General features: G+C 73.7%; 105 protein-coding genes, 1 tRNA gene, 1 other RNA gene and 1 pseudogene (1 of these 108 running past the window's edge). 45 read left to right on the top strand and 63 right to left on the bottom strand.

The window, feature by feature from the left end; all coding sequences use genetic code 11:
- The first annotated feature begins 53 nt into the window (after positions 1-53).
- The gene (locus tag C4U44_RS01025; protein ID WP_103883627.1) at positions 54-857 is read left to right on the top strand and encodes an MBL fold metallo-hydrolase; all 804 of its coding nucleotides are present in this window, start codon (positions 54-56) and stop codon (positions 855-857) included.
- A gap of 402 nt (positions 858-1,259) precedes the next feature.
- Here C4U44_RS01025 and C4U44_RS01020 read toward each other — a convergent pair whose 3' ends face one another.
- Positions 1,260-3,248 carry a protein kinase domain-containing protein gene (locus C4U44_RS01020; protein ID WP_103883626.1) on the bottom strand — a complete coding sequence of 663 codons (1,989 nt, stop codon included), beginning with the start codon at positions 3,246-3,248 and terminating at the stop codon, positions 1,260-1,262.
- Positions 3,249-3,496: 248 nt separating this feature from the next.
- Between C4U44_RS01020 and C4U44_RS01015 the strand changes: the two genes are divergently transcribed.
- From C4U44_RS01015 to C4U44_RS01005, 3 genes are all read left to right on the top strand, one after another.
- Positions 3,497-4,429: a Ppx/GppA phosphatase family protein gene (locus tag C4U44_RS01015; RefSeq protein ID WP_235031715.1), complete on the top strand. Its 933-nt coding sequence runs from the start codon at positions 3,497-3,499 to the stop codon at positions 4,427-4,429.
- A 150-nt stretch (positions 4,430-4,579) separates the two neighbouring features.
- The gene (locus tag C4U44_RS01010; protein WP_200823100.1) at positions 4,580-5,089 is read left to right on the top strand and encodes a DinB family protein; all 510 of its coding nucleotides are present in this window, start codon (positions 4,580-4,582) and stop codon (positions 5,087-5,089) included.
- Positions 5,090-5,185: 96 nt separating this feature from the next.
- Positions 5,186-5,722 (top strand): DinB family protein, encoded by a 537-nt coding sequence (locus tag C4U44_RS01005; RefSeq protein ID WP_103883624.1) that lies wholly within the window; start codon positions 5,186-5,188, stop codon positions 5,720-5,722.
- Between the two features lie 28 nt (positions 5,723-5,750).
- Here C4U44_RS01005 and C4U44_RS01000 read toward each other — a convergent pair whose 3' ends face one another.
- The 10 genes from C4U44_RS01000 to C4U44_RS00955 form a co-directional block, all read right to left on the bottom strand.
- On the bottom strand, positions 5,751-6,305 hold the full coding sequence (locus C4U44_RS01000) for an AAA family ATPase (RefSeq protein WP_103883623.1): 555 nt from the start codon (positions 6,303-6,305) through the stop codon (positions 5,751-5,753).
- Positions 6,306-6,366: 61 nt separating this feature from the next.
- Entirely contained in the window at positions 6,367-6,666 is a 300-nt protein-coding gene (locus tag C4U44_RS00995) for a DUF6510 family protein (protein ID WP_103883622.1), read from the bottom strand.
- A 1-nt stretch (position 6,667) separates the two neighbouring features.
- Complete coding sequence (locus tag C4U44_RS00990) at positions 6,668-7,423, bottom strand: ferredoxin reductase (RefSeq protein WP_103883621.1); 756 nt, start codon at positions 7,421-7,423, stop codon at positions 6,668-6,670.
- Positions 7,393-7,992, bottom strand: coding sequence for a molybdopterin-dependent oxidoreductase (locus tag C4U44_RS00985; RefSeq protein ID WP_103883620.1), 600 nt, complete (start codon positions 7,990-7,992; stop codon positions 7,393-7,395). Before C4U44_RS00985 ends, C4U44_RS00990 begins: the two co-directional genes overlap by 31 nt.
- A gap of 189 nt (positions 7,993-8,181) precedes the next feature.
- The gene (locus C4U44_RS00980) at positions 8,182-8,895 is read right to left on the bottom strand and encodes a G1 family glutamic endopeptidase (RefSeq protein ID WP_103883619.1); all 714 of its coding nucleotides are present in this window, start codon (positions 8,893-8,895) and stop codon (positions 8,182-8,184) included.
- Positions 8,896-9,196: 301 nt separating this feature from the next.
- On the bottom strand, positions 9,197-9,940 hold the full coding sequence (locus C4U44_RS00975; RefSeq protein WP_103883618.1) for a maleylpyruvate isomerase family mycothiol-dependent enzyme: 744 nt from the start codon (positions 9,938-9,940) through the stop codon (positions 9,197-9,199).
- Positions 9,941-10,233: 293 nt separating this feature from the next.
- Positions 10,234-10,413 (bottom strand): hypothetical protein, encoded by a 180-nt coding sequence (locus C4U44_RS00970; RefSeq protein WP_103883617.1) that lies wholly within the window; start codon positions 10,411-10,413, stop codon positions 10,234-10,236.
- Between the two features lie 328 nt (positions 10,414-10,741).
- Positions 10,742-12,244, bottom strand: coding sequence for a DEAD/DEAH box helicase (locus tag C4U44_RS00965; protein ID WP_103883616.1), 1,503 nt, complete (start codon positions 12,242-12,244; stop codon positions 10,742-10,744).
- A gap of 308 nt (positions 12,245-12,552) precedes the next feature.
- On the bottom strand, positions 12,553-12,768 hold the full coding sequence (locus C4U44_RS00960) for a cold-shock protein (RefSeq protein WP_103883615.1): 216 nt from the start codon (positions 12,766-12,768) through the stop codon (positions 12,553-12,555).
- 570 nt (positions 12,769-13,338) lie between these two features.
- Positions 13,339-13,671, bottom strand: a complete 333-nt coding sequence (locus C4U44_RS00955; protein WP_103883614.1) for a MerR family transcriptional regulator — start codon at positions 13,669-13,671, stop codon at positions 13,339-13,341.
- Positions 13,672-14,344: 673 nt separating this feature from the next.
- Between C4U44_RS00955 and C4U44_RS00950 the strand changes: the two genes are divergently transcribed.
- A complete protein-coding gene (locus C4U44_RS00950) occupies positions 14,345-14,578 on the top strand; it encodes a hypothetical protein (RefSeq protein WP_103883613.1) in 234 nt (77 codons plus the stop codon).
- Positions 14,579-14,879: 301 nt separating this feature from the next.
- On the opposite strand, the gene rnpB is transcribed toward C4U44_RS00950, so the two are convergent.
- Positions 14,880-15,282, bottom strand: an RNA gene (gene rnpB / locus C4U44_RS00945) — RNase P RNA component class A.
- A gap of 110 nt (positions 15,283-15,392) precedes the next feature.
- On the opposite strand from rnpB, the gene yaaA reads away from it, so the two are divergent.
- Positions 15,393-16,184: a peroxide stress protein YaaA gene (gene yaaA / locus C4U44_RS00940; RefSeq protein ID WP_103883612.1), complete on the top strand. Its 792-nt coding sequence runs from the start codon at positions 15,393-15,395 to the stop codon at positions 16,182-16,184.
- 64 nt (positions 16,185-16,248) lie between these two features.
- Here yaaA and C4U44_RS00935 read toward each other — a convergent pair whose 3' ends face one another.
- Entirely contained in the window at positions 16,249-17,202 is a 954-nt protein-coding gene (locus tag C4U44_RS00935; RefSeq protein ID WP_103883611.1) for an AraC family transcriptional regulator, read from the bottom strand.
- A 109-nt stretch (positions 17,203-17,311) separates the two neighbouring features.
- On the opposite strand from C4U44_RS00935, the gene C4U44_RS00930 reads away from it, so the two are divergent.
- Both C4U44_RS00930 and eda read left to right on the top strand, forming a co-directional pair.
- Complete coding sequence (locus tag C4U44_RS00930; protein ID WP_103883610.1) at positions 17,312-18,388, top strand: acyl-CoA dehydrogenase family protein; 1,077 nt, start codon at positions 17,312-17,314, stop codon at positions 18,386-18,388.
- 122 nt (positions 18,389-18,510) lie between these two features.
- Complete coding sequence (gene eda / locus C4U44_RS00925; protein ID WP_103883609.1) at positions 18,511-19,128, top strand: bifunctional 4-hydroxy-2-oxoglutarate aldolase/2-dehydro-3-deoxy-phosphogluconate aldolase; 618 nt, start codon at positions 18,511-18,513, stop codon at positions 19,126-19,128.
- Between the two features lie 75 nt (positions 19,129-19,203).
- On the opposite strand, the gene C4U44_RS00920 is transcribed toward eda, so the two are convergent.
- Genes C4U44_RS00920 through C4U44_RS00915 form a run of 3 tightly spaced genes read right to left on the bottom strand, consistent with a single transcriptional unit; the run spans position 19,204 to position 21,631 of the window.
- Entirely contained in the window at positions 19,204-19,968 is a 765-nt protein-coding gene (locus C4U44_RS00920) for a histidine phosphatase family protein (protein WP_235031714.1), read from the bottom strand.
- Positions 19,969-19,976: 8 nt separating this feature from the next.
- Complete coding sequence (locus C4U44_RS41825; RefSeq protein ID WP_200823124.1) at positions 19,977-20,720, bottom strand: zinc ribbon domain-containing protein; 744 nt, start codon at positions 20,718-20,720, stop codon at positions 19,977-19,979.
- The gene (locus C4U44_RS00915; RefSeq protein ID WP_103883608.1) at positions 20,717-21,631 is read right to left on the bottom strand and encodes a Nif3-like dinuclear metal center hexameric protein; all 915 of its coding nucleotides are present in this window, start codon (positions 21,629-21,631) and stop codon (positions 20,717-20,719) included. The genes C4U44_RS41825 and C4U44_RS00915 overlap by 4 nt, the downstream gene beginning before the upstream one ends.
- 180 nt (positions 21,632-21,811) lie before the next feature.
- Here C4U44_RS00915 and C4U44_RS41820 point away from each other — a divergent pair, with 180 nt between their 5' ends.
- The 6 genes from C4U44_RS41820 to C4U44_RS00890 all read left to right on the top strand — a co-directional run bounded on the left by C4U44_RS41820 (position 21,812) and on the right by C4U44_RS00890 (position 27,295).
- The gene (locus tag C4U44_RS41820; RefSeq protein ID WP_200823098.1) at positions 21,812-23,260 is read left to right on the top strand and encodes a hypothetical protein; all 1,449 of its coding nucleotides are present in this window, start codon (positions 21,812-21,814) and stop codon (positions 23,258-23,260) included.
- A gap of 85 nt (positions 23,261-23,345) precedes the next feature.
- Complete coding sequence (locus C4U44_RS41815; RefSeq protein ID WP_200823097.1) at positions 23,346-23,486, top strand: hypothetical protein; 141 nt, start codon at positions 23,346-23,348, stop codon at positions 23,484-23,486.
- A gap of 79 nt (positions 23,487-23,565) precedes the next feature.
- Positions 23,566-23,958 (top strand): hypothetical protein, encoded by a 393-nt coding sequence (locus C4U44_RS00905; protein WP_103883607.1) that lies wholly within the window; start codon positions 23,566-23,568, stop codon positions 23,956-23,958.
- Between the two features lie 279 nt (positions 23,959-24,237).
- On the top strand, positions 24,238-25,134 hold the full coding sequence (locus tag C4U44_RS00900) for an ABC transporter ATP-binding protein (protein WP_235031777.1): 897 nt from the start codon (positions 24,238-24,240) through the stop codon (positions 25,132-25,134).
- Between the two features lie 110 nt (positions 25,135-25,244).
- Positions 25,245-25,976, top strand: a complete 732-nt coding sequence (locus tag C4U44_RS00895; RefSeq protein WP_103884138.1) for an ABC transporter permease — start codon at positions 25,245-25,247, stop codon at positions 25,974-25,976.
- The gene (locus C4U44_RS00890) at positions 25,973-27,295 is read left to right on the top strand and encodes a sensor histidine kinase (protein WP_235031713.1); all 1,323 of its coding nucleotides are present in this window, start codon (positions 25,973-25,975) and stop codon (positions 27,293-27,295) included. Before C4U44_RS00895 ends, C4U44_RS00890 begins: the two co-directional genes overlap by 4 nt.
- 201 nt (positions 27,296-27,496) lie before the next feature.
- Here C4U44_RS00890 and C4U44_RS41390 read toward each other — a convergent pair whose 3' ends face one another.
- Positions 27,497-27,673, bottom strand: coding sequence for a hypothetical protein (locus C4U44_RS41390; protein WP_160144958.1), 177 nt, complete (start codon positions 27,671-27,673; stop codon positions 27,497-27,499).
- Between the two features lie 128 nt (positions 27,674-27,801).
- Positions 27,802-29,112 (bottom strand): FAD-dependent monooxygenase, encoded by a 1,311-nt coding sequence (locus C4U44_RS00885; RefSeq protein WP_235031712.1) that lies wholly within the window; start codon positions 29,110-29,112, stop codon positions 27,802-27,804.
- A 131-nt stretch (positions 29,113-29,243) separates the two neighbouring features.
- On the opposite strand from C4U44_RS00885, the gene C4U44_RS00880 reads away from it, so the two are divergent.
- Positions 29,244-29,927, top strand: a complete 684-nt coding sequence (locus tag C4U44_RS00880) for a TetR/AcrR family transcriptional regulator (protein ID WP_103883605.1) — start codon at positions 29,244-29,246, stop codon at positions 29,925-29,927.
- 69 nt (positions 29,928-29,996) lie between these two features.
- On the opposite strand, the gene C4U44_RS00875 is transcribed toward C4U44_RS00880, so the two are convergent.
- The gene (locus C4U44_RS00875; RefSeq protein WP_103883604.1) at positions 29,997-30,284 is read right to left on the bottom strand and encodes a hypothetical protein; all 288 of its coding nucleotides are present in this window, start codon (positions 30,282-30,284) and stop codon (positions 29,997-29,999) included.
- A gap of 208 nt (positions 30,285-30,492) precedes the next feature.
- Between C4U44_RS00875 and C4U44_RS00870 the strand changes: the two genes are divergently transcribed.
- On the top strand, positions 30,493-31,314 hold the full coding sequence (locus C4U44_RS00870) for a maleylpyruvate isomerase family mycothiol-dependent enzyme (RefSeq protein ID WP_103883603.1): 822 nt from the start codon (positions 30,493-30,495) through the stop codon (positions 31,312-31,314).
- Between the two features lie 167 nt (positions 31,315-31,481).
- Positions 31,482-32,054, top strand: a complete 573-nt coding sequence (locus C4U44_RS00865) for a hypothetical protein (RefSeq protein WP_235031711.1) — start codon at positions 31,482-31,484, stop codon at positions 32,052-32,054.
- A 195-nt stretch (positions 32,055-32,249) separates the two neighbouring features.
- Here the strand turns inward: C4U44_RS00865 and C4U44_RS00860 are convergent, their stop codons facing one another.
- From C4U44_RS00860 to C4U44_RS00850, 3 genes are all read right to left on the bottom strand, one after another.
- Positions 32,250-33,113 (bottom strand): hypothetical protein, encoded by an 864-nt coding sequence (locus C4U44_RS00860; RefSeq protein ID WP_103883602.1) that lies wholly within the window; start codon positions 33,111-33,113, stop codon positions 32,250-32,252.
- A gap of 142 nt (positions 33,114-33,255) precedes the next feature.
- A complete protein-coding gene (locus C4U44_RS00855; RefSeq protein ID WP_103883601.1) occupies positions 33,256-34,218 on the bottom strand; it encodes an N-acetylmuramoyl-L-alanine amidase in 963 nt (320 codons plus the stop codon).
- Positions 34,202-34,909, bottom strand: coding sequence for a class I SAM-dependent methyltransferase (locus C4U44_RS00850; RefSeq protein ID WP_103883600.1), 708 nt, complete (start codon positions 34,907-34,909; stop codon positions 34,202-34,204). The genes C4U44_RS00855 and C4U44_RS00850 overlap by 17 nt, the downstream gene beginning before the upstream one ends.
- 219 nt (positions 34,910-35,128) lie before the next feature.
- Here C4U44_RS00850 and C4U44_RS00845 point away from each other — a divergent pair, with 219 nt between their 5' ends.
- Positions 35,129-36,343, top strand: coding sequence for a cytochrome P450 (locus tag C4U44_RS00845; RefSeq protein WP_103883599.1), 1,215 nt, complete (start codon positions 35,129-35,131; stop codon positions 36,341-36,343).
- Between the two features lie 103 nt (positions 36,344-36,446).
- Here C4U44_RS00845 and C4U44_RS00840 read toward each other — a convergent pair whose 3' ends face one another.
- The 5 genes from C4U44_RS00840 to C4U44_RS00820 all read right to left on the bottom strand — a co-directional run bounded on the left by C4U44_RS00840 (position 36,447) and on the right by C4U44_RS00820 (position 41,119).
- Complete coding sequence (locus tag C4U44_RS00840; protein ID WP_200823096.1) at positions 36,447-37,715, bottom strand: cytochrome P450; 1,269 nt, start codon at positions 37,713-37,715, stop codon at positions 36,447-36,449.
- Entirely contained in the window at positions 37,712-38,320 is a 609-nt protein-coding gene (locus C4U44_RS00835; RefSeq protein ID WP_103883598.1) for a GTP-binding protein, read from the bottom strand. The genes C4U44_RS00840 and C4U44_RS00835 overlap by 4 nt, the downstream gene beginning before the upstream one ends.
- Entirely contained in the window at positions 38,301-38,657 is a 357-nt protein-coding gene (locus C4U44_RS00830) for a DUF742 domain-containing protein (protein WP_103883597.1), read from the bottom strand. The genes C4U44_RS00835 and C4U44_RS00830 overlap by 20 nt, the downstream gene beginning before the upstream one ends.
- Complete coding sequence (locus tag C4U44_RS00825; protein ID WP_103883596.1) at positions 38,654-39,067, bottom strand: roadblock/LC7 domain-containing protein; 414 nt, start codon at positions 39,065-39,067, stop codon at positions 38,654-38,656. The genes C4U44_RS00830 and C4U44_RS00825 overlap by 4 nt, the downstream gene beginning before the upstream one ends.
- A gap of 93 nt (positions 39,068-39,160) precedes the next feature.
- On the bottom strand, positions 39,161-41,119 hold the full coding sequence (locus tag C4U44_RS00820; protein WP_235031709.1) for a sensor histidine kinase: 1,959 nt from the start codon (positions 41,117-41,119) through the stop codon (positions 39,161-39,163).
- A gap of 710 nt (positions 41,120-41,829) precedes the next feature.
- On the opposite strand from C4U44_RS00820, the gene C4U44_RS00815 reads away from it, so the two are divergent.
- The gene (locus C4U44_RS00815; protein WP_103883595.1) at positions 41,830-43,287 is read left to right on the top strand and encodes an MFS transporter; all 1,458 of its coding nucleotides are present in this window, start codon (positions 41,830-41,832) and stop codon (positions 43,285-43,287) included.
- A 329-nt stretch (positions 43,288-43,616) separates the two neighbouring features.
- On the opposite strand, the gene C4U44_RS00810 is transcribed toward C4U44_RS00815, so the two are convergent.
- From C4U44_RS00810 to C4U44_RS00790, 5 genes are read right to left on the bottom strand one after another with little or no spacing between them, the layout of a single operon-like run.
- Positions 43,617-44,255, bottom strand: a complete 639-nt coding sequence (locus C4U44_RS00810) for a response regulator transcription factor (RefSeq protein WP_103883594.1) — start codon at positions 44,253-44,255, stop codon at positions 43,617-43,619.
- 31 nt (positions 44,256-44,286) lie between these two features.
- Positions 44,287-44,775: an Ig-like domain-containing protein gene (locus C4U44_RS00805; protein WP_103883593.1), complete on the bottom strand. Its 489-nt coding sequence runs from the start codon at positions 44,773-44,775 to the stop codon at positions 44,287-44,289.
- A gap of 43 nt (positions 44,776-44,818) precedes the next feature.
- Positions 44,819-45,901 (bottom strand): prenyltransferase/squalene oxidase repeat-containing protein, encoded by a 1,083-nt coding sequence (locus C4U44_RS00800; RefSeq protein WP_103883592.1) that lies wholly within the window; start codon positions 45,899-45,901, stop codon positions 44,819-44,821.
- Positions 45,898-46,704 (bottom strand): class I SAM-dependent methyltransferase, encoded by an 807-nt coding sequence (locus C4U44_RS00795; protein ID WP_235031708.1) that lies wholly within the window; start codon positions 46,702-46,704, stop codon positions 45,898-45,900. Before C4U44_RS00795 ends, C4U44_RS00800 begins: the two co-directional genes overlap by 4 nt.
- Complete coding sequence (locus C4U44_RS00790) at positions 46,704-48,101, bottom strand: glycosyltransferase family 4 protein (RefSeq protein WP_235031707.1); 1,398 nt, start codon at positions 48,099-48,101, stop codon at positions 46,704-46,706. The genes C4U44_RS00795 and C4U44_RS00790 overlap by 1 nt, the downstream gene beginning before the upstream one ends.
- A gap of 209 nt (positions 48,102-48,310) precedes the next feature.
- On the opposite strand from C4U44_RS00790, the gene C4U44_RS00785 reads away from it, so the two are divergent.
- On the top strand, positions 48,311-48,970 hold the full coding sequence (locus C4U44_RS00785; RefSeq protein ID WP_103883590.1) for a TetR family transcriptional regulator: 660 nt from the start codon (positions 48,311-48,313) through the stop codon (positions 48,968-48,970).
- A 339-nt stretch (positions 48,971-49,309) separates the two neighbouring features.
- The gene (locus tag C4U44_RS00780) at positions 49,310-50,092 is read left to right on the top strand and encodes a helix-turn-helix transcriptional regulator (protein ID WP_103883589.1); all 783 of its coding nucleotides are present in this window, start codon (positions 49,310-49,312) and stop codon (positions 50,090-50,092) included.
- A 285-nt stretch (positions 50,093-50,377) separates the two neighbouring features.
- On the opposite strand, the pseudogene C4U44_RS00775 reads toward C4U44_RS00780, so the two are convergent.
- The 4 genes and pseudogenes from C4U44_RS00775 to lanKC form a co-directional block, all read right to left on the bottom strand.
- Positions 50,378-51,931, bottom strand: a pseudogene (locus C4U44_RS00775) (ATP-binding cassette domain-containing protein); the annotation flags it as partial.
- Positions 51,932-51,950: 19 nt separating this feature from the next.
- The gene (locus C4U44_RS00770) at positions 51,951-53,741 is read right to left on the bottom strand and encodes an ABC transporter ATP-binding protein (RefSeq protein ID WP_103883588.1); all 1,791 of its coding nucleotides are present in this window, start codon (positions 53,739-53,741) and stop codon (positions 51,951-51,953) included.
- Positions 53,742-54,050: 309 nt separating this feature from the next.
- The gene (locus C4U44_RS00765; protein WP_160144957.1) at positions 54,051-54,173 is read right to left on the bottom strand and encodes a SapB/AmfS family lanthipeptide; all 123 of its coding nucleotides are present in this window, start codon (positions 54,171-54,173) and stop codon (positions 54,051-54,053) included.
- A 92-nt stretch (positions 54,174-54,265) separates the two neighbouring features.
- Positions 54,266-57,208 (bottom strand): class III lanthionine synthetase LanKC, encoded by a 2,943-nt coding sequence (lanKC, locus tag C4U44_RS00760; RefSeq protein WP_103883586.1) that lies wholly within the window; start codon positions 57,206-57,208, stop codon positions 54,266-54,268.
- A 438-nt stretch (positions 57,209-57,646) separates the two neighbouring features.
- Between lanKC and C4U44_RS00755 the strand changes: the two genes are divergently transcribed.
- The 7 genes from C4U44_RS00755 to C4U44_RS00725 all read left to right on the top strand — a co-directional run bounded on the left by C4U44_RS00755 (position 57,647) and on the right by C4U44_RS00725 (position 64,545).
- A complete protein-coding gene (locus C4U44_RS00755) occupies positions 57,647-58,501 on the top strand; it encodes a helix-turn-helix domain-containing protein (protein ID WP_103883585.1) in 855 nt (284 codons plus the stop codon).
- Positions 58,502-58,523: 22 nt separating this feature from the next.
- Positions 58,524-58,724, top strand: a complete 201-nt coding sequence (locus C4U44_RS00750) for a DUF397 domain-containing protein (protein ID WP_103883584.1) — start codon at positions 58,524-58,526, stop codon at positions 58,722-58,724.
- A 113-nt stretch (positions 58,725-58,837) separates the two neighbouring features.
- Positions 58,838-60,109 carry a prenyltransferase/squalene oxidase repeat-containing protein gene (locus C4U44_RS00745; protein ID WP_103883583.1) on the top strand — a complete coding sequence of 424 codons (1,272 nt, stop codon included), beginning with the start codon at positions 58,838-58,840 and terminating at the stop codon, positions 60,107-60,109.
- Complete coding sequence (locus C4U44_RS00740) at positions 60,109-60,795, top strand: SCO2322 family protein (protein WP_200823095.1); 687 nt, start codon at positions 60,109-60,111, stop codon at positions 60,793-60,795. Before C4U44_RS00745 ends, C4U44_RS00740 begins: the two co-directional genes overlap by 1 nt.
- Positions 60,792-62,090, top strand: coding sequence for a CbiQ family ECF transporter T component (locus tag C4U44_RS00735; protein ID WP_107503969.1), 1,299 nt, complete (start codon positions 60,792-60,794; stop codon positions 62,088-62,090). Before C4U44_RS00740 ends, C4U44_RS00735 begins: the two co-directional genes overlap by 4 nt.
- Positions 62,087-63,715, top strand: a complete 1,629-nt coding sequence (locus C4U44_RS00730) for an ABC transporter ATP-binding protein (protein ID WP_103883581.1) — start codon at positions 62,087-62,089, stop codon at positions 63,713-63,715. Before C4U44_RS00735 ends, C4U44_RS00730 begins: the two co-directional genes overlap by 4 nt.
- Positions 63,716-63,735: 20 nt before the next feature.
- Entirely contained in the window at positions 63,736-64,545 is an 810-nt protein-coding gene (locus C4U44_RS00725; protein WP_103884131.1) for an ECF transporter S component, read from the top strand.
- 87 nt (positions 64,546-64,632) lie between these two features.
- Here the strand turns inward: C4U44_RS00725 and C4U44_RS00720 are convergent, their stop codons facing one another.
- The 3 genes from C4U44_RS00720 to C4U44_RS00710 all read right to left on the bottom strand — a co-directional run bounded on the left by C4U44_RS00720 (position 64,633) and on the right by C4U44_RS00710 (position 68,169).
- Positions 64,633-65,166, bottom strand: a complete 534-nt coding sequence (locus C4U44_RS00720; protein ID WP_103883580.1) for a hypothetical protein — start codon at positions 65,164-65,166, stop codon at positions 64,633-64,635.
- A gap of 55 nt (positions 65,167-65,221) precedes the next feature.
- On the bottom strand, positions 65,222-66,010 hold the full coding sequence (locus C4U44_RS00715) for a hypothetical protein (RefSeq protein ID WP_146088175.1): 789 nt from the start codon (positions 66,008-66,010) through the stop codon (positions 65,222-65,224).
- Between the two features lie 113 nt (positions 66,011-66,123).
- Positions 66,124-68,169, bottom strand: coding sequence for an MFS transporter (locus C4U44_RS00710; RefSeq protein WP_103883578.1), 2,046 nt, complete (start codon positions 68,167-68,169; stop codon positions 66,124-66,126).
- A 320-nt stretch (positions 68,170-68,489) separates the two neighbouring features.
- Here C4U44_RS00710 and C4U44_RS41385 point away from each other — a divergent pair, with 320 nt between their 5' ends.
- Positions 68,490-69,554, top strand: coding sequence for a peptidoglycan-binding domain-containing protein (locus tag C4U44_RS41385; RefSeq protein WP_103883577.1), 1,065 nt, complete (start codon positions 68,490-68,492; stop codon positions 69,552-69,554).
- A gap of 41 nt (positions 69,555-69,595) precedes the next feature.
- Here the strand turns inward: C4U44_RS41385 and C4U44_RS00700 are convergent, their stop codons facing one another.
- Positions 69,596-70,180: a hypothetical protein gene (locus C4U44_RS00700; RefSeq protein WP_103883576.1), complete on the bottom strand. Its 585-nt coding sequence runs from the start codon at positions 70,178-70,180 to the stop codon at positions 69,596-69,598.
- A 360-nt stretch (positions 70,181-70,540) separates the two neighbouring features.
- Here C4U44_RS00700 and C4U44_RS00695 point away from each other — a divergent pair, with 360 nt between their 5' ends.
- From C4U44_RS00695 to C4U44_RS00680, 4 genes are all read left to right on the top strand, one after another.
- Positions 70,541-71,212 (top strand): HAD-IA family hydrolase, encoded by a 672-nt coding sequence (locus C4U44_RS00695; protein WP_103883575.1) that lies wholly within the window; start codon positions 70,541-70,543, stop codon positions 71,210-71,212.
- A 128-nt stretch (positions 71,213-71,340) separates the two neighbouring features.
- Entirely contained in the window at positions 71,341-72,174 is an 834-nt protein-coding gene (locus C4U44_RS00690) for a nucleotidyltransferase domain-containing protein (RefSeq protein WP_103883574.1), read from the top strand.
- Positions 72,175-72,196: 22 nt separating this feature from the next.
- Entirely contained in the window at positions 72,197-72,676 is a 480-nt protein-coding gene (locus C4U44_RS00685) for a diadenosine tetraphosphate hydrolase (RefSeq protein WP_103883573.1), read from the top strand.
- A 186-nt stretch (positions 72,677-72,862) separates the two neighbouring features.
- A complete protein-coding gene (locus C4U44_RS00680; protein ID WP_103884130.1) occupies positions 72,863-76,054 on the top strand; it encodes a discoidin domain-containing protein in 3,192 nt (1,063 codons plus the stop codon).
- 168 nt (positions 76,055-76,222) lie between these two features.
- On the opposite strand, the gene C4U44_RS00675 is transcribed toward C4U44_RS00680, so the two are convergent.
- The 4 genes from C4U44_RS00675 to C4U44_RS00660 all read right to left on the bottom strand — a co-directional run bounded on the left by C4U44_RS00675 (position 76,223) and on the right by C4U44_RS00660 (position 82,981).
- Positions 76,223-76,999, bottom strand: a complete 777-nt coding sequence (locus tag C4U44_RS00675) for an alpha/beta fold hydrolase (RefSeq protein WP_103883572.1) — start codon at positions 76,997-76,999, stop codon at positions 76,223-76,225.
- A 392-nt stretch (positions 77,000-77,391) separates the two neighbouring features.
- A complete protein-coding gene (locus C4U44_RS00670) occupies positions 77,392-81,069 on the bottom strand; it encodes a hypothetical protein (protein ID WP_103883571.1) in 3,678 nt (1,225 codons plus the stop codon).
- A gap of 188 nt (positions 81,070-81,257) precedes the next feature.
- Complete coding sequence (locus C4U44_RS00665) at positions 81,258-81,851, bottom strand: TMEM165/GDT1 family protein (RefSeq protein WP_103883570.1); 594 nt, start codon at positions 81,849-81,851, stop codon at positions 81,258-81,260.
- Positions 81,852-82,087: 236 nt separating this feature from the next.
- Complete coding sequence (locus C4U44_RS00660; protein WP_407642757.1) at positions 82,088-82,981, bottom strand: ABC transporter permease; 894 nt, start codon at positions 82,979-82,981, stop codon at positions 82,088-82,090.
- 308 nt (positions 82,982-83,289) lie between these two features.
- On the opposite strand from C4U44_RS00660, the gene C4U44_RS00655 reads away from it, so the two are divergent.
- Positions 83,290-84,165: a DedA family protein gene (locus C4U44_RS00655; protein WP_103883569.1), complete on the top strand. Its 876-nt coding sequence runs from the start codon at positions 83,290-83,292 to the stop codon at positions 84,163-84,165.
- Positions 84,166-84,273: 108 nt separating this feature from the next.
- On the opposite strand, the gene C4U44_RS00650 is transcribed toward C4U44_RS00655, so the two are convergent.
- Positions 84,274-84,456 (bottom strand): hypothetical protein, encoded by a 183-nt coding sequence (locus C4U44_RS00650; RefSeq protein WP_103883568.1) that lies wholly within the window; start codon positions 84,454-84,456, stop codon positions 84,274-84,276.
- A gap of 258 nt (positions 84,457-84,714) precedes the next feature.
- Between C4U44_RS00650 and C4U44_RS00645 the strand changes: the two genes are divergently transcribed.
- Complete coding sequence (locus C4U44_RS00645; protein WP_103883567.1) at positions 84,715-86,133, top strand: family 2B encapsulin nanocompartment shell protein; 1,419 nt, start codon at positions 84,715-84,717, stop codon at positions 86,131-86,133.
- 88 nt (positions 86,134-86,221) lie between these two features.
- Here the strand turns inward: C4U44_RS00645 and C4U44_RS00640 are convergent, their stop codons facing one another.
- From C4U44_RS00640 to C4U44_RS00630, 3 genes are all read right to left on the bottom strand, one after another.
- Positions 86,222-86,980, bottom strand: a complete 759-nt coding sequence (locus C4U44_RS00640; RefSeq protein WP_103883566.1) for a bestrophin-like domain — start codon at positions 86,978-86,980, stop codon at positions 86,222-86,224.
- 21 nt (positions 86,981-87,001) lie between these two features.
- Positions 87,002-87,124 carry a hypothetical protein gene (locus C4U44_RS43170; RefSeq protein WP_265737299.1) on the bottom strand — a complete coding sequence of 41 codons (123 nt, stop codon included), beginning with the start codon at positions 87,122-87,124 and terminating at the stop codon, positions 87,002-87,004.
- A 1,275-nt stretch (positions 87,125-88,399) separates the two neighbouring features.
- A complete protein-coding gene (locus C4U44_RS00630; RefSeq protein ID WP_235031706.1) occupies positions 88,400-89,260 on the bottom strand; it encodes an SDR family NAD(P)-dependent oxidoreductase in 861 nt (286 codons plus the stop codon).
- A 203-nt stretch (positions 89,261-89,463) separates the two neighbouring features.
- On the opposite strand from C4U44_RS00630, the gene C4U44_RS00625 reads away from it, so the two are divergent.
- A complete protein-coding gene (locus C4U44_RS00625; RefSeq protein ID WP_103883564.1) occupies positions 89,464-90,369 on the top strand; it encodes a helix-turn-helix transcriptional regulator in 906 nt (301 codons plus the stop codon).
- 69 nt (positions 90,370-90,438) lie between these two features.
- On the opposite strand, the gene C4U44_RS00620 is transcribed toward C4U44_RS00625, so the two are convergent.
- The 3 genes from C4U44_RS00620 to C4U44_RS00610 all read right to left on the bottom strand — a co-directional run bounded on the left by C4U44_RS00620 (position 90,439) and on the right by C4U44_RS00610 (position 92,289).
- The gene (locus C4U44_RS00620) at positions 90,439-90,978 is read right to left on the bottom strand and encodes a flavoprotein (protein WP_103883563.1); all 540 of its coding nucleotides are present in this window, start codon (positions 90,976-90,978) and stop codon (positions 90,439-90,441) included.
- A 155-nt stretch (positions 90,979-91,133) separates the two neighbouring features.
- Entirely contained in the window at positions 91,134-91,568 is a 435-nt protein-coding gene (locus C4U44_RS00615) for a hypothetical protein (RefSeq protein ID WP_103883562.1), read from the bottom strand.
- 121 nt (positions 91,569-91,689) lie between these two features.
- Complete coding sequence (locus C4U44_RS00610) at positions 91,690-92,289, bottom strand: hypothetical protein (protein WP_103883561.1); 600 nt, start codon at positions 92,287-92,289, stop codon at positions 91,690-91,692.
- A 434-nt stretch (positions 92,290-92,723) separates the two neighbouring features.
- Here C4U44_RS00610 and C4U44_RS00605 point away from each other — a divergent pair, with 434 nt between their 5' ends.
- The 4 genes from C4U44_RS00605 (at position 92,724) to C4U44_RS00590 (ending at position 95,136) form a co-directional block, all read left to right on the top strand.
- Positions 92,724-93,371: an HAD family hydrolase gene (locus C4U44_RS00605; RefSeq protein WP_103883560.1), complete on the top strand. Its 648-nt coding sequence runs from the start codon at positions 92,724-92,726 to the stop codon at positions 93,369-93,371.
- Between the two features lie 18 nt (positions 93,372-93,389).
- Positions 93,390-94,556, top strand: a complete 1,167-nt coding sequence (locus tag C4U44_RS00600; protein ID WP_103883559.1) for a helix-turn-helix domain-containing protein — start codon at positions 93,390-93,392, stop codon at positions 94,554-94,556.
- 104 nt (positions 94,557-94,660) lie between these two features.
- Positions 94,661-94,858 carry a hypothetical protein gene (locus tag C4U44_RS00595; protein ID WP_146088174.1) on the top strand — a complete coding sequence of 66 codons (198 nt, stop codon included), beginning with the start codon at positions 94,661-94,663 and terminating at the stop codon, positions 94,856-94,858.
- A 53-nt stretch (positions 94,859-94,911) separates the two neighbouring features.
- The gene (locus C4U44_RS00590; protein WP_146088173.1) at positions 94,912-95,136 is read left to right on the top strand and encodes a hypothetical protein; all 225 of its coding nucleotides are present in this window, start codon (positions 94,912-94,914) and stop codon (positions 95,134-95,136) included.
- A gap of 729 nt (positions 95,137-95,865) precedes the next feature.
- Here C4U44_RS00590 and C4U44_RS00585 read toward each other — a convergent pair.
- Positions 95,866-95,937: transfer RNA gene (locus C4U44_RS00585), tRNA-Val, on the bottom strand.
- Positions 95,938-96,121: 184 nt separating this feature from the next.
- Between C4U44_RS00585 and C4U44_RS00580 the strand changes: the two genes are divergently transcribed.
- Positions 96,122-97,363, top strand: a complete 1,242-nt coding sequence (locus C4U44_RS00580) for a coiled-coil domain-containing protein (RefSeq protein WP_103883556.1) — start codon at positions 96,122-96,124, stop codon at positions 97,361-97,363.
- Between the two features lie 32 nt (positions 97,364-97,395).
- On the opposite strand, the gene C4U44_RS00575 is transcribed toward C4U44_RS00580, so the two are convergent.
- Positions 97,396-97,623 carry an FmdB family zinc ribbon protein gene (locus C4U44_RS00575; protein ID WP_103883555.1) on the bottom strand — a complete coding sequence of 76 codons (228 nt, stop codon included), beginning with the start codon at positions 97,621-97,623 and terminating at the stop codon, positions 97,396-97,398.
- Positions 97,624-97,720: 97 nt separating this feature from the next.
- Here C4U44_RS00575 and C4U44_RS00570 point away from each other — a divergent pair, with 97 nt between their 5' ends.
- Positions 97,721-98,341: a phosphonate degradation HD-domain oxygenase gene (locus tag C4U44_RS00570; protein WP_103883554.1), complete on the top strand. Its 621-nt coding sequence runs from the start codon at positions 97,721-97,723 to the stop codon at positions 98,339-98,341.
- Between the two features lie 21 nt (positions 98,342-98,362).
- Here C4U44_RS00570 and C4U44_RS00565 read toward each other — a convergent pair whose 3' ends face one another.
- Positions 98,363-99,022, bottom strand: a complete 660-nt coding sequence (locus tag C4U44_RS00565) for an O-methyltransferase (protein ID WP_103883553.1) — start codon at positions 99,020-99,022, stop codon at positions 98,363-98,365.
- A 51-nt stretch (positions 99,023-99,073) separates the two neighbouring features.
- On the opposite strand from C4U44_RS00565, the gene C4U44_RS00560 reads away from it, so the two are divergent.
- On the top strand, positions 99,074-99,706 hold the full coding sequence (locus C4U44_RS00560) for a nucleoside/nucleotide kinase family protein (RefSeq protein ID WP_103883552.1): 633 nt from the start codon (positions 99,074-99,076) through the stop codon (positions 99,704-99,706).
- 281 nt (positions 99,707-99,987) lie between these two features.
- Here the strand turns inward: C4U44_RS00560 and C4U44_RS00555 are convergent, their stop codons facing one another.
- The 3 genes from C4U44_RS00555 to C4U44_RS00545 are packed head-to-tail and all read right to left on the bottom strand — an operon-like array spanning position 99,988 to position 104,545.
- On the bottom strand, positions 99,988-100,806 hold the full coding sequence (locus tag C4U44_RS00555) for an HAD family hydrolase (RefSeq protein ID WP_103883551.1): 819 nt from the start codon (positions 100,804-100,806) through the stop codon (positions 99,988-99,990).
- An 11-nt stretch (positions 100,807-100,817) separates the two neighbouring features.
- Positions 100,818-103,331 (bottom strand): phosphoribosyltransferase, encoded by a 2,514-nt coding sequence (locus C4U44_RS00550; RefSeq protein ID WP_103883550.1) that lies wholly within the window; start codon positions 103,329-103,331, stop codon positions 100,818-100,820.
- Positions 103,332-103,372: 41 nt separating this feature from the next.
- Positions 103,373-104,545 carry an HpcH/HpaI aldolase/citrate lyase family protein gene (locus C4U44_RS00545; RefSeq protein WP_103883549.1) on the bottom strand — a complete coding sequence of 391 codons (1,173 nt, stop codon included), beginning with the start codon at positions 104,543-104,545 and terminating at the stop codon, positions 103,373-103,375.
- 219 nt (positions 104,546-104,764) lie between these two features.
- On the opposite strand from C4U44_RS00545, the gene C4U44_RS00540 reads away from it, so the two are divergent.
- Positions 104,765-105,709, top strand: a complete 945-nt coding sequence (locus C4U44_RS00540) for a TerD family protein (RefSeq protein WP_103883548.1) — start codon at positions 104,765-104,767, stop codon at positions 105,707-105,709.
- 67 nt (positions 105,710-105,776) lie between these two features.
- Here the strand turns inward: C4U44_RS00540 and C4U44_RS00535 are convergent, their stop codons facing one another.
- From C4U44_RS00535 to C4U44_RS00505, 6 genes are all read right to left on the bottom strand, one after another.
- Positions 105,777-106,508 carry a TerD family protein gene (locus C4U44_RS00535; RefSeq protein ID WP_103883547.1) on the bottom strand — a complete coding sequence of 244 codons (732 nt, stop codon included), beginning with the start codon at positions 106,506-106,508 and terminating at the stop codon, positions 105,777-105,779.
- Between the two features lie 114 nt (positions 106,509-106,622).
- On the bottom strand, positions 106,623-107,825 hold the full coding sequence (locus C4U44_RS00530) for a DUF475 domain-containing protein (RefSeq protein WP_103883546.1): 1,203 nt from the start codon (positions 107,823-107,825) through the stop codon (positions 106,623-106,625).
- A gap of 63 nt (positions 107,826-107,888) precedes the next feature.
- On the bottom strand, positions 107,889-108,464 hold the full coding sequence (locus C4U44_RS00525) for a TerD family protein (protein ID WP_103883545.1): 576 nt from the start codon (positions 108,462-108,464) through the stop codon (positions 107,889-107,891).
- Positions 108,465-108,510: 46 nt separating this feature from the next.
- On the bottom strand, positions 108,511-109,086 hold the full coding sequence (locus C4U44_RS00520; RefSeq protein WP_103883544.1) for a TerD family protein: 576 nt from the start codon (positions 109,084-109,086) through the stop codon (positions 108,511-108,513).
- A 100-nt stretch (positions 109,087-109,186) separates the two neighbouring features.
- On the bottom strand, positions 109,187-109,645 hold the full coding sequence (locus C4U44_RS00515; RefSeq protein WP_103884128.1) for a peroxiredoxin: 459 nt from the start codon (positions 109,643-109,645) through the stop codon (positions 109,187-109,189).
- A gap of 210 nt (positions 109,646-109,855) precedes the next feature.
- Entirely contained in the window at positions 109,856-110,296 is a 441-nt protein-coding gene (locus C4U44_RS00505; RefSeq protein ID WP_103883542.1) for a DUF3052 domain-containing protein, read from the bottom strand.
- Between the two features lie 449 nt (positions 110,297-110,745).
- On the opposite strand from C4U44_RS00505, the gene aceE reads away from it, so the two are divergent.
- Positions 110,746-111,957: the beginning of a pyruvate dehydrogenase (acetyl-transferring), homodimeric type gene (gene aceE, locus C4U44_RS00500; RefSeq protein WP_103883541.1), read on the top strand. Its footprint extends 1,536 nt past the window's final position; only the first 1,212 of its 2,748 coding nucleotides appear in the window; the start codon lies at positions 110,746-110,748; its stop codon lies off the right edge, out of view.

Here is a 111,957-nt window from a genome sequence, read left to right as displayed (position 1 = left end):
GGACGGAACTCGGCCGGCCCGGTGGCGGGCCCGCGCCGAGGGGCGGGAGTGCGATGACCGAGCAGGAACTGGCCCGCAGGGAACGGCACGCGATGGTGCTCGGCGGACCGACGACCGTACTCGACTACGGCGGGCTGCGGATCGTCTCGGACCCGACGTTCGACCCGCCGGGCCCGCACGACTACCTGACCAGGACCGCCGGGCCCGCGCTGCCGGCCGACCGGCTCGGCGCGGTGGACCTGGTCCTGGTCAGCCATGACGACCACCCCGACAACCTCGACACCGCCGGTCGCGCCTTCGCGCTCGCCGCGCCCGCGATCGTCACCTGCCCCGGCGCGGCGGGCCGGCTCGGGCCGACCGCGCTCGGCCTGGCGCCGTGGCAGTCGTCGAGCGTGCCGCGGCCCGACGGCAGCCCGGTGACGGTGACGGCGGTGCCGGCCGTACACGGCCCCGAGGACGGCGAGCGGACGCCGGACGGCTTCGTGAACTGCGAGGTGACGGGCTTCGTGCTGTCCGGCCAGGGCCTGCCCACGGTGTACGTCAGCGGCGACAACGCCTCGGTCGCCACCGTCGCGGAGATCGGCCGCCGGATCCCGGGGATCGACGTGGCCGTGCTGCACATGGGCGCGGCCCACGTGCCGAGCAAGTTCGGGGATCGCCCGCTGAGCCTGGACAGCGTCCGCGCGGCCGCCGCGGCCGCGGTGCTCGGCTCCGCCCTCGTCCTCGCCACCCACTACGACGGCTGGGACCACTTCGCGGAGGGCCGCGAGCCGATCGAGCAAGCCTTCGACGCGGCCGGCCTCGCCCCCCTCCTCCACGCCCCCGCCCACGGCACCTGGGTCGCCCTCACCCCCTGACACCTGCGCGCCTCCGAGCCTGCGCGCCTGCGCGCCTGCGCCGACCAGGTGAGAAGGTGCGGCCCGCCCCCTCAACACCGCCTCCACTTCCTTCCTCCCCGCCCCTCTGAGCGCGCTCATCACCTCGGGCTGAACGCTGTTGAGTGCGGCCCACACCTCCCCCAGGGACTCCCCCGCGGTCTCGACGAGGACGATGTCCTCATCCTCCGACGAGGCGACCCTGCCCAGCGCGTCGGCCACGAACGGAAACGGATACAGGCCCGGATGTGTCGCGGCGTCGTCCCGCTCGTCCGCCCGCTCGTCCCGGTCCCCCAGGATCTCCACGAGTATCCGCGCCCGCTCCTCGCGCTCCATCACGTCCCCCTGCCGTGTCGGCATTCCGCCGCCGGGAGTCGCTCGGTCCTAGCCGGCGTAGCTCCACAGCTGGGCCGAGCCCGCGGTGCACCCCGTCACCTTCGCGGAGCTGCCCGGGACCACCTCCACGCACTGGGAGTACGTCGTGCTCTCCAGAGTGCTGCCCGCGGACTTCGCGCTGCCGATCCGCCAGTACTGGCCGGAGTTCGAGCCGCACTTGTCCATGTTGATCCAGCCGCTCGACATGAAGGCGGTCATGCAGCTGCCGCTGCCCTTGTTGATCACCTTGAACGTGCCGTTCGGTCCGGGCGAGAAGGTCCACTCGGCGTAAGAGCCGTTCGTCGAGGAGCAGGAACTGCCCACCGCGTACGCGCTGGGGCTGCCGCTGCTGGTGTCGTGTTCGAGGCACTTGCCGTCGGACGCGTCCTTGATGCGGTACGTCCCCGAGGAACCGATCTTCGTGCCGCCGCTCCCCCCACCGGAACCGCCGGATCCCCCGGAGGACGAACCGCCCGAGGACGAGGACGACCCCCCGGACGTGCTCCCGCTCCCCCCGCCCGAACCGCTCGACCCGCCGGAGCCCCCCGAACCGCCCGAACCGCCCGAACCGCCGGAGGAGGAACCGCCGCTCCCGCTCCCGGACTTCTTCTCGTCCGAACCGGACTTGCCGCCCTTGCCGGAGGAGTGGCGCGCCGAGGCGGACGTCGAGGCCGAGTGACCCGAGGCCGCCGGCGTCACCGACCCGTCCGCGGACGGCGAGGCGGTCAGCGAGACCGAGGGAGTGTCCGACGCCTTCCCGTCGGTGTCCGAGTGCGTGTACGGCAGCAGGCCGACGAGGGTGATCCCGCCCGCCGCCACCACGATCGGCACGATGATCGGCAGCCTGAGAAAGCGCCGCGCACCCTCCCGGGGCTTGCGCCCGCTCTTCGCGGACGTGCCGCCCGCCGCCGCGGCTTCTGCGGGAGACGGCCCCACGGCCGTACCCCCCGCTCCAGCCACCGCTCCGACCGCCGCGCCCTCGCCCCCGCCCGCCGCGGCAGGCGGAGCAGCCTTCAACGCCATGGTCGCGGTGTCGGGTCGGAACCCCGCGGGCACCTCCGCGGCGAACGCGGCACGTCGCTCCAGCGGTTCGCCGACGGCCGCCGGCCAGACCATGGCAGCGGGCACGGGGGCTTCCGCGCAGCGTGCGAGCAGGTCGGCCGCACTGGGCCTGGTCGAAGGGGACTTGTCGAGGCAGTCCGCGATGATGGCGGCCAGTTCCGGGTCGATCCCGTCCAGCGCCGCGAAGTCGGGCTCGCTGTGCACGATGCGGTAGAGCACTTCGAGGCCGGCGCCCTTGCCGAAGGGGGACTCGCCGGTCGCCGCGAAGAAGAGCAGGCTGCCCAGCGCGAACACGTCGGCCGCGCCAGTCAACTCACCCTTGGAAGCAGCCTGTTCGGGCGACATGTACTCCGGGGTGCCCACCACCATGCCGGTCTTGGTGAGCCGGCTCTGGTCGGCGGCCCGCGCGATGCCGAAGTCGATGAGGGCGAGCCCGTCGCGCGTGATCATCACGTTGGAGGGCTTGACGTCCCGGTGCAGCATGTCCAGGGCGTGCAACGCCGCGAGCCGGACCGTCAGTTCGCGCAGCAGGTACCACAACGCCTCGCTGGGGAGCGGCCCTTCGTGCAGGTCCACCGCCTCGGCCAGGGTGAGCCCGGGGATGTACTCGGTGGCGAACCAGGGCGGGTTCTCGTTACGGCCGGTCTCCAGCAGCGGGACGCTCACACCTGCGGGGAGCCGGGCCAGGTTGTCGAGTTCGTGGTTGAAGTGCCGCAGGAAGGAGGGGTCCTGGGCAAGCGCCGGCAGGACCCGCTTGACCGCCGCGTAGCGTCCCTCCGCGACCCCGAGGTACACCCGGCCCATCCCGCCCACGCCGAGCAGTCCGACGAGCGGGTACGGTCCGATCTGCCGCGGGTCGTCCGCTGCGAGCGGCGTCGCCCCGCTCCCGGCGAGATCGACGTGACCGGTCCCGTCCTGCCCCCCGTGCGCAACCATACGGGCACGCTATCCGAGGCGTCCCGGGCCCATCCAACCCGAAGGTGCCCCCCGAACGGACTTGTTACGACACCCGCACACACTCCGACGGACCGGTGACCGTACGGACGCCGTGAGAACCGTCACCAACTGACGGAGTGGAGGGCGGGGTAGGTGTACAAAGGGGGGTTGGCCAATTCGGTCCGGGCTTTCGGGATGCGGGGGTGGGTGTGCGGCAGGCGGGCGTTCTTGATGTGGGGTGCCACAGCGTGCTGCTGGCATCGGCACGGCGGGCGGGGGACGCGGGGCTGGAGCCCATGGTCTCGCGCAAGGTGCGGCTGCGGCTGAACCACGCCCTCGCCGTGGACGGGCGGCTGCGCGAGGCGGGGATGAGGAGCGTGGAGCGGGCGGTGGCCGAAGCGGTCGCCTCGGATCCGCGGCTGCGCTCGGGGAAGGTGTTCGCCTTCGCGACCTCGGTCATCCGCGACGCGCCCAACCGGGACGAGGTCATCGAGCGGGTCGCGCGGGCCACGGGAGTCCACCTCCAGGTGCTGCCCGGCGAGGAGGAGGCCAGGCTCGCGTACGTGGCGGCCCGCCACTGGGAGGCGTACCGCCGGCCGCACCGCGTGCCGGGTGACTTGCTGGTGCTGGACATCGGGGGCGGCACCCTGGAGATCGCGGCCGGATCCGGCGACGACCCGCGCGCGGTGCTGTCGCTGCCGCTGGGCGCGCGGCGCGTCACGCGCGAGGTGCTGCCCGGAGGTGTGGCCTCCTCCCCCAAGGAGCTGGCCCGGGCCCGGAGGTACGTACGCCGCGTGCTGCGCGCGGTCCCCGACCTGCCCCAGGCCGTCCCGGGCGGCCGCGTCCTGGCGAGTTCGAAGACGTTCACCCAACTCGCCCATCTGACCGCCGCGTTGCAGCACACCCGGCGCGCCCCCGGGGTCACGCAGTTGCTGACCGCGACAGCGCTGCGGGACGCGCTCCCGGTCCTGGCCGACCTGGGCGTCGCCGACCGCGGCAAGCTGCCCGGGATCTCGGCGCACCGGGCCGAACAGAGCCTGGCCGGAGCGATCGTGGCCGTGGAGCTGATGGAGGCCTGCGGCGCGCGGGCCGCGACGATCTGCCCCTGGTCCACCCGCGAGGGCCTGCTGCTGGAAGCCCTCGGCGCGACCGCCCCGCGCCACCCCGCCCAAGCCGCCTGACGTCACGCCGGACAGCGCTGTCGTACCCCCGGTGTAGCGTCGCGGAGGACGAACGCGCGGATGCCTCGCGGAAGCAGAGAGCGGACGCGCCTGGTGGCAGACGCAGATGGGGGACACCGTGAAACGCCTCGTCGCACCGCGCGTCGCTCGGTGAACGCCGAACTCGACGCCCTGAAGGGCGCCTTGGACAGCCAGCGCAAGCATGTCCTCGGGATCCTCGACGGGCTCTCGGAGGAGGACCTGCGCCGGCCGGTGCTGCCCAGCGGCTGGAGCTGCCTGGCTTTGCTGCGCCACCTCACCCTTGATGTCGAACTCTTCTGGTTCGCCGGGGTGATCGCGGGCGCGCCCGATGTGGCGGGGCAGCTCACGGCGGGCTCGGAGGCGCACTGGTCCGTACCCGAGGGGATGAGCGCCCCGGCGGTCCTCGCCGGCTACCGGGCGGCCGTCGCACGCGCGGACGCCGTCCTCGCCACCGCCGCGCCTGAACAGGAGCCCGCCGTATGGCCCGTTGAGCTCTGGCCGACCTGGCGACTGCCCGACGTACGCCACATCCTGATCCACGTGCTCACCGAAGTCGCCTGCCACAGCGGTCACTTGGACGCGGCACGCGAACTGATCGACGGCACCACCTGGCTCGGCGGCAGCCCCTACGCCGGGTGACGCGGTGACCGTACGGGTTCTCCGGGGTTGTGCTCGGACAGCGGCGTGACTCGCATCGATACGACCAGGCTTGATGACCGGTCAGGAGACCTCAGCATGAGCGACATCGTGGTCCAGAGGATCGTCCGGCCCGAGCGCGCGGTATCAGGCCCGTGGCTCCAGGTGATCGCCTCGAACCTCGACTACCACCGCGCAACCTTCCTGTGGAAGTGCGAGGGCCTCTCGGACGCACAACTGCGGCTGCGGCCCCTGCGCTCGTCGGCGTTGACCCTGCTGGGGCTCATGCGCCACCTGCAGGGCGTCGAGCGGGCCTGGTTCCAGCGGACGTTGGCCGGCACGACGCCTCACTTCTTCCCCTACCGGACCTCCGTCACCGCCGACGGTGGCGAGTGGTACGACGAGTCGGACGCCACGCCGGCCGGGGACGTTTATCAGGACTACCTGAAGGCGTGCGACGAGTCACGGCAGGTGTTCGCGAAGGTGACCTCCGACCCCGCGCGCATCGTGCCGAACCCGGAATTCGGTGCCACCGACGTGCGGTTCGTCCTCGAGCACGTGATCGAGGAGTACGCCCGCCACGTCGGGCATGCGGACCTCCTCCGGGAGGCCATCGACGGCGCCACCGGCGAGTAGCCGACCGCCGCACAGGATCACGTACGGTTCAGGATCCATGAGCGGCGCCCGGCTCCGCCCAACCCGTGGCCGCCAGCACCTCGCGTGCGATGTCCACCACCGGCCGCCCGTCCGTCGCCACCCGCACGGCTTGCGCGGAGACCCGCTCGTCCAGGATCCGCGCCTTGCGGACGCTCCCTTCCCACTCCCGCTCCAACTCCGAGCCGAGTTCCCGGCCCACCAGGCGCTCGCGGGTGGTGGCGTCCGACGCGGTGAGCAGCACCCGTACGATCCGCACGCCGGGACCCATGGCACGCTCGAACATCCCCGTCGCCTCGGGCAGCACGCTCGCGGTGTTGGTACAGATCAGCCGGCGGTAGCCGCGCCGTGCGTAGTTCGCCCACACGGCCGTCAGGTTGCTCTCGGTGATCCCCGACCGGTCAGGGTCCCCGGTCGGCGCGGGATGGACCTGGCCCATGAAGTCACCCTCGATGACGGCATGCGAGACAGCCGCGGCACGGAGTCGAGCCGAAACCTCCCACCCGACCGACGTCTTGCCGACACCGGCCCGTCCCCCGATGAGCAGTACCTCCACGTGATCCATGGGATCAGGCTGGCAGTCCGTGAGCGTCTCACGCGATCCGATATCGCCCCGTCCCCCCGGTTCAGACCTCGGGGAGGGCGATCCGCAGGCTCAGGGTGCCGTGGAGGTCGAGCCATGCCTCGGTGGGGCTTCGGACCAGCCGCATCATGACCTGCCCGCAATCGGGGCAGCGTGCCACCAGGCCCGGAGCGTGGCCGTACAGGCGCAGCCGCGCGAGCGGGCCGTTCCTGCGGCACCCCGCGCACGTGCCCACGGCAGCCGTCACGTCCACGGCGAAGACCTCGGCGAGCGGCCCGGCCAGGGCGTTGCCGTCCTGGTAGTCGTCCGGTGCGGGCGACGCCGGAGAAGAAGGAGCGTTCATGTCAGCTTCCTGTCGGGCCGAAGCGTTCGGTGAGGATGCGTTCAGCCGGGTGCCCGAGTTCGACGAACAGGTCGGCGGCGTGCTCGACGAACGCGGTGGGGCCGCAGATGTAGACCGTCGGCTCGAGCTCCGGCGGCCAGCCCCACTCGGTGGCGTCCCTGGCCCCGAGCCGCCCGGGGGAACGGCGGAAGCCCTCGGGCGCGGTGCGGGTGTAGAGGTAGGTGACGTCCAAGCCCGGGTCGCCGCGCTCCAGTTCGGAACGGTAGAGCCGGTCGTCCGGTGTCCGCACGGAGTAGAGGAGACGGAAGGGGACGCGGCTTCCCGCCGCGCGCCGGGCGCGGATCATCGCCATCAGCGGGACGAGCCCGGAACCACCGGCCACCAGGACCACCGGCTCGGTCCGCTCGGTTCGCCAGACGAAGTAGCCGCCCACCGGCCCGCGCAGCTCGATCACGTCGCCGCCGGCGAGCTCCTCGACGAGGTACGGGGAGACCTCACCGTCGGTCACGCGCTGCACGGTCAGCTCGACGGTCTCACCGTCGGCGGCGGAGGCGATCGAGTAGCTGCGCTGGGTGCTGTAGCCGTCCTCCGCCGTCAGCCGCACGTCCACATGCTGCCCGGCCAGATGTCCCGGCCACCCCGGCACCTCGAAGGACAGGGTGGACGCACTCCCACTCTCCGCACGCCGTTCCACGAGCTTCGAAACCCGCCAGCGCAGCCGTTGGCCTAGTCGCCCTGGTACCGCTGCTCTCGCCATGGGTCTCCGTAGTTGTTGTAGCCGGCGGTCTCCCAGAACCCCGGCTCGTCGTCCAGCAGGAGGTCGATGCCCTCCACCCACTTCGCGGACTTCCACAGGTACAGGTGCGGTACGAGCAGCCGGGCCGGACCGCCGTGCTGCGGCGCGAGCTCCTCGCCCTCGTACTCGAAGGCGATCCACGCCTTGCCGTCGAGCAGGTCCTCCAGCGGCAGGTTCGTGGTGTAGCCGCCCCTGGAGCGCACGAGCGCGAACTCCGCCGCGGACTCCACGTCCGCCAGCAGCAGGTCGAGGGAGACGCCGCGCCAGCGGGTGCCGAACTTCGACCACTTGGTCACGCAGTGCAGATCGACGACCGGCTGCTCGGACGGAAGAGCGGTCATCTCCCGCCACGACCACGCGTGCGCGGCGCCGGCCTCGGTGGTGACGGTGAAGGTCCAGGAGTCCAGGTCGATCCGCGGAGTCGGGCCGGCGGACAGCACCGGGAAGTCGCGGGTCTCGTACTGGCCGGGCGGCAGCTTGTCACCGCCGGCACGCCGCCTGCCGTGAAATCCCCGGGAGATGACAGCCATGTGGGATCCCGCCTTCTGCGGTCGTGGCTCCGCGCGCCAGGACCGGGTGTCGAGCCGTCCCACCATTGTTCACCCGTGCCCGCCGGCCTACCGGCCGACTCTCGCCGGCGCACTCCTGGTTCACCGGTTTGGCAGAGTGGGGCGAGCGCGCGTGCGCTGGGGCGGGTGAGCGCCCCAGCGCCGGTGCGGCTACTCCCGCAGGTACGTCTCGCTGAAGCTGGTGCCGCTGGAGCCGAGCGCGCCGGTCCGGGCCTCGTAGGCGCCGTTCGACGGGTCGAGCGCGACCGGACCGAAGGATCCGAGGGAGCTTCCGTTGACGGTGGCCGAGGTGAAATTGAGGGTGCCGAAGTTCGGGTAGGCCCCGGTCGGCGACTCGATGATGACCTCGGCGCTGGCCCGTTGGGCGGAGAGCGACTTGTTCGTGGTGTAGGTCCAGCCGCGCGTGGAGTCGGTCAGCTTCAGGGTGTACGTGCTGCCGCCGGCGTTGGTCACCGAGGCGGCTATGTGGTCACCCGCCGAGACCGGGTACGAACTGCGGCTCAGGTAGACCGGGTTCGCCGGGTACATCTCGTACCAGGCCTGGTGCACGGCGCTGCCGCTGGAGCAGTCGGTCGCCACCCCGGTCTGCTCCACGGTGGACGAGCCGTACCCGTCGATGCCGACCCAGGGGGCGTAGAGGTCGTTGGTGGAGTTGCAGGTCGCGTTCGCTTCGGTCCAGGAGGCCGAGACCGAGGTGAAGCCGCTGCCCGTGGCGGCGTACCCGCCCCAGTTGTAGCCGTTGATGTTGTAATGCAGGGGGCGGAAGGACAGTCCTGGTGCGGCCGCCGCGGTGGCCGGTACTGCGGGAGCGGCAAGGGTGGCCACTGCCGCAATCGTGGCGACGCGTGTCAGGAATCTGCGCATGCTGGCTCCTTCGTGGGGGGTGCAGGATGCTCGAACCGCCGGCCCTTGACCGTGTGCGGGACGTGGGGCGGCAATACAGAGTCATCGACAGTCATGAACCTGTCAATACGGCCTTTGCGGGCCGCTGCAACCGCCGAGCAGGACGCCAACTCGGCTTCGTCTCCCGGATCATGGGATCGTCCAGCGCAAATCGGGAGGACGTCGGGCGGTTCGGCCGGACACGATGCCACCGTGGTCGATCCCGTTCGAAGCGCGGGCGCGGTACCTGACGTGGATGGTGAGTGCGGAGTGGGTGGGGGCGTCAGGAGATGGCGGAGGTCTCCCGCCACAGCGCGGCGAGGGCGGCGTCGCCGGTGAGGGTCGCGGCGTCGAGGGGCAGTCGGTTCCACAGCACCAGGTAGAGGTCCTGTGCCGGCCCGGTCAGCTCGCAGTCGGCCGGGCCGTCCGTGGATCGCTCGGTACGTGGCGCTGCGCCGGCCGAGAGCCGTACGGTCCATGCCGCGTCCGCGTCGGTCGGCCTCACGCGCAGGGCGCGCGGCTGTTCGGCGCGCACCCGGCTGCCCGAGCGGGCGTGGAATCCGGTCAGCAACTCGTCGATGCCGTCGGCGGCGAACGCCGGGTCCAGGCTCGTGAGCTTCCCGCCGCGCGCGGACTCGGCGTCCACCCGGTGCACCGCCGTCTCGTGCGCCTGCCGCCGGGCCCAGAACGCCAGCGGCGACGGCGCGGGCAGAAAGGTCCAGCAGTCCGTCTCGTGCCCGGCCGCCCGCAGCGTACGGACCAGGCCGCCGTGCCCGTCCCGGAACCAGGGCAGCAGCGCGGCGCCGGTCGGCCCCTCGGGCATCGGATCCTCCGGTACGGGCCCGGGCAGCCGCTCGGCCACGATGCGGGCCGCCCAGCGGTGAAAGGTGCCGGTGTGCCGGACCAGGTCGCCGGTCGACCAGCCGGGACAGGTCGGGACGGGGGCGTGCTCGCCCGCCTCCGCGGCGGCGTCCGCGAGGAGTTCGCCCTCCCGCTGCAGGTGGGCGATGGAGTCGATCGTGCGCATGCTGCGGATTCTGCCCTGTCAGCGCTCCGGCGTCACCCGCCGCACGCGCAGGAACACTGAAACGCCGAAGGACAGTTGGGACGGCTTGAACTCACTCTCCGGGGAGCACAGGAGAGGCGGCCGCACCCGCTGAACAGAGCGGACCCCCAGCTCAAAGGGAGGGAGCGGCAGACGAGTCGGGCGGTACGCCGGGGACACTCCATGGCCTCACCTGGCCGACGTCCGGCCTGCGAAGACCCGAACGCCGCCGACTTGCGATGCACATTCCGTGCACACGCGCGAAATCCGTGTGCTCAGGCATCTGCCGTCCGCCTCTTCCGCTCGATCGCGGGGACCAGCGCCGCACCTGGCATCCCGGCGGGTGCCGGGATGCCGTACAGCTCGTCGAAGGACGCGGGAGCGTTCTCGGCCACGGCCATGGCGCGGCACAGTCCGTTCGCGTTGATCGGTGTCCAGAACCGCGTCAGGGTCACCAGTTCCGCGTACCGCTCGGGGATGGGCGGGAGGCCATGCCGTTCGCGCCTTCGGGCAGCTGCCGACGGCAACGGGGCGCGCGCCATCGTTCGAGGTGTGAGCGGTACTCGCCGGCCACGAACGCACCCACGGCCAGCGGAGCCTTGCTCGCGTCGCTCTTGAGGGCGGCGCCCCGGCAGTGTGCGGCGGTGCCAGCGCGTACCCGCGTGCGTAGCTGCTTATTCACTCCGACGCTCTCCCAGAGGGCCGGGCTGTTTTTGAAGCCGCTACCGAGAAGGCGACATCTACGGCATCGAACCGGCGAAGGGGTCCGCCGCTTTCGAGGTTTCAGGCTGCCGCGTTGAGGGAGGGCATTCGGACGGTCCTGCGTCGGGCTGCCATGGCGGGGCCGCGCCGACCGCGGGAGGCCGGACCGCGCTTGCGGCGCTCGGCTGGGGGCGCGGTGATCGTGACGGGAACACCTGAGGGTGCCTGAGCACCGGTGATCCGGCTGAGTGCCTCCTCGCCGGAGCGGACCTGCGTGGTCTGGGCGACGACGCCGGCGGCTGTCAAGAGACGGGCCATGGCGCGGCGCTGGTTGGGGGTGACCAGGGTGACAACGCTGCCGGACTCGCCGGCCCGCGCGGTGCGGCCGCCACGGTGGAGGTAGTCCTTGTGGTCGGTGGGCGGGTCGACGTTGACGACGAGATCGAGGTCGTCGACGTGGATGCCGCGCGCGGCGACGTTCGTGGCCACGAGAACGGTGACGTGTCCAGTTTTGAACTGCGCCAGGGTGCGGGTGCGTTGCGGTTGCGACTTCCCGCCGTGCAGGGCGGCAGCTCTCACCCCGCTGTTCAGCAGGTTCTGCGTCAGCAGGTCGACGGCGTGCTTGGTGTCCAGGAACATGATCACCCGACCGTTGCGCGCCGCGATCTCGGTGGTCGTACGGTGCTTGTCGGTTCCGTGGACGTGCAGGACGTGGTGTTCCATCGTCGTGACCGCGCCTGCGGACGGGTCGACGGAGTGAACGACCGGGTCGGTGAGGTAGCGGCGGACCAGGAGGTCGACGTTGCGGTCGAGGGTCGCGGAGAAGAGCATCCGCTGGCCCTCGGGCCGGACCTGGTCCAGGAGTGCGGTGACCTGGGGCATGAAGCCCATGTCGGCCATCTGGTCGGCCTCGTCCAGTACGGTGATCGCGACCTGGTCGAGGCGGCAGTCACCCCGGTCGATGAGGTCCTTGAGGCGGCCCGGCGTCGCGACGACGACTTCCGTGCCACCGCGCAGCGCACTGCTCTGCCTGCCGATCGGCATTCCACCGACGACGGCGGCCAGGCGCAGCCTCACCGACCGGGCGTAGGGGGTGAGCGCGTCCGTCACCTGCTGTGCCAGTTCACGTGTCGGCACGAGGATCAGGGCCAGCGGCTGACGGGGCTCGGCGCGCTGCCCGGCGGTACGGGCCAGCAGGGCCAGACCGAAGGCGAGGGTCTTGCCGGAGCCGGTGCGCCCCCGGCCGAGGACGTCCCGGCCCGCGAGGGTGTTCGGCAGGGTCGCGCCCTGGATCGGGAACGGGACACTCACACCTTGTACGGCGAGCGCGGCCAACAGCGGCGCGGGCATGTCCAGCGCGGCGAACGTCTCGACAGCGGGCAGCGCCGGCGTAGTCGTCCTCGGCGGGGCGAATTCACCCGAGACCGCTGCGGGCCGCCGCCCGCCCGGACGGCTCGGCCTGGTGGAACGGCTCGGGACAGGCGAGCCGAAGCGTCGGCCCCGCCCGGATCCGGCACCGGGGCCGAAAGCGGGCTCGGCGGCGCGGCTGCGTGAGGTGCGGCTGTTCGTACGCGTGGAGTTCAAATGAAATCCTTCCTTGATACGGCACGGCACGCATCAAGGAATTATCGCAGCGAAAGAACGCGGCAATGAATCGCAGAAACGGGCCGAATTGAATGCAGGAGCGGATCCGGCGGCGCCGGATGAGGCACCGAGACGGAACGAGTCGTGTGATGGCCTGCTGAAGAAGGCGTCGCCGAAACGCGAAGCCCGGAGATTCATTTACACCCGAAGCGCGGTCGAGGGCGCGCGGCACACAGGAAAAATCTCAGGAATTTCCCGTAGCCAGGACGGCGAACGCCCCGAGAGACACGGCTCCGGCAACGAGTTAATTACGCCTCAGCGTCAGACGGGACGATATTCTCGGCCATCGCGCCCTTCGGGCTCGACGCGACGTCGAAGGTGACCTTCTGCCCTTCGAGCAGCTCACGGAGTCCCTCGGCGGCGATGTTCGAGAAGTGGGCGAACACATCGGCGCCGCCGTCATCCTGTTCGATGAAACCGAATCCCCTGGCTGCGTTGAACCACTTCACAGTGCCGGACGCCACGTCGTGTCTCCTCTGGGGGCAGTACGCCAGCGACCGCAATCCACGGCTACCGGGTCGCCGCGATGATGCCCCACCCGGAAGATGACCGGGAATAAAAAAAATGCTTCCCGCGGCCGAATGGAATCGACGGGGCGCTGGAGATCTGGGAAACCACAACTGCAACTGAGGTCGACACTAGCACACGGGGGATGGCCCGAACCCCGCCGATGGCGACACTCTGCCCTAACCGGTAAAACACTCTTCACGCGGCACGCAAAACCCTTACCCCGCCGTTATAGATATCCAGCCGTGCGGAGCGCCGCATTTCAAAAGGTGCAGCCAGAGCAGACCCCCGACGATGATCATCACGATGATCGACCCACCCCCGGTGCGCGCGAAGTCGGGCAGGTGGAAGACGGCCACCCGACTCAGTGCGATGCAGCCGACGCTGTGCAGCCCACGCGGTGCCCCGAGCCACCGAACGTCTACCGTCCGCGGGCGGGAGGTTGGGCATCTTTCATGATCATGAGCACAGATTGTGAGCCAACGGAAGGATATGGCGTTTCGCGTTTCGCTTCCCCGGACTGCGAGTCACGTGCCCTTCGTGTCCTGGGAAGCGGCCTGGCGGTATGCCTCGTTGAGGCGCTGGGCCTCTTCGAGTTGGTCTTCGAGGATGATGATCCGGCAGGCCGCCTCGACGGGGGTGCCCTGATCGACGAGTTCCCGTGCGCGGGCAGCGATGCGCAGTTGGTAGCGGGAGTAGCGCCGGTGGCCGCCCTCGGAGCGGAGCGGGGTGATCAGGCGGGCTTCTCCGATGGCGCGCAGGAAGCCGGGGGTGGTGCCGAGGAGTTCCGCGGCGCGGCCCATGGTGAAGGCGGGGTAGTCGTCGTCATCGAGACGGCCGAACGAGTCATCTGCTGTCATTGCACCTCTTTGTGGCACGCGTGGAGGGGTCCTGGCGCCGTGCGGCACCAGGACCCCGAAGGAACTACTACACCATCTGCCGGCCTTGCTACTGGACCGGCCTTCTGTTTCCGCCGACCCGACCGAGATGCCGTCGGGGCCGCGGGGATCGCGGTTGCTTGACCGGAGACCACCTCACTATCGATGTCCTGCGGTACCCGGGCTCACGATTTCCGCCCGGGCGATCCTGATGGCGTCCGGCTCCTCCGTTCTCCCTCTGGGATTGATCACTTACCAAGCGGGTACTGCGTACTGCCCACACCGAACTGCTACCGCGTGAACGGCGGCACTTCTCACGGCGGCCCCTGATCACTGCGGGCCACCCGGTCCGGTCGTCAGCCCCGTCGCCGTCAGGCAACCGCTCTGGCTTCGGAACTCCACCACCGCACCGTCCTGCAACCTAGGTGCTTCCGCCCGGCAGTTCGTCTCTGCCGGGCCTTCCTCGATCTCGGCTACGTGAGAAACCATAGCCACCTCACGGCCAAATGTCTACTCCGGCCGACACAGATTTCTGCATGTCGGCCGAGAAGGTAGTTGCCCTCGACCACTGAGTGGACGGCTTGGCGGCCTCACATCGGCCGCAGGCCGGCTGCGACCAGCAGCCCCGCACCGGCATCGAAGGCATGGCCGGCTCTTGGGCCTCCCCGCCGTGGTCGACTTCCGCGCACCGCTCGACGGCCAGCCCTGGAACCAGGTCCCCACCGAGCGGCGCGGCATCACCCCGGCCCGGAAGATCGAAGAGCCCGTCTACTTCACGGGCGACGTCGGGCCGGGCCGCATCGTGCACCGCGGCAACTGCCGCTCCATCCGCGGCCTCGCCAGCCCCGCCACCACCGGACACGTCCTTGCTGCTGTTCCGGCCTCCTGATGGACGTTCAGCCCCACGTGTCTCGGTCGCCCCGAGTCGACTCCGAGGCCGCTCTCGAATCGACACCCCGGCCCGAGAAATCAGTGGTGTTCACTGCCCCTCACCCACCGATGCGCCCCAGCCGGCGCTGCCAGTTGCCCCAGCGCCACCAGGGCATTGGGAGTCCAGAAGCGGCCTCGGGGCGGTTCGGCCCGTGCACATCCGCGCGGGAACTCCCGGGAAACCGCAGGAAATCCGGGGAGGACAGAGAGGCGGCCACGCCCGCTGAACAGGGCGGACCCCCAGGTCAGGGAGGGAGCGGCAGACGAGTCGGGCTGTACGCCGGGTTCTGTCGCCGGGCGGCCTCGCGGCCGGCCGGGAGACGGCCATCCATCTAGGGCTGCCGTTGCCGACAGCCTCGTGCGGTCTACCCGCGAACTCGGGCGGGCAGCCCTCGAACGTCCGCGCGGGGCCATATTCCTATGGCGCCCTCTTGACCTTGCTCCAGGTGGGGTTTACCTAGCTGCCCAGGTCACCCTGGGCACTGGTGGTCTCTTACACCACCGTTTCACCCTTACCGGGGACCGAGATCCCCGGCGGTCTGTTTTCTGTGGCACTGTCCCGCGGGTCACCCCGGGTGGCCGTTAGCCATCACCTTGCCCTGTGGAGCCCGGACGTTCCTCGGCGGATCACAGGTGATCCGACGCGACCGTCCGCCCGGCTCGTCTGCCGTGCCGCCCATCCTAGCCGTTCGGCGGGCCGGGCCGGGCCGTAGGCTGCTGCGGGCCGGCCGTACCGGGGCCGGCCCGCTGACCAGGAATGCCAGGGAGAAACCGTGCTCGTTCTGCTGCCGCCGTCCGAGGGGAAGGCCACCGCCGTACGGGGGCGGCCGCTCGCGCTCGACCGGCTGTCGCTGCCCGCCCTGACCGGCGCCCGGGCGGCCGTGCTCGACGAGCTGGTGCGGCTGTGCGAGGACTCCCGCGACGACGAGGACGGCGGCAAGGCGGCCGAGGTCCTCGGGCTCACCCCCGGGCTGCGCGGCGAGATCGCCAAGAACGCCGCCCTGCGCAGCGCCCCCACCCTCCCCGCGGCCGACCTCTACACCGGGGTGCTCTACGACGCGCTCGGCCTGGCCACCCTCGACACCGCCGCGCTGCGCCGGGCCCGCCGCTCCGTCCTGGTCTTCTCCGGACTGTGGGGCGCCCTGCGGCTGGCCGACCGCGTCCCCTCCTACCGCTGCTCGATGGGCGTACGGCTCCCGGGTGCGGGCGCCCTCGCCACCTACTGGCGGCCGCACCTCGACGCGGTGCTGCCCGACGCCGCCGGCAGCGGGCTCGTCCTCGACCTGCGCTCGTCCGCGTACGCCGCCGCCTGGAAGCCCCCGGCCGCCCTCGCACGGCGTACGGCGACGGTCCGCGTACTCCAGGTGACGGTCGTGGACGGGGTGGAAAAACGGTCCGTGGTCAGCCACTTCAACAAGGCCACCAAGGGCACGCTGCTCCGCTCCCTGCTGGCTGCCGGCGCCACCCCGAAGACGCCCACCGCGCTCGCCGGCGTACTGCGCGACCTCGGGTTCGAGGTCGAGCAGCCCGGAGGCGGCGGCCAGCTCGACGTCCTCCTCCGCTGACGCCGGTTCCCTGGTTCCCCGGTCCCCGGATCCGCCCGGGTGGACCGGGCCCCGGTCACCACCGCTACGGCGCGATCCTCCTCGACGGGACCGGCGCCTCGGCATCCGCGTCCGTGGCCACGACCCCCGCCGCAGCCGCGGGAGGACGGCGGAAACGGCCCGGGGAGACGCCGAACGCACGGCGGAACGCGGCGGCGAACGCGAACTCCGTTGCGTAGCCCACCTCCCCGGCGATCGCGGCCAGCGGCGCGGTCGTCTCCCGGAGCAACCGGCCCGCGTATGTCAGCCGTTGCTCGGTGAGATACGCCATCGGCGGCCGGCCGACCAGCGCGGTGAACCGCCGGGTGAACGCCGCCCGGGACAACCCCGCCACCTGGCTGAGCTGTTGGACGGTCCAGCGTCGCCCGAGATCGGCGTGGATCGCGTGCAGCGCCGCGGCGATCGAAGGGTCGGTGACGTTCAGCAGGCCGGGCGCGCGGTTCTGCTCCAGCCACTGGCGCAGCCCGTGCACGAGCACCAGGTCGAGGAGCGCGCGGCGGCTCGCCGAACTGCCCGGCTGCGTACCGGAGACGTCCGCGCGCAGCAGGTCGACCACCGTCCGCAGCTCCGGGTACCGGTCGTGATCGGGCGGCACGACGATCACGTCCGGCAGTCCCGCGACGAACAGGCGCTCCGGGCCGTGCTCGAGCCGGTAGGCACCGCAGAGGATCTCGACGTCGACCGGTTCGGACGGCTCCGGTTCGGGACCCATCACGCCCGGCGGAAGATCGTCCAGCGCGCACGGGGCGTGGCTCAGCCCGTGCGCGGCGCCGGTCGGGGTCAGGACCACCGTGCCGGTCGTCAGCTCGGTGGCCGGGCCGTCCGATGTGACCAGCCAGCAGCCGCCGCTCAGGACGATGTGGAAACCGCTGCCGGCGAAGGCCGTGTACCCCATGCCCCATGCGCCCGACCTCTTGACGAGGCGACCGTTGGCATGGCCGATCCGGACACGTTCGACCATCTCACTGACCATGTCCATACTGCCGGAGCGTACAGGGCGGCAGCTCGGACCCGTCGGGCACAGACGCGTATCCGCGCGCGCCACGCGCGCATGGTGCCGGGGTCGGGCGGGTGGTTGTGTCGGATGCATGAACACAGGAGTCACCAGTGACGAGCAGCTGCGGGTGCTGCTCGCCCACGCGGAGAAGACCGAGCAGCAGGACCGCCCGACGCCGGAGAGCCTGGAGGCGGCCCGGCAGGGCGGAGCCTTCGCGCTGCGGACACCGGCCCGCCATGGCGGCGCGGAGGCGAACGCCGAGACCCTCGCGCGGCGGCTGGCGGTACTGGGCCGCGCCTGCCCGGCCACGGCATGGATCGCGGGGACCTGCGCGACCGCGAAGACCCTCGCGGCACTCGCCTACGACGTCAAGGTGCTCGCCGACCTCTTCGCCGACCCCGACGCGCTGGCCTGCGGCTCGGGGGTGCCCGCGGCGCGCGGCGAGCGGCTACCGGACGGCAGCGTACGGGTGACGGGCCGCTGGCCGAACGTCTCGGGCTGCGAGGACGCGGCCTGGGCCGGGCTGGCGCTCATGTGCGACGGGGTCTACAGCACGGCCCTCATTCCGCTCGAGGACCTGTCCGTCGAGCGGACCTGGCACATGGCGGGCATGCGGGGCACCGGCAGTCACACCCTGGTCGCCACGGATCTGCTGGTACCGGCCGGTCGCGTGGTGTCCGCCGATCCCCCCGCTCCCGCGACGAGGCTGCTGTTCGCGCTCACCGTGCTCGGCCCGGTGGTGGGCGCGGCCCGGGGTGCGCTCGATGTGACCCGCACGATGTTCGCGTCGGACCGGAAGCCGTTCATGACCGCGTACTCCCGGATGGGAGAGTCCGCCGGGGCACGTCACTGGCTGGCGGAGGCGGCCCATCTGGTCGACCGCGCCGAGCGCACGATGCTCGCGGTGGCCCGGGCCGCCGACTCGCGCGAGGGTGCCGCGGCCGACACGGCGCGACTGGCCATGGACCTGGCCGACGCCGGCCGCGACTGCCGCGCCGCCCTGGAGCGCATGCTCGACCTGCACGGCGCGAGCGGCTTCGCCACCGCCAACCCGTTGCAGCGCTACTGGCGGGACGTCGCCGTGGGCAGCCGCCATCCCCACCTCAACCCGTACCTCGCCACCGAGAACCTCGGATCGGCCCTCGTGGACGCGCACCCCGAGCGGTGAACGCACACCCCGAGCGGTGAACGCGCGGCAGTCACGGGACCTCGACCCGGCCGCGGGAACATCGCGTTGCAGGGTGTGCAACGACCGTTGCGCACCCTGATGCCGCGGTCCAGGATGTCCGCATGGATTCCGTGCTCGACCTCGCCCCCGTCGTCCCCGTGGTCGTCATCGAGGACGCGCGGGACGCGGTACCGCTGGCCCGGGCGCTGGTGGCCGGGGGGCTGCGGGCGATCGAGGTGACGCTGCGCACCCCGGCCGCGCTGGAGGCGATCGCCGCGATCGCGCACGGGGTGCCGGACGCGGTGGTGGGCGCCGGCACTGTGCTCAACCCGGACCAGGTGGCGGCGGCGGAGGCGGCGGGCGCGCGGTTCCTGGTCAGCCCGGGATGGACCGAGCGGCTGCTGGACGCGATGCGCGGCTCGGGACTGCCGTTCCTGCCCGGGGTGTCCACGGTGTCGGAGGTGCTGCGGCTGCTGGAACGCGGGGTGACCGACCTGAAGTTCTTCCCGGCGGAGGCGGCCGGCGGCGCGCCGTACCTCAAGTCGCTGCACTCGCCGCTGCCGCAGGCCCGTTTCTGCCCGACCGGCGGCATCGACGCCGAGCGCGCGCAGGACTACCTCGCGCTGCCCAACGTCGCCTGCGTGGGCGGCACATGGATGATGCCGAAGGACGCGCTCCGGGCGAAGGCGTGGGACGAGATCACGGCACTGGCCCGGAAGGCCGCGGCGCTCACCGGGTGAGCCCGCCGGGCGAGCGTCCAAGGGACGAGCGTTCGCCGGATGAGCCGCGGCAAGTGAGGCGGCCCCCTTGGGAGTTCAGGCCGGGCCGAGACCGCGCAGGTGGGCCGTCGCGTTGACGTACCGCACGGACGTGTTGCCGTCGGCGTAGTACGCGATCGCGCACAGCGCCGCCGGGGCCAGGTACATGCGGTACAGCGCCTCGGAGGGCGCGCCGAGGGCCAGCCGGACCAGGGTCTTGATCGGCGTGACATGGCTGACCAGCAGCAGCGTACGACCCCGGTGGGCGGCGAGCAGCGCGTCGCGGGCGGCCTCGACCCGGGCGGCGACGTGCTCGAAACTCTCGCCGCCGGGCGGGGCGTGGGACGGATCGCCGAGCCACGCGGCCATCGCGTCGGGGTCGCGCTGCCGCGCCTCGGCGAAGGTCAGGCCGTCCCAGGCGCCGAAGTCCGTCTCGCGCAGGCCCTCTTCGACGGTGATGTCCAGGCCGAGCCGCGCGGCGACCGGGGCCGCGGTCTGCCGGCAGCGGGCGAGCGGGGAGCTGACCACGGTGTGCACGGCGCGGACGCCGTCCGCCTCGCACGCATGCGGCCCCGCCAACTCCCCCGCGGCCAGCTCCGCTTGCGCACGCCCCCGCTCCGACAGGTCCGGGTCGCTGCCCCCGCTCCCGGAGAACCGCTGCTGCCCGGTGAGTGCCGTCTCGCCGTGCCGCAGCAGCACGAACGTGGTCGGGGCGCCCAGATCAGGCGCGGCCGACCCGACTCCGGCGGGCTTCGACCCGGCGGACCCGGCCCCGGCGGACTCGGGCACGCCGGACTCGGGCACGTCGGACTCGGGTCCCACCACGTCCTCTACAGCCCGGAGTCAGCCGTGCGCACCAGGATCCGGCGGCAGTTCTCGCACCGCACCACCTCGTCGGAGGGCGCGGCCCGCACCTCGTTCAGCTCGGTGATGTTCAGCTCCAGCCGGCAGCCCTCACACCGCTTCTGGTAGAGGCGGGCCGCGCCGATGCCGCCCTGCTGGGCGCTCAGCTTGTCGTAGAGCTTGAGCAGGTCGTCCGGGACGGCGGCGGCGAGCACCTCGCGTTCCTTGGCGACGGTGAACCCCTCCGCGTCGATCCCCTCCAGCGCGGCGGTCTTGCGCTGGTCGGCCTCCGCGACCTTCGCCTCCAGGGACTCCACCCGGCCGGCGAGTTCGGTGCCGCGCTGCTGCGCGTTCTCGCGGCGCTCCATGACCTCCAGGACGACGTCCTCCAGGTCGGACTGGCGCTTGGCGAGCGAGGTGATCTCGTGCTGGAGGTTCTCCAGGTCCCGCGGCGAGGTGACCACGCCGGAGTCGAGGCGCTGCTGGTCGCGGGTGGCCCGCTGGCGGACCTGGTCGACGTCCTGCTCGGCCTTGGTCTGCTCGCGGGCGGTGTCGCTCTCCTCGGTGCGCGCGGCGACCAGCAGGTCGCGCAGCTGGGCGAGGTCGGCGTTCAGCCGCTCCAGCTCGGCGTGCTCGGGCAGGTTTCTGCGTTTGTGGTCCAGCTGCGCGATCCGCGCATCGAGGGCCTGGACTTCGAGAAGTCGGATCTGGTCGGCGGGCGCGGCGTTCAGCGGGGGGCTCCTGTGCTGCTGGAAGGGAAATTCGGGTTCGGCGCGAGGGACGGCGCCTGCTGCGCGGCCGGGTCGGACGGCGCGTGGATCGTCCACGGGTCGGTGACCGCCCGCGAGACGTGCGTGCGCAGGTTCCAGCCGTGCCGGTCGGAGATCTCGTCGAGCTGGCCGGCGGCCTGCTCGCACCACGGCCACTCGGTGGCCCAGTGCGCGGCGTCCACCAGTGCGGGCGGTCCGGCCTGCCGGGCCTCGGAGGCCGGATGGTGCCGCAGGTCGGCGGTGAGGAAGGCGTCGACGCCGGCCGCGCGGACCTCGGCGAAGAGGCTGTCGCCCGAGCCGCCGCAGACCGCGACCGTACGGATCGTGGCGTCCGGGTCGCCGGCCACCCGCACCCCGGCGGCGGTGCCCGGCAGGTCGCGCGCGGCCCGCGCGGCGAACTCGGCCAGGGTCAGCGGCGCGTCGAGCTCGCACAGCCGGCCCAGGCCCCGGCGGCCCTCGGGGTCGGTCGGGTCGGGCACGAGCGGGCCGGTGACGCGCAGGTCGACGGCGGCCGCGAGCGCGTCGGAGACACCGGGGTCGGCGCGGTCGGCGTTGGTGTGCGCCACGAGCAGGGCGACCCCGCCGCGGATCAGGTCGTGCACCACCCGGCCCTTGAAGCCGGCCGGGCCGACGGGGGCGACGGTGGTGGTGCCGCGCAGGTACAGCGGGTGATGGGTGACGAGCAGGTCCGCGCCCAGCCGCACCGCCTCGTCGACGACCTCCTGCACCGGGTCGACGGCGAACAGCACGCGGCCGACCTCGGCGGACGGATCGCCGCAGACCAGGCCGACGGCGTCCCACGACTCCGCCAGCTCCGGCGGCCAGAGGGCGTCGAGAGCGGCGAGGACGTCGGCGAGAGTGGGAGCGGGCACGTAACGAAGATTACCCGCCGCGCGGGGCGGCCGGGATGCGCGCGGGCGGGCCAGCACAACGGCCCCGGCGGCGGCGCCGATTCGCGCGAAGCGACACCCTTACGTGTGAACCGCCCCGTCTCACGTTGATCGTCATGAAGTACGAAAAGTACGGTCCTGAGCCGGAGGTGGACGACTCACATGACCGTCGACACAACTGGCACACCACAGGCCCCGCTCGGCACACTGCCGGCCCCCTTCCCGCCGCTCTCCCCGGCATCCTCGCCGCTCACCCGGGCATCCTCGCCGCTCACCCGGGCGTCCTCGCCGCTGACCCGGGCGTCCTCGGGCGCCGTTCCGGCACCGGCCGGCCCGCCCGCAGCCGCCGCCCCGGAGGACGCCCCCACCGTGCACGTGCGCCGACGTATCGGCTTCACGATCAGCGGGGACGGCTCGTACGCGGCCTGCCTCGCGGAGGCGACCGTGCCGAGCGACGAGGGCGAGGGGGGAGGCGGCTGGTTCGTCGAGCGCTGGTCGCTGGACGGGCCCGAGCCGTACGCGGTGGCGCTGCCGGGCGCGCAGCCGGAGGAGCCCGGTACGCAGGTGCTGCCGCTGCCGGACGGGCGCGTGCTGGTGCGCCGCGAGGTGGGCGGCGGGAACAGCCGCGCCGGCGAAGAACGGGAGGAGGACCACCTCCCGGAAGAAGCGGGCCCCTCCGCCGAGACCGCCGCGGACGGACCGGGCCGCGCAGCCGAGGCCGGGGCCGATCCCGCGCCCGGGCACCACGACCTCTCCCTGCTCTACCCGTCCGGCACCGGTACCGGCACCCAGCGGATCGGCGGGCTGACCGGCACCGAGGTGCGGCTGCTCCCGCCGGCCCCGTTCGGCGCCTTCGCCACCTGCTACGACGCGGGCGGCGGCGTGACCTCGCTGTGGCAGCTGTGCGACACCGGCGGCGGCAGCGGCGGCGGTCCCGCGCACGTCCTGACGGTGCCGGGGCGCTGCACCGGCGGCGTTTGGCTGGACCGCGGCGGCCGGCTGCTCGCGCTGGACCGCGCGCTGGACGGGCGGACGAAGGCGGTCGTGGTGGACCTGCACGTCGGCCAGGTCAGCCCGCTGCTCCAGCTCACCGAGGACAGCGACGACCGGCTGCTGCTGGCCGAACCCGACAGCGGGCTGATGATCGTCCGCAGCGACGCCACCGGCGAGCCCCGACTCGGCTGGGGCGTGCTCGGCAGCCGCCATCCCGTGCGCTTCCCCGACACCCTGCGGGTCGCCGGCGCGCTCCTCTCCCCGGTCGCGGCGCAGCCGGGGCAGATCCTCACCCCCGAGGCATGCGTGGTCGCCTTCCGGTCGGCGGTGCCGGGTGGTGCCGCGTCGCTCGCGCTGTGGCGGCCCGGCGAGCGCCGCCTGCACTGGCGCCGCGCCCCCGCGGACTGGCTCGGGCCGGCTGCCCGCTGGCTGCCCCGCTCCCCGCTCCACCTGCCCTCCCCCACCGCCCTGCACGCGTACGACGTGCCGCCGGTGGCCGCTCCGGGGCCGCTCGCCCTGCCCGCGCCGCGGGTCCTGCGGGCGCGGGCGCTGCCGCCGGCCCGGCGCACCCTCGCGGTGCTCCCGCTCCAGAAGGCCCCGCTGACCCCGGTCGCGTGACGCTCGGTAGACTCACCCGGGTCGCCTGGGGTGAGCACCCTGAGTGAGCAAGTAGGCAATGGGTACACGGGGAGAGCACGCAAGTATGTCGGATGCGACCAGGGCCCAGCACGGGCACGGGGACATGGACGAGGGCACGGCGGGACGCCATCGGGGCGAGGCTTCCGCGGAGGACACGGAGGCGGCCGCGCCGCACGGCAAGCACCGCCGCGAGGGGTCGGACTGACGCCGCCCGTGCGATCGTTGGGGCATCCGACGGACGCGCGGACGGATGCCGGGGGGACCGGGGGACCGTGGGGGAAACGATGGCGGAGCGCTGGGGCCTGATCGTCGAGGAGTCGAAGGGCGGGCGCTACGGCTTCGTGTACGCGCACGTGCTGGAGGTGTTCACCGGCAGCCGCGCCGACGCGCTCACCCGGCTGGAGGCGCACGCCACCACCTACCGGCCCCGGCGGGGACCCTACGGGCCCAGGACCCGGCTGTTCCGCTCGACCGACGGCTTCCTGATGGTCTCCGGTGACGCGCCGAGCGAGTACGCCAGCGACTGGCACACGCTGTGCCGCTTCACCGTCGCGGAGTTGCTGCGCGACAGCGAGGACACGCGCAAGACGGCCGAGGCGGAGTGGCAGGAGCGCGCGGAGGTGGAGCGCCAGGAGCGCGAGGCAAAACGCAGCGCGCGCAGGGCCCGCCGCATGTGAACGGGTGCCCGGCTGCGGGTGCGGTCCCGCGCCCGGCGCTGCCGGCGTGACCTGGGCACAGGACATTTGTCCCGGGTACCGCACGACATTCGCTCCTGCCGAACTCCCGCTCCCGGCCCCTAACTTCGTGGCATGGCGGATGCCCCTTCCCACATGTCCCACGTGATCCACGTTCCCGGTACGCCCCGCGCGGTTCGTACGCCGGGCGTGATCGCGACGCCCCAGGTGCCGGACCTGCCCGCGGCGCGACCGGCGCCTCCGGCCGTCCGGTTCTCCGCGGTGCACCGGCGGTTCGGCGCGGTGCACGCGATCGACGGCGTCGATCTGGAGATCTCCCGCGGCGCGACCGTCGCCCTGCTCGGGCGCAACGGCGCCGGCAAGTCCACGGCGATAGCGCTGCTGCTCGGCCTCGACCGGCCGGATGCCGGCGAGGTGCGGCTGTTCGGCGGGGCGCCGCAGGACGCGGTGCGCGGCGGCCTGGTGGGCGCGATGCTCCAGGGCGGCACCCCGATCCCGCGGGTGACCGTCCGCGAGTGGGTCGGCTTCGTCGCGGCCACGTACCCGCGGCCGATGTCCGTCGCCGAGGCTCTCGCGCTGGCCGGGATCGGCGAGCTGGCGGGGCGGCGGGTGGACCGGCTGTCCGGCGGGCAGGCGCAGCGGCTGCGGTTCGCGCTGGCCGTCGCGGGCAACCCGGCGCTGATCGTGCTGGACGAGCCGACCGCGGCGCTGGACGTGGAGGCGCGGCGCGGCTTCTGGCGGTCCATGCGCGGGTACGCCGCGCGCGGCAACACCGTGCTGTTCTCGACCCACTACCTGGAGGAGGCGGACGAGAACGCCGACCGCATCCTCGTCCTCGACCGGGGCCGCACCGTCGCGGACGGCAGCGGCGAGGAGATCCGGCGGGCGGTCGGCGGCACCCTGGTCTCCTTCGACCTGGACGGCCGGGGCAGCGCCGGCCTGCGCACCCTGCCCGGGGTGACCGCGCTCGAAGTACGCGACGACCGGGCGGTGTTGCGCAGCGGCGACCCCGACGCGACGGTGCTCGCGCTCGCGGCGGCGGGCCGGATAAGACGGCTGGCGGTCACCCCGGCCAGCCTGGAGGAGGCGTTCCTCAACCTGACCGCGCACCCGGACGCGGACGCGGACCAGAGCCCGTCGCCGGCGGTGACCCGATGACCGCCCGCGCGCTTCCCCCGGCCGCCCCGGCCCCTGCCGCGCCCGTATCCGCGGCCACCTCCGCCGTCGTCGGCCCGCCCTTCCCCCGCCCGGCCTCCTGGGTGCGGCCGCTGCTGTCGTACGTCCGGCTGGAGGTGCGCCGCACCCTGCGCGACGGCGGGTACGCGGTGATGGGCGTGGTGATGCCGGTGGCGATGTACCTGCTCTTCACCAACCTCGGGGTGGGCGGCGACGCCGACTTCCGCGGCGACTACGCGCAGTACTCGATGATCGGGATGGCCGCCTACGGAGCCCTGGGCGCGGCCCTCGCCGTCGGGTCGGGCGTCGCGGAGGACCGCGGGCGCGGCTGGCTGCGGCAGTTGCGGGTCACCCCGCTGCACCCGGTGCAGGTGGTCGCGGGGCGGGCACTGACCGCGGGGGTGACGGTGCTGCCGGCGATCACGGCGGTGCTGACCGCGGGCGGCCTGGTCAACGGGGTACGGCTGGAGCTCTGGCAGTGGCTCGCCGCGGGTCTGCTGCTGTGGCTGGGCACGCTCCCGTTCACCCTGCTGGGCCTCGGCAACGGCTACGCGCTGACCGGGCAGGCCACCGGCGTGGTGAGCGCGGCCTGCATGATGGGGCTCTCGGTGATCGGCGGCCTGTGGATTCCGGCCGCCGCCTTCCCGCACTGGCTGCGCGAGATCTCCCGCTGGACGCCGACCGCTCGCTTCGGTGACCTGGGATGGAGCGTACTGGAGCACCATGGCCCCGGTTTGGGTACGGTGTCCGTGCTCGCCGGCTGGCTGCTCGTCTTCGCCGGGTACGCGGTGCTCGCGTACCGGCGCGGGGCACGCACCGTATGACCACCGCCACGCCGACCGAGCGGGCGCCGGACGACCACGATCCGGCGCCGCACCGAACGGGGACGGGGATGACGGTGGACGCGAGCAACGCGTTCGGCGCGGCGGGCGACGCCGTGACGGACGAGGAGAAGGAGTGCCGGCGCCGGGCGACCTGGTGGTGGCGGCGCACGGAGCGCTTCGAGGACGAGATCGAACGGCTCAAGCCGCCGGACGGGAACGCGCTGATCCCCTGGCTGCTGATGGCGACCGGACCGGCCACCGACGTGGCCAAGGGCGAGGTCGGCACGCCCTGGCTGGCGGGCGCGGGGCTGGTGGTGTTCGGCGTGCTGTACGTGCTGACCGTGCGCTCCTCCTTCAGCACGCGCTGGGGCTCCGGACCGGTGCCGCCCCGACTGCTGGGCTGCCTGGGCGCGCTCACGCTGGCCATGGCCATCGGCTACGGCGGCAACTTCCTGCTGCTGTTCGTGCTGGTCTCGCTCTGCGTGGGCAGCGTGGCGAGCAGCCGCCGGGTGCTGGGCCTGCTGCTGATCCCGGTGAGCGCGGCCGCCGGGATCACTTCGGGGCTGCACCACGAGGGGTTCTGGTCGACCACGAGCCTGTCGTACGGGACGTTCCTGTCCGGGCTGGTCGTCTCGGTGATCATCACGCTCTTCCAGGCGGTGGCCCAGCTCAAGGCGACCCGGCAGCAACTGGCCCGGTCCGCGGTCGCGCAGGAGCGGATGCGCTTCTCCCGCGACCTGCACGACCTGCTCGGGCACACCCTGTCGGTGGTCGTGGTGAAGTCGGAGGCCGCACGGCGGCTCGCGCCGCGCGACCTGGACGCGGCGCTCGCGCAGGTCGCCGACATCGAGGCGGTCGGCCGGCAGGCCCTCACCGAGATCCGCGAGGCGGTCACCGGCTACCGCGAGGGCAGCCTGTCCACCGAACTGGACCGGGCCCGTTCGGCACTGACCGCCTCCGACATCGAGGTGGTGGTCCAGGAGTCGGGGCCGCCGCTGCCGCCGCAGACCGAGGCGCTGCTCGGCTGGGTGGTCCGCGAGGGCGTCACCAACGTGGTCCGGCACAGCCGCGCCACCCAGGCCACCATCGAACTGCGCACCGGCGGCGGCCACGCGCACCTCACCATCACCGACAACGGCATCGGCCCGCTCGCCGCCGACGCGCCCGACCCGCACCTGCCCACCCGCACCGGCACCGGTCTGCGCGGCCTGACCGAACGCCTCGCCGCGGCCGGCGGCTCCCTCGCCTCCGGGCCGGCCCAGGGCGGCGGGTTCCGCGTCGCCGCGGTCCTGCCGGTCGAGGAGGAGACCCCGGTATAGGCGAGGTTCGCGACTCGCCCCGGCCCGCAGCCAGGGCCCGCCGCTCCCGCACGCGACGGCTGCGACGTCGGTGCCACCGCTACCGGTCGGTGCGCGCCGGAGCGCCACCCGCGAACCGTTCATCCGTACCGCGGGCACGGGCCGCCGGCCGGGCGGACCCCCGGGTCCGACGCGGCCCGCAGCCGCCGGGAACGGAACCGGTCAGAGGTTCTTGACCTCGTCCAACGGGCGCCCGATGGCCTCCTGTACGTCCTCCTCCTGCTCGTTGTCGGCGAGCGCCGCGGCACTCTCCGCCTTCAGATCGTCGGCCGCGGCCTGCCGTGCCCGCTCAGCCGCTTCGTACCGCTGCGCCGCGAGAACCACCTTCGACGTCGTCATAGGTCGATGGTGCCCGACATCGGGGCGCTCCAGGCGTTACGCCGCGCGGCGCGCGCACGGCGGCCGCGCGCCGGGAGGCGGTCCCCGACCGTCGGCTCCAGCCTCCCGGCGAGGGGTGGCACCGCGGCTCAACTCGCCCCAGGGAGAGTGCCCAGGTCGTACGCGTAGAGCCAGCGCGTGGCCCGCGGGTACAACCGGGGGAAGACCCATGGCATCACCAGGTCGCGGGCGCGGGCGGCGAGCGGGCCGGCGGTCTTGGCGTCGCGGTTGGAGCTCGCGGCCTTGGCCATCTTGCCGGTCCGCTCGACCCGTATCCGGTCGAACGCGGCCAGGGCGGCGGGCACCTCGCCCCCGGCCGCGTGCAGCTCGCGGGCGAGCAGGACCGCGTCCTCGATCGCCATCGAGGCGCCCTGACCCGCGCCGACCGGATGCGCGGCGTCGCCGACCAGGACGGTCCGGCCGTCCTGCCGCCGCCGCACCGGGGCGAGGATGTGGAACAGCGTGGCGGACCGTGTCTCGCCCCCCGCACGCAGCACCTCCACGACGTGCGGCTCGGTACGGAACGCCTCGGCCAGCTCGTCGATGCCGACGGATTCCGGTGACTCCGGCGCCTGTACCGCGGCGACCTGGGCGGACCACCACCAGGTGCCGTCGGGAGCGGGCAGGTGGATGAAGGCGCCCCGCCGGGCGAAGGTCATGTGGAAGGCCACGGGCTCCGGGGCGGACGGCGCGTCCGGGCCCGGCCGCTCCGCCGGTATGACCGCCGCCCCTGCCCTCCCGACCGGATATCCCGCACCTGCCACGGCCGCACCCGGGTGCACCGCGCCCGCCGACCCCGGATGCAGCCCGCCCGCACCCGGGCCCGCACCGGCCGCGCCGCCCACCCTCGACCCGCCCGAGACGCTGAACAGGCCCGCGTAGACCGGGTCCGGGAACGCCGGGTCGAGGGCGCGACGCGTGGCCGACCATATGCCGTCCGCACCGACCACCAGATCCGCGTCAGCCGCCTCCGGGCAGCCCGGGCTGTCAAGGCGGCGGCCGGTGACGATCCGGGCGCCGGCGCGCAGCGCCGCCTCCCGCAGGACGCGGACCAGGTCGGCCCGCTGGACGGTGACGCTCAGCAGGTCGTCCTGGGACGTCCGCCCGCGCGGCACGTCGGCGATCAGCTTGCCGCGCCCGGTCAGCATCCGCTGCCGCGCCACCGGGAAACCGGCCCGCTGCACCTCCGCGAGGCAGTCCAGCACGTCGAGGCCGCGCAGGCCGTTCACCGCGAGGCTCAGGAACGAGCCGACCGGGCCCGCGGGGTCCTCGTACCCCTCGTACACCGTCACGTCCGCGCCGATCCTGCGCAGCGCGACCGCGCTCGCCGCGCCCGCGACCCCGCCGCCGACCACGACCGCCTTGAGCTGCCTGCTCATCTGCGCGTCCTGCGTGTCCATGCTCGACTCCCCCTCGTCCCTCTCCGTGTCTGCCGCCGGGATCCGAACCCGCACCCTCCTGTCGAGAGTATGTCCGAATTCCTATTCACCGAATCCTCGTTCACCGAAATCGGCTTCAGTATGATGAGCTGATGAGCGAACGGTCAAGCGGGCAGCAAAAAAGCCGCCGGGGGGACACCCCTGGCGGCCGGAGCGGCGTACGCGCGGCGAAGGCCGCCGAGACGAAGGCGGCGCTGAAGGAGGCGGCGCGCGGCGAGTTCGTCGCGCGCGGCTACCAGAACACGAAGATCACGGACATCACGGCCGCCGCGGGCCGGTCCACCGGCTCGTTCTACGACCACTTCGCCGACAAGGAGGAGTTGCTGCGCGCGCTGCTGGACGACGTCCACGAGCAGGGGCACGCGCACTTCGCCGGCGAGGAGCACCCGCGCGACCACGACCTCACCGACCGGGCCCAGCTCCACGAGCACCTCGCCGTGGCGTGGCGGGTCATGGCGGACAACCTGGGGGTCACCACGGCGCTCTACGAGGCGAACGTCACCGCGGGACCGGCCTCGGGCCGGGCGTGGCAGCGGCTCACCGAGGACACCGCGATGCTCCGCGCGCACCTGGAGTACCTGCGCGGGCAGGGCCGCCCGCTGCCGGGCGACCCCGAACTCGTGGCGGCGGCGATCGGCGCGCTGCTCGGGTCACTGGCCTACGCGCTGCTCCCGCAGTCCGCTCCCGCGTACGACGGTGACGAGGTGGTCGGCACGGTCACCTCGCTGCTGCTGGACGGACTGCGCGGGCCGGGACGGGAACCCGAGCCCGAGTAGCCGGAACCGCTGCCGGAAACCGGGGCCGCGCCGGGACGGCGCGGGAGGGAGCCCCGGTCGAGAGCGGCGTCAGGCGCGGTTGACGCGGCCGGCGACCGCGTGGGCGACGAGGAGGTAGACCGCCGCGGGCAGGCCGTAGTTGAGCACGGTGCGCCACTTGGCGTTGTCGACGGTGAACATGTCCTTCGACCAGGTCGCGAGCCAGTTCGCCGCGTGGTGGACCCAGTTGACCAGGTCGTTGGCGCGGTTCGCGTCGAGGACGAAGAAGAAGATCCACAGGATCAGGATGAGTGCAGCGATGTCTGCGGCGATGAGGATGATCACCGCGGCGGGGTTACCGCCATAGCGTCTGGCCATGGCTCTCGCATTGCCCCGTTAGGGTGAGTGAAACCCGCGACGGTTCCGGTGCGCGCACGGCCGGAACGGCCGGGTGCGACCCAACCCCCTGAAGCGACAAGGCGCGTGAACGGGGCCGGGTGGAGGCACGCGGGGGCGGGCGCGGCCCGGGCAAGCGGGCTCGGGTACGCCGGAACGGACAGCAGCGAACGAGAAGCGGGGAACACGTATGGCGACGGCCTGGCTGGCGCACGAGGAGTACTGCGCGGCGATCGAGAGCGAGACGGCGTTGCTGCGCGCGACCCTGCGCGGCGGCGATCTGGGCCGCAAGGTGCCCAGTTGCCCGGAGTGGACCCTCAACGACCTGGCCGTGCACGTCGGTCAGGCGCACCGCTGGGCCGCGGAGATGGTGCGGCGGCCCGACGACGCCGAACTGCCCGACGACGCCGCGCACGTGCCGGACTACGACCCGGCGCCCGGCGCGGAGGAGTTGGACGCGTGGCTGGCCTCGGGCGCGCGCCTGCTCGCGGAACGGCTCCGGGAAGCGGGGCCGGACGTGCCGATGTGGTCGTGGTGGAGCGCGAAGCGGTCCGGGTTCTGGGCCCGCAGGATGGCGCAGGAGACCCTGGTGCACCGTGCCGACGCGGCGCTCGGCGCCGGACGGCCCTTCGAGGCCGCGCCGGTCCTGGCCGCCAACGCCGTCGACGAGTGGCTGGACCTGGTCACCGACCCGGAGCAGGTCGCCGGCGACCCCGAACTGCACGAGCTGCTGGGCACCGGCCAGACGCTCCGGCTGCGGGCCGACGACACCGCGGCCGTGCCGGACCTGGACCCGGAGTGGGTGATCGTCCGCCACCCGGACCGGGTGGAATGGCGGCGCGGACCGGCCCAGGCAGAAGGCGCCGGCGACCACGGCGACGTGACCCTGCGCGGCTCCCTGACCGACGTGCTCCAGGTGCTGATGCGCCGGCTGCCGCCGGACAGCGACCAGGTGGAGGTCCTCGGTGACCGCGCGCTGCTCGACCACTGGCTGGCGCGGACCTCGTTCTGAGCGGCGCCGGCCGCACCACCTCCTGCCAGGGGTCGGGTCCCCCGGCGTGCTGCCCGGCGGCCGCCACCGTACGGGCCCGTCCGGCTGGCGGGCCGCGGGCAGCCGGGTGATCCTGCGGGAGCGGGCGCACCACCCCCGCGACCGCCCGCCGACCACCGGAGGTACCCGTGCCGACCGGCTTCCCGCCGCGCCTGCCGCTGCGCCGCGCGCTGACCGCGCTGCTGCTCGCCGCCGCCCTGCTGGTGCTGCCCGCCTGCGGCGACGACTCCGCCTCGCACAGCTCGCACGCCGCCGCCACCAGTACGCGCCCGAGCCCGAGTTCGAGCGCGCAGAAGCAGAAGCTCGCGAAGACGCGGTTCGCGGCGAACGCGGGGCTCGCCGCCGGGGCGACGTACCAGTGGATCGTGAAGCCGTACAAGGCGGGCAGGTTCAAGAAGGGCGCGAGCGGGCGGACCGCCACGCTGATCAAGGCGGGCCTGGCCGGGGCGTTCGCGTACAACCGGCTCAAGGCGGCCTCGGTGAACGCCAAGGGCGACCCGACGCTCAACCGGCTGATGCAGCCGGTGAACGCGGCCATCGTCTCGTTGAAGTCCCTGCCGACGAAGTTGCGCAAGGGCCAGGACCCGGGGGCGACCGTCAACGAGTTCGACGACGTGATCGACCAGGTCAAGAAGGCGGGCAAGGAGGCGGGCGCCGAGGTGAAGGACCAGGTGCCCTCGCTCTCCGAGCTCGGCGGCTGAGCGGACCCGAGCCGCTGGGCCTGCCGAGCTGATGAGCCGCTGAAGCGCTGGGCTGAACGCGGTCCCCGCCGGACAGGCGGTCCGCAGACACGGCGACGGCCGGCCGCCCCCTTATGAGGGGGACGGCCGGCCGTCGTGTGGAGAGAGCCGCGGACCCGCCCGGCGAACCGGCCCGACGCTGGGAACGCCGGGAGGTCAGCCGCGCTGGATGCCGCTGCTGTCCTGGAGGACGCCGCGGCGCCCGTCCTGGGTCTGCGCGATGAGGGCCTGGCCGCGCTGGTCGACCGCGAGGTACCAGGTGCCCGGGGCCAGCTCGGCGATCTGCCCGCCACTGCCGTCCTCCGCGAACAGCGGACGCGGCACCGGCACGGCGAACCAGAACGCGGTGAAGTCCGCGGACGGCGCCGGGGCGGCGGCGGTCGGCTGGGCGGCGTGCGGCGCGGCGGCGACCGGGCCGCCACCGTACGGCGGCTGCGGGGCCGGGGCGCCGCCATAGGCCGGGTCGACCGACTGGGCGCCGCCCGGGTAGCCGTAGCCGGCCTGCGGCGGGTTCATGCCGTAGGGCTGCTGCGCGCCGACCCCGTACGGCTGCGGCTGCTGCGGGGCGCCCATCAGCGGCGCCTTGAGCGCGGGCAGCCGGCTGGAGAGCGCGGCGGCCACGGCGATCACGATGCCGAAGATGAGGGTCAGCCAGGCGCCGACCTTCTTGTCGACGCCGTCCTGGTTGTTGAAGAGCGTCGACCACACCGCGGTCCAGCCGACGAACAGCGACAGCGCGACCACCCACTGGTCGAGGCTCAGACCCAGCACCTGCCGGCCCGCGAGCTGGCCGGACCGCGCGAAGAGCAGCGCCGCAGCGGCGACGACCGCGGCCAGCGTCACCGACGGCAGGATCGGGAAGGTGGCCGAGTGCCAGAGGTTCTGCGAGCTGTGGGAGACGCCACCGGACACGGAGTAGCCGCTGGGGTAGCTGTAGAACGGCAGGAAGGAGGCGATCAGCAGCAGCGCCGCTGAGCCGATCACCACGCCGTCTCCTCGGGTCAGGGAGCGGATGTTCACGTCGGGTCCTGTCCTTTGCGATACGAGGTGCGAATCGATTCGTCGGGGCGGGAAGCGGTGCCCCATCGTACGGGTGTGATCTATGGCCGGGTGTCAGGTATGCGTCTTGGTGCGCGATCCATACCGGACTGCTACAGCCTTGTCACCTCTTCCCTTCGGCAGGCCCCGCGGGGGAACCCTCAAGAAAGGCGGTGAGTCCGTCGGCGATCCCCTGGGCGGCGCGCTGCCGCCAGGCGGCGCTCGTCAACGACTTGGCGTCCTGCTTGTTGCGCATGTTGCCGCACTCGATGAACACCTTCGGCACGGTGGAGAGGTTGAGCCCGCCGAGGTCACCGCGGACCATCAACCCCTTTCCGCCGCCCAGGTAGTTGGCGAACGGCTCACCGGTGGCCGCCTTGAAGTGCGTGCGCAGGGTGGTCGCCAGCCGCAGCGACGGCGCGGCGATCTTCCGGGTGTCGGCGCCGCCCGAGTGCAGCGACTCGGGCGCGATCACATGGAAGCCGTGCGCGCCGGCGGGCGCACCGTCCGCGTGGATGGACAGCGCCACGTCGGCGTGCGCGTCGTTGCCGATCCGGGCCCGCTCGTCGACGCAGGGGCCGTACGGGCGGTCGCCGTCCTGGGTCAGCACCACCTTCGCGCCACGCGCGGCCAGGATCGCCCGCACCCGCCGGGAGACGTCCAGGGTGTAGGAGGCCTCCGGGTAGCCCGAGTTGGTCTCCGTGCCCGTGGTGTCGCATTCCTTGCGGTTGGTCCCGATGTCGACCAGGCGGTTGATCTCTTTGGTGTGCTGGTAGTTGGTCGGATTGTGCCCGGGATCGAGCGCGACCACCTTCCCGGCCAGAGGAAGCGTTTCCGCAGACGGGGTCGCCGAGGAGGGCGTGGCAGCGGGCGTCGACGCACCCGCGCTGCCTGCGTTCTTCCCGTCGGCGCCCACCGCGCTGCCGGTACTCTTCGTGCCGTCGGAACCGGTGTCCGGGCCCGCCGCTCCGCAGCCGCCCAGTAGCACCACCGCCGCCACCACGGCCGCTGCGACGAACCCGCCGCGACGACCGCCCCCGTGTGACCCGTTGCTGAACACGCCCGCGACTCTATAGGCCCGAGCCATCACCTTGCACCCTGAGTGACGATCCCGCGCCCCGGGCCGCACCCGCGCCGGCGGCTTCGGAGTCCGCGCTGCCGCGCCGCAGCACGCGCAGCGACCCGGTCACCGACACCTCCGTGAACGCCCCGGACTCCATCGCTCGCCGGTACACGCGGTAGGGGGCCTGCCCGCCGTCGGCCGGGTCGGGGAAGACGTCGTGGATCACCAGCAGTCCGCCCTCGGCGAGCAGCGGCGACCAGCCCTCGTAGTCGCCGCTCGCGTGCTCGTCGGTGTGGCCGCCGTCGATGAAGACCAGGCCGAGCGGCTGCCGCCAGACCTTCGCCACCTGCGGTGACCGGCCGACCACCGCGATCACGTGGTCCTCCAGGCCGGCCGCGTACAGGGTCCGGCGAAAGTACGGGAGCGTGTCCATCCGGCCGGTCGCGGGGTCCACCAGCTCCGGGTCGTGGTACTCCCAGCCGGGCTGCTGCTCCTCGCTACCGCGGTGGTGGTCGACGGTCACCACGACCGTGCCGGCCGCGGCGGCCGCCTCCGCGAGCAGCAGCGTGGAGCGGCCGCAGTACGTGCCGACCTCCAGCAGCGGCAGGCCGAGGCCGACCGCGGCCTGCGTCGCGGCGGCGTGCAGGGCCAGGCCCTCGTCGAGCGGCATGAAGCCCTTGGCGGCCTCGAAGGAGGCGAGTACGTCCTTGCGCATCCGGTCAGGTTAGGCGGTCCGGTACGGCGCCGGCCCACCCCACCCCGCGGCGCCCACGGCGACCACCCCCGCGCACTCCGCCGCGCCGGCGCGCGCCCGCCCCGGTCGGCGGGTCCGTCCGTGACCAGCGCTGACCCGCCAACGCGTATGGCCTGAACGGATGTTCGTGCCTACGCTGGCCGCATAGGTTCCGCCGGTTCTCTCAGACCAAGGAGTCTCATGTCCGTAGCTCGCCATGCTCAGGACATCCTGTCCCCGGAGTTCGCCGAGGACCCCTACCCCAGCTACCGCGTGATGCGGCAGGAGACGCCCCTCGTCTGGCACGAGGCGATGCAGAGTTACCTCGTCTCGCGCTACGAGGACGTCGAACGCGCCTTCAAGGACGCGACGTTCACCACCGAGAACTACGGGTGGCAGCTCGAGCCCGTGCACGGGCGGACCATCCTGCAGATGAGCGGGCGCGAGCACGCGGTACGCAGGGCCCTGGTCGCGCCGGCCTTCCGCGGCAAGGAACTCCAGGACACGTTCCTCCCGGTGATCGAGCGCAACTCGCGCGAACTCATCGACGCCTTCCGGCAGCAGGGTTCGGCCGAACTCGTCGGGCAGTACGCCACGCGCTTCCCGGTGAACGTGATCGCCGACATGCTCGGACTGGACCGGGCCGACCACGACAGGTTCCACGGCTGGTACACCTCGGTGATCGCGTTCCTCGGCAACCTCGCCCAGGACCCGGAGGTCACCGCGGCCGGCGAGCGCACCCGGGAGGAGTTCGCCGCGTACATGCTCCCGATCATCCGGGACCGCCGCGAGCACCCGGGCGGGGACCTGCTCTCCGCGCTGTGCTCCGCCGAGGTCGACGGCACCGCGATGAACGACGAGGACATCAAGGCGTTCTGCAGCCTGCTGCTGGCCGCGGGTGGCGAGACCACGGACAAGGCGATCGCCAGCGTCTTCGCCAACCTGCTGCGGCATCCCGACCAGCTGGCCGCCGTGCGGGCGGACCGGACGCTGATCCCGCGGGCGTTCGCCGAGACGCTGCGCTACACGCCGCCGGTGCACATGATCATGCGGCAGGTCGCCGAGGACGTGCCGGTCTCCGGCGGGGTGATCCGCAAGGGCAGCACCGTCACCTGCCTGATCGGCTCCGCGGGCCGTGACGAGGAGCGGTACGCCGACCCGGACACGTTCGACATCTTCCGGGAGGACCTGAACAGCACCAACGCGTTCTCGGCCGCCGCCGACCACCTGGCCTTCGCGCTCGGCCGGCACTTCTGCGTCGGCGCACTGCTGGCCAAGACGGAAGTGGAGGTGGCCGTCGGCCAGTTGCTGGACGCGATGCCGCGGCTGCGGCTCGCCCCGGGGGAAGTCCCGGCCGAGCGGGGCGTGTTCACTCGCGGTCCGGCCTCGGTGCGGGTGGAGTTCGACGCGGCATGAGAGGTGAGGCACACGCCGTGACGTGCACGGCGTGACGTGCCGGGTGGCCCGGTCCGTGGCCGGCCGGACGTCATCCGCCGACCGGGCCGGGCCACCCGGCGCCTCACCCCACGAACGCGGAGGTGAAGCGGACCGGCAGCACCTCCAGGCCGCGCATCCACACCGACGGCCGCCACGCCAGCTCCTCCACCGGCACCGACAACTCCACGTCCGGCAACCGGTCGAGCAGCACCTCCACCGCGGTGCCCGCGATCGCCTCGGCCAACTCGGGGGCCGGGTAAGGGCAGCGGTGCTCGCCGTGGCTGAAGGAGACGTGCGCGCTGTTGCCGCCCGTCCCCGCGTGGCCGTCGGGCCGCACCTCGGGATCGGTGTTGGCCGCGGCCAGCCCGAGGACGACACAGTCGCCCTGCCGGATCTGCCGCCCGCCCAGCTGCGTGTCCCGGGTGGCCCACCGCCCGATGAAGTTCTGCGTCGGGGTGTCCTCCCACAGCACCTCGTTGAGCGCCTGGCCGGCGCTGCCGCGGCCGCCGGACAGCGTGACGGCGAACCGGTCGTCGGTGAGCATCAGCCGCAGCGCGTTGCCGATCCAGTTCGCGGTCGGCTGCTGGGCGGCGGCGATCACCGTGATCAGGTCCTGCACGATCTCCATGTCCGCGAGCCCGGCCGGGTGGGCGAGCATGCGGGAGGTCACGTCGGGGCCGGGGGTGACGCGCTTGGCGTCCAGCAATGCCTGCACCCGCTGCTGGACCCGCAGGTAGGCGGCGACCGGGTCCTCGCCCTCGGCGGCGTCCAGGGACAGGATCAGGTCGCGGACCATGTCGGCGGTCTGCGACTCGGGCAGCCCGCACATCCAGATCGCGGCCAGCAGCGGCAGCCGCTGGGCGTAGTCGGCCATCAGGTCGGCCCGGCCGCGGCCGGCGAAGGCGTTGATCAGCCGGTCGGCGACCTCCTCGCAGTGCCGTTTGAGCTCGAACTGGTCGACCTCGGCCAGCGCGTCGCTGATCACCCCGGCCCGGCGCTGGTGCTCGGTGCCCTCGGTGAAGAGCACGGACGGCTGGTAGCCCACGTAGGGCAGCAGCGGCCAGTCCGCCGGGATGCCCTCCCACTGGTTCCAGCGGCGCGAGTCGCGGGCGAACAACTCGTCGTTGCTGGTGACGTAGTGCAACTCGCGGTAGCCCAGCACCAGCCAGGCCGGGACACCGCCGTCGAGCAGCACGGGCGCCACCGGCCCGTGCGCGCGGCGCAGTTCCTGGTAGAGCCGAGCCGGGGTGTGCTGGAACTCCAGCCCGGCCAGCGCCACCGCGCCGGGGCGGGCCGGGCAGGCGGCGGGCGGTCCGGACAGCAGGGGACCCGCTGGGGCGTGGTCGGTCACGTGGCCATCTCCTGGGCGCGGGACAGGGCGTAGAGGTGGTCGACGAGCGTGATCAGGACGGTCTTGCCGGACTCCCGGTCGCGCGCGTCGCAGTCGATCAGCGGAACGGCGTCGTCGAGCGTCAGCGCGTCCCGTATCTGGTCGAGGCTGTGCACAGGGGGCCCGAAGTTGTTGCGGGCCACGACGAACGGCAGGCCGTGGTGCTCCAGCCGGTCGATGGCGTACCAGGAGTCGGCGACCCGGCGCGGGTCGACGAGCACCACGGCGCCCAGCGTGCCGGAGAAGAGCCGGTCCCACAGGAACCAGAAGCGCTCCTGGCCGGGCGCGCCGAACAGGTACAGCACCATCCGCGCGTTGAGGCTGATCCGGCCGAAGTCGAAGGCGACCGTGGTGGTGACCTTCCCGTCGGCCCCCGCCGTCTCGTCGATGCCCACGCCGGCCTGGGTCATCGTCTCCTCGGTGTTCAGCGGGCGGATCTCGCTGACCGAGCGGACCATGGTGGTCTTCCCGACACCGAAGCCGCCCACGATCACGATCTTCAGTCCCTCGTCCGCGGTGTCGGCCAGCGGCGCACGCACGGGCGGTTCACAGTTTCCGGAGTCCAACGAGCACCTGCTTCAGGAGGTCGGGATCGGGCAGCCTGGCGCCCGCCGCGGTACGCGGGTGGCGGGCGGTGACGCTGCCGGTGTCGAGGAGGTCGGCCAGCAGGATGCGCACCACGCTCACCGGCAGCCGCAGGTCCGCGGAGATCTCCACGACCGCCGTCGGTGCCCGGCAGATCCGCAGGATCTCCGCGTGCTCGGACTGCATGCCCGGCACCGGCTGCGACTCGCTGACGATGAGGGCGACCAGGTCCAGGCGGGCGTCGTCGGCACGGCTGCGCCCGCCGGTGACGGTGTAGAGCCGGTCCGGGTTCTCGTGCTGGACGGACCCGGGCGTCATACGGGCTCCTCACCCTGCCTTCGCGGCGGCGCGGTCAGGTAGTCGCTCAACTGCTCGACCAGCTCGCTGGTGTTGTGCCCGATGATCCCGGCGTCGGCCTCCGACGCCGCCACGACTGCGAGGTGCGCGCCCTCGCCGGCCTCGACGATCACCAGCAGTCCGCCGTGGAACTCGGTCATCGACTGCCGCACCCCGCCGCTGCCGTCCCCGAACTCCACGGACGCGCCGTGCGACAGGCTCTGGATGCCGGAGGCGATGGCGGCCAGCTGGTCGGCCTGGTCGACGGACAGGCCCGAGGACCGGCTCATCTTGAGGCCGTCCCGGGAGAGGACGAGGGCGTACCGGCTGCCGGGGGTGCGCTCCAGGAGGCTGTCCAGCAACCAGTCGAGGTTGCGATCGGTGGTCTGCATCGCGGTTGGGGCTCGTCCGGCACTGCTCCGGACCACGGGCCCCCTCCTCCAATCTGTTGTCCTGACGGATACGGCGCCGCGCGGGCGACGTCGCTACGGCGAAGGGGCGTCGTCCTGCGGTGGTGCGGGCGGTACGGGTCCGGCGGCCGGTCCGCTCTCCGCGGTCCGGCCGGCCTGCTCCCGCTGCCGTTTGCCCGCGGCGACGAACGCGCCGAAGCGGGCGCCCATGTTGCCGGTGGCCGGCCGGGCGGCGGGTGCCGCGGCCTGCGACGGCATCGGGTGGTCGGCCTCGGCGAGGGTGCGGCCGCGCACCCGCTTGGGCAGCACGAACACGTCCTCCCCCGCCTGCTGTTCGGGTGCGGATGCGTCAACGGGCGTGCCCGCGGGGCGGGATGTGCCTCCGGCCACCGCGTCGCCGGATGCCCGCGCGGCCGGCGCCCGCAGGCCGGCGGGGAGTTCGGGCGCCCGCAGGTCGGCGGGGAGTTCGGGCGCCCGCAGGTCGGCGGGGAGTTCGGGCGCCCGCAGGTCGGCCGGGGCGGCGTGCGCGGGGACGGCTCGCGCGGAGACGGACGGTGTGGGGACGGCCCGCGCGGGGCGAGCGGCGTGCGCGCCCTGCCGCATCGGCAACCCCCGCGGCCCGATGGCGGGTTCGGCGGCCGGATCCCGCTCCTCCGCCCGCGACCCGCCGCGCTCCGGCCCCCGCCGGTGCCCGGGCTCCCGCTCCTCGCCGGACTCGCGCACCCGCGCGGGCGGCCGCGTGATCAGGTGCTGCGGGATGAGCAGCAGCACTCCGGTCCCGCCGCGGGAGGACGGGCGGAAGTTGACGGTCAGGCCGTACTTCCCGGCGACACCGCCGACGACCGCGAGACCGAGCCGGGTACCGGACAGGGTGCCGAGGCGCAGCGGGTCGTGCGAGACGGCGTGCTGCGCGCGGCGCAGCGCGGGCGGGCTCATCACCAGCCCGGCGTCCTCGACGGTGATCACCACGCCGGTGGTCAGCTCCTCGACGTAGAGGTGCACCGTCTCGGTCGGCGGCGAGAACCGGGTGGCGTTGTCGACGAGTTCGGCGAGGGCGTGCATGACACCTTCGGCGGCGTGCCCGACGACGGCCGCGGTGCTCGTCGAGTGCAGCCGCACCCGCTGGTAGGCGCTGATCCGGCCGATCGCGCCGCGCAGGATGCTCTCCATCACGATGGGCTTGGTCCAGCGCCGCCCGGACCGGCCGCCGGTGAGCACCGCGATGCTGTCCGCCAGCCGCCCGGTCTGCGCGGTGGCGTGGTCCAGCCGGAGCAGATCGCCGAGAACCTCCTCGTCGTAACGGTTCTCCATCTCGCGCAGGTCGGCCATCATCGTCGTGGTCAGCGCCTGGACGCGGCCCGCGGCGTTGGCACAGGCCGCGAGGGTGGCCGCGCGCAGCCGCGCGCCGTTGGACAGCTCGCCGGTGAAGACCTCCAGGATCCGCCGGTGCCGGGCGTCGCTGAGCGCGGGCGCGGCGGCCAGTGCCGTACCCGCCGTCGCCCCCGCGCCGAGCCGGTCGACCATCTCCGGGATCGCCTGCTCCACCAACCGGGTCGCGTCGGTGGCCAGTTCCTCCATCCGCTCCCGCAGCCGGTCCGACTCGGCGCGCGCCGCGGCCAGTTCGGCGCCGGCCGCGTCCACCTCGGCGGCCATCTGCGCCATCCGCCGCTGGTGGCTCTCGGTGTACGCCTCCGACTGGACGACCCTGCGGCGCAGTTCGACGGTCCGGGCGTCGGCGGCGGCCGCCCGCGCGAGCGCCGCCCGGCCGCGGCGCGCCTCGGTCCCGGCCCACGTGACGGCCGCGACGAGCAGCACGCCGTAGGCCACCGCGACGGCCTGCACCCACGTGCGGGCCTCCTGCGGGGCGCCCACGGCGAGCCCGGCGCAGGCCAGCCCGCAGGCGACGACCGCCCCGAGGGCGAGGGCGGAGGTCGCCGGGAGCGCGTGTCTGCCGGTCAGCCGGCTGCCGGTCGGCCGATTGCCGTTCGGCCGGTTTCCGGGAGATCCGGGGGATCCGGGGGAGGGGTCTGGCATCTAACGGTCCTCGTGATCGGTGGGGGGCACGGCGAGGAGTGCGGGAAGCGGAATGCGCGGTGCGGGCCCGCGCGGCGCCTCAAAGCTGACCGGCCGGCGCGGTGGGCGGGTTGCCGGCGGGAAAAGACCGGCCCGCGCCGCCCCCGTGCATTCGCGGGCGAAATCAGCCGCCCGTACAGGAAAGTGTGGACGGAGCACGCGCGTCGAGGCCCGTATTCGCATAAGGGTTCCCAGCCGATCCCTCGTATTGCCGATCAGTGGTCGACCCTGCGCCGCGCTCTTCCGAACTTCGGCGTGGGCCAGCGTACATGATGGTCTCCAGGCCCCTGACCTCTGCCATTCCCGACCGGAAGTCGCTCGTTCGGGCGACGTTTCCGGCGAAGCGGCTCCGCCCGTCGGGCACGTACGATAAAGCGATCCGCGTTCCTTGGCCGATCCGGTTTAGGCGTTATCAGGTTATGCGAGAACACGGCCGAGAAGGGCAAGCGACTTTCCCCGACCGGGATTTCCCCGCTCCGGTCGGCGCCGCGGACGGCACCGTTTCCGGAACCGGCTTCCGTAACGGGCCGTGAATCGGGCGGTGAAACGGGTGGTGAACGGGGTTCCACGCCGTGCGCCGGCGCACAGGTAAGGAACCGGACCGCAGACGTAGGTCCCGGGTAGGTCGAAATCCCGATGACCGGTCGTGGCCGACCCGGGAGGATGGTCGTATGAGCGAACTCCTGGGGCGGCGCGCGCCCGCCTCCCGCACCCGCCGTACCCCAGCTCCCGCCTGGGCGGTGCTCGCGGCGGTCTGCGCGGGCCAGTTCCTGGTCGTGCTCGACGTGTCCGTGGTGAACGTGGCCCTGCCCTCGATGCGCAAGGCACTGGACCTCAGCGACAGCGGCCAGCAGTGGGTGGTGAACGCGTACGCCCTGACGTTCGCCGGGTTCCTGCTGCTGGGCGGCCGGGCCGCCGACCTCTTCGGCCGCAAACGCACCTTCCTGGTCGGACTGGGCCTGTTCACGGCGGCGAGCCTGGCCGGCGGGCTCGCCCAGGACGCCTGGATGCTGATCACCGCCCGCGCGGTGCAGGGCCTCGGCTCGGCGGTGCTCGCCCCGACCACGCTGTCCATCCTCACCACGTCCTTCCCCGAGGGCTCGGAACGGACCCGGGCGATCGGCACGTGGACGGCGGTCGGCGCGGGCGGCGGGGCGGCCGGCGGCCTGGTCGGCGGGCTGCTCACCAACTACCTGTCCTGGCGCTGGGTCCTGCTGGTCAACGTGCCGGTCGGCGCGCTGGTGCTGGTGGTCGCGGCACTGTGCCTGACCGAGGGCCGCGCCGAGCGGGCCCGCCGGCTGGACGTGCCGGGCGCGGTCCTGGTCACCGTGGGCGTGGCCGGGCTGGCGTACGGCATCGCCCAGAGCGAGACGCACGGCTGGACGTCGGTGGACTCGCTGCTGCCGCTGATCGGGGGCGCGGTGGTGCTCGCGGTGTTCACGCTGGTGGAGGCGCGGACGGCGGCACCGCTCATGCCGCTGCGGCTGTTCCGGGTCCGGTCGGTGTCCGCGGCCAACACCGTGCTGCTCGGGTGCGGCGCGGCGACCTTCGCGACGTGGTACTTCCTGTCCCTCTACATGCAGAATGTGCTGCACTACAGCCCGGTACGCGCCGGGGTGTCCTTCCTGCCGCACACCGTGTCCATCATCATCGGCTCCAAGCTGGCGCCGCGGCTGATGGCGAGGTTCGACGCCCGGCTGGTCGGCGCCACCGGCGGGGTCCTGGCCACGGCTGGACTCGCCTGGCAGAGCACGCTGACCGTGCACGGCGGCTTCGCCGGGACCATCCTCGGGCCGGGCATCCTCACCATGTTCGGCGCGGGGCTGCTGATGACGCCGATCTCCGCGGCGGCGACGTCCGGGGTGTCGATGAGCGAGCAAGGGGTGGTGTCCGGGCTGCTCAACACCTCACGGCAGCTCGGCGGCGCGCTCGGCCTCACCATTCTCGCGACGACCGCGGCCGACCGGGTCTCCTCCCGCGCCGCCCATGGCGCGGACGCCGCGCACGCCCTCACCGCGGGCTACGCTCTCGCTTTCCTCACCGGGGCGGCCTTCCTCTGCGTCGGCACCTGCCTCATCTCCCTCCTCCCGCGCCCCACTCCCCCTCTCCAGGACGCCCTCACGAAGTAACGGCGCCCTCGCCAAAGGGTCTGGCGCACCCAACACCCGTTGCCAGGTCGCCCTCGCGGAAGCTGGGCGCCCCGAAGGGGCGCGAGGAACTGCGCGAGCAACCGGCCACCGGCAGGTGATCCGGCACCACCACCGCGGGGGCTGGGCCCGCGGACCCCCGACTGCACCATCGTGGCCGGCCGCGCAGTTCCCCGCGCCCCTGTTGGGTACCGTCGCCCGCAAGGGCAGCCCGGCAACGGGAGTTGGGCACCCACCAACCCTGCACCAGCAGGTGGTCCGGGAACCGACAGCGCGGGGCACCCCGGACGGACCCGCCCACCCGAGCGGAGCTACAACCACCCGTTCTGCCGCGCGCAGCGCACCGCTTCGATACGGTTCCGCGTCCCCGTCTTCCCGATCGCCGCGGAGAGGTAGTTCCGGACGGTGGACTCGGACAGGAACACCCGCCGGGCGATGTCCGCGACGGTCGCCCCGTCCGCCGCGGCGTTGAGGACGTCCTGCTCGCGCGGGGTGAGGGGACTCGGCCCCGCACTGAGCGCGGCAGCGGCCAGCGCGGGATCGATCACCCGCTCCCCCCTCAGCACGCGCCGTATCGCGTCGGCGAGTTGCTCGACCGGCCCGTCCTTCACGAGAAACCCCGCCGCGCCCGCCTCCATCGCCCGCCGCAGGTACCCGGGCCGCCCGAACGTCGTGAGGATCAGCACCTTGCAGGACGGCAGCTCCTCCCGCAGGTCCGCCGCCGCGTCCAGCCCGCTGCGCCCGGGCAACTCGATGTCGAGCAGGGCGATGTCGGGCCGCGCGTCCAGCGCCTCCGCCACGATCCGGTCGCCCGCCGCGACCTGCGCGACGACCTCGATGTCGTCCTCCAGGTCCAGCAGCAGGGCCAGTGCCCCCCGCATCATCCCCTGGTCCTCGGCGAGCAGCACGCGCACGGGCTTCGCCTGCTGCTCACCGTTCGCGTCGCTCATGCGCCAAGCCTAGAGCCTGCCGGCCGGCCGGTCAGGACGTGGGTTTGCGGGCCGGCGAGCAGGCGGCGGCCGTCGCGCCGCACAGGAGCTTCGCCTTGCCGCTCGCGGCGCAGTAGTCCTTGCGCCGGGGCTTCTGCGCACCGAAGCCCGTGGGTGTCGCGCCCGGGAGCAGCGCGCCGGCCGGGCCGCCGACGAGGGTCAGCCGCGCCACCCCGTCCGTGCCGGTGGGCTTGGTGCCCGCGAAGACCCCGGCACCGGGCGGCTCGCCCGTACGCCGGTAGTACAGCCGGAAGTTGACCCGCTGGCCGGCGACCGGCCTGCCGCGCGCGGTGAGGGTGGCCGACAGCGGGAGGTCGCCGGCGAGTCGGGCGACGTGCGTGTTCCGTACCGACAACGACGTGCCCGCGCAGCCGTGGAGCCGGGACTGCGAGCAGCCGGTGATCAGCGAGGAGGCCGCGATCGCGGTCCCGGCCAGGGCGAGCGAGGCGGGAACGGCGGACCGGCGCGGCGGGTTCGGCATCCGCACAGGGTCCCATGGGGTGGCGCGCAGGGCGCCGCGAAGGTCAGCAGCAGGAGGGCGCGAGGGTCGCGGGAAGGTCGTCGGTGGCGAAGACGGTGGTGGTGGCGGTGTCCCCGCACAGGGCGGCGACCGCGAGGAGGAGGGCGGCGGCGGTCCAGGTGGTGCGCTCGGCGGGCCACACGGCGCGGTCGGCGAAGACGTAGCCGGTCCAGTAGAGACCGTCCTCGGCACGCAGGTGCTGGATGTCGGTGAGGACCCGGATCGCCCGGTCGGACTGGCCGATCGCCCAGAGCGCGAGGGCCAGTTCGGCGGACTCGCCGCCGGTGACCCAAGGGTTGGGGTCGACGCAGCGGACGCCGAGCCCGGGCACCACGAAGCGGGACCAGTCGGCCTCGATCCGGGCGAGCGCGTCGGGGCCGCGCAGGGCGCCGGTGAGCACCGGGTAGTACCAGTCCATGGAGTAGCGGGACTTGTCGAGGAAGCGCTCGGGGTGACGGTGGACCGCGTGGCCGAGCGCGCCGGCCGCCAACTCCCAGTCCGGCTGGGGCTCCTCGCGGTGCTCGGCGATGGCCAGGGCGCAGCGCAGCGCCTGGTGGATGGAGGAACAGCCGGTGAGCAGCGCGTCGTTCACGGCGGTGCCGTCCGCGTCGCGCTTCCAGCCGATCTGGCCGCCGGGCTGCTGGAGCGCGAGGACGAACTCGACGGCCGCGTACACCGTCGGCCAGACCCGGTCGATGAAGGCGTCGTCGCCGGTGGCGAGGTAGTGGTGCCAGGCGCCGACAGCGACGTACGCGCAGAAGTTGGACTCGCGGCCGAGGTCGGTGGGGTGGTCGGGGTTGCCGTCGTGGTACGCGGCGTACCAGGACCCGTCGGGGTTCTGGTGCCGGGCCAGCCAGTCGTACGCGGCCTCCGCGCGGTCGTGTTCGCCTGCCGCGTCCAGGGCCATCGCGGCCTCGGTGTGGTCCCACGGGTCGAGGTGGTGGCCGCGGAACCACGGGATCGCCCCGTCGGACCGCTGGACGGCGGCCAGCGCGGCGACGGTCTGCTCGGCCTGCTCGGCGGTGAGCACCCCGGGCAGCACCAGGCGCTCGGTGCGGCGGCCCTGCCCGCGGCTGGGCGAGGTCACTTGGCGCGGTCCGCGGCGAACTCGGCCGTCCCGTTGCCGTGTTGGCCGTCCCCGTCGGCGGAGCGGTCGACCCTTACCGCCTGCTCGGGCAGCCGCGGCTTGGTCGCGTACGCCACGAAGCTCTTGCCGACCACCGGGTTGAGCACCTGCTCGGCGACCCGGGTGGCCAGCGGCTTCTTCATGATGTCCCAGACCAGCAGCTTGTGGTACAGCTTCACCGGCAGCGCCTGGTCGTTGTCGACGCCGACCGCGCACTTGATCCACCAGTACGGCGCGTGCAGGCCGTGCGCGTGGTGGGTGCCGTACGGCTTCAGGCCCGCCTCCCGCATCCGTTCGAGCAGCTGGTCGCCCTTGTAGATGCGGATGTGGCCGCCCTCGACCTCGTGGTAGGCATCGGACAGCGCCCAGCAGATCTTCTCCGGGCCGTAGCGCGGCACGGTGACCGCGATCCGCCCGCCGGGCCGCAGCACCCGGACCATCTCCGCGAGCACGCCCTTGTCGTCGGGGATGTGCTCCATCACCTCGGAGATGATCACCACGTCGAAGCTCTCGTCGGGGAACGGGAGTTGGAGTGCGTCGCCCTCCATCGCCAGCGCCGACGCGCCCGCCGGGGCCTCTCCGGCCTCCCGCATCGCCGCGAACCACTTGGCGACCTCGCGGATCTCCTCGCCGTTGCGGTCCAGCGCGACGACCTGCGCGCCGCGCCGGTAGCACTCGAAGGCGTGCCGCCCGGCCCCGCATCCGAGGTCCAGGACGCGGTCGCCCGCGGCGAGCGGGAAACGGGTGAAGTCGACGGTCAGCATCAGCGATTGCTCCCCACGGGGTCTCCCGGATGTGCGGTCTTGGGGCGGTCGTCCCCCCGGGGCTCGGCGGGTGCGCCGTCGTACGGGCGGGCGGCCGGGCCGCTCGCGTCCGTGCCCGCCGGTGGCACCGGTACCGGCCCCGGGTGCGCGGCGATCGCCGCGCGGTACAGCTCGGCGGTGGCCTCGGCCGCGCGGGTCCAGGTGAAGCGGGCCAGCACCCGGGCACGCCCGGCGGCCCCGAGGCGGGCGCGCAACTCCCGGTCCTCCAGCAGGCGTTCGAGCGCGGCGGCGAGCGCACCGGGGTCCCCGGGCGGCACCGCGAGGCAGGTCTCGTTGTCGGGGCCGGCCACTTCCGGTATCGCTCCCCCGGTGGTGGCCACCAGCGGGGTGCCGGTGGCCATCGCCTCGGCGGCGGGCAGCGAGAAGCCCTCGTACAGCGACGGGACGCAGGCCACTTCGGCGCCGCGGATCAGGTCGACGAGTTCGGCGTCGCTGATGCCCTTGACGAACTCGACCGCGCCGTCCAGCCCGAAGTCGGCGATCGCGCGGGCGACCGGGCCCTGTTCGGACCGCTTGCCGACCACCACGAGGTGCGCGTCGGGCCGCTGCGCGCGGACCTTGGCCAGTGCCTCGACGAGGAAGACCAGGCCCTTGAGCGGCACGTCCGCACTGGAGGTGGTGACGATCCGCCCGGGCACCTCGGGCACCGACGGGTCGGGCGCGAACAGCCGGGCGTCGGCGCCGATCGGCACGGTGTGCACCCGCTCGGGTCGCACCCCCAGGTCGGCGACGATCTCCCGGCGGGAGGAGCCGGAGACGGTGAGCACCGACGGCAGCCGCCGGGCCACCCGCTTCTGCATGCGGGTGAAGCCGTACCAGCGGCGCACCGACATCCGCTTGCCGCGACCGTTCGCAGCCTCCAGTTCGAGGCGGCGGTCGACGGTGATGGGGTGGTGGATGGTGGTGACCAGCGGCATGCCGAGGCCGAGCAGGCCGTAGCCGAGGGTCTGGTTGTCGTGCACGACGTCGAAGTCGGCGCGGCGGGCGGCCAGATGGCGTCGCGCGCGCAGGCTGAACGTCAGCGGCTCGGGAAAGCCGCCGGTCCACATGGTGCCGACCTCCAGCGCGTCGACCCAGTCGCGGTACTCCGCCAGCCGCGGGGTGCGGAACGGGTCGGGCTGCCGGTACAGGTCCAGGCTGGGCAGTTCGGTGAGGGTGACGCCCTCGCCGAGCGCGTCCAGCACCGGGTAGGGCTGCGCGCCGATCACCTCGACGCTGTGGCCGAGCGCGGCCAGCTCGCGGGACAGGTGCCTGACGTACACACCCTGGCCGCCGCAGAACGGATTGCCCTTGTAGCTGAGCAGCGCGATCCGCAGTGGCCCGGCCTGAGAGGTCACTCCGGCTCCCTTCTCGCTGCGATTGGGCCGGAGCGTAACCGGTCGCGCTAATCTAGAACAAGTTTCAGACTGGATGGTACAGGGGGCGGGTTCGCACCCCCGCATCCGGCTGCCATCATGCACACACCACGCGCCGGGGCGCGCGGCACGCAGACCGGGGCACGACGGACCCGCACGGCACGTCAGAGGCACGGCAGAGGACAGTACGGATGAGCGCACACCCCAAACCCCCCGCCCCGGCGCTGACCGCGCGACAGGAGGCCCGGCGCAACCGGATCCTCGCCGCCAGCACCGAGCTGGCCTGCGGGGGCGGCTTCGACGCGGTGCAGATGCGGGAGGTCGCCGAGCTGTCCGAGGTCGCCCTCGGCACCCTCTACCGCTACTTCCCGTCGAAGATCCACCTGCTGGTGGCCGTGATGGAGGACCAGCTCGGGCAGTTGCAGTCCGCGCTGCGCAGCCGCCCGCCGACCGCCCCCGCCCCGGGCGCCCGGGTCGCCGACACCCTGCTGCGCGCCTTCCGCGCGCTCCAGCGCGAGCCGCTGCTCGCCGACGCGATGTTCCGGGCGATGATCTTCGCCGACCGCTCGGTGCGCGCCCAGGTCGACACGGCGTCCCGGCTGACCACCACGATCATCGTGGAGGCGATGGGCCGCCCCGCGCGGGCGGCGGGCATATCCGGGCGGACCGCAGCCGGCGCACCGTCGGGCGCGGAGCTCCCGGCCGCGCCGCTCTCGGCCGTCCGGGTGATCGAGCACACCTGGCACGCCGCCCTGGTCGGCTGGATCTCGGGGCGCGCCTCCGTCACCGAGGTGACCGAGGACATCCGCACGGTGTGCGGCCTCCTGGACACGGCGGATCGGCCGAACTGACCGCGGCCGCACCGGCGGAGAGCGCATCGAGGCCGGGGGACGGAGCGGCGCGGCTCGCGCCGATCGCCCCCCGCGACCCGCGTTTCACCTCTACCACACCACTACATTCGGTGACCTCCTCACTACGGTGCATTACTTCCATAGGAGGGCGTGCGGACGGAGACCGCGCGCCCCCGGCGGCTCCCACCGCTCCATCTGTGCACCCGGCAAGGCGTGAAGTTCATCCGCCGGAAGTGATCCGCCGGGTATGAATGGGTTCGCGTGCGTCCCGGGGGGTCGCGGATATCGCCCGCAGGGGATCGGGGCGCGCGCGACGGCGACCATGCGAGGGGATTCCCGGTGATACGTGTACTTGTGGCCCATGACACCTGCCTGCTGCGCTCCGCACTGGCGGCTCTGCTGGGCCGGGAGGCCGACTTCGAGGTGACGGACACGGCGTGGCCCCGCCTCGCCGAGTCCGCACGGGACTTACGGCCGGACGTCTGCGTGGTCGACGCGGACTGTACGGGCTGGCGGCAGCACGTCGGCGGGTCGGGGGGCCCGCTCGGCGTCGCGCCGGGCAGACCGGGACGCCCGGCGACCGGAGCCGGCAGCCGCCGGTCCGCCGACGCCGGCCGCGCCCGGCCCGGCGACGCCGGTCCGGGCCGGGGCGTCGCGCGCCCCACGGCCGGCAGCGCGGCGGCCGCCCTCGGCCTGGCCACCACCTCCGCCACCGCCGTCGGCGGACCGGCGCGCCCCCGCTGCGCGCTGGTGGTGCTCACCGGCGCGGGGCGGCCGGGAAACCTGCGCCGCGCGCACGAGGCGCACGCCCTCGGCTTCGTCAACAAGGACCGCTCCGCCGACCGGCTGCCCACCGCGGTGCGGCAGGCGGCGCAGGGGAAACGGTTCGTCGACGAGTCGCTCGCCGTGGAGTTCCTGCAGGCGGCGGAGATGCCGCTGACCAGGCGCGAGTTGAGCGTGCTGTCATTGAGCGCCGAGGGCGCCCCGGTCACCGAGATCGCCCGCCGGCTGCATCTGTCCGACGGCACCGTGCGCAACTACCTCGCCGCGATCACCCGGAAGACGGGGGCCCGCAACCGGGTGGACGCGATCCGCATCTCGCAGGTCGCCGGCTGGGTCTGACCCGCTCACGCCGGCCGCGCCGGCGGTGTCGACGCCGTCGGCACAGCCGGCACTGTCGGCGGCGGACCAGCCGCCCACCAGGTCCCGGTAGAGGGCGGAACGGGCCGGCAGGTCCTCGTGCGTGCCGCACACCGCGTGCGTGCCGTCCAGCACGAGGACCCGGCCGGCCCGGCGCGCCGAACTGATCCGGTGCGCGATCACCACCAGGGTCCCGCCCGGGCGCCGGGCGAACGCCTCCTCGGCGACCGCCTCGGCGGCCGGGTCGAGGTGGCAGGTCGCCTCGTCCAGCACCACAAGTCCGGCCGGGGACAGGTACGTTCGGGCCAGGGCGAGCAACTGCCGCTCCCCCGCGGACAGCCGGGCCGGGTCCACCTCCGCGTCGAGCCCGCCGAGCGTGGCCACCAGAGGTCCCGCGCCCACCACGTCGGCAGCGGCGAGCAGTTCGGCGTCCTGCGGCGCCCCGGGTTCCTCCGGCCCACCCCAGGATCCCGGGTCCGCGCCCTCCGGCCCGCCGCTTCCCGCTGCTTCCGCCGCGCCGCGCGAGTCGTCCGCGCGGCCCGAGACGCCCGCGCCGCCCGACGGTTCCGCGCCGCCCCCGCCCCGCAGGTACCCGAGGTTCTCCCGGACCGTCCCGGTCAGGACGTACGCCTCCTGCGGGACGAGCGCGGGGCGGCCGGCGGTCCGTACCTCGCCACGGTCCGGTCGCAGCAGCCCCGCGGCCAGGGCGGCCAGAGTGGACTTGCCGATGCCGCTCGGGCCGACCACCGCGAGGTGCTCGCCCGTACGCACCGCCAACTCCAGCTCCTTCAGCACCGGTTCGGCGCCCGCGCCATAGCCGAAGGTCACATCGTGGAAGTGCAGCGCCCGGCCCGGCCCGGCCGGATGCTCCGCCGCGGCCGCCGGGTCGGGCGGGTCGCCCTCGCCGCCGATCCGCCGGAGGACCACGCCCAGCCGGGTGCCGGCGGCGCCCAGGATGTGGACGAGGTTCTGCAGGGCCGGTTGCAGCGACTGGGTCAGGTAGGTGAGCGCGCCCAGCAGGTCGCCCGGGGTGAGGCGGTGCGTGCGGATCAGCCAGGGCGCCGTCAACAGAAGCAGGACGATCGGAAGTTGGCCGCCGATCGCGAGGGCGGCGGCGCGCAGCACCCCCCACCGCGCGAGGGCGCGGGCGGTCCGGAGGGCGGTGTCGGTGCGGGCGTCGGCGCGGGCCGCCATCAGCGGCTCGGCGCCGCACGCGGTGATGTCGCGCAACCCGCCGGCGAGCGCGCCGCACTCCTCGGCGAGCGCCTCGTCGGCGGCGAGGTAGGCGTGCTGGCGGCGGGCGAGCGGGCGCAGGCCCGCCGCGAACAGCGCGATGCCCACCGCCAGCGGCGGCAGGACGATCAGCAGCAGCAGCGGGGCGAGCACGCACATCCCGGCGAGCGCGCCGGCCGCGGTGAAGACGAAGGAGCGCAGCACCAGGACGAGGCCGCCGAAGGTGTCCCGGGCGATCTCCACCTGGTGGGTCAGCCGGGAGACCACCGCGCCGTCGCCCGACCGGCGCCCGCGGACAGCGGCCCGCAGCCCGCCGCGCACCACGCGCTCCACGAGGATGTCCCGCAGCGGTTCCACCAGGACGGCGAGTCCGCGGAAGACGCGGGCGGTGCCGTAGGCGCCGAGCGGCACCGCGACGGCCGCGAGCGCGAGCCACCCCAGCCCGGTCGCGTCCCGGCCGCGCAGGAAGCCGTCGTCCAGGGCCTTCGCGACCGCGTAGCCCACCAGGAACGTCTGGCCCGACTCCAGTGCCGACCAGCCGGCGAGCACCGCCAGCCCGCGGGCCCGTTCCCGCAGGTACCCGCGCATCCGCACCCCGGCCGCCTGCTCATCCACGGCGACTCCCCTCCTTGTCAGCCACGTCGACGGGCGGTTCCGGGGCCCTCCGGCCGCGTGGCGCTCCCGGTACCGCGGAGACGGCGGCGCCCACGGACTCGTCGGGTGCGGCGAACAGGGCGCGGTAGTCGGGGTCCTGCCAGAGGGTGTGGTGGGGGGCCAGAGCGCGCAGCCGGCCGGCGTCGAGCCAGGCAACCAGGTCGGCGCGGGCGGCGGTGCCGGCGCGGTGGGTGGTGAGCAGGCGGGTACGCCCGCGCGGGTCGTGCAGCAGGGAGTGGGCGACGTGCAGTTCGGTGACGGTGTCGAGGCTGGAGGTGGCGTCGTCGAGCACGAGCAGCCGGCCGCCGTGCGCGAACGCCCTTGCCAATCCCAGGCGTTGGACCTCGCCGCCGGACAGCGGGGCCGCGGCGCGCGGGGTGGCGTAGCCGCGGGGCAGCAGCCGGAGGAAGCCGTCCGCGCCCGCCGCGCGCGCCGCGTCGGTGACGGCCTCGGTGGTCAACTCCCGTGGTCCGAAGGCGATCGCGTCGGCGAGGGTGTCGCCGAGCAGCACGGGGCGTTCGAAGGCGTACCCGACGGCGTCGCGGAGTTCGGCACGGGTGAGGGCGGCCAGCGGGGCGCCGTCGAGCAGCACGGTGCCCTGATCGGGGTCGGCGAGGCGCCCGGCGAGTTCGGCCAGCACCGACTTGCCCGCGCCGGACGGCCCGACGACGGCGAGGCAGGTGCCGCCGGGCACGGTGAGGTCGAGCCGGTCCAGTACGGTCTCGCCGCCGCGTACGACGGTGACCCCGCGCAGTTCGAGGGTGCCGGGACCGCCCTCCGGCAGCCGGTCCCGGCCGTGGGCGGGCGCGGGCACCGCGAGGACCTCGCCGATCCGGCGGGCGGCGGCCCGGCCGCGTACCAGGGCGCCCAACTGGCCGACCACCGCGCCGATTCCCGTGGCGAGCAACGCGTAGCGGGACGCGGCGAGCAGCCCGCCTACGCTCAACGCGCCCTGGGCCAGCCGCAGTCCGCCGATCGCGAGGACGAGGATCTGGAGCAGCGGTACCAGGACGGCCGCCTGCGCGGTGGCGCGGCCCTGCACCTGCCACATGCGGTGCCCCTGGGCGCTGAGTTCGGGCAGCGGACCCAGCACGCGGCGGGCCTCGCGCTCCTCGGTGCGCGCGGCGGCGACGGTGCGGGCGCCGCCGATCGCCTCGACCAGCCGGGCGGCGATCCGGCCCTGGGCGTCCTGGTAGCGGGCGGCGCTGTCGGAGGAGGCGCGGGCGAAGCGGTGCACGAGCAGCGCCAGTGGCGGTGCGCCGAGCAGGAAGGCGGCCGCCAGCCAGGGGTCGGTCAGGAAGAGGGCGATGACGCCGCCGACCGGGGCGCCGACGGCGGCCGGCAGTGTGGCGGCGGCGCCGGGGACGGCACCCGCGTCGGCCGCGTTGCCGACCAGCCGGGTGACCAGGTCGCCGCCGCCCGGCACCCGGGCGGCCAGTACGTGGCGCACCGCGCCGCGCCGTACCGCCGCGGTGACGCGGGCGCCGGAGACCGCCGCGAGCACGTCGCTCGCCGCGCCGACCAGCACCTGGCCCGCGACGACGGCGGCGCAGCCCCACACCCAGTGCCCGGCACCGTCACCGCGCAGCACCTGGTCCACCGCGTGCCCGAGCACCGCGGGCAGTGCCAGGCCGAGCCCGACGGACAGTCCCGCGAGCAGCCCGACCGCGCCGACCGCGGCCCGGCTGCCGCGCGTCGCGGGCCGCACCACCCGGGGCGGTGCCGCGGCGGCGCTGTCGGCCATACGTTCCTCCTCCGGTGCGCCGGGGTCGGCGCGCGAACGGGTGCGGGCGGTGAAGCGGGCGGGCGGTGAAGCCGAGGTGACGCCGTCCGCCCGGGGAGCACACGGGCATCGCGGCCCGGTCGTGCGGGAGTCGAGGACGGATCGAAGCCGGATCGAGGCTGGATCGCACGGGAATCGCGCGGCCGTCGAGGATGGATCGCGAACGGATCGCACGGGAGTCGTGCGGAAGCCGTGCCGCGGCGGGCATGCCGGGGCCCCGCCCCCGGGTGCGGGGGGCGGGGCTTGGTCACCGGCCGAAGCGTCGTGACGTCACAGGCAGATCAGCAGGCTGACCGAGCTGACGCAGCTCAGCAGGCTCAGGGAGCTGGCCGGCTCGCCGCCGCCGTGACCGTGCTCGATGGGCTCCATGTCCTGCAGGTCGAGAAGTGCCATGTCAGGTGTTCCTTTCATAGGTGGCGCCGAGGAATTCGGCAGGGTGGTGCACGGCTCGGGCCGGTGCCGGAGCCGGTTCGTGGGGCCCGCGGTCAGGACGCGGGCGGTGGGGGGAGGAACGGCAGCCTGGGGGTGGGGCCCTGGCCGGCGTTCGCGGCGCCGAGGGCGAGCAGGCAGCCCGCCGTTCCGGTGCCGAGGTCCATGGACAGCCGCATCATCTGGTTGCCGGGGAAGGCGAGGTCGCCGCGGTAGGCCATCCCGTACCAGCCGAGCGCGTCGATCTGCGCGCGGAGCGCGCCGTCGGGGACGGCCGGTGCGGTGGTGCGGGCCAGATGCAGGATCATCCCGGCGCGCCCAGCGAACAGCCCGGGCTGCGCGTAGAGCCGCGCGGTGGCGGCCCGGACGATACCGGTCCTGGCGTGCTCGAAGCGGGCGACGGACGGCTCGTCGAGGTCGCCGGTGCCGGCCAGGCCGAGCAGGTCGTCCAGCACCAGGCCGATGCCCGCGCTGCCGTCGCCCACGTAGGGCATGGTGCGCCAGCGCTCGTCCACTTCGAGGCTTCCGCTGCCGGTGATGGTGCAGGAGTCGAGGTCGAGGGTGAGCGCGCGGGCGGCGTGTTCGAGCAGCGCCGGGGCGCCGGTGCGCTCGTACAGCCGCAGGAAGAGCAGGGCGGGGCCGGTGGCGCCGCGCATCAGCCCGGCCCGGCGCGGGGCGCCGGCCGAGGGGCCGCCGTCCTCGCTCTGCCGGACCTGCTGGATCTCGGCGGCGAGCCGTCCGGCGATGATCCCGGCGGCCTCCAACGCCCGCTCGCGCAGGGCGGTCTCGCCGGAGACCTGGGCGAGGTGGTCCAGCACCAGGGCGATCCCGGCGAGGCCGCCGGTGAGGTCGGAGGCCAGCCGCCGCCAGTTCTCGTCGAGCAGGCCGTGGACGAGGGCGAGGGCACGCTCGGTGTGGCCGAGCCGGTCCAGGACGTACGCGACGCCGGCGACCCCGTCGTACAGGCCCGGCGGGGTGCCGTTCGGCAGGTTCGCGGTGCGCTCCAGCAGCCACTGCTCGCCCTCGTCGTAGCGGGGCAGGCCGACCTGGTCGAACGCATGGAGCACGCCCGCGGCGCCGTGCGCCAGGCCCAGCCCGCCGCCGTCGGAGAACTGCGCGATGTCGCCCGGGAAGAGGCGGTCCTCGCGGTCGGGGGTGGCGGAGCCGAGGATCGCCTGGGCCATGGAGGCGCGGGCGGCGGGCCAGTCGCGGGGCTCGGCGGGCAGGTACCGGCGCGGCGGTCCCGGCCGGGTGCCCGCGGGCAGGCCGACCACGGCGGCCGGGGGCGCACCGCCGGTGGATCCGCCCTCGCCGGGCGCGGGTTCGGCCACCGCTGCCTGCACGTGCAGGTCGTCCGAGGGTGAACCCGCGTGCAGCGACGTGCCGTTGAGGCCGGGGCCGCCGGTCGCACCCCCGACCGCGGGCGCGACCGGGCCGATCGAAGCCCTGCCGCTGCTCCCGCCGGCGGCAGCCGTGTCCCCTGCGGTCCGGGTGATCTCGGCCACCGCCTCCTCCAGGTACGTCTCCGGTACCGGGAACTCCCGGGCGATCACCTCCGCCAGGTGCGCGGCCTTGGCGCGGTCGACGGCGAACAGGGTGGTGACCGGGAGGAAGAGGGCCAGCCGCAGGCAGGCGAGGGCGTAGTGGTCGACGGCGGTGCCACGGCGGTCGGGTGGCGCGAGGAACCCCGGATGGGCCACGGCCTGGCGGCCGTTGTCGGTGGCGCGGGCGGCGGCCTCGAAGTCCAGCAGGGACACCGTCTCGTCGTCCGGCCCGACCATGATGTTGAACATGTGCAGGTCGTTGAAGACCAGGCCGCGCGAGTGCACCGCGGCCACCGCCTCCTCGACCCCGGCGTTGATGCGCAGTGCCCAGCGGGTGTAGTCCGCGACCTCGGCCGGGTCGGGGTCGGGCCGCAGCAGCGGATGGCGGTGCCCGAAGTAGGAGTTGAGCGGCTTGCCCTCGACGAAGTCCATCACCAGGAAGCGGTGGTCGCCGACGGTGAACCAGTCGCGCATCTCGGGAGCGACGCCGAGCCCGGACAGCCGCCGCAGCGCGTCGCGTTCGCGGCGCAGCCGGGTGACGGCGTCGGCTCCGTCGGACGCCAGCCCGGCGTGCGGGCGGCCCTCCTTGAGCACGACCTTCTCGCCGCTGCGGGTGTCGGTGCCGGCGTAGACGCCGCCGCCGTTGGAGAAGTGCAGTGCCTTCTCGATGCGGTAGGGCAGGTCGGAGACGGTGGTGGCGTTGCGTGCGGCCAGGTGCGGGGCGAGGAAGTCCGGCAGGGTCACCCAGCCGGGCACGTGGAAGGCCGGCGACCGGTCGTCGGGCACCAGTTGCCCGTCGCCGTCCTCGACCGCGGGCACCAGCGTGCCGCGCCCGCCGACGCAGTAGCGCTTGGCGAAGGCGCCGTAGCGCACGTAGAGCGGGCCCTGCCCCCAGCGCAGGTCGGTGAGGATGTACGGTCCCTGCTCGCCGTCGAGCAGCGCGCCGAGCTCGTCGAGCACCACGCGCAGCCGGCCCTCGTCGGGCGGGTAGATCGTGACGAACTTTCCGGAGGTGTCGCGCCCGGCGTACTTGGAGTTGCGCAGGTGCAGCAGGTGCGGTCCCGGCACGAACTTGAACGGGATGTGCCGGGGCACGCAGTAGTCCCAGACCTTGGCCGCGATCTTGTCGGCGTTGTCCAGCGTCGCGGAGGCGTGCACCTTCCAGCCCTGCCCGGGGTAGGTGCGCGTGCCGGCCGGCGGGTCGACGTGCAGCCAGTCGCCACTGCGGACGGTGCGCCAGCCGTCGGGGGCGGGGCGCCGCGCGGTGTCGAAGAGCGGTACCGCGGCGGTGTCCGGGCCGCCGGCGTCGCCGGCCTCCGCCCCGTCGCCGTACCGCTGCCCGTCCGCGCCGCCGGTCCCGTCCCCGCTGCCGGGCCCCCTCGTCGCGGACAGCCGGTCCAGGCTCTCGTAGAAGTGCCGGTCGGCGAGGCAGAAGACCTCGTAGCGGTTGTCCATCGATCCCCCCTTTTCGCGGTGACGGACCGAGATTGGCACGCAAGCGGAATCGGGAGAAGTCACCGTTGTCACCTCATCGGCATGCGGAACGCATATGTCGGACGGACGGATCACATGACATACGGCGGCCACCGTGCGTTCTCCCGCGACCGCCCTCCGTGTTCGCTCAGCGTGAACGCGCAGCCCCGCCCGACCCTCCCGCCGCCTTGAACAGATGCGTCACAGGGGTGTCACCACATCCGCGCTTACCTGCACACCCGCTCAACACAGGACTTCCTCAAGGGAGTTGACTATGCAGAAGCAACCTCACCGAGGAGTTATGGGAGCAATAGTGCACCACTGCAACATTGTCCCTACTTAGCCACGGATTTCCAGAAACGATCTGGACCCCGCGAGAGCGGAACGGCACACTCGGAACCAGCACCAAGAAGGGACACCATGCCGCTCAGAAGCACCGCGACCGCCCGTCAGGAGCGCCTAGGCGCGGAGCTGAGAAAGATGCGGGAGGCCGCGGGGATCACCGCGCGCGACACCGCGCGGCTGCTCGGTACCGACCCCGCGAAGGTCAGTCATATCGAGGCGGGCCGACTGGGTGTCAGCGAGGAGCGGTTACGGCGTCTCGCCGCGTTCTACGAATGCGGTGACACCGCACTGATCGACGCGCTCGTCTCCATGGCCAACGGGCACGGGCGCAAGGGCTGGTGGGAGGCGTACCGAGGGGTGGTGCCCGCCGGCCTGCTCGACATCTCCGAGATGGAGCACTACGCGGTCCACCTGCGCCCGCTCCAGGTCAGCCACATCCCCGGCCTGCTCCAGACCGAGGCGTACACCAGGACCGTCTTCGGCTACGCCATCCCGCCGCTGCCGGACAACGAGTTGGAGGCGCGGGTCGCGCACCGGATGGAGCGCGCCAACCTGCTGCACCGCGAGGCTCCACCACCCTACGAAGCGCTCGTGCACGAGGCGGCGTTGCGGATGCGGTTCGGCGGCGCCAAGGTGGCCAAGGCGCAACTGGACTACATCCAGGAGCTGAGCCACCTGCCCCGGATAAGCGTGCGGGTCATCCCCTTCGCCTCCGAGGGATACATCGGTTCCAGCCACGCGATGCTCTACGCGGGCGGGACCGTCCCCCAACTGGACACGGTGCAGATCGACTCCGCACACGGCGTCCTGCTGCTGCACGCGGCCACCCACCTGGCCAACTACCTCACCCGGTTCGAGACCCTCACGGCGGTGGCACTGGACCGGAACCGGTCGCGCGACTTCATCCACGGCATCTCCCGCGAACTCTGAATACCGAAAGGGCCCCCACTCCATGACCGCGTCCTTCGCTTGGCAGAAGTCCACGTACTCGCAGGACGGCGGGGACTGCGTCGAGCTGACCGCACAGGGGGGCGCGGTCCTGCTCCGCGAGAGCGACAACCCGGCGGTGGTGCTCACCACCACGCGCAAGGACCTCGCGCTGTTCCTGCGCTTCCTCAAGGCCGCGCCGACGGCGCCCGTGCGGAGGGGGTGACGTCCCGGCCACGAGGAAGACCCGCACGTACCCAGGGGCGGGACCGGGCGGTGGGGGCGGTGAGGGGGGCGGGTTAAGGTGATGCCTCCCCATATCCGGAAAGGCGTTCCCACATGCCCCTGCGCCGCCGTGCCACCCTCCTCGTGGCCGCAGCCGCGACCGTGCTGCTCGCCGCGCCCGCGGCCGGCGCGGCCGCGCCTCCGGCCGGACTGTACGGCTCGGCGGACCCGACCTACGACGGGGTGTGGCGCCAGTCGTACACGTTCCTGGCGCTGCACGCGGCCGGCCTGAACCCGGGCGCGAGCGCCGTGTCCTGGCTGACCGGCCAGCAGTGCGCCGACGGCGGCTTCCCGTCGTTCCGCGCCGACACCGCGCAGCCCTGCGCCGAGAAGGCGGAGGACACCAACTCCACCGGTATAGCCGTGCAGGCACTGACCGCGCTCGGCGGGCACCAGCAGGCCGTCGCGAAGGCCACCGGCTGGCTGAAGAAGGTGCAGAACGCCGACGGCGGCTGGTCGTACAACGCCGGGGGCGCCTCCGACCCCGACTCCACGGCCATCGTGATCGGCACGCTCCAGGCCGCGAGCAGCGACCCGGCGGTGGCGTCCGCCAAGGGCCGCACCCCCTACCAGGCACTGCGCGGCTTCCAGTTCGGCTGCTCCGCCAAGGCGGCCGACCGCGGCTCCTTCGGCTACCCGGCCGGCGGCAAGCTCGCGGTGAACGCGAAGGCGACCGCCGACGCGGTGCGCGGGTCGCAGAGCGCCGGGTTCCTCATCGCGCCGCCGGCGAAGGACACCGCGGCGCAGGCGCCGTCGTGCACCGGCGGCAAGGACATCTACGCGGCGATGGGACCGTCCGCCTCCGCGTTCGCCGGTGCCGCCTGGCTCACCGCGCAACTCGACGCGGGCGGCCACCACCTCACCGCGGTCACCCCCGGCGCGGCCAAGCCCACCGCCGACTACGGCACCACCGCCGACGCGGTCGTCGCGCTCGCCTCCGGTGGCCAGCTCGCCGCGGCCGAGCAGGCGTACGCCTGGCTCGCCGCCAACTCCGCCACCTGGGCGCACGGCAGTCCGGCCGCCCTGGCCCAGCTCATCCTGGCCGCGCACGCCACCGGCAACGACCCGCACCACGCCCACGGCGCCGACCTTGTCACGCAGCTCGTCGCGCTGGGCCCGGCGCCGTCGAAGGTCCCGGCGAGCGGGACGAACGGGAGCAACGGCAGCGCCGCGCCCGGCACCAGCGCGGCGGGCTCCTCGGCCGCCTCCGCCTCGCACCACAGCTCCTCGTCCGCCGCCACCGTGTGGATCGTCGTGGGGGTCTGCCTGGTCGCGGGCATTGGCGTCGGGCTGCTGCTCAGCGCCCGCAAGCGGCGGCAGCACTGATGTCCCGGCCCGGCGCCGGGGCGGGGATCTCCCCCGGGGCCCGACGTACCGCGTGGGTGGCCGCCGTGGCCGTCGTGGCCGCGGTGCTGCTCGCCGCCGCCGCGGTGCCCGCGTCCGCCACCGGCTACCGGTACTGGTCGTACTGGCTGCGCTCCGGGGGGAGTTGGACCTACGCGCAGACCGGTCCCGCGATGCACACCCCGAAGGACGGCACCGTCGAGGGGTGGCGGTTCGCGGTCAGCAAGGACGCCGCCGCGGCCGCGGTACGTCCGCGCGGCGCCGCCACCTTCACGGCGATCTGCGGCGGCACCCCCGCCGCGTCCGGCAAGAAGCGGATCGCCCTGGTCATCGACCCCGGCACCACCGCGGACGCCCCCGGCGGCGCCAGGCCGCCGGCCCCGCGCACCGCCTGTGCCCTGATCCCCACCGACGCGTCCTCCGCGGACGCGCTCGCCGCCGTGGCCCGGCCGCTGCGCTACGACTCCGCGGGCATCCTCTGCGCCATCTCCGGCTATCCGACGAGCGGTTGCGGGGAGCAGGTCGCCGCGGGCTCCTCCTCCGGCGCCGTATCCCACCATGGCGGCGGTCACAGTGGCGGCCCGGTCCTCGGCACCCTCGCGGGCGCGGCCGGTGTACTGGCCATCGCCGGGTTCGCCATCCGGCAGAACCGCCGCCGCCGCTCATGACCGCCCCCGCCGACCCCCGGCCGGACGCACCCAGGCCGGACGCGGCCCGGTCCACCGGGTCGACCGGCCCCGGCGCCCCGGCCCCGCGCGGCCCGCACGCCGCGGAACGGGCCGGCGCGAAGGCCCCGCACCATGGCGACCGGTGGCGGCGCTGGCGCGCACCCGTGGCGGGGCGGGCCAACGCCCTGCACGCGGGAGCCTGGTGGGTGTGGGCGCTCGGGCTGGCGACCGCGGCCTCCCGCACCAGCAACCCGCTGCTGCTGGCGCTCGTGGTCGCGGTGGCCGGTTACGTCGTGGCGGCGCGGCGCACGGAGGCGCCGTGGGCGCGGTCGTACGGCGCGTTCCTGCGGCTGGGCGGCTTCGTGCTGGTGGTGCGGCTGGTGTTCGCCGTCGTGCTGGGCTCGCCGGTGCCGGGCACGCACGTGCTGGTCACGCTGCCCGAAGTGCCCCTGCCCGGCTGGGCGCAGGGGGTGCGGATCGGCGGGCGGGTCACCGCGGAGGGCGTGGTGTTCGCGCTGCGGGACGGCATGAAACTGGCCGCGCTGCTCGTGTGCGTCGGCGCGGCGAACGCGCTGGCGAACCCGGCCCGGCTGCTGAAGTCCCTGCCGGGCGCCCTGTACGAGGCGGGCGTGGCGGTGGTGGTCGCGATGACGTTCGCGCCGCATCTGGTCGCGGACGTGGCCCGGTTGCGCGCGGCGCGGCGGCTGCGCGGCCGGCCCGACCGGGGCGTGCGGGCGCTGCTCCAGGTCGGACTTCCCGTGCTGGAGGGCGCGTTGGAGCGTTCGGTGGCACTGGCGGCGGCGATGGACACCCGCGGCTACGGCCGTACCGCGCAGGTTCCGGCCGGGGTGCGGCGGGCCACCTCCGCGCTCACCCTCGGCGGCCTGCTCGGCATCTGCGCGGGCACGTACGCGCTGCTGTCGGCGAGCGGCGCGGGCTACGGCCTGCCGGTGCTGCTGGCCGGACTCGCGGCGGCGGTCGCCGGGCTGCGGCTGGGCGGGCGGCGCAGCGTGCGTACCCGCTACCGTCCCGACCGGTGGGGCCCGCGCGCGTGGCTGGTCGCCGGGTCCGGGGTCGCCGTCGCCGCGCTGATGATCGCGGCCGCCTCCTACGCGCCCGACGCCCTCGACCCGCCCGCCTACCCGCTGACCGCGCCGACGCTGCCGCTGTGGCCGGCGCTGTCGCTGCTGCTCGGCCTGCTCCCGGCGTTCGTCGCCCCGGCGCCGCCGGCCACCAGGCCCGAACCGGGAGCCGCAACGGCGGCGGAAGCCGGCGTCGAAGGAGCCACGCGGTGATCCGCTTCGAGAACGTCTCGGTGACCTACGCCGACGCGCCCGCACCCGCCGTCGCCGGGATCGACCTCTTCGTCCCCGAGGGCGAGTTGTGCCTGCTGGTCGGCCCGTCCGGAGTGGGCAAGTCCACGCTGCTCGGCGCGGTGAGCGGCCTGGTGCCGCACTTCACCGGCGGGGTGCTCGACGGGCGCGTCACCGTCGCCGGCCGCGACACCCGTACCCACCGCCCCCGCGAACTCGCCGACGTGGTCGGCACGGTGGGCCAGGATCCGCTGGCGCACTTCGTCACCGACACCGTCGAGGACGAACTCGCCTACGGCATGGAGTCGTTGGGGGTGGCGCCGGAGACGATGCGGCGCCGTGTGGAGGAGACCCTCGACCTGCTCGGCCTGGCCGACCTGCGCGACCGGCCGATCGCCACGCTCTCCGGCGGCCAGCAGCAGCGGGTCGCGATCGGCTCGGTGCTGACCGTGCACCCCCAGGTACTGGTCCTGGACGAGCCGACCTCCGCGCTCGACCCGGGCGCCGCCGAGGAGGTCCTCGCGGTGCTCCAGCGGCTGGTGCACGACCTGGGCACGACGGTGCTGATGGCCGAGCACCGGCTGGAAAGGGTGGTGCAGTACGCGGACCAGGTGATCCTGCTGCCGTCGCCCGGCGCGGCCCCGGTGGTCGGCGCGCCCGCCGACGTGATGGCGGTCTCCCCCGTCCATCCGCCCGTGGTCGGTCTCGCCCGGCTGGCCGGCTGGTCGCCGCTGCCGCTGTCCGTACGGGACGCCCGCCGCCGGGCCGGGGAGTTGCGCGAACGGCTGGCCGGCCGCACTCCCGCGCCCGTCGCGCCGTACGCCACCGCGCCCGCCCCGGACGCCGAACCCCTCGTGCACTGCTCCCGGTTGACCGTCAGGCGCGGCCGTACCGAGGCGCTGCGCGGGGTCGATCTGAGCGTGCGCGCCGGCGAGACCGTCGCCGTCATGGGCCGCAACGGCGCGGGCAAGTCCACCCTGCTGTCCACCCTGGTCGGCCTGCACCCGCCGGCGTCCGGCACCGTGACGGTGGCCGGCACCGTACCCCGCGACACCCGGCCCGCCGAACTGCTGCGCCGGGTCGGCCTCGTCCCGCAGGAGCCGCGGGACCTGCTCTACGCCGACACCGTCGCCGCCGAGTGCGCCGCCGCCGACCACGACGCGGCCGCGCCGCCCGGCACCTGCGCCGCCCTCGTCGGCGAGTTGCTGCCGGGCATCGCCCACGGCGCCCACCCCCGGGACCTGTCCGAGGGCCAGCGGCTGACCCTCGCGCTGGCGATCGTGCTCACCGCCCGGCCCCCGGTGCTCCTCCTCGACGAGCCGACCCGCGGCCTCGACTACGCCGCGAAGTCCCGCCTGGTCGGCCACCTGCACGGCCTCGCCGCGGCCGGCCACGCGATCCTCCTGGCCACCCACGACGTCGAACTCGCCGCCGAACTCGCCCAGCGCGTCCTGGTCCTCGCCGACGGCGACGTCGTCTCCGACGGCCCGGCCGCCGACGTCGTGCTGTCCTCCCCCGCGTTCGCACCCCAGGTCGCGAAGATCCTCGCGCCCGCGCCCTGGCTCACCCCGGCACAGGTCCGCAAGGCGCTGGAGGCGGCGTCGTGACGACGGCGGGGACCGAGGCGATGCCGGCGCGGGTCCGCCAACAGGCGCGCGCCGTACGGATCGGCCCGCGCTCGGCGGCCGCGCTCGCCGTGGTGTCGCTGATCGGCGTGGCGGCCTTCGGGTGGCCCCTGCTGGCCGCGCACGGCTCGTCGGTCGCCGCGCACGGCGCGGACGCGCCCTGGCTGTTCGCGGCGCTGCTGCCGCTGCTGGTCGCGGTGGTGATCGCGTCGATCGCGGACACCGGGATGGACGCGAAGGCCGTGGCGATGCTGGGGATGCTCGCGGCGGCCGGGGCGGCGCTGCGGCCGCTGGGCGCGGGCACCGCCGGGATCGAGCCGATGTTCTTCCTCATGGTGCTGTCCGGGCGCGTGCTCGGGCCCGGGTTCGGCTTCACGCTGGGCTCGTTGACGATGTTCGCGTCCGCGCTGCTGACCGGCGGGGTCGGCCCCTGGATGCCGTTCCAGATGCTCGCGATGGGGTGGGTGTCGATGGGGGCGGGGCTGCTGCCCGGGCCCGACCGGCTGCGCGGGCGCGGCGAGTTGGCGCTGGTCGCGGCGTACGGCGCGGTCTCGGCGATCGCCTACGGCACCGTGATGAATCTCCAGGGCTGGCCGTACATCGGTGGGCTCGCGACGAACATCTCCTACGATCCGCACGGCTCCCTCGCGACCAACCTCGCCCGCTTCACCACGTACTGCCTCACCACGTCCCTCGGCTGGGACCTGCCCCGCGCCGCGCTCACCGCCGTGCTGTCCCTCACCCTCGGACCCACCGTCCTCCGCGCCCTCCGCCGCGCCACCCGCCGCGCGTCCTTCCGCCCGGGTCCCTAGGGTGCCCCGAAGGGGTGCGGGGAACTGCGCGAGAAACCACCCACGACGGGGTGGTCCCTCGACGACAGAACCGGGCACCCCGCGGGGTCAGGCGCTCACGAGATCGAGCAACTTGCGCGTCATGTCCCGGTAGCGGGTGAGCGCGAGCCGCAACTCCTCGGTGTCCGGCTCCGCCTTGCCGTGCGCGTCGGCACGCATCTGCTCCAGCATCCGGGTGAAACGCCGTCCCGCTTCGTCGAGTACGGCCTCGGCCTCGCGTACGGCGGCGCGCGGATCGTCCACGAACTCGCCGACGGCGTGGTCCATCCGCTCGCTCAGCCCGTCGTCCTCGACGGACCCGGTGGACCCGGTGGACTTCGGGGGCTCCACCGGCTGTACGGGCCTGGCGGGCTTCGGGGGCTCCACCGGCCGTGCGGGCCCGGCGGACCTGGCGGACTCCGCCGCCGGTGCGGCCGGCGGCGCCTCGGGCCTGGCGGCCTCCCGGGCCCCGCTGCCCCGTACGTCCTGGGCCTGAGCCTCGGCAGCCGCGGCGGGTTCCCGCTGCTCCTGCGTCTCCTTCTTCTCCTCCACCTGCTTCTCCGTCCCGGTCTCACGACGACCGTGCGGGATGTTCAGCGTCATCGTCTTCGCCTCCTGGTGGCGTTCGTGGGTGTCGCGGGTGTCGCCTGCGGCGCGGTCACGCGCGGCCGCTGCCGTCGTCGCTCTTGCGGACGCTGCCGGTCAGCGCCGCGAAGCGGTGGCCGAGCGTGGAGCGGCCGGCGCCGTCCTCCGTGGACTCGGCATCCTCGTCGGACTGCTTGCCGGCACCGACACCGACCGGTTCGGGCGCGGACTCGGCCTCGGCGCGGGGGCGTTCGGGTGCCGGCTCGGCGTCGGGCGTGTCCGGTGCCTGCGCGGGACGCGTCCGGGTGGACGCCGAACCGCTGTCGCCCAGCAGCTCGTCGAACAGCCCGCGCGCCCCGATCAGGGACTGGCGCAGGTCCTCCGTGGCGCCCTCGCCGCCCGCGCTCGCGTGCTCCGCCAGCGCGTGGGCGCGGCGGTAGCCCTGCAGTGGGGTGGCGTGGTGGACGGAGAGCGCGTCGAAGTGCTCGGGCGAGCCGGCGGCGGGGAAGCCCCGCTCCTTGGCGACCTGGGCGACGAGCTGATCGGCCTGGTGGAGCGCCTTGGCGGGGTCCTCGACGAACTGCGCCTGCACGGCCCGCCAGCGTGCCGTGTACTGCTCGCGTTCGGCCGCGGACAGCGGGCGTCGCTCCAGCCCGCCGTACCGCTTGACGCGATCCGAGAGTTCCTTGCCGGCCGCCTTCGCGTCGCCGTCGTGCTGGGCGAGCGTGCGCTCGTACTCGGGCCCGAAACGGTGCTTGAGCCGGCCGCTCCGGGGTGCGCCGCCGGACATGGTCCATACGGCAACGACGGCGATCACTACGAGGACTGCCACCACGATCGCGGCGACTGCTCCTGTCGACATGCGGGCCTCCCTTCCCTCGCGGGCTCGCCTTGCCCGCGCGACCACCCGCAAACCCCGGGCAGTTCGGAACGGGCGGGGAAGGGCGCGGGAAACGGAGGGCGGCGGAGGGAGGATCAGGCCGGCTTGTCGACGGACACCGGCCGCTGCGGCCGGTCATGGTCGCCGCCGCACAACTCCCCGCTCAACTTGTGCAGCAGCGCCGCCAGTTCGGTGTGGCTGGCCGGGTCCCAGTCGCCGAGCAGCTCGCCCAGCACGCTTCTGCGCGCCTCGCCGAGCCGGGTGGCCAGGGCCCGTCCGGACTCAGTGAGCACCAGGGGGTTGCCCTCGCGCACGGCGAACCCGCGGGACTCGGCCTCCACCGCGGCCGCTTCGATCACCTCGCCGGGCACGGTGGCCTGCCGGGCCAGCTCCACCGGGTCGGCGCCGCCCTGGTGCGCCAGTCTCAGCACCAACCAGCAGGTGCCCGGGCGGATGTCCGCGTCGGCCCGCTGAGTGACCCGGACGTACAGGTCGCGTTTGGCCTCGCGGCTGCCCAGCACCGACAGGCAGCGGGCGATCTCGTCGAGCGAGGAGCGCTCCACCGGGTTGGTGGCGATGGTCTCGTCGGGGTCGGGCGCGGTGACCAGCCCGCGCAGCGGCTGCTCCTTCAGCAGCCAGGCCAGCACGAAGCCGACCCCCGCGACCGGCACCGCCCACAGGAAGACGGTGGTGATGGACTGCGCGTACGCGTGCAGCACCGGTGTCTTGATGGCGCTCGGCAGGCCGGCGATGGCCTTCGGGTCGGCCTGGAGCCGGCCCGGGTCGAAGCCGGGTGGCACCGGGACCCCGCGCAGCGCGGAACCCAGCTTGCTGGACAGCTGGTTGGTGAAGACGGTGCCGAACACCGAGACGCCGAAGGACGCGCCGATGGAACGGAAGAAGGTGGTGCCGGAGGTGGCCGAGCCGAGGTCCTCGTAGCCGACCGCGTTCTGCACGGCGAGCACCAGTACCTGCATCACCATGCCGAGCCCGAGACCGAAGATGAAGAAGTACAGGCTCAGCAGCCAGGTCGCGGTGAACTCGTCGAGCTGGTGCAGCAGGAGCAGCCCGACCACCGTCACCGCGGTGCCGGCGATCGGGAAGACCTTGTACCGGCCGGTGCGGCTGATGATCTGGCCGGAGGCGGTGGAGGAGATCAGCAGTCCGGCCACCATCGGGATCATGTGGACGCCGGACAGGGTCGGCGAGTAGCCGTGCACCACCTGGAGGAAGGTCGGCAGGTACGTCAGCGCGCCGAACATCGCGAAGCCGATGATGAAGGAGATCGCCGAGCAGATCACGAAGGTGCGGTCCCTGAACAGCCGCGGCGGCAGCACCGGTTCCTCCGCGCGCCGCTCGATCACGACGAACAGCCCGACCAGCACGACCCCGGCCGCCGCCAGGGCGATGATGCCCGGCGAGCCCCACGCCAGGGTGGAGCCGCCGAGCGAGGTGACCAGCACCAGGCAGGTCGCGGCCGCAGCCACCACCGCCATCCCGAGGTAGTCGATGTGGTGCGTGGTGCGCCGCACCGGGATGTGCAGCACCGCGGCGATCACCGCGAGCGCGATGATGCCGATCGGCAGGTTGATGTAGAACACCCAGCGCCAGGAGAGCTGTTCGGTGAACACCCCGCCCAGCAGCGGGCCGAGCACGCTGGCCGCGCCGAACACCCCGCCGAACACGCCCTGGTAGCGGCCCCGGTCGCGGGGCGGCACGATGTCGCCGACGATCGCCAGCGACAACGCGATCAGCCCGCCGCCGCCCAGGCCCTGCAACGCCCGGAACGCGATCAACTCCCCCATGCTCTGGGCGATCCCGCACAGCGCGGAACCGATCAGGAAGAGCACGATCACGAACTGGAACAGCCGCTTGCGGCCGTACATGTCGCCGAGCTTGCCCCACAGCGGGGTCGCCGCCGTCGACGCCAGCAGGTAGGCGGTCACCACCCAGGACAGATGGTCGATGCCGCCGAGTTCGCTGACGATGGTGGGCAGCGCGGTCGACACGATCGTCTGGTCGAGCGCGGCCAGCAGCAGGCCGAGAGCAAGCGCGCCGATCGCGATCCGAACCGCGCGCTTGTCCTGCTGCTCGCCCGGTGCCGCCGCCGGTGCCGCGGCGGTACTGGTGTCCTGGGCCATGTGGCAGCTCCTCGCCTCGTCTCCCCGAGGGCCAGAACTTCATATTCCCACCGTTTGTACGGTTATGGCCTGCGGAACCCGTCACGACTCGGGCCGGCCGGTGTGCCGAAGGCGTGTCGAATCGGCATAATCACCGGAGACTTTGCGCACACCGTGTGAACGGGTGGTGCGGACCCGAGAACGACGGCGGGAGGGGACCCAGTGGCGCCGGAACAGCCGAGCAGGCCGGACCGCCGGCACGACCGGAGACGCAACGGACGCACCGGCGCGCCGTGCCGTCCGCGGGTGCCCCGGGAAACCGCACGCCGGGAGGCGACGGCATGATCGAGCGCGGCAGCACGGCCGAAGGCATCACCCCGGGTAACCCGCCCGTCCCGGAGTCCGCTCCCGGCGGCGGCCCGGACGCAAGCCCGGACGCGGGCGCCGAGGACGTCGGCGGCATACGCGCCGCCGAGCGGGCCGCGGAACGCGCCGCGGCCGTGGCGGCCGTCGAGGGCTTCCACCCCCTGCGGCTGCGCCCCTACGTCGCCGAACCCGGCGACGAGGTCGGCGCGAGCACCGTACGGCGGCTGATCGACACCACCGAGCCGGACACGGCGCCGGGCGAGGAGGGCCCCGCCACCACCGACCTGGGACTGTTCCCGGCGACGTACGCGGCGATGGAGTACGCCACCACCCCGCGCGACGGCGGCCCCGACGCGGACCACGGCGACGCCCAGGACGCGGCGCACGGCCGGCACCGGCGGCGCCGGCGCGGCCTCGTGGTGGCGGCCGCGGCGGTCGCCGCGTCCGCGCTCGCGGCCGGCGCCGTCGCCGTGAGCGGCCAGATAGGCGAGGAGCAGCACGGCACCGACCGGGCCCTGCCCGACCGGTCCACCTCGATGCCGGACGTCGTGCTGCCCTCGGACGCGGCCCAGGCCACCGCCTCGACCGCCGCGCCGATGACGCAGCGGGCCACCCCGCCGGCCGCCGACCCCTCCGCGAGCCCGTCGACCACTCCCGCCACGTCCGCGCCCGGCAGTTCCACGCCCTCCGCGCCCTCGACCTCCGCGAGCCCGCCCGCCTCCGCGGCCACCTCGCCCCTCACCTCGTCGAGCCCCTCCGGCACCGTGACGACGACGCCCGGGGACGGCACATCGACCACCCCGCAGGTCCTGGAACTGGGCGACTCCGGCCCGGCCGTCGCCGACCTCCAGCGCCGCCTCACCGAGGTGTGGGCCTACAAGGGACCGATCGACGGCGTCTTCGACCAGCGGGTGAAGAAGGCGGTGGCCACCTTCCAGGTCTGGTACTGGGTCAGCGACTCCCCCGACGGCAGCCACGACGGCGTGTACGGGCCGAACACACGCTCCGTGCTGGAACGGCAGACCCAGGGCGACTCCTAGGGCCTGGAAGGTTCCACCGGCCCGGAGCGCCGGCCACCCGTTCAGGACGGCTCTGGACCGGCCCCCTCGACGTACTGCAGCAGGCCCCAGGTGAAATGCGCCACGATCCGGCCGCCGGTCCGCGGGTCGGTCAGCGCCAGCCTGGCCCGGGACGGCGCGTCGGGCGGCAGTGGCGCGGCGGGCGGGAAGGCGCGGGCCGCGTCGTCCACCGTGCACGACCACGGCGTCAGGTCGGCGACGGCCTTCGGCCGGGGCGGTTCGGCCCCCGGCGCGCGCACCAGCCACTCGTTGACGACCGCCCCGCCCCCGCCCGGCAGCGTGACCACCTCGAACCTCAGGTCCGGCCACAGCGGTACGGGCCACAGCGCCGCCCGCAGCGCCAGATCCCCGGCGCGCTGCTCCCGTACGGCCTCCGGGGGCCCGAGCGCCGTACGGTAGCGGGCCTCGCCGCGCGGGAAGCCGCGGCTGTGCAGCCGCGCCTGCCACCTGCGGTGTGCTTCCCTCAGGTCGGTGTGGTTCGCGCCCAGCGCGCGCAGCGCGTCGTCGACCAGGCCCGGCTGGTGGTCGGCCATCCGCCGCAGCAGGACGAGCTGGAACTGGAGCGGCCCGAAGGGTTCCGTGGGCATGCGGCGAGTCTAGGCCGCGGCCCCGGGGTCCCCGAGCCCCGCCGGGTCGCGGGGGTCCCCGCCCCGCTCCCGTCCACCGGCCCGGGGGGAGGGGTGGCGTCGCCGCCGCTTCTTTTGTATGTTGTGGGAACAAAGTGGTTCCGCCCGCTCACCCTGACCGGCGGGCGGGGCCATGGAGCAGTGGGGTTACCGTCAGGGGCGGTCGGTGCGGCAGCAGTCGCGGCGGCCGCCCCTCACGCCGTTCGGGCCACCCCGTGCGGGATGGCCCCACCCGGGCCGCATCGAGGGGCCCGCCATGATCACGGCCGAGCGCCGCCGACCGCGGCCCGCCGGAAGACCTCACACCCAGGGAGCACGTCGATGACACCGCCCACCGCGTCCACCGAGTTCCGCGCCCGCGCGCTCCTGCTGGACATGGACGGCACCCTGGTCAACTCCGACGCCGTCGTGGAGCGCTGCTGGCGGCGCTGGGCCGAGCGCAAGGGCCTCGACCCGGCGCACGTCCTGTCCGTCGTGCACGGCCGGCAGGGCCACGCCACGATGGCGGTCCTCCTCCCGGACCGGCCCGTGGCCGAGAACCTCGCCGAGAACGCGGTGCTGCTGGCCGAGGAGACCGCCGACACCGACGGCATCGTGCCCGTCCCCGGCGCCCCGGCCTTCCTCGCCTCCCTCCAGGGCCACCCGCACGCCCTCGTCACCTCCGCGAGCGTCGACCTCTCCCGCACCCGCATGGACGCGGCCGGACTCCCCCTGCCCCCGGTCCGCATCACCGCCGAGAGCGTCAGCGCCAGCAAGCCCGACCCCGAGGGGTTCCTCAAGGGCGCCGCCGAACTCGGCTTCGCCCCCGCGGACTGCCTGGTCTTCGAGGACGCCGAGGTCGGGATCGCGGCGGCCCGCTCCGCCGGGATGCGGGTGATCGGCGTCGGCCCCCGCGCCGCCGCCCACCACCCCACCGCGCACGTACGGTCCCTGGAGCAGGTCGGCGTCACCGCTGCGGCCAACGGCACCCTCGTGGTGACGGTGGCTCCGTAGCGGTACCTGCCACGCGGTGTCCGGAGCGCGGGATATGACGTCCCGTCATATCCTCGTGGGCCGGGGTGCCGACGCGCCCGGCCGCTTACTCGTTCGCCGCGGGCGGCCCGTTTCCGCAGACTGGTCCGATGGAGCGTCTGGCGGGCATCGCGAACAGGCTGGCCGAGGTGGACGGCGTCGTGGGGGTGTGCCTGGGCGGGAGCCGGGCGCGGGGAACCCACGCGCCCGACTCCGACTACGACCTGGGCCTGTACTACCGGCCGCCGCTGGACACGGCGGCCCTGCGCGCGCTCGCGGCCGAGGTGACCGGCGAGCCGGTGGAGGTCAGCGAGCCGGGCGGCTGGGGTCCCTGGGTGGACGGCGGCAGTTGGCTCACCGTCGACGGCCACCGCGTCGACTGGATCTACCGCGACCTGGACCGGGTGCACCGCGTGTGGCGGCAGTGCCGGGCCGGGCGGTTCGAGATCGGCACCCAGCCCGGGCATCCCCTGGGGGTCTACTCCCACGCGTACGTCGGCGAGTTGGCCGTCGGGCGGATCCTCGCCGACCCCGAGGGGGAACTTCGGTCCCTCCAGGAGGAGTCCCGCCGCTATCCGGAGCCGCTGCGCGCCGCGCTCGTCGGCAACGCGCGGTGGGAGGCTCCGTTCATCCTGGGCGGCGCCCGCAAGGGAGCGGCCCGCGGCGACGCCTTCTACGTCGCCGGCTGCCTCTTCCGCGCGGTCGGGCTGCTCGTGCACGCCCTGCACGCCCATGCCGGGCGCTGGGTGCTCAACGAGAAGGGCGCGGTGTGGTCCGCGGGCGAACTCCCCGATGCCCCACCCGATTTCGCCGCCCGGGCGCATGCCCTCTTCGCCGAGCTCGGCAGCACCCCGCAGACGCTCGGCGCGGCGCTGGACGCCGCCGACGCGCTGGTCGCGGAGGTCGTGGCGAAGGTCGACCGGGAAGGGACGAGCACGTCCTGACCGCCGCGGGTAGGGTCGGGCCATGACCGACGGCTGGCGGGCGGACCGGATCAACGCGGCGCTGCGGGGCGCCAACCCGACCGTTCTGCGGCGGCTCGACGCGGGGTTCGCGGTGATCGGCGACGTGCAGTTCCTGCCCGGCTACTCGGTCCTCCTCGTGGACGAACCGGCCGTCCAACGGCTGTCGGACCTGCCGAAGGCCAGGCGGTTGTCGTTCCTGTCCGACATGGACCTGCTCGGAGAGGCGGTCGAGCGGGCCTGCCGGCGGCTGGACCCGGCCTTCCGCCGGGTCAACCTGGAGATCCTGGGGAACACCGACCCCTACCTGCACGCTCATGTGTGGCCGCGATTCGACTGGGAGCCGCCCGAGTTGGTGGGCCATCCCGTGTGGCTGTACCCGCCGGACCGGTGGAGTGACGAGCGGTTCCGGCTCGGCGCGCGGCACGACGCGCTGCGGGAGGCGATCGGCGGCGAGCTGGACGGTCTGCGTCCGGCGGTATGACGCCCGGGCCGGCCGGTGGCCGCGAAGGAGAGCCCGGCGCGTGGCGCGTGGTGCCCTTCCGGACCGGACGCCCACCCTCGCACGGGGGTTGACGGCACCAGGAGACGATGCGAAGAATGACCGCGTCATCGTGTCTGACAACGTTGTCGACGAGTGCCGTGGCCCGGCACCGAGGATGGAGTCACCGTGCACCAGCGCACCACCCCGCTGAGCCGTCGGCGTTTCACCCAACTGGCCGGGATCACCGCCGCGTTGGCGGCCGCCCCGGCGACGCTCGCGGCCGCGTCCCCCGCGCGGGCCGCGACCGGGGACGGTGGGACCGGGGCCGGGAAGGCGGCGGCCGGGGGGATCCGACCGACCAGCACCCCGCCGGACGCCGTCGCCGCCACCTTCCACCAGGTGCTGCTGCGCCACACCCGCTGGACCGAGACGCAGTGGGACGCCACCGCCGGGCACTACACGGCCACCGACTTCGGCTTCGCCGTCGTCCTCGGGCACGCGCTGCTGCTGACCCGCGGCGGCTACGACGCGAGCGTCGCGGGGATCGACGAGGACACGCTGCGCTCGCGCACCCTCGCGACCCTCACCCACTTCGCCGCCTCCAACCGGCTGACCGGCGGCACCGAATGGGGCAAGACGCTCTTCTTCGACACGACCTTCCAGCTCTACTTCGTCCTCGCCGCCCGCCTGCTGTGGGACGAGCTGGACACCGCGACCCAGGGCAACATCGACAGCATCGTGCGCGAACAGGCCGCATACACCACGTCGTTGGGCTCCGGCAACGATCCGCTGTCGGCGGGCTGGACGCCCGACGGGCTGCTCGGCAACCACGTCGGCGACACCAAGCTGGAGGAGATGGGCGTCTACGCCCAGTCCCTGGCGCCCGCCCTGGCCTGGGCGAGCGACGACACGCGTTACCCCACGTGGAACTCCTGGTACGGCACGTGGAGCCGCAACGAGACCGGCCTGCCCGCCGCCGACCTCGCCAACCCGACGGTCGTGGACGGCGTCCCGGTCAGCGGCAACACCGCGCAGAACCTGTACGACACCTTCATCGTGGAGAACCACGGCTCGTTCGGCCCGCACTACCAGTGCGAGCTGTGGCGCACCTCCGGCCGCAACACCGCGCACTTCCTGACCTCGGGCCGGCCGATGCCGGAGGTCCTCGCCGCCCAGCCGAACGCCGACCGGCTGTGGGCGTCGACGCTCAGCGTCATGAGCGACGCCGGCGAGCCGCTGATGCCGATGGTCAACGACCGCGAGCACCTCTACGGGCGCGACGTCATCCCGGTCGCCTTCCTCGCGCAGGTGCTGGGCGACCGGGCCGCCGCGCGCGCCGAGACCGCGCTCGCCGAGCGCCTGCCCGCGTACCAGGCGTACGCCCCCGCCGACCGGATCACCAAGTTCTCCGGCGAGCCCAAGTACGAGCCGGAGGCACGCGCCGAACTCGCCATCAGCTACTTGCTGCACGAGTGGCGGGCCGCGCAGCACGAGAAGGTCACCGCGCTCACCGCCGAGGAGCTGTTCCACCAGGCCTCCGGGGTCACCGACTTCGGCACCGGCCCCGGCCTGGTCTCCCACCAGACCCCGCGGGCCTGGGCGGCGTCCGTCACGAAGCCGGGCTTCGTGAAGTTCTGCTGGCAACCCGCCCACGACGACTGGCTGTTCTCGCTCAGCGGCAGCACCCCGATGTTCCTGCCCGCCACCACGGGCAAGGTCGCCACCCGCACCGTCGCCACCCACACCACCCTGCGCGACGGCCTCGACGCCAGCGCGGTCCTGCTCGCCCTGGACAGCGGGTACGCGGGCTTCACCACGCTGCCCGGCGGCGAGGTCGTCTACGCCACCTCCGGCACCGGCGCCGGCGAGGGCCGTATCGAGGTCTTCAACCTCACCATGCCCGGGGTGCCCGGCCTCGACGGCAGCCGCACCTACACCACCGCCGACGGCTCGGTCACCGTCGCGGCCGCCGACACCGGCAACGCCGGGCACCCGACCAGCGGGCCGCGCACCGACAACCTCACCTTCACCCCCGGGACGTACCGCTACCTGCGGATGCAGGGCCGCCGCGGCAACCCCCAATACGGCTACTCCGTCTACGCGTTCGAGGTCCGCGACGGCGCCTCGGGCGCCGACCTGGCGCAGGGCCGCACCGCCACGGCGTCGTCCGCGGACAGCGGCAAGGGAGCCGCGCTCGCCGTGGACGGCAACGCGACGACCCGCTGGGCGGTCTCGGTCGCCGAGCGCACCCGCGCCGACAGCTGGCTGCAGGTGGACCTCGGCGCGCCCGCGGAGGTGGACCGGGTCACGCTGAGCTGGGAGACCGCGGCCGGCCAGGCGTACACCGTGCAGGGCTCCACCGACGGGTCCAGCTGGACCGACCTGGTCGCCTACCCGCCGGCCGACCTCTCCGGCGACGGCGGCTGGATCAGCGTCGACGGCCGGGCCGGGCTGATCGTGCGCGGCGCCGCCAACCCCCTTGCCGTGTACGGCGACACGGTGATCCTCTCCGACGGTCCCGCCGAACGGCTGCTGGTCGAGGGCCTGCCGGACGGCAGCCCCGCCGCGGTGCGGGCCGCGGCCGCGCGCCCGGCTCCCACCACCGACCACGACGCGGTGCGCGCCTCCACCGCGGGCGGCCACCTGAGCCTGTTCAACCTCTCCGGGGCGGCGGTGACCGCGCAGGTCGCACTGCCCCAGGACACCCACGCCGTCACCCTGTACGCGGGCAGCCAGACCGTCACCGCGGACGGCACCGCCTACCAGGCCGAACTCGGTGCCGCCACAGCGGCGTTGGCCCCCGCGCGGGCCGTACTGCGCGCCGCCGGCGGCCGGCTGCCGCAGGGGCTGAGCGCCGAGGTCCGCGACGCCGCGACGGTCGTGCTGAGCGGCCCGTCCTGCCGCGTGGAGGTCGCCGCCCCCGGTGGACGCACGGTCCGCGTCACGCTGCGCGCCGGGCGCACCCGCACCGTCACGCTGCCCGGCGCCGCGCCCTACCCGCTGGACGACCTCGCGCTCGGCCGCGTCACCTTCCCGACCTCGCCGCTGCCGCCGGGGATGTCCGACCCCGCCGCCGCGGTCGACGGCGACCCGCACACCGCGTGGACGCCGGGCCCGGGCGGGCGCATGGTCGTCGACCTCGGCGCCGCCGTCCCGCTCGCCACGGTCACCGCGTCCTGGACCGGCGGGCGCGGCCCCGCGGCCCGGGTGGAGACCAGCACGGACGGGCTGACCTACCAGCAGGCCGGAACGCTCGCCGCCCGCACCACCGCGTCCCTCGCGGTCCGCGCCACGGCCCGTTACGTCGCCCTCGCCCTCCCGGACGGCGCCCCGCGCGGCGCCCGGTTGGTGTCCCTGGCGGTGACCGGAGCGAGCTGACGAACGGCGGGCGGCGGCAGCCCACCTCCCGGCGCTCCGGCGCCGGGACGGGCGCCCTCACGGCGGGCCCTTGATCGGCGGGGCCCGCCGTTCCGCCCGGCCCGCGGCCCGCTCCGCGGTGAGGTGCACCGGCGTACCGCCCCTCCGACGGTGCGCCGCGCGCGGCGCTCACCGGTGACCGGCGAGGAACTCCACGATCGCCGCGACGAATTCGGGCGCGGACGTTGCCGTCGTGTGGTCCCCCGGCAGCACCGCGCGGGTGCCGTACGGGAACGCCGCCGCCAGCTCGTCCGCCGAGTCGGCACGCTCGTCCTCGCTGCCGACCGCGACGAGCGTCGGCACCTGGACACCGCCGAGCGGCTCCTCCGGTGTGGCGACGATCGAGTCCAGCACGTGCAGCAGCGCGACCGGGTCCTCGTCCCTCGACCGGAGCCACTGCGCGGCCCGCTCCTGCCGCGAGCCCGGCTCGAAGGCCGCGCCCTCCGTGAAGACCTTCCGCAGGAACGATCCCGCGCCGCCTTCGGCGCCGCGCACCTGCTTCAGGCCCTGCCCGGCGACCACCGCGCGGCCCGGCGCCGCGCCGCGCACCAGCAGCCGCACCACGATGCGGCCCCCGAGCGAGTACCCCCCGAGGTCGTACGCGCCCTCGTCCAGGCCCAGATGGTCGAGGAGGGCGAAGGTGTCGTCGGTCAGCACGTCCGGCGGATAGGCCGCGGCGTCATGCGGTTTCGCGCTCCGGCCGTGCCCGCGGAAGTCCGGCAGGATCACCCGGTGGCCGTGCGCGGCGATCGTCTCGGCCTGGCCGTGGGCCGTCCACAGCGCCGCGTCCCCTGTGATGCCGTGCAGCAGCACGAGAGGTCTGCCCTCTCCCACCTCCCGGTAGGCGAGACGTGCGCCGTCAGGGCCGGAGAAGCCGGAGAAGGAGGACACGGGAGGGCTCGGCATGGGCGGGAGCGTATACCTGGTGAGTTGAGCGCCGCGGAGCCTCCGGAGGATGCCGCGGGCACGGTGCCGGGGGGCACTTGGGCACGCGGGCGGTGCGGCGCCGGGCAACCGCGGAGTACGGCGCCGACGCCCCTCCCCGGCACGGGGACGGCTCGCGAGCAACCCGGCCCTTGGCGCCGGCCGGGACGTACACCCGGTGGGTTGACCGCCGCCGGGCCGCCCGAGGATGCCGCTGGCACGGTACCGGCGTCGACGCGCCCGCCGGTCGGCAGGCGGACCTCGGGGTGTCCCGGGGAACGGCGCCGCTGCCCGGCGCGGGAACCGCAGGTACGCGCGCGGCCGCCCGGGGCGCCCCGCTCCACGCCTCCACCCGCGCCCCGCGAGGGGCCCGCTCAGGCGAGCAACTCCACCACCGGCGCCATGGGTTCCCACCCGGGATCGCGCCCGGTCAGCCGCTCGGTGACGCGGGCCCACGACGCCGGGTCGGCCCCGAGCCGGGTACGGACGAGGCCGGCGAGTTCCTCCAGCGCGGCGGTCGCCCCGGCCGGGGTGTCCGTACGGCGGGCGGCGCTGCTGAGGTACGCGAGGATCCGCGCGGCCGGAGCCGCGGTGTGCAGCAGGTCGGTCCCGGTGAGCATTCCCGCGCTGAGCAGGCCGTCGATCTGCGTGGCGGGCGGGCAGTGGTAGAGGCCGGCCAGGCCGTGGCGGGCCCGGGACCGGGTGGCCGCCACGCCGTCCGGCAGTCCGTACGGTCCGGGCTCCGGCAGCAACTCCGGGTATCGCAGGCGGAGTTCAGTGGGAGCGATCGACATGCCGACCAGCTCCTTCCAGAACGGCAGCGGCTCCTCCACGTGCGCGGCCTCCAGGGCCGGCCAGTCCACGTCGGCGAGGGTCGCGACCACCGTGCTGGTGGCGGCCCAGTGGTTGGTGCAGCGGCGGAGTTTCCTGATCAGCCGGGCCGGGTCGCGTTCACGGTCGATCCGGGCGCGGAGCACGGCGGCCGGGTCGGCGGTGGCCAGCGCCTTGACGCACAGCTTGGTGGCGGCCTGGCCGAGCAGTTCGCGGCCGACGAGCGCGGTGAGCCGGGCCGCGCCGCCGTACCGCAGGAGGTGCAGGCAGCCGACGGCCTGGTGGACGAAGCCGAGTTCGGTGCCGTACCGGGCGAGGATCTCCTCGATCAGGTCGGGTTCGGCCGAGCACAGCCACTGCGCTCCCCCGGCGGGCCGCGCGGCCGGGTCGGCCCGCAGCTCGGCCAGCACCCGGGACGCGACCGGGTCCGCGTCCGCCTCCGGCCCGACCCCGGTACGGGCGGCCGCCCTTGCCACCGAGCGCGCGACGACGCGGCGGACCACGAGCGGATCGCGGACGTGCCGCAGCAGCGCCAGGTCGGCCTCGGGATCGCCGTCCTCGGCCAGCGGCTCGACCAGCCCGTCGTCGAGCCAGCGCGACTCGGTGATGAGGATCCGCAGCGCCCGCGGATCGCGTCCGGCGAGCAGCCGCTCGAAGACCACGCGCGGGACGCGGTCGTGGCGCAGCACGTACGCGGCGAGCAACCAGGCGCCGTCGGGGCCGAGTCGGGGCAGGACCGCGTCGATCACCTCGGCGTCGGCCAGGCACAGCAGGGTGCCCGCCGGCCAGTCCCACAGGTGGTTTCCGCGAGCCAGCAGGGCGATGGCCTCGTCCGGCGTGCCCGGGCGGGGCGTGTGCCAGGCCCATGCCGGTTCCTCCGCCGACTCCTCCCCGGGAGCGGACGCGGCCGGCGTCTCGCCGAGGGAGGTCGCGCCGGACCGGGCCGCGGCCAGCAGCTCGACCCAGCTGGGCCCGTGAGTCTCGACGGGGGTCACCGAGCCGGCCGGCGCCCTGCCGGCGAGTTGTTCGGCCGTGGCGGCCAGCCGGAGCCAGGCATCGGGATCGGTGCCGAGTTCGGTGCGCAGCAGGCGGGCGAGCGCACGCCGCCACGCCTCCGCGAAGGAGAGCCGGCGCCAGTCGTGCGGGAGCAGCAGCATGCGCAACGCCGGGAGCAGGCTGGGCAGTTCGTCAGCGGGCAGGATGCCCTGGACGTAGGCGTGCTCGATGAGCATCGCGCCGGAACCCCAGCTCTGGGGCTGCGTCGCGCGCACGCGGGCGAGGCCGGGCGCGGTGTACCAGGGCCCGCCGCCCCTCGCGTCGACCCCGGCGGCGGCGCAGGCCCGGGCGAGCCAGACCGGGGTGGCGAGGCCGGGGGCGTCGACCTGGTCGTGGTGGGCGAGGAAGTGGAGGACGCCGGGGTCGACGGGATCCGGGCACGCCATGCCGGCCGGTGCCAGGGAACGGAGCAGGTCGAGGGCGGCGAGGGCGGCCCGCTCGTGGTCACGGCGCGGCGTGGGGGGCGGCGTGTACGGCTCCGCGGGCGCACCGGAGTCCCGGTCGAGGGTCCCCGGGTCGACGGCCCCCGGGTCCTGGGCTGCCGAACCCGCCCCGGGCTCGCCGGGCCCGGCAGGCGCGGCCGATTCAGCGGGAGCGGCGGTCCTGCCCGCCTCGGTGATCAGCTCTCGCAGACTGCCGCCGTGGCCGGGCAGCAGGCGGTCGAAGGCCGCCCAACTCAGCTCCCGATCGCCGAGTTGGGCGTCGGTCAGCGACCGCAGTTCCGCCACCGCGCCATCGGTGACCAGCCCGCGCCGGTCGACGGCGGCGAGCGCGGCCAGCGCGTGGCGCGCCGGGCGGGCGGTACGGATCAGCTCGACCGGGTCGAGCAGCCCGGCCGCGACCATGCCCTCGGCCCACCAGACCGCGCCGTCGTCCAGTTCCTCGGCGGCCAGCCGCCGCTCGGGCGGGGTGATGTTCCCCGCGCGCCGACCGCCCTCGCGCCAGGGCTCGTTGAGGACGCTCAGCCGGAACAGCAGGCGCTGCGCGTCGCTCGCCTCCTCGTGCCGGGCCAGCTCCTCGCTCGCCGTGGGCATGAAAGGGCTCTTCGCGTGCGCCTCGGTCAGCGCGGGCAGGTCCTGCGCGTACGGCTCCAGCAGCAGGTCGCGCAGGCTGCTGGTCCCGCGGGTGGCGGCCAGCAACCCCGGCAGCCGGCCGGGATCGGCGTACGGCTCGCCCTGCTCACGGAGGCAGTGCAGCGCGACGCCGGGCGTGTCCTCCCCCGCCTCCTCGGCCAGGGCGGCGGTGACGGCGGCGCGCACGGACCGGCTCACGTGCGGAGCGACCCCCGGGTCCCCGAGCAGGGCCCGCACCGCCTCGGGGCCGCCGCGCTCCCAGACCCGGACCAGTGCGTACTGCTGCGCCACCGCCCGCACTCCGGACCCCAACGCCCGTGCCACGAGCTGCGGATCACCGGAGCCGAGCAGCGGTACCAGCCAGGTGCGCGGCACCCCGCTGCCAGGGTCGGCGAGTTCGGCGCGCAGCGCCTCGTCCATCGGCACCGCGTCGAGCCGGTGGGCGAGGGTGCGGCGCAGGGAGGGTGTGGCGCGGGGATTGCGGTAGACGGCGGCCCCGACCGTGCCGTCCCCCACGGCGAGCAACCGCGCCAGCACCCGCGTGTCGATGCGGGGATGACGGGCCAGGGCCACGCGCGTGCGGGAGTCGCCGTGCTCGGTGACCGCCGCGACCAGGGCCGGTCCCGGCAGCGCTCCGGCGGAGAGCAGCCGTTCCAGCGTGCGGTCGGGTATCGCGGCCAGCGCCGCCGCCGCGTGCTCGGGTGCGGCGTGCCCGATCACCAGCGCGAACGTCTCCTGCACGCTGCGCGGCACCGGCGCGGTCAACCCGCCAGAGGGCGCGGCCGGTTGCGGCGGGGACGCGTCGGCGAGCAGCGCGGGCAGGGTGCCCCGGCAGCCCGCGAGCGCGTCATGGACGGCGAGCCAGCGCGCGCCGCTCCCGCCGAGGCATTCGCGCACCAGCGTCCGCAGCCGGCCGGCCGCTACCTCGTCGGCCCCGCCCGCTGCGGCGATCCGCGCCGCGGCGGTACGGGCCGGACGCGCCTGCTCCAGCGCCTCCACCGGATCTCCCCCGGTCGCCGCCGCCTGCGCCGGCGCGGACGCGAGGAGGTCGTGCACGATGTCGGCGGCCGAACTGTTCTGATATCCCGTCACATCCGCCACCCTACGAGCGGGGTCCGACAGCGAACTCCCCAGGCCGGACCACGTCGCCGGCGGACGATGGGCGCCGAGCGCGGAGGACCGGGCAGTGCCGGGAGCTTCCGCTCGTCCTCGGATGCCCCCGGGCCGCCGCCCGGCCGTACCGCGCCCCGCCCGGCCGGATCACGTCAGGTCACACGGCCTCACAGCAGCGCGGCACCCGACGCCGCCTCGTAGAGGCTGAGCGCGGCGAGGACGATCATCACGGCGGCCGCGGCCTTGGTGATCAGGGACAGCGGCACCCGCTTCATCAGCAGGCGCCCGCCGAAGATGCCGAGCGCGGCGACCGCCCAGAGCCCGAGCACGGCGCCGATGGCGACGGAGACGGGGTCGTCGTAGCGCGCGGCGAGGTTCGCGGTCATGATCTGCGTGAGGTCGCCGAACTCGGCGACGAGGATGAGCATGAAGCCCGCGCCGGAGACCTTCCAGAAGCTCTGGTCCGCCGGCGCCTTCACCTCTTCCTCGTCGTCGCCCTTGGACAGCAGCAGGATTGCGGCGCCGCCGAGGAAGAGGATTCCGACCACGCCCTGGACCCATCGGTGCGGCAGGAGCGTGAGCAGGCTGCCCGCGGCGATCGCGAGCGCCACGTGGACGACGAAGGCCGCGGCGACGCCGACGAAGACGTAGGAGGCGCGGTAGCGGGTCCCGAGCATGAGGCCGGCGAGCGCGGTCTTGTCGGGGAGTTCGGCCAGGAAGATCACGCCGAAGACGACGGCGATCACGCTGATGCTGAGCACGGAGAGGATTCCTCGATCGGTCGGTGCGGCCGTTACCGAGAGGACCACGGGCTTCCGGGGGTCGCTTCGGCACGGCAGCGTCGGGACACTGCGGCCGAAGGTCTCGCTGGCGGGCACGCACGGTGCACCGCCTCCGGGCGCCGGCCTGGGACGTCCCCGCACCTCACGGTGCGCGACGGCCCGGGCAGTATGTCGACGGTCCGGCGAAGAGCTACTCCCCTTCTGCTGCGGCCATCCTACGGCATCGTGCCGCCCGGCCGGGACGGAGCGGGCGGCGTCCGGTCACGCTGCGTGCCCGCTGTGGCACCCCGCGCATCGCCGCGCCGCCGGTACCAGGGGACCCGCACCGGGGCGCCCTGCCGGGGGCGGGTGATCCGGCCGCGGGCGACGAGTTCCAGCACCACCGCCACGGACACCGCCTGGACCACCAGGAGCGCGATCAGGACGAAGAGCTGCACCGCCCCGGCCGAGACGGCGCTCGCCCCGCCCAGCAGCATGCCGACGAAGGCGCCCGGCAGCGTGACCAGGCCCACCGTCCTGGTCTGGTCGAGGCCCGGGATCAGGGCCCCCGACGCCGCCGGGCGGGCGATCTCCATCCGGGCCTCCCGGTCGCTGAGGCCGAGCGCCATCGCCGCCTCCACCTCGCCCGCCCGCCCCGCCAGCTCCTCCAGGGCGCGCCGTCCGCCCAGCACGGTGGCGGTCAGCCCGCCGCCGATGAGGATGCCCGCCACCGGGATCAGCGCGATCCCGTCGATCGGCACCAGCCCGGTCAGCACCAGCAACGCCACCACCGGCAGGGCGCCGGCGCCGACCGGCACCGCGGCCCAGCGCCAGCTGCGGTCGCTCGTGACCCGCCGCCCCGCCGTCCGCGACGCGACCGCGTACATCACCAGGACGAAGCCCAGCAGCGCCGCCTGGTGCTTCACCACCCACCCGATCAGGGCGGAGACCGCCGCGAGCTGCACCGCCGCCCGGACGCCGGCCAGCAGGATGCCGCGCGCGTAGTTCTCGCGGGGGTCGGCGAGCCGGGCGTACGCCGCGACGCCCGCCGCGACCACGAGCAGCACCGCGAGCACGATCCCGAGCGTGCGGTCCACCGGCAGCAGTGAGGAGGAGGACGCCGTCGTCACGGGAATACCCACCTCACACTCGGCGTGCGGCCCCGACGCGGATTCCACGAAATCTGCGCCGAACCGTTTCCAGGAGAGTATTCCCGCCGTGATAACGCCGTGATTGTCTATTACGTCACGTACCCGCGCGGGAACCGGGGCCCGGCACTGGCGTACGCTGTACGGCTGACGGCAGATGAAGATCCGCCGCTCCTCGACGCAGTACCGGAAGCAGCTTTCCGGCGCACTTTCGCGGACGGGTTCGCAGGACGAATGCACCAGACCAAGGCACGACACGGGCGGGACCGGGCGAAGGGCGAGGAGGCGTAGTGCTGCACCACATGGGCTCCCTGTTCGACTGGCCCTGGATCTACGTCCTCGTGGGGCTCTCCGTCCTGCTCGACGTGTTCGTCCCCGTACTGCCGAGCGGCGTTCTGGTGATCAGCGCGGCCACCTCGGGTTCCACCGGCGCCAGGGACGGCGTGCTCGACATCCTCGTCCTGCTGGTGTGCGCGGCGACCGCGTCCTGCGTCGGCGACCTGCTCGCGTACCGGCTCGCCTGGCGTGGTGGGGCCTGGTTCGACCGGCGCATCGCCCGCTCCCGGCGGCTCGCCGCCGCCCACGAACGGCTCGGCCAGGTGCTCAGCAGCGGTGGTGGCGCCCTCGTGGTGCTGGCCCGCTTCGCGCCCGCGGGCCGCAGCGTCGTCAGCCTCGGCGCCGGAGCGGCCCGCCGCCGCCCGCGCGAGTTCCTGCCCTGGTCGGCCCTGGCCGGCGTGTGCTGGGCCACCTACAGCGTCGGCCTGGGCTGGGTCGGCGGCCGGTGGCTCGGGGCGAGCTGGTTCGGCACCCTGATGTCCTTCTTCGCGCTGCTGGGCGCGGGCGCCTTCGCCGCGATGATCTTCCGCCGCGAGCGGCGGCACGCGATCGAGGCGGCCGCCTTCGCCGCCGCGCAGCTCACCGCGGAGCCCCTCCCCGCGGAGCCCGTCCTCCCCGAGCCCCTGACGGCGGCACCGCTGGCCGTGGCGCCGCTGGCGGCCTCGCCCCTGGGCGCGACGGCCCTCACCGGGCAGATCGGGCCGCTGATCCCGCCGCTGCCCACGTTCGCCCCCTCGTTCTCGGCCCCGTCGCTGTCCGCGGGCCCGCTCGGCGGCATCCCGCCGCAGACCACGCCACCGGAGCGCGGCGCGGTGATCGAAGCCATCTGAGCCGCGCGCCGGAGCCTCCGGCGGTCGTCAGCAGTCCCGAGAGCGGCCCTCGGTGCCCCCAGCGGCTCCGGCGGACTTCAGGGTCCTCAGCGTCACCCTGGGGCCCTCTCAGCGGCGACGGCGTCTGGACGGCGGGGCCCAGCCCGTACCGACTCCTGCGAGATGGAGTGCGACGCAGAACGCGCCGGCCAGCAGCAGGCTGAACGGCGTGAAGCCGGCGTCCGTGCCGGTGCTGGTCGCGTTGATCAGATACCCGATGGCGAAGATGACGGCGCCCACAGCGGCAAGCATGGGTGACCTCCTCGGAGCGGTGGGCGCCCCGGTGGCGCCCTCAGCCGCTCGCCTTCCCCCCAACCTCCGTGTGACGCACACCAGTTCGCACCCCAGGAACGGATGGTCACGGAGCAGTACGGAACCGGACGGATCACCCGCGCCCGTACGCCTCTTTCCCGTATTTCGGAAAGTATTCTCACTCGATCCGGCAATAGTCAGCACTCTGCGTGCTCGAAAGAATTGGGCTGTATCACCTCCTTACGGGAAGGACAGTCCATGTCGGTTGATGCGGGTCAGGACACCGCACAAGGCAATCCGCCCAACGCTCAGGCGCGGACCAGCCTCGACACCGCAGCCGCGCGAAATCTGGCGACCACCACCAAGTCCACCCCGCAGATGCAGGGCATCTCGTCCCGGTGGCTGCTCAAGGTGCTCCCCTGGGTGCAGGTCAACGCCGGCACGTACCGGGTCAACCGCCGGCTGAGCTACGCCGTCGGCGACGGCCGGGTCACGTTCGTGAAGACGGGGTCCGAGGTGCGGGTCATCCCGCAGGAGCTGGGTGAGATCGCGGCCCTGCGGTCGTTCGACGACCTGCCGGCGCTGACCGCGCTGGCGGACCGTTTCGTCCAGCGCGAGTACGCCCCGGGCGAGGTCCTGGCCGAGGCCGGACGCCCCGCGGACACCGTGTTCCTGATCGCCCACGGCAAGGTCGAGAAGATCGGCGAGGGGTCGTACGGCGAGCAGACCCGGCTCGGCTCGCTGGCCGACGGCGACCACTTCGGCGAGCAGGCCCTGCTGGTCGCGGGCACCTGGGAGTACACCTCCAAGGCCGCCACCGCCACCACCGTGCTCGAACTCCCGCGGCAGGCGCTGGAGTCGCTGCTGGAGACCACGCCACCGCTGCGCGCCCACCTGGACGCGTTCCGGGCGATCCCGAGCCAGCGGACCAACAAGCGCGGCGAGGCGGCCATCGAGCTGGCCTCGGGCCACAAGGGCGAGGCCGCGCTGCCGGCGACCTACGTCGACTACGAGGTCAAGCCGCGCGAGTACGAGTTGAGCGTCGCCCAGACCGTGCTGCGGGTGCACAGCAGGGTCGCCGACCTCTACAACGAGCCGATGAACCAGACCGAGCAGCAACTCAAGCTCACCGTCGAGGCGTTGCGGGAGCGCCAGGAGCACGAGCTGATCAACAACCCGGAGTTCGGGCTGCTCCACAACGCGGACTACGACCAGCGGATCCAGCCGCACGCCGGTCCGCCGCTGCCGGACGACCTGGACGAGCTGATCAGCCGCCGCCGCAACACCCGCTACCTGCTGGCCCACCCGCGCACCATCGCCGCCTTCGGCCGCGAGTGCACCCGGGCCGGCATCTACCCCGACCCGGTGGAGGTGAACGGCTCCACCGTCCCCGGCTGGCGCGGTGTGCCCCTGCTCAGCTGCAACAAGATCCCGGTCACCGCGGCCCGGACCAGCTCGATCATCGCCATCCGCACCGGCGAGGACAACCAGGGCGTCATCGGCCTCAACCAGACCGGCCTGCCCGACGAGTACGAACCGGGGCTCAACGTCCGGTTCATGGGCATCGACGAGAAGGCGATCATCAACTACCTGGTGAGCACGTACTTCTCCGCCGCGGTGCTGGTCCCCGACGCGCTCGGCGTCCTGGAGAACGTCAACGTCTCCAACTGGCACTGATCCTGCGGCCGGCAGCCTGAGGGCGGCTCCCCCACCACGCCCGGTGGGGGAGCCGCCCTCTGTCACGTCCCGTGCTGCCGTGTCGCGTTCACTGCCTGAGCACGATGTCCCGGAAGGCGCTCGAGCCGACCGCCAGGCCGTCGCCGAACGGCGCGTCCAGGTCCCAGATCAGGAAGAGCAGGAACGCGATCAGCGCGCTGAACAGCCCGGCCAGCAGCAACTCCCGTGCCGAGCGCCGGATCTGGAGCGTGAAGATCAGCCCGACGGTCACCAGGCCGCCGGTGATCAGGCCGAACCACACCATCCCCGGCATCGTCGCCCCGGCGCTCTGCCCCCGCTCGGTCCTGGCCTGGTCCGCGGCCGTCACCTGGTCCAGCAACGGCTGGTACGCCTGCTGGCCGAGGTCGCCCTTCGGGTCGTACTGCGCGATGTCGGTGCGGACCTTGTCGAGCAACTGCGTCCCCTGCGGCGACAGTTCGTCGTGCGCGCGCATGTAGCGCCACTCCTTGTCGGCCACGAAGGAGGCGTACGCGTCGACGTCCGCGCGCACCTGGTCGCGTACGCCGGGCGGGTAGACCTGCACCCGGGCCTTGATCTCGTGCAGGGCCTGCGCCTCGGCGAGTACGTCCGCCTGCGCGCCGCCCCTGCCCTCCCAGACGCCCGCGATGGCCAGTCCGAGCACGATCGCGTAGACCACGCCGATCATCATGACCATGTACTCGATGACGTCCGGGGTCTCGGACGGGTCGTCGTCGTCGGTGATCCGACGCTGACGGAGCACGACCACGCTGATCACCACCGCGCACACCGCGGCCATCGCGATGACCAGCACCAACCACTGTGACATGAACGAACTCCCCCTCTTCTGCTAGCGGTTCCTGCGGTAGGTGCCGGAGCCCGGCCGCAGCACGGCCACGGCGAGTACGGCGGGCACGGTGGTGAGCAGCAGCGTCTCCATCACGTTCTGGCCGTGCCGCGGCGGTTTCGCCACGGCCTTCGGCGCCGGGGTCGGCCACACCGCGGGCTGCGGCGCCGGCGCCCGGGCGGGGGTGGGGGTGGGGGTCGGTTTCGGACGGGGACGCGGGCTCGGGCTCGGGGGCGGGGGTGGGGAGGGCGGCGGGGCCGCGGCGATGTGCGGCGCCGGCTTGCCCGGGGTCGTGGGCTTCGGTGTCGGGGTGGGCGTGGGCTTCGGAGTGGGGGTCGGAGGAGGCGGAGGTGTGGGAGGGGCCGTGGTCGGCGGGGGTGGGGGCGGGGGCGGTTTGCGGTGGCACGGATGCCAGAGCCGGCCCGGCCGGAAGCCCCACGGGGCGGACCCGTCCGCGGTCCGGTCGCCGTTCCAACCCCCGTTCCAGCCGCCGTTCCAACTCCACGCCGGCGACCAGGTCCACGGCCACGTCCACGGGACGCACTTCAGCGGCCAGGGCGGAACGGGGCCCGGGTGGTGGTGCCGCTTCCCGTGGGAGGCGCCGGCGTGGTGCGGGCCGCGCAGCCAGAACGGGGGGCGCGGCCGATGGTGGGTGCTCGGCGCGGGGCCGGACGGCCGCGTCGCCGGTGCCGGCTCGGCCGCGGCCGGGGTGGGGGCCGTTGTGGAAGCGGGAGTTGGGGTTGCGGTCGAGGTCGGAGTCGACGGTGGAGTTGAGGTCGGAGTCGAGGTCGGGTGCGGCTTCGGCTCAGGTGCCCGGGTCGGACGCGGGGCCGGCCCGGTGGTCGTACCCGTGGCCGTGGGCGCAGGGTCGGGAGCCGCGGTCGGCGTAGGTGTCGAGGCGGGAGTCGGCGTCGAGGTGGGAGTCGGTGTCGGGGACGGGTCGGGGCGCGCGGACGGGCCCGGGTCGCTCGGGGGCCGGCTCGTCCCCCGGTGCCGTCGCGACCCTGGGGCCGGGCGGTCCGAACGGGCGGGCCGCTCCGGGGCGACCGAGCGGGCCGGGCGGGCGGGCGGTGCGGGATCCGGCGTGTGCGCCGTGGCGCCCGGGTGCCGGGAGGACGCCGGGCCGGGTGGCCCGGACGGCTCTCGCTCGGCGCCCGGGCGGGCTGGTGAACGGGAGGCCGTACACCCGTGGAGGGCGCGTATGCCGTCGCCGCAGCGAGGTCCGGGCGTCGCGGCGGCCGTGCCGCCCAGACCCCACGAACCCGCTGCCGTCACCACGGCGAGCGCCGCCCACGTGCAGGCGAGCCTCCCCCATGAATTGCTCACCCCCATATGCTTCGCAGCGCCACGGTGCACACCGGCGCGAAGCCCCCTCGTTCACCCGAAAGGGTCATCAACCACCTAAACGTACCGGCGCGTTGCCCCGGGACGGTCGGGCGGCGTCGTCGCAGGCCGTGGCCGCGGACCTCTCCCGCCAGGCCGCGAGGTCGTCCTGAATGCCGCGCACCTTGGCCAGTTGGCGCTCTGTCGCGTCGCGGCCCAGGGCCAGGCGCCCGGGCAGCCTGTCCTGCGGACGGCCTCGTGGATCAGGGCGGCGCCCTTGACGGGATCGCCGAGTTGGGCGTGGTCGGCGGTGCCGATCCAGTCCAGGGTGGCGTGCGCGGGCGTGCCGTCGTAGGCGGGGATGCGCCGCTCCGCGGTCGACAGGGAACTGCCGTCGAGGAAGTCGGTGCGGAAGACGCCGGGTCCGACGACCATGCTCTGGATGCCGAACGGCGCCAGCTCCGCCGCGAGCGCCTCGCCGATACCGGCGACCCCGAACTTCGAGGCGCAGTACATGCTCGCCCCGGGCTCCCCCTCGCACCCGGAGCGGGAACCGATGTGCGCGATCTTCCCGGCGCCGGCTGCTCGCATGACGGGCAGGACGGCGCGGGTGACGTTGATCAGCCCGAAGACGTTGAGGTCGAAGAGGGACCGCGCCTCGGTGTCCGTGATCTCCTCCCGCGCGCCGAGCAGGCCGCGCCCCGCGGTGTTGACGAGGACGTCGATCGTGCCGAAGCGCCGCAGGGCCGCCTCGACGGCCGCGGTGATCTCCGCGCCGCGGGTGACGTCGAGGCGGACACCGAGGACCCGGTCGTGCCGCCGCAGGTCGTCCGGCAGTTTCCGCGGGTCGCGGGCCGCGGCGACCACGCTGTCGCCTCCCTCCGGCGCCGCCCGCGCGATCTCCGCACCCAACCGCGTGCCGCACCGGTGATCAACCACGTGGCCATGAGATGCCTCCTTGCCGTCGGTTCGGGGAACCGCCCCGGCCGGACCTTCCGGCGTCGGGGCCATGCCTCCACCGAACCAGCGCCGACCAGGCCGGATGGGCTCCGGATGGGCTCCGGAAGGGCCCGGCCGACCGGGGGACAAAGTGGGCCACCCAGCCGCCGCCGGATCGCCGGCGCACGTGCGAGCCTGGACGCATGGACCGTGAGCAGCCCGCCGGCACACCGATGGCAGAGTTCCTGCGCTCCGCCCGCACCCGCCTGACCCCCGAGGAGGCCGGGATCGAGGACCCCGGCCGGGTGCGGCGCCGGGTCTCCGGCCTGCGCCGGGAGGAACTCGCCCGGCTGGCCGGAGTGAGCGTGGACTACTACACCCGCCTCGAACAGGGCCGCAGCCGCAGCGCCTCCACGGAAGTCCTCGACGCGCTCGCCACCGCGCTCCGCCTGGACGACGCCGAGCGCGGCCACCTGCACGCCCTGGCCCGCCCCCGTCCCCGGCCGGCCCGCCGGCGCCCCCGCCCCCAGCACGTCCACCCCGCCACCTGGGACCTGCTGGACACCCTCCAGCAGGCATGCCGCCCCGCCTTCGTCCTCGGCCGGCGCCTCGACGTGCTGGCCCACAACCCGCTCGCCGGACGGCTGATCACCGACTTCCGCGCGCTCCCCGCAGCCGAACGGAACCAGGCCCGCTTCGTCTTCCTCGACCCGCACGCGCGCGAGCTGTACCGGGACTGGGCCCGCGTCGCCGCCGACACCGCCGCGATGCTCCGCCTCGACGCCGGCAGGCACCCGGACGACCCGACACTCGGCGCCCTCGTCGGCGAACTGTCCATCCGCAGCGAGGAGTTCCGCCGCCTCTGGTCCGACAACAAGGTCCACCGGCGCACGACCGGCACCAAGGACTACCACCACCCACTCGTCGGCGACCTCACCGTCACCTACCAGGCCCTCACACCCGCCGACGACCCCGACCAGATCCTCTTCATCTACGGCACCGAACCCGGCAGCCCGTCCGAGACCTCCCTGCGCCTGCTGGCCCAATGGAGCGGGCCGAGCACCAGGACGCGCCCCGCCGCCACGCGAGCCCCGGAAGGGCACGGCTGAGGCCCGGTCTCCGCGGCTTCGGGGCCGGGCTCTGCGGCGCTCGGAACGCCGTCGCGGTGGCGTGCCGGCCTACGTCTCCGGCTCGCCAAGCGCGTCCAGCAGGAGGTGCCACGGGTAGGCGTGCGGCCCGTCGGTGTCCGGCGGCCCCGGCTCGAACCCGCCCGGGCCGTACAGCATCCGCACCCCCGCCAGCCGCAACTCCCCCACCGAGCGCTCGAACGCGGGGTGCCGGGCATAGGCCGCGTTCAGGCACGGCATCGCCAGCAGCGGGACGCCCTTGCCGATCGCCTCGGCGGCCACCCCGACCACGAACTTGTCGGTGATCCCGGCCGCCCACGCGTTGATCGTGGTGAACGTCGCGGGCGCCAGCGCGATCACCGCGGGCGGCGGCCACACGTCCGGCTGCCCGGGCAACTTGTACTCCCACCGCACCGGATGCCCGGTCAGCGCCGCGAGCCCGTCGAGCGACTCGCCCAACCACCGCGCCGCGGTGGGTGTGAGCCCGAGACACACCTCCCACCCGGCCTCCTGCGCGGACTCCACCACCCTGGCGACGTCGAACACGGGGGGCGCGGCGGAAGCGAACAGATACAGCGTGCGACTGGTCACGCGGCGAGTCTTCTACACCTCCGCACCGTTCGGTATCCGCAAGCTCGGTGAGTTCAGCCCGACGCACACCACCGGCGTCACGACCCCCGCCCCCGCTTGACCGCCGACCAAGCGGCGGGGGCGGGTTGGCGAGCAGCACAGGCCCGTTCGGGGAGCTAGGACTCCAGCTCGTCGGGAACCGTGACGCCGCGAATCTCGCCGAGTGACTCCGCCACGCGTGCCACGGAGAGCCGCAGCACACGCAGTGCCAGCCGGAACTGATCCGCGTCGCGCAGAAACGACGCCGCATCGCGCCCCGCCAACTGGATGAACTGCGTGAACGCCGACCGCAGGACCCTCAAGTGAGCACGCAGTGGGCTCCCGACCTTGGCCCGCTTGATCGCCTCCGTCAGCAGCTCTCGGCACTCCTGCGCCGACGCTCGGCACTCCTCGGCATCCTCGACGGGGCGGTCCACGTTGATGTACCCATGCAGCAGCCGACGGTCCGACAGCGTGTCCAGCACATCCTGCGCGATCTTCTTCTGGCTCGTCGTGCTGCTCCAGTTCAGACCGAGCCCCAACGCCTGCACGCCCGTGAACTCGACTCCCATGCTGTCCCCTCCTGGTTCTCGGGCGGCGATCCTCTGCGCCGGTACTTCGAGCCATCCCTCCCCTCGTGGTCGCGGGTTCACCCCCGGCCGCCGCACGTCCGGCGGCCGGAACGGTGCGCGGCTACGGAATGTCGACGACCTTGACGGTCCACGAGCACTCGGAGTTGACCTCCAGGTACAGCGTGCCCCCGTCGTGCTGGTGGGTGACCTCGGAGCCGTTCGCGCCCAGCTCGTTGGCGAGGGGCATGGGGAAGTCGGTGCCGCCGGTGGTGACGATGAAGTTCCCCGACGTCCCGAAGTTGCTGCAGTCGTACGTGTAGTGGAGGTCCCAGTCACCGTTGACGTGGAACTTCGCCGTGCTCTTGATGCCGTCGCCGGACTCGGTGAGGACCGTCGTCGCCTTGGGCCTCGGCTTGGGCTTGGGCTTGGCCGCGGTCCTGGCCGGAGCGGCCGCCTTGGTACCGGGTGCGTCCGCCGGCTGCTCCGTGGTCGCGCCGGCCGAAGGCGCGGCGGCGGTCGACTTGTCGTCGTTCTTCTTGCCGCCACCCCCGGTCGCGGCGCCGATGATGCCGATCAGGACGACCGCCCCGACGACCCCGAGGCCGATGTTCCGGGCACGGTGCTTCTTCTTCGGCGGCTCCGGCGCCGGGCCCCATCCGGATGGCTGCCGGGGCTGGCTGGCCCAGTTCGGGATGTTCGGGTGGGGCTGCTGATCGGTCATGGGTCCTCCCTGGGGATTCGCGGTGAGAGTGGAGAATTTCAGGCGTACCGTCAGTTACGGGCCGATGTTGCACGTCCGTGACAAACACCCCTGGACGGGCGCAAATGTGCCCCTAATCACCGGCGTTGGACAGGGCGAGGCGGGTCCGCGTGACGCGTGGGGCGCCCAACGCCCGGTTCGAGCACCCAGGCGGCGACAGAGCGTCCGCGCGAGGCGTTGAGCTGGGCGGCGTCGCGTCGTGGGCAGGCCCATGGACGGCCGGCGGTGGATACGGGCGTGGGGGTCGGCTGGGAGGTATGCACGGTGGCGGATGAGCCGGCAGGCAGGGCGACGGCTGCGCACCAGGGTTCGGCGGGCGGCCCCGGCATGGTGCACCAGGGGGCCGTCGCGCTGACGACCGTGTTGATCGCCCAAGCCCTCGATACCCTGACCGCATGATCCACACCGTGGCGTTCGACGTCGGCGAAACCCTCACTTCGGACACCCGCATCTGGACCATGTGGGCTGACTGGCTCGGCGTGCCGCGCCATACGGTGTCCGCGCTTGTCGGCGCCGTCGTCGCCCGCGGCCAGGACAACGCCGACGCGCTTCGGCTGATCCGCCCAGGGCTCGATGTCGCCGCCGAGCAGGTCGCGATGGAGGCTGCCGGCCGCGGAGAACACCTCGACGAGACGGACCTGTACCCGGACGTCCGCCCGGCCCTGGCCGCGCTGCGCGCCGCGGGGTACCGGGTGGTCATCGCCGGGAACCAGACCGCCCGCGCAGGCGAGCTGCTGCGCGCCCTCGACCTGCCCGCGGACGCGATCGCCACGTCCGGGGAGTGGGGCGTCGCCAAGCCCGACCCTGGGTTCTTCGCCCAGGTCGTCGGGGCGGCGGGATGCGAGCCGCACGACGTGCTGTACGTCGGCGACCACCCGCAGAACGACACCTTTCCCGCGGCCGCCGCGGGCCTTTCGACCGCGCACCTGCGCCGCGGCCCTTGGGGATACCTGTGGGCGGACGACCCCGACGTGGCGCTCACCGCGGACGTGCGCGTCGACTCGCTGACGGATCTCGCCGACCGCCTCACCAATCGCCCCTGAAATCGGTACGGTTCGGGCATGTCGACCGACCCGAGGCACGGAATGGGGGAGCGCGTCGCCACCGCGCGCCGTGCCCGCGGCCTCACCCAGCAGGGCCTCGCCGCTGCGGCCGAACTGAGCTATGCCACCATTCGGGCCGTGGAGCGCGGGGCGCGGCTCCCCTCTGACGATTCCCTGGCCGCGATCGCCGCCGCGCTCGCCATCGACCCGTCGCGGCTCCTCGCCTCCGGGGCCCGGGTCACCGGCCGTGTCCACGCCGCTGTCCCGGCGATCGCCGCCTATGACGTGCCGGACGATGGCCCCGTGCGTCCGCTCGACCAGCTGCGCGCGGCGGTGGCCGAGGCCGAGGGATGGCGGCTCGCCGCGCAGTACGTTCGCATTGCCGAGACCATGCCGCCGCTTCTTGAGGAGCTGGCTCGTGCGCACACCGCCGCCGACGGCCAGGACCCGGCCGTGGCGGCCCTGTTGGTGTCCGCGTACCGCTCGGCCGACGCGGTGGCCTACAAGTTCGGCGCGCGCGACCTCAGCGGCCGCCTGGTCGAGCTGATGCGGTGGGCGTCGAAAGGTGCGGACGACGACCTCCTCACATCTGGCGTCGCCTACGTGCGCACCGAGGTGTTCTTCGCGGCCCGCGCCCACGATCCCGGCCTGCGCGCGTTGGAGGCCGCGCTCGATGCCGGCCCTCCTGTCACCGACGCCCGTTCCGCGGCCGCCCGCGGCGCGCTCCACATGCGGGCCGCGGTCATCGCCGGCCGCGCCGGCCGTACGGACCGAGCCGACGAGCACTTGGCCGAGGCGCGCGCGATGGCCGACCGTGCTCCCGAAGGGGTGTACAGCGGGACCGCGTTCGGGCCGGACAGTGTACGAATCCACGAGCTGAGCCACGCGGTGTCTCTGGGCGACGCGGGCGTGCCGCAGGCCCTGGCGATCGCCCGGAAGTGGGCGCCTCCGCGCGAGATGCCGCCGGAACGCCGGTCAGGGTTCTCCATCGAACTGGCCCGCGCGCAGGTGTGGGGCGGCCACCGCCGGGACGCGTTCGAGTCGCTGCGCGTCGCCCGCCGGATCGCACCGCAGCACACCCGGGAGCACCGCTGGGCGCGGGAGTCTGCGGCGACCCTGCTGCGCCTGGGCCGTGCCGACGACCCCGAACTGGTTGGTTTCGCCGAGTGGATCGGCGCCGTTTGATCACGACCCGCGCGCGCTGAAAACCGCTACCGCATGTAGCAGTTGACGGGGTCCCGGCCGGACACCATCTGCCTGTCCACGAAAACCAGCAGATGGGACGGGACATGGCCGGGACATTGCTGCCGCTGATGGCGGCCGCCGACACGTCGCCCGCGCGCCTCCAGGGCGAAGCGTGCTGGTACTGCGGCACCGTCTCGGGTCTCGCCCCGATCGGTGAGGTCACCACGCCGGTACCCGGCGGCCTGCGCGTCCTGCCGGTCGTCGGATGCAGCGCGCACCCGCAGATCGTCCGGGCCGCCTGATGGAGCGGCCGAGCGTCGAGTCGCTGCTGAGTCAGCCACTGGGAATCCCGCGGGTGCCCGTCCTGGAGGACGCGTGCGCGCTCCTCGCGCAGCGTCCGCTGGACCAGACGCTGGCCGAACTCGATACGGTGCTCGGCCGGCCGCTCCCGGAGGACGGGGGTCGGCGCCTGCATGTGCTCGTGTCGACCCTCTATCACCAGGCCGGGGCGCCGCTCGACCTCACCGAAGACCTTCGCGCCCGTATCGAGGGCGCGCAGTCCACGACCGTCAAGGAGTGATCGCCATGTCCTGTGGAAACGAGAACTGCCGCAAGGGCGGCTGCACCACCGACCCCAAGCCCGCCACACCCCGCCCCGCCGCATGATGACCGCCACGCGCGAGAGCTGCATCTACCGCGACACCAGCAGCGGCGGCGCACCCCTCACCCTGGTGGCCAGCGCGGCCGCGCAGGACGCCAGCAGATCGCCGCCTACCAGGCGTACCTCGCTCACCCGCGGGACTGCGCGCTCTGCCCGGAACACACCTCGCAATGCGACGAAGCCGGGCGCCTCTGGGAGGTGTACCGGAAGGCCCGCGGCTGGACCCCACCCACCCAGGTGGGCATCTGCCACCGGTGCGACCGCCCCGTGCACGCGGGCGATGACCTGCACGAGCGAATCGACCAGGACACCGGGCCGGGAGCCGATGTGCTGCTGCACCGCAGAACGTGTCGGGCGCCGGCGGTGCGCCGACACAGTTGAGAGAGTCTGCCGCGGTTCGGTCGCCGCGCCTGGCCGCCGTCCTGCTGACCGCAGAGGCCACACGGGTCGCCGGTGTGCCGATGCCGGCGGCCCCCTCAGTGAGTGTCGGACGGTTCGGTCACTCGACGGCGGCCCCGCGGCGGCTCTCCACCACACCAGGTACGCAGAGGACGCAGATCTGGCGTGTGCCGGGAGCAGACCAGCCCCTCCGTATCGGGCACGGAAAAAGCCCCTTCCGTGGCACACGGGAGGGGCTTCGACCCGGGGTGGGCGTGGACGGTTTCGAACCGCCGACATCCGCCTTGTAAGGGCGGCGCTCTACCACTGAGCTACACGCCCCGGGGTTGGCGACGACACAGGTTACCCCGGGCCGGGGCCTGGTCGGCAAGCGCGGCACGGGTGGGAGGTACGGGCGGGCGGCGCCGGCGGGCGGCGCGGCGCAGGGGGCCGTGTGTTCGGGCCGGGCGGGTGGGAGGATGGACCGGACGGCAGTGAGCGGCGAGCGCGGGGAGAGAGTGTCACTGTGACGACGGCACGTTCGTGGTGGCGGCGCGGCGACAATCTGCGTGCGGAGGCCCAGGCGGCGAAGGACGCCGCGGCCCAGGCGTTCTACGAGCTGGACACCGCGCAGCGCGACCTGCAGATCTCGATAGAGACCATCTCCGCGGTGGACAGCACGCCGCAGGCCCGGCAGGCCCTGGAGGGGTTCCGGACCCTCGGGGAGAAGATCGACCGGATCAGCGGCGCGTACATCGCGACCGTGGACGCCCACGACATCGACCGGGACGAGCTGGACCACGCGGCGGCCTCGCGCGCGGTGGCCGAGCTGACCCGGGCGAAGGACGACCTGACCAACGCGAAGACCGAGCTGGAGCGCTACCTCCAGAGCCTCGCCCCGCTGCTGGACAAGGCCGAGAACCAGCTGGCCCGGCTGGCACCCGCCCGGGAGCGGGCCAAGCAGTCGCTGCTCGCGGCGAGCCAGGCGCTGGACGCGGTCCGCGCCGCGGGCCTGAAGGCGGACGACCTGGCGGCCCGGCTCGCGGCGCTCGGCCCGGAGCTGACGCGGCTCAACGAGGGTGCCAGCAAGCACGGCGTCCAGGACACCGTCCGGCGCGCGGACGAGATGCGGCGCACCGCGGATGCGGTCAGGGCCGAGGCGGAGCGGCTGCCCGAGCGGGCGAAGGAGATCGACAAGCGGCTGGTGTCGCTGCGTACCCGGGTGCAGGCTCTCGGTACCCGGGCGGAAGGCGTGGCCCCGGTGCTCAGCGAGCTGCGGCGCCGTTTCTCCGCGGCCTGCTGGCAGGACCTCCAGCACGTGCCCGACCAGGCCGCCCAGGCCGTGCGACTGGCGGAGGACGCCCTGGCCGAGGCGCGCAAGGCCCGCGCCGACCAGCGCTGGGCCGACGCCACCGCGCGCCTGGCGACCGTACGCGCACAGATGGACGAGGTGGACGGCGCGGTGGCCGCGGCAGGTGACCGGCTGCGCCGGCTCAACGAGGTCAGCAAGGACCCGACCGGCGAGGTGGAGAAGACGCGCTTCGCGATCCGCGACGCCCAGCGGCTGGCGATGCAGGGCCGCAGCACCCCCGAGCCGCGACACGCCCGCCCGCTCGACGACGCCGTGGCCCGCCTGGACCGAGCGGTGGGCGCGCTGGAGGGCCGGCACCCCGACTACTGGGCGTTCCTCACCGAGACCGCGGCGGTCCGCGAGACGGTCAACCGCGTGGTGTCGAACATCCGCGAGGACCGCGCCGCGGGCCGCTGAGGCTCCGGTTCAGCCGCTGAGGCCCGGCTTCTTCAGCCGCAGCAGCCCCCGCCGCAGCAGCCGCCGCCCGCTGAGGGCGCCGAGCCGCCCGACGCGGCGGAGGGCGCCGAGGACGACGAGCCCACGGACACCGTGGAGAGCAGCTTCACCGTGTCGGCGTGGCCGCGCGGGCAGGGCGCGGGCGCGTCGGACTGGGACATGGGGCGGCGCATCTCGAAGGTGAAGCCGCACGCCTTGCAGCGGTACTCGTATCGGGGCATGCGCTCAGCCTAGCGGCAGGCACCCCGCGCGCCGCCGTTCATCCACAGGTAACCCGGGTGACGCCGAACGCCCCGCCGCGTGTGGCATCTTCCGGCCATGGACGCCACCACCGACCGGGCCGGCTCGCCGGACACCGCTCCCCTCGACGACCTGGAAGCCCTCTTCCTCGGCGCCGGCGCCGACCAGTACCTCGGCGAGGACGTCACCCAGGCACAGCACATGCTGCAGGCCGCGGCCCTCGCGGTGGCCGACGGCGCCCGGGCGGCCCTGGTCGCGGCGGCGCTGCTGCACGACATCGGGCACTTCCACGGCACCGTGAGCGGCGAGGAGTGGCTGAAAGGCACCGACAACCGGCACAGCCACGCCGGCGCGGACCGGCTCGCCGCGTGGTTCGGCCCCGACGTCACCGAGCCGGTCCGGCTGCACGTCGCCGCCAAGCGCTACCTGTGCCGCGCCGAGCCCGGCTACCACGACAAGCTGTCCGCCGAGTCGGTACGGACCCTGGCCCTCCAGGGCGGCCCGATGACGGTCGAGCAGGCCCGGGAGTACGAGGCCGAGCCGTACGCCCGCGACGCGGTGACACTGCGCCGCTGGGACGAGCGGGCGAAGGACCCGGCCGCGGAGGTGCCGCCCTTCGCCCACTACCGCCCGCTGCTCGCGGCCCTGCTCAGGCCCGCCGGGACGGACGGGCGGCCGGTGCCCCCGCCGGCCCCGTGACCGGCCCCGCGGACCGCCCCCTCACACCCTCCGGGCCAGCGTCAGCCCGTCCGCGACCGTCAGCAGCACGTCGTCGACCCGCTCGTCGGCGCGCACCCGCGCGTTGAACGCCCTGATCGCCGCGGCCGAGCCGCCCCGGCCCGGATCGGTCACCTCGCCGTGGAAGAGGGTGTTGTCGACCACCAGGAGGCCGCCGGGGTTCATCCGCGGCACCAGTTCCTCCCAGTAGTCGATGTACGACCCCTTGTCGGCGTCGAGGAAGACCAGGTCGATCCACGGGCCCTCGGGCAGCGCCCGCAGCGTCTCGATCGCCGGGGCGATCCGCAGGTCGATCCGGTCCGCGACGCCCGCGTCCGCCCAGGCCGCGCGGCCCACCGAGGTCCACTCCTCCGAGATGTCGCAGGCGATGACCCGGCCGCCCTCCGGGAGCGCCGCCGCCATCGACAGGGTCGAGAAACCGGTGAACGTGCCGACCTCCACGATCTGCCGCGCGCCGGTGAGCCGGACCAGGAAGGACAGCAGCGGGCCCTGCTCCTCGGCCGTCTGCAGCCCGGCGTCGGCGGCCAGTTCGCGGTGCGTGGTGTCCACCAGGGCGCGCTGCGCCGGGGACAGCGGAGGGTTGTGCGCCAGGACGTACGCGTACAGCTCCGGGGTGAGCTGCGGGTTCTTCGTCTCGTACAACGTCTTCTCCCGTATGCGGTGCGAAGCTCTGGCCTGACCTAGGCTGACCAGATGCTCGTCGACGACGTGATCGCCTTGGTGCCCAGCATTCCAGGCCGCAGAGCCCTGCTCGGGTTGGCGGGAGCGCCCGCCGCGGGCAAGTCGACGCTCGCGCGCCGGCTGGTCGACGCGGTGAACGCGCGGCTCGGCGCGGACACGGCGGCGTACGTGCCGATGGACGGATTCCACCTGGCCAACGCCCAGTTGGACCGGCTGGGCCTGCGCGGCCGCAAGGGCGCACCCGAGACGTTCGACGTCGACGGCTACGTCCACCTGCTCCGCCGGCTCCGGGCGACCCGCGAACGGCCCGTCTACGCACCCGGGTTCGACCGCGACCTGGACGAGCCGGTGGCCGCCGCCCTGGCCGTCCTCCCCTCGGCCCGGCTCGTCGTCACCGAGGGGAACTACCTCGCCGACGACGAACCCGGCTGGTCCGAAGTACGCGACCTGCTCGACGAGTTGTGGTTCGTCGAGGCCCCCCGGCGGCTGCGTGAACGAAGGCTGCTCCACCGCCACGTCCACGGCGGCCGCACCCAGGAAGAAGCCATCGCCTTCATCGCCGCCAGCGAACGGCCCAACGCCACCCGCGCCGAATCCGGCCGCCCCCACTGCTCCCGCGTGGTCACCCCCGAGGAAGATTCCTGACCGCCTCAAGGGGCGCGTGGAGGCACCTCCCAGCCGCCGGGCTGGGGGGAGAACCGCACGAGCACCCCCCACCGGCAGGTGGTCCGCCGACGGACAGCCCACGCCCCGGAGGGCCCCGCAGGGGCGCGGGGAACTGCGCGAGCAACCTCCACGGACGGGTGATCCGGAAACGAACAGCAAGCGCCCCCCGGACGGTCAAAGGGGCGCGGGGAACTGCGCGAGCACCCCCCACCGACAGGTGGTCCGGAAACCGCACCGCACCCCACTCACGGGCGGTCCCGCTACCGCTCCACGCGGACCAGCATGTGCCGCAGAATCTCCTCCCCCGCAGCCACCCCGGCAGTGGGAAGCGCGGTGACGTGGGGAGCCGTCCACCCGGTGTCGGCCAGCTCACCGTGCCCGGGCGTCCAGCCCGCATCCGCGGCCATGAGAAGGTCCGCGTCCAGCAGGGAGTCCCCGGCGGCGAGCACGGACTGCGCCCCGGTGCGGCGGACCACCTCGGCGAGCGCCGCGGACTTCCGGAGCGGCTTGGGCACCGCGTAGATCTTGCGCCCCTGGAGGGAGACGGTCCAGCCGCGCTCCTCCGCCCAGACGGCGAGCTCCTTGACCCAGCCGGCGGGCAGCCGGTCGCGGTCGACCACGAGGTACGCGAACAGCTCCTCCGCGATCCGCTCCTTGCGCAGCCAGTCCGGGTCGGCGGTGGCGGCGAGGTGCGCGCGCACCTCGGCGAGCGGCGCGCAGCCGTCGTCCAGCCGGCGCCGCATCTCCGCGTGCCAGTCGTGGTCGGTGCGCCCGTCGACCAGCAGGTGCCCGCCGTTCGCGCAGATCGCGTAACGCGGCACCCGCCCGGGCAGGCTGATCCGGCGGTACTGCTTGCGGGTGCGGGTGGTGGTGGGCACGAACCGCGCGGTGTCGGCGAGTTCGACCAGCAGCCGCCCCGCCTCCTCGGTGAGGTACGACAGCGGCCTGGCCTCGTGGACCTCGACGCACAGCAGCCGCGGCGCGTATTCGTCGGGCATGGCCAGGCCCAGCGCGGCGGCGGAGTAGATGAGGGTGCGGTCGAGGTCGCTGGCGACGACGGTGCCGCTGTGCAGGGGCATCGGTGCACGGCTCACTTCGCGGCCACCGCCTTGCCGTCCACGCCGGTCGCGCCGCGGGTGAAGTGCGGGTGGATCAGGCCGACGCAGGAGTACGGCAGGTCGCCGACCTCCTCGACGGGCACCCCCCGCTGCGCGGCGAGCAGTCGTACGTGGTCCAGGTCGGCGCCCGCCCCGCGCTGCGCGAGGATCTTCCACGGCACCCGGCGCAGCAGCACCCGGGTGGTCTCGCCGACGCCGGGCTTGACCAGGTTGACGTCGCCGATGCCGTACTCCTGGCTGATCCGCTCGACCGCGGCCCAGCCCGCCCAGGTCGGTGAACGGTCCTGCGAGCGCAGGGACTTGACGTCCTCGGCGACACCGTCGGCGACGGCGTCGAAGGCGGCGCAGACGGTGTCGAGGAAGAGCCCGGAGACGTCCGAGCCGGCCAGGTCGCGGTAGAACTTCGCGCCGTGGAAGTCGTGCGGGCCGATCAGGCCGTCGCGCAGCACGGTCCGGGAGATCAGCCCCGAGACCGTGGAGTTGAGGCAGGCGGAGGGGATCAGGAAGTCGTCGCGGGTGCCGTAGGTGGACACGCAGCCGCCGGGGTCGGCGAGGACCGCGATCTCCGGGTCGAACCCGCCGGCGCCGGAAGCCAGGCCCGCCGCCGCGTTGAACTCGTCCAGGGCCGCGGCGAGTTCGCGGGTGATGGCGCCCTTTCCGGTCCAGCCGTCGACGAACACCGCGTTGGCCGGGTCGTGGTGGGCGGCCAGCCAGCGCAGCGCGTTCGCGTCGATGCCGCGGCCGCGCACGATGGAGACCGCGTAGTGCGGCAGCCGCAGCCCGTGGGCGTGCTGGGCCCAGCGGCGCATCAGCACGCCGACGGGGGTGCCGGCGCGGGCGAGCGAGACCAGGACGGCGTCGGGACCGCGCTCGGCGAGCACGAGTTCGGTGACCGCGCCGACCGCGCGGGCGATCCGCGGCGCGGAGGCGTCCAGCGCGGAGCGGAACAACTCCTGGTACTGCGGGGTGGGTTGGTACTCCACCGGCAGCGATTCGGCGTAGTGCGCGCCGCCGGACTGGATGGCCTCCTCGCGCTCCTCGGTGGGCGCCTCCAGCTCCACGTCCGAGAGGTCCTTGAGCAGCCAGCCCACCTCCTCGGGCGGGTAGGACGAGAACTCCGGCCCCCGGAGCGGCTCGGCCAGGTCGTGCGGGGGGTGGGGCTCCGTGGTCGGGCCGCTCGGGCTGGTCGGGCTCATCGCGTGCCTGGCTCCGTTCGGTCGGTAGGACGGCACCACCGCGAGCAGTACCGAGTCGGTGGCGGCGGCCAGCCGGTCCAGCAGCCCGCCGGGTGCGTGCAGGGCGGGGGTGTCCCCGGTGGAGTCCACCACGCAGACCACAGCGTCGAACCCCCGCACGTTGTACGCGTACCGGTCCGTGCTGCCCGCGTCGGTCGGGTCGTCGTGCGCGGGGAAGGCGATCCGGTGGCGTATCGCGTACCCGGGGTCGTCGACGGCGAGTACCGGGGAGCGGGTGGTGGTGGAGTAGCGGACGGCGGGCGGAGTGCGGCGGCCCTCCTCCAGGGCGCTCTGGAGCGCCTGGGCCAGCCGCAGGGGCGCGTACATCAGCTCCTCGTTGCCGAGCACGAGGACGCGCTCCGCGCCGGGCGGCAACGCGTCGGCGAGCCGGGCGCCCATCGCCGGCAGCGCGGCCTCCAGCAGGGTCCGGTGCTCCGGGAGGAAGCCGTGCCGCCCGCCGTCGGGGACGCCGGCCGGCCACTCCAGCGGCACCCGGCGGATGTCGGCGAGCGGGCCGCCGGTCGCGGTCGTCGCCGGGTCGTCCGCCGCGTGCGCGGCGACCAGGGCCTGGCCCCTGCCGAGCACTCCGTCCGGGAGGCCGACCGTTCCCGCGGCCAGGGCGACCACGTCGACGCGCGCGGGCAGCGCGGCCGCGAAGGCGGTCAGCGCCTCGCGGTCGGCGGCCGCGCGCATGTCGGTGAGGGCGACCACGACGTAGTGGTCGCGGGGGTGGACGGCGTGCAGCGCGGCGATGGTGTTGCGGATGGTGCGCCCGGTGGAGAACTCGTCGTCGACGAGGACCAGCGGTCCGGGACCCGCCAGCAGCGCGGGCCGTTCCGGCAGCAGCAGGTGCGAGGTGGCGTGGCTGTGCTCCTCCTCGAAGCCGCCGCCCGCGGCGACGCCGGGCACCGCGCGGCGGGTGGAGTGCAGGTAGGGCACGCCGCCGATGCCGTCGGCGACCGCGTGGCCGAGGCCGGTGGCGGTCTCCGCGTAGCCGAGCACGACCGCCTCCCGTGTCCCGGCCTCGCCCAGCAGGTCCCGGACCCGCTCGCCCAGCCCGACGGCGCACCCGTAGACCGTGCGCGGGTCCTGCGGGACGTGCTTGCCGAGCACCTGGGAGACCAGCAGGTGGGCCCGCTTGGGGTTGCGCCGCAGCGCCAGGCCGAGCAGGTCGGCCAGGCCGTCGCCGTCCAGGGTGACCCCGAGGCGGTCGGTGACCCACTGCCCGGTCCAGGGCGCGGTGGTTGACATCAGACGGGTTTCCTCACGTGCGGGGGGACGGCGGGCGCTCGTCAGGAGGACGGCAGGCTCGCGGCGAGCAGTTCCACGAAGCCGATGTCCTCGCGGGCGACACCGAAGACCTCGGCGCGGCGCAGGGTGCGTTCGGCCCAGGCGCGGTGCGGCTTCACCTCGTTCATCTTGTTGGTGTAGGCGGAGCGGAGCACCCCGCCGCCGCTGCGGTCCTCGCGCAGGATGTCGGCGGCGTCGCAGAACTCCTCGTGCGTGACGACGCTCAGCGCGTTGACGAGGGGCACGTGGCTGGGGTGGATGCAGGTCTTGCCCTGCAACCCGTTGGCCCGGTCGAGCTCGATCTCGCGCAGCAGGCCGTCCATGTCCTGCTGGATGAGCGCGTCGCGCAGGTCCTCGGCCTCGGGGGTGAACGGGCTGCGCCGCAGCTGGGGTTTGAACATCCGCTCGTGGTGCCGGAAGTACTCCCAGACCGGGCCGGTGACCGTGAAGCCGCTGCCGTCGGCGCGGCCGAGCACGTTGACCACGTCGGCGATGACGGAGGCGACGATCTGCACGTCGTACGCGGTCATCGCGGGCGCGCGGCGCAGGCCGTAGGAGGAGCAGAAGTCGGTGACGCCCAGCCGCAGCGCGAGCACCCGGTCGCGGTACTTGTCGACGGTGCGGGAGATCCCGTACAGCGTCTCCACCCGGCTCTCCAGGTGCAGCAGTTCGGGGGACTCCAGTACCGGCATCGCGAACAGCCGGCTCCCGCAGGCGTTCTCGGCGAGGGTGAGCGCCTCCAGGAACGGGACGCCGCTCTCCTCGGTGAACTTGGGCAGCACGAATCCGGACAGCAGCCGCACGGTGTCGCCGAGCCGCCGCACCAGGTCGGTGATCTGGGCGGGCGTGCGGATCCGGATGAACAGCAGCGGCACCGCCTGCTCCGCGCCGGGGCGGCCGGCGAGGTCGGCGAACTGCCGGACGATGTTGGCCTCCCCGGCCTCCACGTCGCGGTCGTCGATCGAGTCCTCCAGGCACAGCACCATGGAGACGACACCGCGCGCGGCCTGCTTGATCACGTCGTCGGCGAGCTGCGGGCGGGTGGCCGGGCTGTACAGGGTGGCGCCGAGGGCGGTCGCGAGGATGCGGGCAGAGGAGTCCGGGGTGAACTCCTGAGGTTCCCGATGGAAGAGTTCACCTCTGAGATCCGACGCAAGGTGTCCGAAGTGTCGCATATGCCCCCCTTCAGGATCGCAGCAGCGCCCACACGCGTCAATCGCGTGGCCGATAATCGTACGTGCGGCCGTGAGGCAAAGGTTCCCTCAACGCGTGACAAACAGGTAACCGCCTCAGGTCTGCCGGGTGTCCATCCCCGCGCCCTTCACACCCCCGGCGCGCCGCCCGCGTGACGGCGGCGTTGTGGGCCGCCCCGCCGGGCAGGCAGGATGGCGGTCATGACGCACGTGATGGTGAAGGGCTCGAACATCCCGCTGGACGTCTCCGGCATCCGCGCGGTGCTCCGCTGGAGCCCGGCGGCGGGCACTCCCGACGTGGACGCCTCCGTGCTGCTGCTCGGCCCCGACGGCCGGGTGCGGTCGGACGCCGACTTCGTCTTCTACAACGCGCCCCGGCACCCGTCCGGCCTGGCCCGGCACCTGCCGAAGAAGCGCGGTCCGGAGGGCCTCACCGACACCGTGGAGGTCGACCTGGCCGCGCTGGACCCCGGCGTGGACCGGGTGGTGGTCGCCGCGTCCTGCGACGGCGGGCCGTTCCGGCTGGTGCACGACCTCGTGCTGGCGCTGTACGACGCGGCCGGGCCGCAGCACGCCGCCCCGGTGGCCACCTTCGACGTGGTACCCGACACCGGCCAGGAGACCGCGCTGATCTGCGGCGAGCTGTACCGCAGGGGATCCGGCTGGAAGTTCCGCGCGCTCGGCCAGGGCTACGCCTCCGGGCTGGTCGGCCTCGCCACGGAGTACGGCATCGCGGTCGACGACGGGGAGCCCGACTCGGCCGGCGGCGCCCCCTCCCACGGCCGGCACCAGGCGCCCCCACAGGGCGCCACGGCCGCCGCGGGACCCACCGCCCCGATGCCCGCGCCCACCGGCGGCTTCACCGGCGCCGCGGGGCCCACCATGCCCGCGGCCGAGCCCGCCGGCGCCTACGGCTACCCGCTCCCGGCGCCCTACCCGTCCCACGTGCCCGCGCAGCCCGCGTACGGCTACCCGCAGCCGGTGGCCGCCGCGGCGCCGCCCCCGCCGCCACCGCAGCGGCCCGTGGTGCACCAGCAGCCGCAGCAGGGCTACCCCGCCTACGGCTACCCGCAGCCGGTCGCGGCCGGCGGCGCCGACGGCCAGTTCAAGCTGCCGCCGCAGGGCCCCCAGTTCCAGCACGCGTGAGCAGCCGGCGGCGGGCCCGCCGCGGGAACGGCCGCCGGGCAGCGCCACCGGCCGGCCCCGGCGGCTCTCACACCTTCGACTTGTAGCCCCGGCCCCACTGCAGGCCCCACCCGTAGAGCCGGTCGATCTCGGCCTGGAAGCCGTAGACGTACTTCACCTCGCGGCGCACGACCATCTCGTCCTTGCGGTTCTCGATCAGCACCACCGCGCAGGACCGCGCCTGCGGTTCCCGCTCGGTGAGCGGGATCTCGATCCGCGGGCCCGAGCCGGGGAAGATCTCCACCTTCGCGTGGGTCCGGTCGAAGGCCGGCGTGCCGTCGTAGATGTAGACGAACACCAGCAGGCGCTTGAACTCCTCGCGCTTGTCGAAGTTGATGTACAGCGTCTCGCCCGAGGTGCCGCCGAACCGGTCGTCACCGCTCATCTGGACGTAGGGCGGCGCGTCCAGGTCGCCGAGGAAGTTGCCGAGCGGCTGCACCACGCCCTTGGTGCCGTCGGCGAGTTCGTACATGCACGCCAGGTCGAGGTCGACGTTGACCATCGCCGGGCCGGCCGCCTGGACCACACGTGGCTTGAACACGTCGATCTGGCGGCGCAGGAAGCTGCCCCGGTCGGTCACCCAGTCCCCGGAGTCGGACGGCCGCATCTGCCAGGACAGGTTGACCCGCATGTTGCCGACCGCGGCGCCGTGTTTCGTCAGCGACAACTCCGGGTGCCGCTTGGTGAGTTCCACGCTGTGCGCGTTCATCACGTCGAACTGCTCCGGGCCGCTGGGCCGCAGGAACCGCCACCAGGCCATCGCTGTACGTCCTCCCCTGTCGCTCACTGCCGCTCACTGCCTGCACCGGACGTCGCTCCGACACGCCGCTGCCCCCGCCGGACGGCGGGGGCAGCGGCAGGAACGCGTCCGGGGTCACACCCCGGACGTGACTTCCGCCTTGTCGTCGTCCGCCTGCTCGGATTCTTCCCCGAGACGGCGGTTGCGTACCACCGACGACCAGTAGGAGGCCGCGATCAGGACAACGCCGACGAGGCCGGTGACGACCTCGCTGACGTCGTACTTGATCGTGACGAGCAGGATGACCGCCAGCGCGCCGATCGCGTAGTGCGCGCCGTGCTCCAGGTAGACGTAGTCGTCCAGGGTGCCCTTGCGGACCAGGTAGACGGTGAGCGACCGGATGTACATCGCGCCGATGCCCAGACCCAGGGCGATCTCGAAGATGTCGTTGCTGATCGCGAAGGCACCGATGACGCCGTCGAAGGAGAACGACGCGTCGATCACTTCCAGGTACAGGAACATGAAGAACGCGGCCTTGCCGGCCAGACCCACCACCTGGGCCGCGGTGGCCCCGCTGGCGGCCGCCGGGACCTTGGCGCCGAGCGCGGGCTCCTCGACCTTGCGCTCGCCGCCCTCCTCGCCGTCGGCACCGTCGTCGGCATCGTCCTCGTCCTCTTCGAGACGCTCCTCGAAGAAGGACGAGATACCGCCGACCACCAGGTACGTGATCAGACCGGCGACGCCGGCCAGCAGCACCGTCTCCGCCTTGTCGACGGTGCCGTGGCCGCCGTGCAGCGGCACGGAGTCCGCCACCGTGGTGCCCGCGATGACCAGGGCGACCATGGCCACCGCCACGGACAGCATGTCCAGCTTGCCGAGCTTGGCCAGCGGCTTCTCCAGCCAGGACAGCCAGGTGATCTCCCGCTCCTCGAAGATGAAGTCGAGGAAGATCATCAGCAGGAACATGCCACCGAAGGCGGCGATCGCCGGGTGCGCGTTGGTCACCAGGGTCTCGTAGCGGTCGTGGTCGTTGACCGCGATCCGGACCGCTTCCCACGGGCTGAGCTTCGCGGTGACGGCCACGATGATGATCGGGAAGACCAGTCGCATGCCGAAGACCGCGATCAGCACGCCCACGGTCAGGAAGATCTTCTGCCAGAACGCGTTCAGCTTGCGGAGGATGCCCGCGTTGATGACGGCGTTGTCGAACGACAGGGAGATCTCGAGGATGGACAGGATCGCGACGATGGCGAGGCCCTTGCCTCCCCAGAGAATGCCGGCCAGGGCCAGGCCGGCGGCAGTGATGCCGAACGACCAGCCGAAAGTTCTGAGGAGCACGTGCTTCCCACCCAATCCCTTGTGAATCCCTTGAGACAAGGGTCCCCCGCGCGGTACGCGGCTTTACGAAACGTTGACCCCGAAGTCTAGGGCGATGCCGCGCAGTCCCGAGGCGTACCCCTGTCCGACTGCACGGAACTTCCACTCGCCGCCGTACCGGTACAGCTCGCCGAAGATCATGGCGGTCTCCGTGGAGGCGTCCTCGGTCAGGTCGTACCGCGCCAGCTCGACGCCGTCGGACTGGTTGAGCACGCGGATGTACGCGTCGCTGACCTGGCCGAACGTCTGCACCCGGGCGTCGGCGTCGTAGATCGAGACGGGGAAGACGACCTTCTCGACGTTGGCCGGCACCTTGGACAGGTCGACCAGGATCGTCTCGTCGTCACCGCCGCTGCCGCCGGTCAGGTCGTCGCCGGTGTGCTCGACCGAGCCGTCCGGGCTCTTGAGGTTGTTGTAGAAGACGAAGTACTCGTCCCCCAGCACCCGGCCGCCGGAGCACAGCAGCGCGCTGGCGTCCAGGTCGAAGTCGGCACCGGTGGTCGAGCGGGCCCTCCAGCCGAGACCGATCTGCACCTGGGTGAGATTCGGTGCGGCCTTGGACAGGGAGACGTTGCCCCCCTTGGCGAGCGTGACGCCCATCGTGGTCCTTTCCCCCTCTGCGTGATGGTGGGCAGCCGGTGGCGCCCTAGACGTTGACGCCGAAGTCCTGGGCGATGCCGCGCAGTCCCGAGGCGTATCCCTGGCCTATGGCGCGGAACTTCCACTCGGCGCCGTGCCGGTACAGCTCGCCGAAGACCATGGCGGTCTCGGTGGAGGCGTCCTCGGTCAGGTCGTACCGCGCGAGCTCGGCGCCGTCGGCGGCGTTGACCACGCGGATATAGGCGTTGCGCACCTGGCCGAAGCTCTGCTGGCGCGGCTCCGCGTCGTAGATGGAGACCGGGAAGACGATCTTCGCCACGTTGGCCGGCACCGTGGCGAGGCTGACGTTGATCACCTCGTCGTCGCCCTCGCCCTCACCGGTGAGGTTGTCGCCGGTGTGCTCGACCGACCCGTCCGGGCTCTTCAGGTTGTTGAAGAAGACGAAGTGCTGGTCGGAAAGGACCTTGCCCTGCTCGTCGGTGAGCAGCGCGCTCGCGTCGAGGTCGAAGTCGCTGCCGGTGGTGGTGCGGGCGTCCCAGCCCAGACCGACGACGACCGCCGTGAGGTTCGGCGCCTCCTTGGTCAGCGAGACGTTGCCACCCTTGCTGAGGCTGACTCCCACGAGTCCTCCTGTCGGTTTCCCCGCCCGTTGCTGCGGTATGGGTCGTTGTGTACTGCCTTGCTGGATCAACGTCCAGAGCTTAGTGACCCGTTCCCGGTTACTACAGCGCTGCGAGCGCCTTTGCGTACTCGTGAAGGTCACGCGCGTCCGGCAGGCCGTTCACCACGGTCCACCGCACGACGCCCTGCCGGTCGATGACGAAGGTGCCGCGCAGCGCGCAGCCCTTGTCCTCGGCGAAGACGCCGTAGGCACGGGAAACCGTTCCATGCGGCCAGAAGTCGCTCAGCAGCGGGAAGTCCAGACGCTCGGCGTCGGAGAAGGCGCGCAGCGCGTGCATCGAGTCGCACGACACCGCGAGCACCTGCGTGTGCTCGCTCTGCAGGGAGGGCAACTCGCCCTGCACGGCCTGCAGCTCACCGGTGCACACGCTGGTGAAGGCGAACGGGAAGAACATCAGCACGACGTTCTTGCGGCCCCGGAGGTCCGCCAGGTCGACGCTGCGGCCGTGCTGGTCCTTCAACCGGACATCGGGAGCGGGGTCGCCCGCGTGGATCGGCATGAACGGCTCCGCCATCGTGGTTGCGGAGCGCCGCCCGCCCGCGGGCAGCACTCGCTTCTCGCGCAGTTCCCCGCGCCCCCTGTGATGGTTGCGCGCCGCGGAAAAGGTGCGCATGCCAGGGGCGCGGGGAACTGCGCGCTCAGCCCACCCCGGGGCGCGGGCGCCCTACTACCGGACCCCCGCGGCGAACCGATCGGCGAAAAGTGACCCTCAGCGCTTGCCGGCCTTGGCCGCCTTCGGGGTCACCAGACGGCTGCCCGTCCAGTCCTTCGCGGCGTTGACGCTGCTGGTCTGGGCCAGGCCGGCGGTCTGCGCGGCCTCACCGATCTCGCTCGGCTCCACGTGCCCGTCACGCCCGGTCTTAGGGGTCATGAGCCAGATCGGGGCGCCGGGGTCGATCGTCGACGTGGCGTCGACGAGCGCGTCGGTGAGGTCGCCGTCGTCCTCGCGGAACCACAGCAGGACGGCGTCGGGCACGTCGTCGTACTCCTCGTCGGCGAGCTCCTCACCCGTGAGCTCCTCGATCCCCTCACGGAGCTCCTGGTCGCAATCCTCGTCGTACCCGAGCTCCTGGACCACCTGTCCGGGCTCGAAACCAAGCCGGCTCGCCGGGTTGGTCCGCTCCTCCGCGTGGTCCGCGGTCGCGCTCACGCTTTGCCTCCTGTCATGGGCACAGAATTCGTGCGGGTCTTCATGGTCCTGTATGTGCCCGCGGCGGTGCGAGCTTATTGGCGGTAGTCCACACGGGCGGGGCGGATCGCGCAAGTACCCGCGGTACGAGACCGCCGAAACGGTGACGATTCGACCGTCTTCATGGCAAGTTCCCCGGCTCCACCGCCGCCACCCACACCCCCTATGGTGACGCAGATCACGCGCATGTGCCGGAGTTGCCGGTTTTGCAGAGTGTTGGCACCGCGAGTCGGTCGTACGTCCGAGTGGGCGTAGAGTTCAGGTTTGGCCGCCCACCAGGGGTTACCGCCCGGTAGAGATGACGTATCGAACGGCTGCGGTACACGATGGACGCGGCGCGAGCCGCGTCGGCGGCCCCCTGCCTCACGTCCCGAACATCCCGTAGCAGTCCTAGCGAGCGAAGGAACAGCGTGGCTTCCGGATCAGATCGCAACCCGATCATCATTGGCGGCCTTCCCAGCCAGGTCCCGGATTTCGATCCCGAGGAGACGGCGGAATGGCTCGACTCGCTCGATGCGGCCATCGACGAGCGGGGCCGGGAACGCGCCCGCTACCTGATGCTCCGCCTCATCGAGCGGGCCCGCGAGAAGCGTGTCGCGGTCCCCGAGATGCGCAGCAGCGACTACGTCAACACCATCGCCACCAAGGACGAGCCGTTCTTCCCGGGCAACGAGGAGATCGAGCGCAAGATCCTCAACGCGACCCGGTGGAACGCTGCGGTGATGGTCTCGCGTGCGCAGCGGCCCGACATCGGCGTCGGCGGCCACATCGCGACCTTCGCCTCCTCGGCGTCGCTGTACGACGTGGGCTTCAACCACTTCTTCCGCGGCAAGGACGACGGCCTCGGCGGTGACCAGGTCTTCTTCCAGGGCCACGCCTCGCCCGGCATCTACGCCCGCGCGTTCCTGCTCGACCGGCTCAGCGAGGCGCAGCTCGACGCGTTCCGCCAGGAGAAGTCGAAGGCGCCGAACGGCCTGTCCAGCTACCCGCACCCGCGGCTGATGCCGGACTTCTGGGAGTTCCCGACCGTCTCCATGGGCCTGGGCCCGCTGTCCGCGATCTACCAGGCCCGGATGAACCGCTACATGGAGGCGCGCGGTATCGCCGACACCTCCAAGTCGCACGTCTGGGCGTTCCTCGGCGACGGCGAGATGGACGAGCCGGAGTCGCTGGGCCAGCTGTCCATCGCCGCCCGCGAGGGCCTGGACAACCTGACCTTCGTCGTCAACTGCAACCTGCAACGGCTCGACGGCCCGGTCCGCGGCAACGGCAAGATCATCCAGGAGCTGGAGTCGCAGTTCCGCGGCGCCGGCTGGAACGTCATCAAGCTGGTCTGGGACCGCTCCTGGGACCCGCTGCTGGCCCAGGACCGCGACGGCCTGCTGGTCAACAAGATGAACATCACGCCGGACGGCCAGTTCCAGACCTACGCCACCGAGACCGGCGCGTACATCCGCGAGCACTTCTTCGGCGACGACCAGCGGCTGCGCAAGATGGTCGAGGACCTCACCGACGAGCAGATCCTGCACCTGGGCCGCGGCGGCCACGACCACCGCAAGGTCTTCGCCGCCTACACCGCGGCCATGCACCACAAGGGCCAGCCGACCGTCATCCTCGCCCAG

The organism is Actinacidiphila yanglinensis (assembly GCF_900107965.1).
Classification (GTDB): Bacteria; Actinomycetota; Actinomycetes; order Streptomycetales; family Streptomycetaceae; genus Actinacidiphila; species Actinacidiphila yanglinensis.
This window is presented reverse-complemented; position numbering and strand designations above follow the sequence as displayed.

What these genes read in the sequence shown, in the direction of transcription:
- C4U44_RS01025 (WP_103883627.1), top strand. Translation starts at nt 54, where the DNA reads ATGACCGAGCAGGAACTGGCCCGCAGGGAACGGCACGCGATGGTGCTC.
- C4U44_RS01020 (WP_103883626.1), bottom strand. Translation starts at nt 3,248, where the DNA reads ATGGTTGCGCACGGGGGGCAGGACGGGACCGGTCACGTCGATCTCGCC.
- C4U44_RS01005 (WP_103883624.1), top strand. Translation starts at nt 5,186, where the DNA reads ATGAGCGACATCGTGGTCCAGAGGATCGTCCGGCCCGAGCGCGCGGTA.
- C4U44_RS01000 (WP_103883623.1), bottom strand. Translation starts at nt 6,305, where the DNA reads ATGGATCACGTGGAGGTACTGCTCATCGGGGGACGGGCCGGTGTCGGC.
- C4U44_RS00995 (WP_103883622.1), bottom strand. Translation starts at nt 6,666, where the DNA reads ATGAACGCTCCTTCTTCTCCGGCGTCGCCCGCACCGGACGACTACCAG.
- C4U44_RS00990 (WP_103883621.1), bottom strand. Translation starts at nt 7,423, where the DNA reads ATGGCGAGAGCAGCGGTACCAGGGCGACTAGGCCAACGGCTGCGCTGG.
- C4U44_RS00985 (WP_103883620.1), bottom strand. Translation starts at nt 7,992, where the DNA reads ATGGCTGTCATCTCCCGGGGATTTCACGGCAGGCGGCGTGCCGGCGGT.
- C4U44_RS00980 (WP_103883619.1), bottom strand. Translation starts at nt 8,895, where the DNA reads ATGCGCAGATTCCTGACACGCGTCGCCACGATTGCGGCAGTGGCCACC.
- C4U44_RS00975 (WP_103883618.1), bottom strand. Translation starts at nt 9,940, where the DNA reads ATGCGCACGATCGACTCCATCGCCCACCTGCAGCGGGAGGGCGAACTC.
- C4U44_RS00955 (WP_103883614.1), bottom strand. Translation starts at nt 13,671, where the DNA reads ATGACAGCAGATGACTCGTTCGGCCGTCTCGATGACGACGACTACCCC.
- C4U44_RS00935 (WP_103883611.1), bottom strand. Translation starts at nt 17,202, where the DNA reads ATGGACATGGTCAGTGAGATGGTCGAACGTGTCCGGATCGGCCATGCC.
- C4U44_RS00930 (WP_103883610.1), top strand. Translation starts at nt 17,312, where the DNA reads ATGAACACAGGAGTCACCAGTGACGAGCAGCTGCGGGTGCTGCTCGCC.
- eda (WP_103883609.1), top strand. Translation starts at nt 18,511, where the DNA reads ATGGATTCCGTGCTCGACCTCGCCCCCGTCGTCCCCGTGGTCGTCATC.
- C4U44_RS41820 (WP_200823098.1), top strand. Translation starts at nt 21,812, where the DNA reads ATGACCGTCGACACAACTGGCACACCACAGGCCCCGCTCGGCACACTG.
- C4U44_RS41815 (WP_200823097.1), top strand. Translation starts at nt 23,346, where the DNA reads ATGTCGGATGCGACCAGGGCCCAGCACGGGCACGGGGACATGGACGAG.
- C4U44_RS00905 (WP_103883607.1), top strand. Translation starts at nt 23,566, where the DNA reads ATGGCGGAGCGCTGGGGCCTGATCGTCGAGGAGTCGAAGGGCGGGCGC.
- C4U44_RS00890 (WP_235031713.1), top strand. Translation starts at nt 25,973, where the DNA reads ATGACCACCGCCACGCCGACCGAGCGGGCGCCGGACGACCACGATCCG.
- C4U44_RS41390 (WP_160144958.1), bottom strand. Translation starts at nt 27,673, where the DNA reads ATGACGACGTCGAAGGTGGTTCTCGCGGCGCAGCGGTACGAAGCGGCT.
- C4U44_RS00885 (WP_235031712.1), bottom strand. Translation starts at nt 29,112, where the DNA reads ATGGACACGCAGGACGCGCAGATGAGCAGGCAGCTCAAGGCGGTCGTG.
- C4U44_RS00880 (WP_103883605.1), top strand. Translation starts at nt 29,244, where the DNA reads ATGAGCGAACGGTCAAGCGGGCAGCAAAAAAGCCGCCGGGGGGACACC.
- C4U44_RS00875 (WP_103883604.1), bottom strand. Translation starts at nt 30,284, where the DNA reads ATGGCCAGACGCTATGGCGGTAACCCCGCCGCGGTGATCATCCTCATC.
- C4U44_RS00870 (WP_103883603.1), top strand. Translation starts at nt 30,493, where the DNA reads ATGGCGACGGCCTGGCTGGCGCACGAGGAGTACTGCGCGGCGATCGAG.
- C4U44_RS00855 (WP_103883601.1), bottom strand. Translation starts at nt 34,218, where the DNA reads ATGGCTCGGGCCTATAGAGTCGCGGGCGTGTTCAGCAACGGGTCACAC.
- C4U44_RS00850 (WP_103883600.1), bottom strand. Translation starts at nt 34,909, where the DNA reads ATGCGCAAGGACGTACTCGCCTCCTTCGAGGCCGCCAAGGGCTTCATG.
- C4U44_RS00845 (WP_103883599.1), top strand. Translation starts at nt 35,129, where the DNA reads ATGTCCGTAGCTCGCCATGCTCAGGACATCCTGTCCCCGGAGTTCGCC.
- C4U44_RS00830 (WP_103883597.1), bottom strand. Translation starts at nt 38,657, where the DNA reads ATGACGCCCGGGTCCGTCCAGCACGAGAACCCGGACCGGCTCTACACC.
- C4U44_RS00825 (WP_103883596.1), bottom strand. Translation starts at nt 39,067, where the DNA reads ATGCAGACCACCGATCGCAACCTCGACTGGTTGCTGGACAGCCTCCTG.
- C4U44_RS00820 (WP_235031709.1), bottom strand. Translation starts at nt 41,119, where the DNA reads ATGCCAGACCCCTCCCCCGGATCCCCCGGATCTCCCGGAAACCGGCCG.
- C4U44_RS00815 (WP_103883595.1), top strand. Translation starts at nt 41,830, where the DNA reads ATGAGCGAACTCCTGGGGCGGCGCGCGCCCGCCTCCCGCACCCGCCGT.
- C4U44_RS00810 (WP_103883594.1), bottom strand. Translation starts at nt 44,255, where the DNA reads ATGAGCGACGCGAACGGTGAGCAGCAGGCGAAGCCCGTGCGCGTGCTG.
- C4U44_RS00805 (WP_103883593.1), bottom strand. Translation starts at nt 44,775, where the DNA reads ATGCCGAACCCGCCGCGCCGGTCCGCCGTTCCCGCCTCGCTCGCCCTG.
- C4U44_RS00795 (WP_235031708.1), bottom strand. Translation starts at nt 46,704, where the DNA reads ATGCTGACCGTCGACTTCACCCGTTTCCCGCTCGCCGCGGGCGACCGC.
- C4U44_RS00785 (WP_103883590.1), top strand. Translation starts at nt 48,311, where the DNA reads ATGAGCGCACACCCCAAACCCCCCGCCCCGGCGCTGACCGCGCGACAG.
- C4U44_RS00770 (WP_103883588.1), bottom strand. Translation starts at nt 53,741, where the DNA reads ATGGCCGACAGCGCCGCCGCGGCACCGCCCCGGGTGGTGCGGCCCGCG.
- C4U44_RS00765 (WP_160144957.1), bottom strand. Translation starts at nt 54,173, where the DNA reads ATGGCACTTCTCGACCTGCAGGACATGGAGCCCATCGAGCACGGTCAC.
- lanKC (WP_103883586.1), bottom strand. Translation starts at nt 57,208, where the DNA reads ATGGACAACCGCTACGAGGTCTTCTGCCTCGCCGACCGGCACTTCTAC.
- C4U44_RS00755 (WP_103883585.1), top strand. Translation starts at nt 57,647, where the DNA reads ATGCCGCTCAGAAGCACCGCGACCGCCCGTCAGGAGCGCCTAGGCGCG.
- C4U44_RS00750 (WP_103883584.1), top strand. Translation starts at nt 58,524, where the DNA reads ATGACCGCGTCCTTCGCTTGGCAGAAGTCCACGTACTCGCAGGACGGC.
- C4U44_RS00745 (WP_103883583.1), top strand. Translation starts at nt 58,838, where the DNA reads ATGCCCCTGCGCCGCCGTGCCACCCTCCTCGTGGCCGCAGCCGCGACC.
- C4U44_RS00740 (WP_200823095.1), top strand. Translation starts at nt 60,109, where the DNA reads ATGTCCCGGCCCGGCGCCGGGGCGGGGATCTCCCCCGGGGCCCGACGT.
- C4U44_RS00735 (WP_107503969.1), top strand. Translation starts at nt 60,792, where the DNA reads ATGACCGCCCCCGCCGACCCCCGGCCGGACGCACCCAGGCCGGACGCG.
- C4U44_RS00725 (WP_103884131.1), top strand. Translation starts at nt 63,736, where the DNA reads ATGCCGGCGCGGGTCCGCCAACAGGCGCGCGCCGTACGGATCGGCCCG.
- C4U44_RS00720 (WP_103883580.1), bottom strand. Translation starts at nt 65,166, where the DNA reads ATGACGCTGAACATCCCGCACGGTCGTCGTGAGACCGGGACGGAGAAG.
- C4U44_RS00715 (WP_146088175.1), bottom strand. Translation starts at nt 66,010, where the DNA reads ATGTCGACAGGAGCAGTCGCCGCGATCGTGGTGGCAGTCCTCGTAGTG.
- C4U44_RS00710 (WP_103883578.1), bottom strand. Translation starts at nt 68,169, where the DNA reads ATGGCCCAGGACACCAGTACCGCCGCGGCACCGGCGGCGGCACCGGGC.
- C4U44_RS41385 (WP_103883577.1), top strand. Translation starts at nt 68,490, where the DNA reads ATGATCGAGCGCGGCAGCACGGCCGAAGGCATCACCCCGGGTAACCCG.
- C4U44_RS00700 (WP_103883576.1), bottom strand. Translation starts at nt 70,180, where the DNA reads ATGCCCACGGAACCCTTCGGGCCGCTCCAGTTCCAGCTCGTCCTGCTG.
- C4U44_RS00695 (WP_103883575.1), top strand. Translation starts at nt 70,541, where the DNA reads ATGACACCGCCCACCGCGTCCACCGAGTTCCGCGCCCGCGCGCTCCTG.
- C4U44_RS00690 (WP_103883574.1), top strand. Translation starts at nt 71,341, where the DNA reads ATGGAGCGTCTGGCGGGCATCGCGAACAGGCTGGCCGAGGTGGACGGC.
- C4U44_RS00685 (WP_103883573.1), top strand. Translation starts at nt 72,197, where the DNA reads ATGACCGACGGCTGGCGGGCGGACCGGATCAACGCGGCGCTGCGGGGC.
- C4U44_RS00675 (WP_103883572.1), bottom strand. Translation starts at nt 76,999, where the DNA reads ATGCCGAGCCCTCCCGTGTCCTCCTTCTCCGGCTTCTCCGGCCCTGAC.
- C4U44_RS00650 (WP_103883568.1), bottom strand. Translation starts at nt 84,456, where the DNA reads ATGCTTGCCGCTGTGGGCGCCGTCATCTTCGCCATCGGGTATCTGATC.
- C4U44_RS00645 (WP_103883567.1), top strand. Translation starts at nt 84,715, where the DNA reads ATGTCGGTTGATGCGGGTCAGGACACCGCACAAGGCAATCCGCCCAAC.
- C4U44_RS00640 (WP_103883566.1), bottom strand. Translation starts at nt 86,980, where the DNA reads ATGTCACAGTGGTTGGTGCTGGTCATCGCGATGGCCGCGGTGTGCGCG.
- C4U44_RS00625 (WP_103883564.1), top strand. Translation starts at nt 89,464, where the DNA reads ATGGACCGTGAGCAGCCCGCCGGCACACCGATGGCAGAGTTCCTGCGC.
- C4U44_RS00615 (WP_103883562.1), bottom strand. Translation starts at nt 91,568, where the DNA reads ATGGGAGTCGAGTTCACGGGCGTGCAGGCGTTGGGGCTCGGTCTGAAC.
- C4U44_RS00610 (WP_103883561.1), bottom strand. Translation starts at nt 92,289, where the DNA reads ATGACCGATCAGCAGCCCCACCCGAACATCCCGAACTGGGCCAGCCAG.
- C4U44_RS00605 (WP_103883560.1), top strand. Translation starts at nt 92,724, where the DNA reads ATGATCCACACCGTGGCGTTCGACGTCGGCGAAACCCTCACTTCGGAC.
- C4U44_RS00600 (WP_103883559.1), top strand. Translation starts at nt 93,390, where the DNA reads ATGTCGACCGACCCGAGGCACGGAATGGGGGAGCGCGTCGCCACCGCG.
- C4U44_RS00595 (WP_146088174.1), top strand. Translation starts at nt 94,661, where the DNA reads ATGGCCGGGACATTGCTGCCGCTGATGGCGGCCGCCGACACGTCGCCC.
- C4U44_RS00575 (WP_103883555.1), bottom strand. Translation starts at nt 97,623, where the DNA reads ATGCCCCGATACGAGTACCGCTGCAAGGCGTGCGGCTTCACCTTCGAG.
- C4U44_RS00570 (WP_103883554.1), top strand. Translation starts at nt 97,721, where the DNA reads ATGGACGCCACCACCGACCGGGCCGGCTCGCCGGACACCGCTCCCCTC.
- C4U44_RS00560 (WP_103883552.1), top strand. Translation starts at nt 99,074, where the DNA reads ATGCTCGTCGACGACGTGATCGCCTTGGTGCCCAGCATTCCAGGCCGC.
- C4U44_RS00555 (WP_103883551.1), bottom strand. Translation starts at nt 100,806, where the DNA reads ATGCCCCTGCACAGCGGCACCGTCGTCGCCAGCGACCTCGACCGCACC.
- C4U44_RS00550 (WP_103883550.1), bottom strand. Translation starts at nt 103,331, where the DNA reads ATGTCAACCACCGCGCCCTGGACCGGGCAGTGGGTCACCGACCGCCTC.
- C4U44_RS00545 (WP_103883549.1), bottom strand. Translation starts at nt 104,545, where the DNA reads ATGCGACACTTCGGACACCTTGCGTCGGATCTCAGAGGTGAACTCTTC.
- C4U44_RS00540 (WP_103883548.1), top strand. Translation starts at nt 104,765, where the DNA reads ATGACGCACGTGATGGTGAAGGGCTCGAACATCCCGCTGGACGTCTCC.
- C4U44_RS00535 (WP_103883547.1), bottom strand. Translation starts at nt 106,508, where the DNA reads ATGGCCTGGTGGCGGTTCCTGCGGCCCAGCGGCCCGGAGCAGTTCGAC.
- C4U44_RS00525 (WP_103883545.1), bottom strand. Translation starts at nt 108,464, where the DNA reads ATGGGCGTCACGCTCGCCAAGGGGGGCAACGTCTCCCTGTCCAAGGCC.
- C4U44_RS00515 (WP_103884128.1), bottom strand. Translation starts at nt 109,645, where the DNA reads ATGCCGATCCACGCGGGCGACCCCGCTCCCGATGTCCGGTTGAAGGAC.